The sequence below is a fragment of the Janthinobacterium saanense genome (assembly GCF_014200675.1).
Lineage (GTDB): Bacteria > Pseudomonadota > Gammaproteobacteria > Burkholderiales > Burkholderiaceae_D > Janthinobacterium.
Genome location: NZ_JACHCI010000012.1, coordinates 59,438 through 174,780, shown reverse-complemented (window position 1 = coordinate 174,780; position 115,343 = coordinate 59,438). Strand labels below are relative to the sequence as shown.

The following is a 115,343-nucleotide window of genomic DNA, read 5'->3' as shown; positions in this document are numbered from 1 at the left end:
GGCCGACAGCAGCAGCACTTGCGGCGCGTGCGGCGTGGCGGGGAGGATCAGCTCACGTTCCAGGCAGTGCAGTTGCTGCGGCTTGAGCAACTGGTGCAGCGATGCCGTGGGGAGCGTGCTGTCACAGGCGCGCCAGCCATCGTCCAGCGACATGGACAAACTGCGCGCCATGGCAGACGTGGGCAGGGCCAGGCAGCACAGCAGCAAGCAATTAACGATGAGTGACAGTGTGGGCATGGCGGCAATTGTAGCTGTTAAGCATCAGCCTGCCGTGCCATTCATGTGCTACAGGTGCAATTCGTGCAATGCTGTCCAAAAATAGCAGAAATATGCTTACCATCGCCGTCAACAAACCCTCACCATGGAATGAATGACGATGCCAAGCTGGAAAAAATATGGAGTCACTGCCGCACTATTTTTCTTTTGTTTCCAGGCGCAAGCGGCGGCGCCTGATCCTGCCCTCACTGCGCGGCTGGCCGCTTTCGATGGCTGGGTCGCCAGCCGCATGGCCATGGAGCGCATGCCGGGCATGACCATTGGTTTTACGCGCGGCGGCGTGGAGTGGGTCCAGGGTTATGGTTATGCCGACCTGGAAAACCAGGTGCCGGCCACGGCTGTGTCCAGCTATCGCCTGGCGTCCGTCACCAAGCCGATGACGGCGGTCGCCATCTTGCAGCTGGTGGAGCAGGGCAAGGTCGATCTCGATGCGCCCGTGCAACGCTATGTGCCGTATTTTCCCGTGAAACCGTTTCCCGTCACCGTGAGATTGCTGCTGGGCCATCTGGCCGGCATCGACGCCTACCGCGACCGCAAGACCGAGCAGCATTTCAAGGAATACAAAAACACGCGTCAATCGATTGCCGTGTTTGAACATTTTGACCTGATCGCCGAACCGGGCACGCGCTACCGCTACACCAGCTATGGCTACAACCTGCTGGGCGCCGTCATCGAGAGCGCCTCGGGCGAAAGTTACGGCCAGTATATGCAGCGCCATGTGTGGGGACCGCTGGGCATGACGGCCACCATGATGGATGATCCGGCCGCCGTGATAGCGCACCGGGTGCGGGGCTACGGCCTGGTCGGCAAAGAGTTGAAAAATTCGGAATTCGTTGATGTCAGCAGCCGCTTTTCGGCCGGTGGCACGCGCTCGGCCGTGCCCGACATGCTGGCTTTCGGCCAGGGTATCCATGACGGCAAGGTGCTGTCGCCGGCCAGTCTGGCGCTGATGCAGGAACCGATGGTGACGCGGGCAGGGCGCTTGAGCGATTACGGCATGGGCTGGGAGACGTATCCGACGGGCGGGCGTTATGTAATTTCACATAGCGGCCAGCAGCCGGAAACGGCCACCTATCTGTTCAGCTTTCCGTCGCGCAAGCTGACGATTGCCGTGGCGTCCAACCTGGAAAGAGTCAATACGGCAGCGTTTGCCGAGCGCTTGTTCGAGGTGGTCACGGGTGAGGCGTGGGAACTCAAACCGTATATCGCGCAGGCGAACGCGCAGTTGTACGGGCAGCTGGCCCAGGGATTGTTCGAGGAGGGCCGCGCCCAGCTGGAAAAAACTGGCCAGCCCTACACGGTCGATCCGGCCGTGACCAGGCAGGCCTTTGAACAGATCAACCGCCAGGCACTGCAACAGGATGACGCCAGGGCGGCCAGCCTGTTTATCGCGGACGCCCGCCACCCTGCCGGTGGGCGGGTCTTGCTGACGGCCGGTTCCAGCATGGCTGCCCGGCTGCGGCAGGCGGGTATTGACCTGGATAAATATTCCAGCAGCGGCCCGCTGGCTTTTGTGCGCGACTATATTATGTTGTCGCAAGCGGCGCCAGCCGGAAAGGTCCCCCGCTTCGACCGGTCCTTCGAGCAAGCCATGCTGAAGCTGGCCGCCAGCTGGGACCGTACCGCTGCGGTGGCCTGGCCTGCGCAGCCCGGCGCTGTCGCGCAACTAAGCAAGCAGCTGGAAACGGCTTTCCTGAACCAGCTTGCGTATCCCGACTTCATGGCTGAAATCAATGCATTGGCGCAGGCGTCGAGCGGGCGCGGCGACAGTACGGAGGCCCTGGCGGCAGGAAGGCTGGCGGTGGCCTTGTATCCGCTCAGCGACCGCGCGCAAGCCTTGCACGGCATACTGCTGATGAGCGCAGGCGATCATGTCGCCAGCATCGCCGCCCTGCGCCTGGCGCTGGCCCGCGATCCGCAGGGCGCCGCCAGCGCCACGGCCCTGAATAATGCCGCCTATCGTTTGAAAGCCAGCGGAGCGGTGGCTGCAGGCACGGCACTGTTGCAGGCGGCGATCCAGCTGCATCCGCGCGACGCCAATCTGCACGACACCCTGGGCAGCTTTTATGTCGAGCAGCACCTCCCCGCGCAGGCGGTGCAGGCGTATCGGCTAGCCTTGCGGCTGGACCCTGGCTACCCGGGGGCGGATGGCGCCAGGGCGGTGATAGCCCGTCTGGATAATGCGCACTGATATTTAGTTTCGCGTTAGCCATGAAGCGGGCCGTGCCGGTGATGGCCGCGCTGGCCATCGGCTTTGTGAAGCCGGATGTCAAATTGCCTGACATCACTTTGCAATTCCTGCTGGTCAATCTGCTGCTGACCTGTGTTGCCGAAGAAGCCTTTTTCCGTGGCTTGCTGCAAGGGCGCATCGCCACCTTCTGCCGACCGTTATAGCAAACGCATCGAAGCGGCCATCGCCACCCACTTCATCGTCAACGCGGTGCAGTTCCTGGCATTGACGTATCCCTATCTGCGTGGTGGAGACCATAGCGTGATCCTGTGGAAAGCGGCAAGTCTTATAAGATTTTCGCATAAGCAAGGGTGAAAAGATTCCTTTTTGGAAATAAGGCGCCTAAGGTCTAATGGCGGCATCTTTCAGCCACCACAGGACTTCCATGCAGACTCGTCTTCACCTTGCCGCCCTCGTTCTTAGCTCGATTGCCTTTGTCCAGGTAGCACAAGCGGATCAGCTGGCCACTATCAAGGCCAAAGGCGAACTGGTCTGCGGCACCCTGGGGACGGATGAGCCAAACAGCTTTATCGACGCCAAGTCGCGCCAGCTGGTGGGGTATGAAGTGGACCTGTGCCGCGAAATTGCCAAGAGCCTGGGTGTGAAACCGGTGATCAAACAACTAGCCGTGGCCGCCCGCATTCCTGAATTGCAGCAAGGCCGCATCGATATCCTGACGGCGTCCTTGACGCATAACAAGGAACGCGAAAGCCTGATCGATTTCTCGCTGTCCACGTTTTACACGGGCCAGCGCGTGCTGGTGAAAAAGAGCAGCAATATCACCAGCGTGGCCGGTCTGGCTGGCAAGAAAGTGCTGACCGTCAAGGGTGGCACGCAGGAACCGAATATCCGCAAGGCCGTGCCTGGCGTGGACGTGGTGACGTTTGAAACATCGGGCCAGGCTTATCTGGGCTTGCAGCAAGGCAAGGGCGCCGGTTATGTCGACGATGAAGTCTCGCTGCTCAATAACTATGCCAAGCTGGGCGCTGCGCAAAAAGATTACATCGTGCTACCGCAAAATATCAGCCAGGAAGTGTTTGCCTTCGGCATACGCAAGGGCGAGAAGGGCTTGAAAACGGCCATCGACGATGTGCTGCGCAGCCTGGAAAAGTCGGGGGTAGCGGAGCAATTGTTCTTCAAATGGTATGGCCCGACCAGCAATGTCAAATTCCAGAAACGCACTTTCAAGTTTGATTCCGACAAGATCGAATCCTGATTGTCTGCACCTGACGGTGCACCTGCTTTATTGAGCAAATCTGCGGCGCGGCCTGACAGGCGGCCGCACCACTGTTGTCATCTCCATGCTTCAATTCGATCTGCATCTCTTGCTGTCCGGCGACTACCACGACTGGTTGCTCTCCGGACTGCTGCTTTCCCTCCAACTGATGGGCATCACCCTGCTGTTGTCCTTGCCCCTGGCGTGCGGCGTGGCCATGTTGCGCCTGGCGCCATCGCGCATCTTGAACGCCCTGGGCGCCACGTATGTCGAGCTGATCCGTAACGTGCCCTTGCTGGCGCATTTTTTATTCTGGTATTTCGGCGCGCCTGAATTGCTGCCGCAAGCGTGGAAAGAGCGCTTGTATGCGGGCAATATCGAGGCCATCAGCGCCATCGTCGCGCTGACACTGTACACGGCAGCGTATATGGCCGAAGACATCCGCAGCGGCATCCGCGCCATTCCTGCCCAGCAATTCGAGGCGGGCAGGGCGCTGGGCTTCAGTTTCTTGCAAACCATGCGCTTGTGCATCTTGCCGCAAGCCTTGCGCCTGTCGCTGCCGCCCTTGCTGTCGCAAACCCTGAACCTGTGGCAAAACACCAGCATCGCCACGGTCATTGGCGTGGCCGAACTGATGTACCAGACGCAGCGCGTGGAAACCGCCTCGTTTCGCAGCGTGGAAGCGTTTGCCTTTGCCAGCGTGGCCTACCTGGCCGTCTCTTTGCTGATTGCGGGCCTGGCAGCCTTGCTGCAAAGGAGGGCCGCCTGATGCTGGAACTGATACAAGACTATTGGCTGTATTTCCTGGTCGGCCGCTACCCGGAAGGGCCGCTGGGCGGCCTGGCGCTGACGGTGCTGCTGGCGGGGCTGGCGCTGGTGCTGAGCTTGCCCCTGGGTTTGCTGCTGGGCTTGGCCCGCATCAGTCCCTGGCGCGCCTTGCGCTGGCCCGTCACTGCGCTGGTCCACGTGGTGCGCGGCATTCCCTTGCTGCTGGTGATTTTCTGGGCCTATTTTTTCCTGCCCAGTTTGACGGGGCATGAAAGCGGGCAATTTACCACCATGCTGGTGGCGCTGGTCATCTTCGATGGCATTTACCTGGCGGAAATCGTGCGTGCTGGCGTGCAAGCCGTGCCCAAGGGCCAGCTGGAAGCGGCCCGTTCGCTGGGCTTGCCGTATCTGTCGGCCATGCGCACGGTGATCCTGCCGCAGGCGCTGCGCCACATGCTGCCCTCGCTGGTGAACCAGTTTGTCTCGACCATCAAGGAAACCTCGCTCGGCTACATCATCGGCCTGGCCGAAGTGTCGTTTGTTGCTTCGCAAATCAATGGCCTGGTGCTGACCAAGCCGGTGCAAGTGTATTTCCTGCTGGGTTTGACCTATTTCATTCTTTGTTTCAGCCTGTCGCGCGCCGCCTTCTGGCTCGAGCGGCGCCAGGCCCGCGTTTTGAAAGCCGCCGCATGATCACCTTCGACAACGTCAATAAATACTATGGCAACTACCATGCCTTGAACGGCATCAGCGAGCATGTGTCGAAAGGCGAAGTGCTGGTGGTGTGCGGCCCGTCCGGTTCGGGCAAGTCGACCCTGATACGCACCATCAACCGGCTCGAACCCATCGCTTCGGGCCATATCACGGTGGCCGGTCAGGATATCCACGCGCCGGGGCTGGACGTGAACGCCTTCCGCTCGCATATCGGTTTTGTGTTCCAGCAATTTAATCTGTTTCCCCATCTGTCGGTGCTGGCCAATTGCGCGCTGGCGCCGCAGCGCTTGCGCGGCCTGTCGAAGCGCGAAGCCGAAGAGCGCGCGCTGGCCTTGCTGGACCGGGTGGGCCTGGCCCACAAGGCGCAGGCCATGCCGGCAGCCTTGTCCGGCGGCCAGCAGCAGAGGGTGGCGATTGCCCGCGCGCTGGCCATGCAGCCGCCGCTGATGCTGTTCGATGAGCCGACCAGCGCACTGGACCCGGAAATGGTGGGGGAAGTGCTGCAAGTGATGCGCGACCTGGCGCATGGCGGCATGACCATGGTGTGCGTCACGCATGAGATGGGTTTTGCGCGCGAGGTGGCGGACCGGGTCTGGTTCATGGACCACGGGCAAGTGCTGGAGCGCGGTTCGCCCGACGCCTTCTTTGGCAGCCCGCAACATCCGCGTGCGCAGCAATTCCTGTCCGATATCCGCAGCCCGTTTACTGTCTCCTCTGCTTCCGTTCCCGCCTGATTTTTTCCGCTGCGTGCGCAAGCGAACGGTAGACACCGTCCGCCAGGCGCACGCTGGCACGGTGGCGCATGGAGCGCCGGCAAGCCACCAGGAGGAAGATTATGTCACGCATTATTGCAGGTCATTTTCAGTTACAGGATGAGGTCGCCGTTGCGCGCGAGGCCTTGAAACAGGCTGGCTTTCCCGATAGCCGCATCAGTGTCTTTTTTGTCAATCAGCCTGGCCAGCACGACTTGCATGCGCTGGGCGGCGACCGCGATGCTTCTCCGGGCGCCAAGGAAACCCCGGAAGGCATTGCCGAAGGCGTGGCTGTCGGTGCAGCGGTGGGTGCCGGCATCGGCGCCGCCACTACCCTGGCGACGGGGCCGCTGGGCCCGGTGGTCGGCGCGCTGGTGGGCGGCCACGTCGGTTCACTCTACAGTTTCAACAAGATGAAAGACGCGGGCGAGCCTGACAAAACCGGTGAAAACCGCCAGCAACCGCGTCATCCCGGCATGCTGATCGCGGTGGCGCTCAGCGGCCTGTATGAGCGCGAGCGGGCGCTGGAAGCCTTGCACCTGCTGGGCGCCCAGCATATCGAAGAGGCTGAAGGCACGATTGCCAATGGCGACTGGCATGATTTCGATCCTCTCAGCATCCCGGTGCTGGTGGCCTGACTTGCACAAAAAACGCTGCCAGCGCCAAAAATGCCGCACTGCACGAAATTTAGGTATTATCCTTATCATTACCAGTAACAGAATGCCGATAGGGATAGTTCCCGTGCTGGCAGCAAAGCACCAGCGTGACTGTCCATCTACTGCCTCGCATGCTAATGAGTATGGATAGGAGGGCGCGTCATGACACAGGCATGGTTCATTCTTACGCGGGCCGATGGGCGCGATATCTGTGCGCCGTCGCCGACCCAGCTGGCCGATGCGCTGGCCGAGGTGTACGGCAAACCTGGGAAGTCCGCCGCCACGGCCGATGGCAGCCCGGCCGCCGTGTTGTTGCGCTTTGGCTACGATGATGGCTTGATGTACCAGGTCGAGGTCGCTAGCGGAGGCGTAGTCACTTTCGAGGAATGGTCGGACCGCGATTGCGAAATCGCCCTGGCCAGCCCGCGCCGCATGTCGGCGTTAAAACAGGCCGACGCGCTGCAGTTGTGGCAATGGCTGGCGCAGCGCCAGGTAGCGAAGATACGCAGCCAGCCCTGGCAGTCGGGCGGATAGATATGCTGCCGCTTAATGCGCCATCAGCACAGGGATAGTCATGCTGTGCAGCACGGTGCGCGTGACGCCGCCCAGGATTGTTTCGCGCAAGCGTGAATGTCCGTAAGCGCCCATCACCAGCAAATCGGCCGACAGCTCGGCCGCCTGCGACAGCAAGGCGTCGCCGATGTCGCCGCGCCGCGTACTGCCGCCGTCGAGCAACAGCAGTTTGGCGTCTACGCCATGGCGCGCCAGGTATTCCAGCAGTTCCGCTCCCGGCTGTTCGCCATGCTCGGCGGCATGTACTTTGGCGTCGAAGACGGCCACGTGCACCTGTTCTGCCCGCTGCAGCAGGGGCAGGGCGGCGCTGACGGCGCGGCTCGCTTCCTTGCTGGCATTCCATGAAATGAGCACATTGCGGGCCGCTGCCGGCGGCGCCAGCACGGGCTGCGCCTGGGCATAGGGCACGATCAGCACGGGCCGGCCTGCATGCAGCAGCACATAGGCAGGGAAATCGCGCATCACGGACGGCGATTTATCTTGCGCATGGTATTGGCTGATCACCACCAGGTCCGCATAGCGGGCCAGCAGGCTGATGCCGCCAGCGGCCTCGTCATCGACCACCCTCTGCTCGAACGAGGTCACGCCCGCCGCGCGCACTTGCTGCTCGACACCATCGAGTGCGCGGCTGGCCCTTTCGCGCAGGAAATTGAGGTGCAGCGCCAGGTTGGGGTCGGCATCGAGTTCGGACTGGTTCTGGTACAGCAGGCGCGACACGCCCGTCAGCGAGACGCCTGTCAGGTGGCCGCCGCACGCTTGCGCAATGCTGGCGGCGACGGCGATGCGTGCATCGCGGCTGGCGCTATCGTCGATGTGGAGCAGCACGGTTTTATACGTCATGGCCAGCCTTTCTTGTGTGGAGACAAGGCCCATTCTGGCACAGGCATGGCTGTCGCCTGCGCACGAATGCAGCAGGCTGGGCATTTGATCTGGCGCAAGGCAGTGGCTAAAAACTGCTCCTACACTTGATTCCTCGCAGAAAAACAATCAAAGACGGGGAGACTGGGATATGGATCACATGATGGAACAAAAAAAAGTGGCATTGGTCACTGGCGGCATGGGCGGCCTGGGTACGGCCTTGTGCCGCCGCCTGCACGGCGCCGGTTTCGCGGTGGTGGCCGTGCACTCGCCAGGCAACAAGCGCGTGGGCGCCTGGCTGGAAGAGCAGCAGCGCGACAAGTATTATTTTCACGCACTGGAAGCCGACGTGGCTGACTTCGCATCGTGCACGCAAGCGGTGGGGCGGGTGCTGGAACAGTTCGGCCGCATCGATGTGCTGGTGAACAACGCCGGCATCACGCGCGACCAGAGCATGCGCAAGATGGAATTGTCGCACTGGGCCGACGTCATGCGCACCAACCTCGATAGCCTGTTCAATATGAGCAAGCAAGTGCTGGAACCCATGCTGCTCAAGCGCTGGGGCCGCATCATCAATATCTCGTCGGTCAATGGCCAGAAAGGCGCGTTTGGCCAGTGTAATTATGCGGCCGCCAAGGCGGGCGTGCATGGCTTCAGCAAGGCGCTGGCGCTGGAAGTGGCGCGCCACGGCATCACCGTCAACACGGTGTCGCCCGGCTATCTGCGCACGCCGATGGTGACTGCCGTGCCGGCCGACATCATGGAAAGCAAAATCTTGCCGCAAATCCCCCTGGGCCGCCTGGGCGAACCCGATGAAGTGGCGGCGCTGGTGGCCTACCTGGCGTCGGACGAGGCGGCCTTTGTGACGGGCGCGAATATCGCCATCAATGGCGGACAGCACATGAGTTGATTGGATCAAGGAAGTACGCAAGGAGCAACGGCAGTGGAGGAGACCCCACCGCCCAGCCAGCACACAGAGGCTGGCGGGTGGCTGGACAGCAGCAACGGTGGCAAGGGTAACAAAGTTCAAAGGTGGGAAAACGGGGGGCAAGGCAGCAATGCCTTGCCCTTTGTCGTATGCATGCCGGGTAAGCGAAGTTAGCGGCGGGCTTTTTCCAGCCGCGTCTGGCAATCGATGCATAAACGCGCTTCGGGTCGGGCCTCCAGCCGTGACATGCCTATCTGTTCGCCGCAGTTGTCGCACAGGCCGTAGCTGCCATCGGCAAACCTGGCCAGCGCGTGCTTGATGATGGCCAGTTGCGCGATGTGATGCTCGGCCGCTTCGCTGACCAGGGCGTTCAAGGTGCGCACGCTGGCGTTGTCGGCCGGCGAGGCTTCGACTTCCTTGAGCAAGGAGCCGCGCTCGCCTGCTTCGGCGCTTTCATTGTCGATCTGCGCCAGCAGTGCATGCTTGCGCTGTTCGAGCACGCCGCGCAAGCGTTCACATTGCGCTTGCGTCAATCCTTGCTTCAGTTCTTGTCGTAAGGCATCCATGGCCGGCTCATGTAGAGGTTATCCTCTTCATGGTAGACCATGAAAACCATCTCTGCTTGTGCTGGCGCCTGCGCCGCGTTTGAGCTGGCGCAGGTGGCAGCCTGGCTTTCTATGCTGGCTTTTCGCAGTTGATCATCCAGGCAACGCCGAATTGATCGCTCAGCATGCCGAATCTTTTTGCCCAGAATGTTTCCTGCAAGGGCATGCGGATAATGCCATCGCGGGCCAGTGCGGCGAACACCCGCTCCGCCTCGAGCGGGTCGGGCACGTTGAGGGCGATCGAGCAGCCCGACATGCCCTTGGCGCCATCTTCCGGACAGCCGCCATCGCTGCCCATCACCGAGGTAGGGCCGATCTGCACCGAGCCGTGCATGATCTTGTCATACCAGTCTTGCTTGACTTGCTCCTGCCCCGGCGTGCCGCGAAACGGCATCAGGAACAGGTTTTCGCCGTGCAGATGCTGACGGTAATATTCCAGCGCTTGCGCGCAGTTTCCATTGAATTGCAAATACGCCTCGGCTCGCATGGTTGCTCTCCTGATCGTCCCGCCGGCATGATTGCCGTGCGGTGCGAGATCAGTATAGGCGCTGGCAAACTGATTGCAATCAAGCGTGCGGGGCCGTTTGCAGACGTTCACGCACCTTGTCGACGCTGGCCAGTATGCGCTCCGGGTGGCCGGCGATGACGGCGCTGCCCAGGTTCAGCAAGCTGGTTGCCAGGCTGATCCAGTGACGCACGTTATCGTTGCGGGCAATCGAGAGGCGGACCGCGTCGAGCAGGCCGCTAAGCTGGCGCTGCGCCGCATCGAGTCCCTCGACGGTATGGCCGGCTGCATCGGCATACAGCTGGTTCGCCTGCTGGCGCAGGGCAACTTCCAGCGCAAACACAGCTTGCGCCTGCGTCTGGCTGATACCGTTTTCGCCCTGGCTGGCCCTTTTGCGGATGGCGCGCATGACGGCGCCATGCAGGGTGGCGGCCGCCTGCGACAGGCTGTCGGCCAGTTGCTCGACGCGCATGGCGCTGCTCAGTGCCGCTTCGCGGCGTTCGGTTATCACGGATGTCATCATGGCGGCGCTCCCGGTGTGCTGGTGATGGCCATGGCCAGCCGCCCGTGTTCGCGCGCCAGCAGGCCAAGCTGCTTGCGCGCCAGGGTATGGCGCAGGCCGAACAAACGGTATTCTTCGCTTTTGTCTTGCCGCACCGACGTCGCCAGCACCGTCAGCAAGCGTTGCTGCGGCGTGTCGGCATAGGCGATTTCCACTTCCAGCAAACCGAGCACGATATCGCGCTCGTTGTCGCTGCTTTTGTCGTACAGGCGCAGCAAGCCATCAAGTGCTCCGAGTAAAGCTTGTAGTGGCGCATCGCCATCGTGCAGCACTTGCGCCAGGTGTATTTGCTGGCTGCTGCGGCCGTCCAGGCGCGATAATTGCCCCAGCAAGCTGGCATAGGCCGTGACATGGCGGTCGTCGATGCCGCTGTCGGGCCAGGCGCGCAAGGCGCTGCCAGCGCCATTGAATTCTTTGCGCAAGTCAAAAGCGTCGTCGCGCGCCAGCTGGCCCAGTGCCTGCAGATACAGGCGTATGGCTTGCACGATGGCTGTCACGTCGGCATGCGCGGCGCGCGTTTGCGCAGCAAGCAGGCGCGCTTGTGCATCTTGTTGCGGCGAAAGGTAAGCGCTGCTGCGCCGGTAGCTGTCCAGGTGGCGCTGCGACAATTCGCTGAAGGCATTCAGGGCGCTGCCTTCGGCGGCCAGCGCGCGCACCTGGACCAGCTCGGGGCGCGGACCGGCGCAAGCGGCCAGGGCAATGATCAGGCTGAATACAATACACAGGTGGCTGGGCAGGGAAGTCACGATATCTCTCGACAGTGAAAATACTGTATGGAAAGGTATTGTTATTCCTGCTCGCGTGATGCGCCTTGTGCGGGCGCAAGCCAGGCGAATTAGTCGGTGAGCAATTGTGTGCGCCAAGCCAGGCCAGCGAGGGTATCGCCGGCGGGGCGGTATTCGCAGCCTACCCAGCCTTTGTAGCCGACCTGGTCTAGCAGCTTGAACAGGTAGCGGTAATTGATTTCGCCTGTGCCCGGTTCGTGGCGGCCCGGCGTATCGGCGATCTGGATATGCCGTATCAGCGGCAGCAAGCTGCGGATGGTGTTGCTCAACTCGCCTTCCATGCGTTGCATATGATAAATGTCGTATTGCAGGAAAACATTGCTGCGCTGGCAATCGGCGATGATGTCGGCCGCTTGCTGGCTATGCTGGAGAAAGTAACCCGGCATGTCGTAATGGTTGATCGGCTCGATCAAGACCTCGATGCCATGTGGGCGGCAGGCATCGGCCGCATATTGCAGATTGCCGATCAGGCTTTGCCGCGCCCGCTCCAGACTCATGCCGGCCGGCACAATACCGGCCATGCAGTGCAGCCGGGTCGCGCCCAGCGCCTGCGCATAGTCGATGGCCAGGCGCACGCCAGCGCGAAATTCCTCGTTGCGGCGCGGATCGCAGGCGATGCCGCGCTCGCCCTGTTCCCACTCGCCGGGCGGCATATTGAATAACGCCAGTTGCAGCTGGTGCTGTTCCAGCCGCGCAGCGATGTGCTGCTTTTCCACCGCATACGGAAACAGGAATTCGACGGCGCCGAAGCCGGCCGCCCTGGCAGCGGCGAAACGGTCGAGGAAGGGCAGTTCGGTGAACAGCAAGCTGAGGTTGGCGGCAAAGTTGGGCATGGCGTGGACACAGAGTGAGGGGAGGTTGGACACTATCCTAGCCCAATTTCCAGGAAAGTGGCGGGCATAAAAAAACCGTTCCAGAAGCAAGTCCTGGAACGGTTTTTGTCAAGCCGGGAAGGGCTTAGCGGCCGCGGCCGCCGGAGCGGTGTGATGCTGCCGAGCGCGGCTGATTGCCACCACCGCCGCCACTACGGTTACCACCACCACCGCCGCCGCCCGATGGGCCGGCGCTGCGTGGCTTGGCGCCACTGCCGCCAGTTTTTACACGCACCACGGCGCCGGCTGGCGCGCGGCTGTTGTTGCGGTGACCGCCGGTGCCGCTGCGCAATTGCACAGGCTGGGCGCGGGCGTTCAGGTCTGGTTCAAAACCAGGGATGACTTCGCGCGGCAAGGTTTGCTTGATCAGCTTTTCGATGTCTTTCAACATTTCGTGCTCATCCACGCAGACCAGCGACACGGCTTCGCCCTTGGCGCCGGCACGGCCCGTACGGCCGATACGGTGCACATAATCTTCCGGAATGTTCGGCAAGTCGTAGTTCACCACGTGTGGCAGTTGATCGATGTCAATACCGCGCGCAGCGATGTCGGTGGCGACCAGCACTTGCAGGGTGCCATCCTTGAATTCGGACAGCGCGCGCGTGCGGGCCGACTGGCTCTTGTTGCCGTGAATTGCCAGCGCGCCGATACCGTCCGCGCCCAGTTGCTCGACCAGTTTGTTGGCGCCGTGCTTGGTGCGGGTAAATACCAGCACTTGCGTCCAGTTGTTCGATTTGATCAGATAGGACAGCATCGGGTGCTTCTTGTCGCGGTCGACCGGATGGATCTTTTGCTTGATCACTTCCACGGTCGAATTGCGGCGCGCCACTTCGATCATGGCTGGCTTGTTCAGCAAGCCGTCGGCCAGGGCCTTGATCTCTTCCGAGAAAGTAGCCGAGAACAGCAGGTTCTGGCGTTTCGGCGGCAGTACGGCCAGTACTTTCTTGATGTCGCGGATGAAGCCCATGTCGAGCATGCGGTCGGCTTCGTCGAGGATCAGGATTTCCACTTTCGACAGGTCGACCGTGTTCTGGCCCATGTGGTCGAGCAAACGGCCTGGCGTGGCGACCAGGATGTCGACGCCGTGCTTCAGCTGCTTGATTTGCGGGTTGATGCCGACGCCGCCGAAGATCACGGTCGAGTTCAGCTTGGTGTACTTGCTGTAGGCGCGCACGCTTTCTTCAACTTGCGCTGCCAGTTCGCGCGTCGGCGCCAAGATCAGTGCGCGGATCGGGCGCGTCGAGCTGTTGCTGGTGATCGCCGCGCCATTCGCGTCGGTCGACAGGCGGTGCAGCACGGGCAGGGTGAAGCCGGCCGTCTTGCCGGTACCGGTTTGTGCGCCGGCCAGCAAGTCGCCGCCAGCCAGCACGGCAGGGATCGCCTGAGTCTGGATCGGGGTCGGCACGGTGTAGCCGTGTTCGGTAACGGCACGTACGATAGCGTCGGACAATCCGAGGGAGGAAAAGGACATGATAACTTTATTGTGAGATCGGCCTGTCGCCATCGTGAGGCGCCAGTCGCAGGCAATCAGATTAGGGGTCGAAAGACAGCGGCAAGGGGACTGGTCATATGTGCCGCACACGCGAAGTATAACAGCCTGGCATAAAAGCGTTTCAATTGATTCGCAAAGGAAAGGATGCCTGAAGGAAAATCCATGTGACAGTTGTCGCAAATTTTGCTTGCCTTGCATGTGACACTTGTCGCATAATTGTTTTAATCGTCACAGCAGGAGTCCAGCATGGCTACGCCATCCGTTACCGAACTATCGTTATTGAAGGCACTGTGGAAGCAGCAGCCCCTGTCGTCCCGTGAACTGCATGCCAGCGTGGAAGCAGAACTGGGCTGGTCGTTTTCCTCGACCCGCAAGACGGTCGAGCGCATGCTGGAAAAAGGCATGTTGTCCCAGCGCAGCCTGCATGGCGTGCTGGTATATGAAGCCCATGTGGACAAGGTGGCTACCCTGGCCGCGTTTGCGCATGACTTTGGCCGGCGCGTGATGGAAATCGACAGCCCTTTGCCGGTCAGCATGTTTACGGGCAGCAAGCTGGTGGATAGGCAGGAACTGGCTGAGCTGGAACAGATGCTGCAGGACTGGCCTCTCGACAGCAAGGAGTAGGCGATGATCTTGTTTGCCTTGAAATTATTGCAATCGACGGTCGCCTGCCTGCTGGCCGGTTTGCTGTTGCAGGGGCTGCTGCACCTGGCGCAACGGCGCTGGCCCGTGCTGGCGGCCCAGCGCGGCGTGTGGCTGGGCGCGCAGCTGCTGCTGGCCTGTGTATTCATTTTGTCCCTGTTGCCGCACAGCCAGCGTATCAGCGTGGTGCCGGAAGTGAGCTTGCCGGTGGCGACCACGGTAGTTCAGGCGCTGCCGCTGCCGCTCGTGCAAGCGGCAGTAGCGCAGGTTGACGAACCCTTGGACATTACTTCCCATGCGGTCTGGCTCAAACGTTTGGCGATGGCCTGGCTGCTGGTCTACCCGCTGGGGATAGTGGCGGTGGCCTGGCGCTACCGGCGCGGCCAGGCCCTCGTGCTGGACATGCTGAAGGCGGCGCGTCCGCTGGGCGTGGCCGCCATGCGCGAGCACGGCGCTTTTTCAGAGGCGCAACTGCAGCAGTTGCAGCAGCGGCGCATGGAAGTGCTGGAAATCGATGCGCCGATTTCGCCCATGCTGCTGGGCGCCCTGCAGCCGCGCTTGCTACTGCCCGCGCATCTGGCGCAATTTACGCAAGAGCAGCAGCAATTGATTATCGAACACGAACTGACGCATACGCGCCGCCGCGATCCTGCCGTGCAATTACTGGCGAACAGCCTGCATGCCTTGCTGTGGTTCAACCCGGCCTTGCGCTGGCTGGGCCAGAAACTGGGTTGGGCGCAGGAACTGGGCTGCGACCGGCAAGTGCTGGCCGGCCGTCCGCAGCAGCAGCGGCAACAGTATGCGGCGGCGCTGGTGCGCCAACTGAGCGTGCAAGCCTGTTTTCCTGCCGGCCTGGCCTTCGGTGGCAAACAGGGCGGCATGGTCGACCGGGTGGCCCGCATGCGTGATCCGCAGCCAGCCGCCATGCCCTGGGGCGTCAAGCTGGCCCTGGTGATGGGGCTTGGCACTTTGGGCGCAGGTAGCCTGGGCTTGCAACCGGCCCTGGCCTGGGCGCCGGCCGAACCGGCAGCCACCACGGCAACGGTGCATGCTGCTCCCTGGCGCAATCCGCTGGCCAGCATGCGCGTCACCGGTTTCTTTGGTGTAGTGCGTCCCACTACACCCAAGGGGCTGAGTGGACTGGATCTGGCCGCCAGCCGTGGCACGCCCGTGCATGCGGTGGCTGATGGCGTGGCCAGGGTGGCGCACGATGACTGGATGGGCAATCTGGTGCGCATAGACCATGGCGGCGGGCTGGAATCCCTGTATATCCATCTCGACAGCGTGGCGCTGGCCGATGGCACGCTCGTCAAGGCAGGCCAGACCATCGGCACGGTGGGCGCAACAGGCCGGGCGGCGACCGGTCCGCACCTGCACTTCCAGGTTCGGCAGGACGGCAAGCGGCAAGATCCGCAAACCAGGCTGGCCGGCCTGGACGCCAACGCCAGCGAGCGCGCCCTGCGCATGCGGCGCGAACAATTTGGCCGCTAATCCTGGGTCTTAATATCTAGCTTGAATGTCGGGTTGGCGCATTGCGCTCACCCGGCAACCACCCACCTTTCCAGGAACTTCCATGCGACTGAGTATATTTTTGTGCAGCCTTGCGCTGCCGTTGACGGCGCACGTCCGTGCCGATGATGTCATCCCAGATGCCACGGTGCCTTCCGTGACCGTGAATGCCGGCAAGCTGCAGCAGCGGCGCAACGATACGGTGGCCAGCATCGTGGTCGGCTACGAAGAATTGAACCAGCAGGGCGACCGCAGCCTGTCGGATGCCTTGAAGCGCTTGCCCGGCATTAGCATTGGCGGGCCGCCGGGAGCGGGGCAGGGCGGGCAAGGTGGTCAGATACAGCTGCGTGGCCTGGGCCAGGGCTATACCTTGATCATGCTCAATGGCGTGCCCGTGCCCGCCGGGTTTTCGCTGGACTCGCTGGACCCGGAACTGGTCGAGCGGGTGGAGATCATGCGCGCTGCCACGGCCGAATTTTCTGCGCAGGCGATTGCCGGGTCCATCAATATCATCTTGAAAAAAACCTCCCGTAAGCCGGAGCGTACTTTCAAGCTGGGCGCATCGAACAGCCATGGCATGCCGGCCGGCAGCGCCACGATGCAATTGTCCGACAAGGATGGACGGTTGTCGTATGCGCTGGCCGGCACGCTCAGCCACACGGGGCGCCAGGGCTTGTTTGACGAATGGGACCGTGAGTATGCCGTCGATGGCACACCGACGGTGCTGCGCCATCTGCCGCTGACCGAGCGCGTGACCACGGATGCGATCGAGCTGGCGCCCCGCTTGCAATGGGCTTTGGCGGGCGAAGACAGCCTGTCCCTGCAAAACCTGTTCAGTTTCCGGCGCCTGGCCAGCGCCCGCCATGTGGCGGAAACCGCTTACCTGGGCGGTAATACCGAGTACCCGGACAATGACGCCTACTTTAACCAGGACAGCAGCACCGCGCGCAGCGATCTGCACTGGCTGCGCAAGCTGGAACACGGCGCCAGTCTCGACCTGAAGCTGGGCCTGAACTACAACCACCGCAGCAGCGACTACACCTTCACGGGCGCTGGCCTGGCAAGCAGTACCACCCGCCTGGTCGATTCGGGCGTGGACGATGTGGGTATCAGTGCCAGCGGCACCTATCGTCAAACCCTGGGCGAGCACCATACCCTGGCGGCGGGCTGGGAGGCAGAGCGCCGGCGGCGCGCGGACTTTCGCCGCGAACGCCAGTTCGATTCGGACGGGCCGCCCGTGCTGTCTGACGAAGACTATGCCGCCACGGTGCGCCGCCTGGCCCTGTTTGCGCAGGATGAATGGGAAGTATCAAGCCGCTGGTCGCTCTACCTGGGATTGCGCTGGGAAGCCTTGCGCACGGCCAGCGCCACCGGTGATGGCGCTGCAGTCGATGTGCGGTCACAGGTGTGGAGCCCCGTGCTGCAAAGCCTGTGGAAGCTGCGCAGCCAGGACCAGGTGCGTCTGGCCGTCACGCGCACTTACAAGGCGCCGCAGATTTTCCAGCTGATACCGCGTCCCTACACCATAGACAATGGCAATAGCCCCACCAACCCGGATACGCAGGGTAATCCGGCGCTGCGCCCGGAACTGGCGTGGGGCCTGGACGCCGCCTATGAATATTATCTGGGTGAAGGCGCCATGCTGAGCGCCAGCGCCACCATGCGGCGCATCACCGACGTCATGATGGATCGGCTGTATCAGGATAATGGGCGCTGGGTCAGTTCGCCCTTCAACAACGGCACGGCGCAGGTGCGCGGTATCGAGCTGGAAGCGAAGCTGCCCTTGACGGCGCTGTTCGCCGGCGCACCCAAGCTCGATCTGCGGGCCAACCTGGCGCGCAACTGGTCGCGCGTGGATGCCGTTCCCGGCCCGGATAACCGGCTCGATAGCCAGTTGCCGTGGAGCGCCAACCTGGGCGCCGATTACCAGTTGACCGGTTTGTCCCTGACGCTGGGCGGCAACCTGAATTACCAGGCCGGTGGTCCATCGCGCGATACACGCGAGTTATTGAGTTACCAGGGCACCAGGCGCGAACTCGATCTGTACGGCTTGTGGAAGTTCAGCGACAAGCTGCGTCTGCGTCTGTCCGGCGCCAACCTGCTGGCCCAGAAGTTCGCCACGCGCAGCCTGTATGCGGACAATACGGGCAGCATACAGCGCAATGTCGATACGGCTACGTACCGCACCGTGCGCCTGATGCTGGAAGGGTCCTTGTAAGCTTCAATGCAAAAAAACCGGCCAGGGCCGGTTTTTTTGTGGCTGCCGCGTGCGCAGGTGTTATGCGAACGGCGTCAGCAGGGTAATCATCTGGCCAAAGATCTTCGGGCTGGCGGCGATGATGTCGCCTTTGTACAGGTAGTCCGATTCGCCGCTGAATTCACCGACGATGCCGCCCGATTCCGTGATCATCAGCGCGCCGGCGGCGATGTCCCAAGGCTTCAGGCCTTTTTCGTAGAAGCCGTCCAGGCGGCCGCAAGCGACGTAAGCCAGGTCCAGCGCGGCCGAACCGGCGCGGCGTACGCCCTGGCTGCGTTCGCCCATGATCTGGTACATCTTGAGGAATTCGTCCAGCGCGCGGGCGCTGCCGGCAACGTAGCCGGTGCCCAGCAGGGCGTTGGCGATGCGGTCCAGCTTGGTGACGCGGATGCGTTTTTCGTTCAGGTAGGCGCCGGCGCCTTTGCTGGCCGTGAACAGGTCGTTGCGTACCGGGTCGTAGATGACGGCTTGCGTGACGACGCCACGGTGTGCCAGGGCGATCGAGATGCAGTATTGCGGGAAGCCGTGGATGAAGTTGGTGGTGCCGTCCAGCGGATCGATGATCCACTGATATTCATTCTCGTCGTGCGAGTTGGCGGAAGCGCCCGACTCTTCGCCCAAAAAGGCGTGGTCAGGATAAGCTTTTGACAGCACCTCAATGATGGCTTGTTCAGCCGCCTGGTCGACGTCGGTGACGAAATCGTTATGTTGTTTTTCCGTGACGACGACGCGGTCGAGGTCAAAAGAGGCGCGGTTGATGACAGTGGCGGCGCGGCGGGCGGCTTTGATCGCCGTATTGAGCATTGGGTGCATATGAGCTTCCGTTAAAAGCACGCGGGCGCCCAGCGGTGCTTTTCAGTACCGGAGCGCAAGTGTGCAAGAATGAATTAAAGAGCGTAGCGGTGGCGAAATGGTTAAAATCCCGGCTTGACGTCAGCGTTTTGTGACGTCGCTTCCCGAAATTTCCTGTATCGATACCGCGCAATGGCGCTATTTTAAATGAATCTGCCCGAAATCAACACGTCTCTTTTCAACCGCCTGCGATTTATTCTTGTCGAAACTAGTCGCTCTGGCAACATTGGCGCCGTCGCCCGGGCCATGAAAACGATGGGTTTTTCTGAACTGGTGCTGGTCAACCCGCGCTTTGCCGATGCCTTGACGGACCCGGAAGCGGTGGCCTTTGCCAGCGGCGCGCAGGATATCCTGGCCGGCGCGCGCATCGTCGGCTCGATCGCCGAAGCGCTGGAAGGCTGCAACTATGCGGCCGCCGTGTCGGCCCGGCTGCGCGAATTCTCGCCGCCCGTGGCCGCGCCGCGCGCGCTGTCGGCCCAACTGGCTGCCAGCACGGAGCTGCACGCCGCCGTCATCTTCGGCAACGAGCGTTTCGGCTTGCCCAACGAGATCGTCGAGCAGTGCAATGTGCTGATCAATATCCCCGCCAATGCCGAATATTCCTCGCTGAACCTGTCGCAGGCGGCGCAGGTGGTGGCCTATGAATGCCGCATGGCGGCGCTCGATGTGTCGGATGCTGCGCCAGCCGCCAGCCCTATCGGCTTTCATGGCGACGCGGCCAGCCTGGCCCAGGTCGACGGCATGTATGCGCACCTGGAACAGGCGCTGGTGGCCATCGATTTTCTCGACGCCGACAATCCGAAAAAGCTGATGCCGCGTTTGAAGCGTTTGTTTTCGCGCACGGGACTGGAGACGGAAGAAGTCAATATCCTGCGCGGCATCGCGCGCCATATCCTGGCCGTGGCCAAGAAGTAAGGCGTCAGCGCTGCCATGATATGGACCCGGCTGCTGCGCCAGTTCATTGCCGTCGCCGAGGAACGCAATTTCCGGCGCGCCGCCGAACGCCTGCACATGGCGCAGCCGCCCTTGAGCCAGGCGATACTGCGGCTGTCACCCAGTGTGAGTTAAAACGTCTTATGCGAGATGAATAAGATATTTTACAGATGATGGTGTGTGAGCCAGCATGGCGTTTTGATCCGACCAAAGCCGCCATGTCCTCTCTTTCCTTATGCTCCGATACTGTATTGCCACCAGCGATATACCTGCTTTCCCTGTGCAGCTTTGCCTTCGGCCTGTCCGAATTCATCGCCACCTGCCGGAAGAGCCCTGGTGATTGTGTGGCTGGGCCTGACCCTGGCGCTGCTGTGGCGAACTAAATAGACGCTACGCTCTACTGTGCTTGCACAGGCGCCGCCTGCCTTGGCATACACTTGCCAAAAATATCAGGAGACGGGATGCGGGGCAAAGAGGTGTGGACACTGGGCGAGGCGCGGACATGATCGTCCGCATCCTCAAGGGCTTGATGCTGCTGCAGCTGCTGGCCGTGCTGGGCCTGGCCTGGCTGCTGCAGCAGTTGCCGGTGGCGCCGTGGCTGGCGCCGTACTTGGCACTGTTATTGGCGCTGGCCATGGTGCTGGCCGCGCGCGCTGTGCTGGTGCTCCATCATTTCTGGCAAAGCCGGCACTTTGGCAGCCCGGTGCCGCCGGCCTTCCGGCTCGATGCTGCTGGCGCCGTACGGCTGTTTTTCGGCGAACTGCAGGCCGGCTTGTGGACTTCGTCCTGGGGCATGCTGCGCCCGCGCTTGACGCCGTTGGACGCGCAGGCGTCCTCCAGCTTGCCCGTGCTGCTGATCCACGGTTATGTGTGCAACCGCGGTTACTGGACGCAGCTGAGCCGGCGTCTGGCGCAGGCCGGCATCGCGCATGATGCGGTCGATCTGGAACCGATAGGCGCCGGCATCGACGATTTTTTGCCCCAGGTGCACGGCGCCGTGCAGGCCCTGTGTACACGCAGTGGCGCGCAGCAAGTCGTCATCGTGGCGCACAGCATGGGCGGCCTGGTGGCGCGGGCGTATCTGCGCCAGTATGGTGTGCAGCGCATCGCGCACGTGATCACGGTGGGCACGCCGCACCATGGCACGGCGCTGGCCAACCTGGGCCTGGGACGCAATGCGCGCCAGATGAGCCGCCCGCATGGCCAGCCGCACCCGTGGCTGGTGCAGCTGGCCGCCGGCGAGCGAGCGGAAGTGCGGGCCCGATTCACGTCTATCTATAGTCATCACGACAATATCGTCGCACCCCAGGATTCAGCCTGTTTGCCCGGCGCCCGCAATCTGGCGTTTGGCGGCATGGGCCATGTGGCGCTGGCCAGCGATGTGCGCATCCTGGCGCGGGTGATGGAGGAAATCACTATCGTGTCCGAAGTCGCAAACAGCGTTTTCACTGCCAATTCGCGCTGACTTTTGTGGCGTTTTGTCTGCATGGCAAGACTGTCTGCCTTGACACTGCTGTTGCTGTTTTTTAACAGGACGTGACGGAGAAAAGCCTGGTTTACTACGGCACACTGGTTTAAGCTTGCTGTGAGCACTGGCGGCAAGTGTGGCTTCTTTCACTGTTTAGCGAGCTCAGCTATGGCGTCCGTAGCGGCGGATTCGGCTGATGCGCTTTATACTGAGGTTTGCGATAATCTGTTATGGGATTGTTATGCTGTAGAGCCTGCTTGCATAGCTGAAAAGATGGGCGGCGGGTATTCATGATGGAATGTGTTTTTGGTGGGAGTGCTAATTGTCTGCACGTATCCTGATTATTGAAGATAACGCCACCAATATGGAATTGATGGTGTATCTGCTGCGCGCCTTCGGTTATACGCCGCTGGCTGCCTATGATGGCGAAGAGGGCGTGCGCATGGCGCGCAGCGAAGTGCCTGACCTGATCATCTGCGACGTGCACCTGCCCAAGCTCGATGGCTATGGGGTGGTGGCGGAACTGAAAAAAGACCCGGCCTTGCGCAAGATTCCCGCGCTGGCCGTGACTGCGCTGGCCATGGTGGGCGACCGCGAGCGCCTGCTCGAAGCGGGTTTTAATGGCTATATCGGCAAACCGATCGAGCCTGATCTGTTTGTCGCGGAACTTGAATCTTTTTTACCCGGGGCGCCGTCGACGCCCGTTAAAAACGACGTTGCCACTATTCTGATCGTTGACGATCATGTGCTGAACCGCGAGTTTCTCACGGCGCTGCTGGGCTATGGCGGCCACCGTTTGCTGGAAGCGGCAAATGGGCTCGAAGGCCTGGAGATCATGCGCAGCGAACGGCCGGACCTGATCATCTCCGACATCCTGATGCCGAATATGGACGGCTACGAATTCGTCACGCGCGTGCATGAAACCCCCGAGCTGGCCGATGTGCCCATCATCTTTTATACGGCCACCTACCGCGAACAGGAAGCGATTCTGCTGGCGCAGGCATGCGGCGTGCGCTGGGTGCTGCCGAAACCATCGGACCCCGATGTGATCGTGCGCACGGTGAACGAGGCGCTGGGCCTGATGGCGCCTGACAGCCAGCTCAAGCCGCGGCCACGCGCCGCTACGCCGCCCGGCAAGTTGAGCGGCATCGAGCATCAGGTGACGGGCTATCTGGAAGAGCTGGAATCGAGCAGCCAGCAGATTTCGCAGCTGGCCAGCCAGGGCGAGGGCCAGGTGGCCGTGCCGGAAGATCTGGCCATCATGACCGAACGCCTGTCGCGCTCGCTTTCCAGCCTGCAGGCGGTCAGCCTGCGCCTGACGGCGCTGATCGAACTGGGCATCGAGCTGGGCGCCGAGCGCGATCCGCGCGCGCTGATCGCCGCAGGCTGCAAGGTGGCGCAAAACATCTGCGTGTCGAAATATGCGTGCATCGGCGTGCTGGACGAGGGCGCCGAGAAACTCAGTTATTTTTCTTCCTGCGGTTCGGAAGAAAATATCGGGAATATCGCCAACGCGCCGCGCATGGGCGTCTTGAATCGCCTGATTGAACAGCGGGAACCATACCGCGTCAATGGACTGCAAGGCGACCCTGGCGCGCTGGGTCTGCCCGCCAGCCATCCGCCCGTACATTCCTTTTTGGGTGTGGCCATTGCTTCGCGCGAACGCAGTCACGGCTGGTTGTACCTGGTCGACAAGCTGGGCGCCACTGAGTTTTCCGAGGTCGACGAGCGTGTCGCCGCCACCGTGGCTGCGCAAATCGCCGTCGCCTACGATAACCTGCTGCTGTACGATGAAATCAAGCGCCACCACGAGCAGCTGACCCTGGATATGGCGGAACGCATCCGCCTGGACGAGGATCTGCGCCGCTTCCGCCTGGCGATGGACGCCACGGCCGACGCCATTTTCCTGGTCGACCGCGCCGAGATGTGTTTCATCGACGTCAATCAGACGGCCTGCCGCATGCTCGGTTTCGAGCGCGAGGATTTTCTCGGCGTGCGGCCGGGCCATCTGAGTGTAGGTGGAGCGCCGCTCGAAGAGTTGTACAACAAGCTGCTGGCCGGCGACCAGAGTGGCCAGATGACCGAGCTGCAGCTGCAGCGCAAGGATGGCTCGCGGCTTTCCGTGGAAGTGCAGCGGCGCACCCTGCGTTCGGGCCAGAACTGGATACTGGTGGCGGTGGCGCGCGATATCAGCGAACGCAAGGATGCCGAGCAGCGCCTGCTGAAGCTGGCCCATTTCGACACCTTGACCGGTTTGCCGAACCGCAGCCAGTTCTACGAATCGCTGACGCATTCATTGGGCCAGGCGGCAGAGCACCAGTGGGCGGTGGCGGTGCTGTTCCTCGACGTCGACCGTTTTAAGAATGTCAATGACACCCTGGGCCACACCCTGGGCGACGAGCTGCTGCGCCAGTTTGCCAGCCGGCTGGTCGATTGCCTGCGCGTGCGCGACACCATCGGGCGCTTTGGCGGCGACGAGTTTGCCGCCATCCTGATCTTGCCCGAAGGCGCGCAGCATGCGGTGGGCGTGGTCGACAAGATCCGCGAGGCGATGCGCAAGCCCTTTGATTTGCAGGGCCATGAAGTGACCGTCACGGTCAGCATCGGCATTTCGGTGTACCCGGACGATGGCAGCGATGCCGATATCCTGATCCAGTATGCCGACACGGCCATGTACCGCGCCAAGGAGGCGGGCCGCGACGTGTTCCGCTTCTTCACGGCCGAAATGAATGCCCAGTCGATGGCCAGGCTGGACATGGAAAACGCGCTGCGGCGCGCCATCGACAATGCGGAATTCGTGCTGTTCTTCCAGCCCAAGGTGCACATCGGTTCGGGCCGCATCAGCGGCGCCGAGGCGCTGATACGCTGGAACCGGCCGGGCCACGGCATGGTTTCGCCGGCCCTGTTCATCCCGCTGCTGGAAGAAACGGGCTTGATCGTGCGGGTCGGTAACTGGGTGCTCGACGAAGCCTGCAAGAAGATCAGCGAGTGGGGCGCGACCAGCATCGGTCCGGTGCACCTGTCGGTGAATGTGTCGGGTATCCAGTTTTTTGTGGGCGGCCTGGAAGAAGAGGTGCTCAAGGCGATCCGCAAATACGATATCGCGCCCGACCTGCTGGAACTCGAATTGACGGAAAGCTCGCTGATGTCGAATGCCGAGGAAACCATCGCCGTGCTGCGCAACCTGAAGGCGCTGGGTATCCAGATTTCCATCGACGATTTCGGCACCGGCTATTCCAGCCTGGCCTATCTGAAGCGCTTCCCGATCGACAAGCTGAAAATCGATATCGCCTTCGTGCGCGAAGTCACCAGCAATCCCGATGACGCAGCCATCGTGCTGGCCATCATCAGCATGGCGCACAGCATGAAGCTGCAAGTGATCGCGGAAGGCGTGGAGAACGATGCGCAGCTGGCCTATCTGCGCCGCCACGGCTGCGACGAAATGCAGGGTTACTATTTCAGCCGCCCCGTGCCGCAGCAAGAGTTCGAGCACATGCTCACCGGCGGCAAACTGCTGCCATCGCCGCAGGAGCTTGCGGGCGATGAACAGCAGACTTTGCTGATCGTCGACGACGATGTCTTCATGCTCGATGTGCTGAGCGACTTTCTGGCGCAGGACGGCTACCGCATCCTGACGGCGCAGACGGCCGCCGAGGGTTTTGATATCCTGGCGCGCCACCAGGTGCAGGTGATTTTGTGCGACCAGTGCATGCCGCAGATGAGCGGCACCGAATTCATGGAGCGGGTCAAGCACCTCTGCCCGGACACCTTCCGCATCATGCTGTCGGCGTATTCCGATTTGACGCCCATCATGGCGGCGATCAACCGCGGCGCCGTCGACCGCTTCTATACCAAACCCTGGAAAGGCGCCGTCCTGCGCGAAAACATCCGCGAAGGCTTCCGCCTGCATGGCTTGCTGCACGGCCCCGTGCGCGCCGCCGCCTGACGTTTTTTGTCATGGCGGTTTAGTAGCGGCGCTCTATCGTATTAGATTCCTCGCTCTAGTTTTGCTCACTACAATCAAATTGTCCGTAGTGTCCGTGGGCAGTCGAATGCAAGGAGGCGATGATGGCGAAGAAACTGAAGGAGCTGGCGGAAGATGGCGAATTGGCCGATGCCGTGCGCAATTCCGCGCAGCAGATCTGGCAGGCAGGCCTGGGTGCTTTCGCCAGGGCGCAGCAAGAGGGCGGCCGCGTGTTTTCCAGCCTGGTCAAGGAAGGCACGGCGTTTCAGCAGCGCGCCGAAGCCAGGGCGGCCGATGTCGGCGGGACTGTCAGCGACACTGTCAGCAAGTTCGCCGGCGGCGTCGGCAGGCAGGCCAGCGGTTCCTGGGACAAGCTGGAGCAAGTGTTTGAAGAGCGCGTGGCGCGCGCCCTGGCCACCATCGGCGTGCCCACCAAGGGCGAAATCGCTGCGCTGCATGAACGGATCGATCAGCTGAGCCGTCAGGTGGCGGCGCTGTCGGGCGCCAGACCGGCAGCCAGGGCCGTACGCAAGCCGGCCGCCAGGCCTGCTGTGAAGGCCGGCGTCAAACCGGCAGCGCGAAAGAAAACTACGGATGACTAGCGCGCCGCATCCCCCAGCCTGCCCGTGCAGGCTTTTTTTCGCCACTGCGTGTATCCCGCGCTGCTGCGTGCCGGCGCCGCGTGCTGTTTCATTGGAACTATTTTAGATGGTATGCTTGCGGCAGAACAAAGAGAGACTGCCCGCCATGCTACAAAAAGTACCACGCCGCACCCGCGAACGCATCCTGGAGTTGTCGCTGCGCTTGTTCAACGAATTTGGCGAGCCGAATATCACGACCACCGTGATAGCGGAAGAAATGAATATCTCGCCGGGCAATCTGTACTACCATTTTCGTAACAAGGATGACATCGTCAACTCGATCTTTGTCCAGTTCGAGGCGGAAATCGAGCGCATCCTGACCGTGCCGGACGGGCGCCGCTCGAATATCGAAGATGTCTGGCTGTATCTGCACCTGATGTTCGAACTGATCTGGCGTTACCGTTTTTTTTACCGCGACCTCAATGATTTGCTGTCGCGCAACCGCAAGCTGGAATTGCATTTCAAGCTGATCCTGGCGCACAAGATCAAGGTGGCGACACAGCTGTGTGTAGACTTGCGCAGCGAACAGTCGCTGGAGGCGTCGGACATGGAAATTTCTGCCATGGCGACCAATATGGTGGTGGTTGCCACCTACTGGCTGTCGTACGAGTACGTGCGCAATCCGCGCAAGTACACCGAGCAGCAATCGATGTCCGATGCACTGGCGCGCGGCTGTTACCAGGTGCTGTCGCTGATCGGGCCGTATTTGCGCAATGAAACACATTTGCTGTTTCGTAAGCTTTCTGAAGAGTATGTGACTAAACTGAAGAGCGATTGACCGGCCGTCCACGGTAGTGGACGCGGATAACCCGCTCGCTGACAGGAGAATCGGCATGGCCTGGACACAATTTCCGTATCCCGACGACGCGTATGTCTATACGCCGCAGACCCTGGAAGCTGCCTGGAAGCGCTTGCACACGGGCGATGTGGAAGTCTTTCCCCAGCAAGACCGGCTGGTGCAGGCCTGGATAGCCTTCCATGCCGGCGATTTCGAGCGTGCCGTCAAGCTGGGCCTGGCCGCTGGCGTGCCCGGCTATGCCGTGGCGCACAAGGCCACTTGCGTGTACGCCACGCATCTGGAACTGGATCAAGGCCGCAGGCTGGCGCTGTACGAAGAAGTGGCCGAGCGCTGCGAACGCCAGCAGCAGGAACAGCCCGACAATCCGGCCGGTTTTTATTGGCATGCCTACAGCCTGGGCCGCTACGCGCTGGGCATTTCCGTCGTCAAGGCGCTGGCGCAGGGATTGGGCGCCAAAGTGCGCAACAGCCTGAACCGCACGGTGACCCTGGCGCCGCTGCACGCCGAGGCGCATGTGGCGTTTGGGATTTATCATACGGAAATCATCGACAAGGTGGGCAGCATGATAGGCAACCTGACCTATGGCGCCAGCAAGGATGATGGCTACCAGCATTTCAAGACGGCGCTGGCGCTCAATCCCACTTCGGCCCTGGCCCATAGCGAATATGGACGCGCCTTGAATATGCTCGATGGTAAGAAAAAACTGGCGGAAGTGCTCGCCTTGTACGGCAAGGCCGCCGATTGTGTGGCGCTCGATGCCAAGGAGCGGCTGGAAGTCGAAGCCGCTATTGATGAACTGAAAGAGTAAGGATAGCTGTGATCAAGGCTTTATGTGTTTACTGTGGCGCCAATGCAGGCGTGACCCCTGAATATGCGCAAGCGGCGCGCGCACTGGCGCGTGTGCTGGTATCGGAAAATATCGCGCTGGTGTATGGCGGCGGCAAAGTGGGCTTGATGGGCGTGATTGCCGATGAAGTACTGCGCCTGGGCGGCGAAGTGACGGGCGTGATCCCCACCCAGCTGGTCGAGCGCGAAGTAGGGCATACCGGCTTGACGCGCCAGTTCGTGGTGAAAGACATGCATGAGCGCAAGGCCATGATGGCCAGCCTGGCCGATGCCTTCATCGCCATGCCCGGTGGTTATGGCACGCTGGAAGAATTGTTCGAGATGCTGACCTGGGCCCAGCTGGGCATCCACGCCAAGCCGATCGGCTTGCTCAATGTCGACCATTTTTATGATGGCTTGATCGCCTTCGTGCAAAACGGCAAGGAACAGGGTTTTATCCGCCCGCAGCATGCAGCCTTCCTCAATGCCGATGCCGATCCGGCTGCGCTGGTGCAGCGGCTGAAGGGTGGCGTGCTGTAGTACGAAGTTGATGTTGGATTGAAAAACGGGCCATGCAGCAATGCATGGCCCGTTTTTTACAGGGGTTTAATTAATTGCTGACTGTCAAACCCTCGGGCAAGCGGATGCCGCCCTCCACGAGTGTCACAGGAAGCGGCGCCGCAAAGCTGCGGCCGGCTACATCGCCGGGTACCGGCGCACGCTCGGAACCTTGTTGCTCCTCAGTCCGTGCTGTGGCCTGAAGCGATGCAGGCGCCAATACCGATTGCACCGAAGCCAATACCGCGCGGTAATCATTCCGGCTCGATGGCGGGAGTGGCTGTACCGGCGGCACCACCACTGGCGGCGTCACGATCACCGGTGGCACGACGACAGGAGGTACGACCACAGGAGGTACGACTACCGGCGGCACCACCACAGGAGGTTCAACCACAGGTGGCACGACTACCGGAGGTTCGACCACAGGCGGCACCACGACAGGCGGCACGACTACCGGAGGTACGACTACCGGAGGTACGACCACAGGCGGCACGACTACCGGAGGTACGACTACCGGAGGTTCAACCACAGGTGGCACCACCACAGGAGGTTCAACCACGGGTGGCACGACTACCGGAGGTACGACCACAGGCGGTACGACTACCGGTGGTTCGACCACGGGCGGCACCACTACGGGAGGTTCAACCACCGGCGGTACGACCACGGGAGGCTCGACCACAGGCGGCACCACCACAGGCGGTTCCACCACTACCGGTGGGATGGGCTCAGCTGCCGCGTGGACAAAGCGGCTGCCCGCCGTGATGCTGTCCGGTGCATTTGCCGCGTAAGTGGCGTTCCAGACGTCGGCATTGCCCGATACCAGGCCACCTTGGGTGTCATTGGCCGGATCGGCCGAATACACCAGCCAGCGGCCGTTAGGCGTGGACAGGGCGTCGGCGCCGGCGTTGTTGACGAAGCGTTCACCGCTGAGTACCAGCGCATCGCCTTCGGCAGTCGAGGTGATGCTTGCATTCAAGGTCACGTCGTGGCCGGCGATCAGCTGCAGCTTGCCTTCGATGCTGACGGCGCTATTGACGGTGATGTCGTTGCTGGCTTGCAAGGTCACAGTGGAACCTGCGCCCGCTGCCACCGCCAGCGCGGCCGGGCTGACGGTGACGTCGCCGTTGCCGTTATTGACCATGCCGGCCAGATTGGCGGGAGAGGCCACCAGCCAGTAGCTCGCTTTCCTGTCGCTTGGATTGGTCGAGGCATCGCCGGAGGCGCTGGCCACTACATAGTTGCCATTGCCCAGTTCTGTGACGCCCTGGTTGCCCAAATTGTCGCCGGCGTTGGCGCCGACCAGCGAGTTGCCGGACGATACCTCGCCCTTGACGCCGGTCTTGCCATTGCCCCAGGTGATGGCGCCGCGCTTGTCGTTCCATTGGCTGCTGCGCACGAGATAATCGCCACTGGCCAGTACCTGGACGCCGTCGTAGCCGACATAATCGTTTTCTTTGGAGCCAAGCAGCGAGTTAGCGGACGATATTTCGCCTCTGACCCCGGTCTTGCCGTCGCCCCAGGTGATGGCGCCACGGTTATCGTTCCAGCTGCTGCTGAGTACGACGTAATTGCCGTTGGCCAGTTCCTGAACACCGCCATCGTCGCCGACAAGATCACCGGCCTTGGAGCCGATCAGCGAGTTATCGGCGGACACAACGCCTTTGGCGCCGCTCTTGCCGTCGCCAAAGGTGACGGCGCCACGGCCATCGTTCAAGTTGCTGAGCACAAGATAATTGCCGTTGGACAGTTCCATGTAGCCGTTGTTGCCGACCTGATCGCCGCTGATAGCGCCGACCAGCGAGTTGGCGGCCGAGACCTCGCCTTGGATGCCGCTCTTGCCATCGCCCCAGGTGACGGCGCCACGCTGGTCGTTCCAGTTGCTGCTGTTTACGAGATAGTTGCCGTTGGAAAGCAAGGTGATACCGTTGCTGCCGACCTGATCGCCGCTTGTGGTGCCGACCAGCGAGTTGGCATCGGATACCACGCCCGTGATGCCAGTGGCGCCATTGCCCCAGGTGACGGCGCCGCGGTGGTCGTTCCAGTTGCTGCTGCTCACGAGATAGTTGCCGTTGGAAAGCGTCGTGATGTTGCTGCCGACCATATCGCCGCTTGTGGAGCCGACCAGCGAGTTGGCATCGGATATCACGCCTGTGACGCCGCTGTTGCCGTCACCCCAGGTGACAGCGCCGCGCTGGTCGTTCCAGTTGCTGCTGCGCACGACATAATTACCGTTGGACAGCTGCGTGATGCCGTTGTTGCCGACATAATCTCCGGCCCTGGAGCCGACCAGCGAGTTCGCTTCGGACACGAAGCCTTTGACGCCGCTGTTGCCATCGCCCCAGGTGACAGCGCCGTGGCCGTCGTTCCAGCGGCTGCTAAGCACGAGATAATTGCCGTTGGACAGCATCATTACGCCGTTGCTGCCGACCATATCGCCGCTTGTGGAGCCGACCAGCGAGTTGGCGTCGGATACCACGCCTTTGATGCCAATGGCGCCGTCGCCCCAGGTGATGGCGCCGCGGCTGCCATTCCAATTGCTGCTGCGCACGAGATAATTGCTGTTGGACAGCTGCGTGATGCCACTGATGCCGATCATATCGCCGCTTGCGGAGCCAAGCAGTGAATTGTCTGCGGACACGATACCCTTGACGCCGCTGTTGCCATCGCCCCAGGTGATGGCGCCGCGACTGCCGCCCCAATAACTGCTGGGTACGACATAATTACCGTTGGCCAGTGCCGTGATGCCGTTCATGCCGACACGATCGCCGGCGGTGGAACCGATCAGCGAGTTGTCGGCGGAGATGACGCCTTTGACGCCGCTGTTGCCATCGCCCCAGGTAACGGCGCCGACGCCGCCGTTCCAGAGGTTGCTATTCGCGACATAATTGCCGTTGGCCAGCTTCGTGACGTCGTAGACGCCAACACGATCGCCGGCTGTGCCGCCGACCAGCGAGTTGTCGGCGGACACCACGCCTGTGACGCCAGTGGCGCCATCGCCCCAGGTGACGGCGCCGCGGTTGGTGCTCCAGCCGGCGCTGCGCACAACATAGTTGCCGTTGCCTATCTCCGTAATGCCATCGCCGCCGATACGATCGCCGCTTGTGGAGCCAATCAGCGAGTTGTCGGCGGAGACTTCGCCTGTGACGCCAGTGGCGCTATTGCCCCAGGTGACGGCGCCGCGGGTGCCGTTCCAGTTATTGCTGCGCACGAGATAATTGCCGTTGGATAGCAAGGTGATACCGTTGTTGCCGACCTGATCGCCGGCGACGGAGCCGACCAGCGAGTTGTCGGCGGACACCACGCCTGAGATGCCAGTGGCGCCATTGCCCCAGGTGATGGCGCCGAGGGTGTTGTTCCAATTGCCGCTGCGCACGAGATAATTGCCATCGGACAGCTCCATGATGCCGACGTTGCCAATATGATCGTTGGCATTGCCGCCAACTAGCGAATTGACAGACGATACCTCACCGCTGACGCCGGTGTTGCCATTGCCCCAGGTGATGGCGCCGCTGTTGCCGTTCCAGTTGCCGCTGAGCACGAGATAATTGCCGTTGGACAGCTCCCTGATACCGTTGTTGCCGACCTGATCTCCGTTTGTGGAGCCGACCAGCGAATTGCTGGCCGATACTTCGCCTTGAATGCCGTGCTTGCCATCGCCCCAGGTGACAGCGCCGCTGTTGTTGTTCCAGTTGACGCTATCGACGAGATAATTGCCGTTGGATAGCTGTGCGATGCCGTACTTGCCGACATAATCTCCTGCCTTGGAGCCGACCAGCGAGTTGCTGACGGACACGACGCCTTTGACACCGCTGTCGCCATCGCCCCAGGTGACCGCGCCGCGGTTGCCGTTCCAGATGGAACTGCTGATGACATAACTGCTATTGCGTAGCTCCGTGATGCCCTCGTTGCCGACGCGGTCGTTGGCGTTGCTGCCCGTGAGGACCGATTTCAGCGCGCCCGTGCTGCCGTCATACAGGTAGACCGCACCGCCTTGCGCTGCGCCCAGGTTGCTGAGGTAGCTATTGATCAGCACGTTGCCGTTTTGCAATGCGTGCAGGTCGTTGGAGAAAACATCCTCGCCATCGTTGACGGCTGGCCCGCCCAGTTCCACGTAATAGCTGGCCGGCGCGGTGGCGTCGATGACGATGTTGGTCGGGTCGAACAGGATCTCGCTGCCGGCGCCGGTGCGTACTGCGCCACCCAGGTTCAGCGTGCCTTGCGACGACACTTCGACGAAGCTGTGCTTGCCGGCGCTGATCTGGCCGAAGTAGCCAGTGCTGCGGTCTGACCACAGCACCACTTGCGCCTGGTCGCCGGCGCTGATGCTGCTGCTGCCGTTGACGGCCAGGGTGGCGGCGTTGGCGATGCCAGCGTCGCGGCCATGGGCGCCGCCACCGATGCGGATGCTGCCCTTGTCGCCGGTGCTGACCCTGGCGCCGGCCAGAGTGATGTCCTGGCCGGCCACGGTGACGCTGCTGGCGCCATCGAGTTTGCCGGAAATAAAGGTGGTGGCGCCGCCGTCAACGCGCAGGGTGTTGGCGGTGATGCTGGCGTTGTCCGTTTGCAGCAAGGCGTGGCTGGCCGTCAGCGTGGCGTCGCCGGCGACGATGGCGCCGCTTTGCAGAATCGTGCGGGCGCTGGCGTCGATGCTGTCGGCCGTCAGCGTGCCGGTATTGCTCAATATGCTGGCTTGCGGGTCGCCGGACAGGCGTATCGTGCCCTGGTGCTGGCCAATGCTGCGCGCTTCGATCACGCCGCTATTGTTGACCACGGCGGCGATCAGGCTGTCGGCGGCGCGGGCGCTGAGCAGCACGGCGCCGCCTTCAGTCTGTATCAGTTGCTGGTTGTCGGCCAGTGCATTGAGCGTGCCCTGGTTCACTTGCACGCCGATCAGGCCGTCGCCGGCGAAGTCGAGCGTGATGTCCTTGCCGGCGGCCAGCGCAACGCCGCCGAGGCGGGCGCTGATGGTGCCCTGATTGCTGACCTGGCCGCCCAGCAGCGCGACATAGCCGCCTGTCAGGCTACCCTGGTTGACCACCGAACCGGCGCTGCCGCTGAAACGGAAGTTGCGGTTGAGCAGATCGGCATCGCTGAGGCTCAGGGTCGAGGCGACCAGGCCGCCCACGTTCACTTGCGCGCCCTTGCCGAACAGGATGCCGTTCGGGTTCAGCAGGAAGACCTGGCCGTTGGCGTTGAGCTTGCCGTAAATGGCCGAGGCGTCGGAGCCGAGCACGCGATTGAGCGCAATCGCCGAACTGTTGGGCTGGACGAAGTTGACCGTTTCGCTGGCGCCAATATTAAAACTGTTCCAGTTGACGGCCAGGTTCTGGGTGGACTGGTTGACATTCAAGGTGTTGCCGGCCTGGCCGATGGTGGCCTGGCCAGCCGTGACCTGGCCGCCAGTGGGCAGGGCGGCGGCATGCAGCGAGAACAGTGACAGGGCGGCGGCGACGATGGTCGAGGCGGCCACGCGTTTGCGGCCCTTGCCGTTGGCCTTGGCCGTTTCGGGGGCGACGACCCAGGCGTTTTGTGCGTGGTTCCAGACCAGGTGATAGACGTGATTCATGGGGTTTCCTTAAAATTGTTTGACGGCTTGCAACCAGGCGCGCGGGCTGCGGTCGGAGTCGGACAGCGGGCGCGCGCCATTGCGCCAGGCCAGGCCCAGTTGCAGTGCAAGGTTGCGCGGCAGGCTGTAGGACAGGCCGAGGCCGGCGCCGGCAAGGCGTTGGCTGTTGTGCACGTCGGCGGCGATCGGATCGCGGTTCAACTTGCCCAGCGCCATGTCGTAATACACGCTGGCTTGCCATTGCGGCGCCAGCGCATAGCGCAGTTCGAGCGTGGTCAGCCAGGCGTCGTCGGCGGCGGCTTCGCCTTGCGGATAGGCGCGTACGGCCTGGGCGCCGCCCAGGGTCATTTTTTCCGAGCTGTCCAGGTTGCCGTTGGCGCGCTGCGCCTGGACGTTGGCGTACAAGCTCCAGTCGTCGGCCAGGCGCTGCAGGCGCAGCAGGTTCAGGCTGGTCTTGCCGTAATGGCCATTGGTGCGGTGGCCGTCGGCGTCGAGCAGGCGGCTGTCGTTGTCCAGTTTCAGCTTGCCGGCGGTGTAAGCGACGCTCCAGGTGAACAGACCACCGCCGCCGACGTTGTCGATGCGGTCGCCGGACAGGCCCAGCGTCAGCACGTCGATGCTCTTGCGGCTGGCGGTGGCGGTGCTGTCGACGCGGTCGTCGAGGCGCTTGGTGTCGTAATTGATCTGGGCGTTGATGTTGACGATGCGGCTGCGCAGCAGCGGGTGCAGCAGGTACAGGCTGCCGATGCGCGCGCTGCCGTTGGCGTGCAGCGCGTCGAAACTCTTGCCCAGCTTGTAGCGCATGCCGGACCAGGCGGTGCCCAGCTGGGTGCCGTTGTCGCCCAAAGGCAATTGGTATGCCAGGCGGCCGTAATCGAGGCCGCTGGAAGTGAGCACGCGGGCCGAGGCGGTGTCGCCCAGGCCGAGCGGGCTGGCGGCGACCAGCGTGCCGCCCAGGCGCGCGGCGCCGGTATAGCTGCTGCCGTAGTTGTCGAACTCGAGGCTGCCTGAATACGGTGCGCGGGCGCTCAGGCGCAGGTCGAGGTCGGTGGTGCCGACCGAGGCGCCAGGTTTCAAGGTGGAATTAACTTCCACGCCAGGCACTTCGTTCAGCAGCAGCAGCGAGCGTTCCAGCTGTCCGCTGTCGATGGGCGCGCCTTCGCGCAGGGCGGCCACGTGGCCGGCCACGCGGCTATCGGCCAGCGTCGAGCCATTGTCGATATGCAGCTTGCCCAGGCGTCCTTCGAGGATGGCGATATCGACCACGCCGTCGTGAATGTCTTGCGCCGGGAGGTAGGCGCGCGCCAGCAAGTGGCCATGGTCGCGGTAAAAGCGGGTGATGCGCGCGGCCACCTCATTCAGTTCGGCCAGGCTCAGCTGTTTGCCGGCGGCGTCGCTGGCCAGTGCCTCCAGCTGGGCGCTGTCGTAGGCCTGGTTGCCGCTGACGCGGATGCGCGTGACGTTGACGGTGATGCCGGCATCGATCGTCATCGCGGGGCGGGGCGCTTCGGCTGGCAGGGCGGCGCCGGTTTGCGGCGGCAGGGTCAAGCCTGGTTTGACGCTATCGAGCAGATTGCCGGCGTTGGGCTGGACCGATTGGGCGCTAGCGGCGCCGGCCAGCGCCAGCGTCGACAGCGACAGGATCGCTGGCAAGCGCGACAGGGGATGTTTCTTGGCGTAAATGGACACGCGGGGCTCCTGGAGAGGATGAAAGAGTGCGGAAACAGCCATAGCCTGGCCACGGCGGTGGTACAGGCGAGTGCTGTCAATTCATAAAAATTTCTTTTCATTAACAGCCTAGCAGCAGCGGTGTTACGCAGGCGTTATGCCTTGTGCATGATGATCAAACGCTTGCCCAGGAAGGCGAAGGCAGCTTGCATATCAAGCTGATAAGGACTACCCTGACCGCCCGCCTACTTTCGCCGTCGCCGTCCATGCCCGCATCTTTTGATTTTTTGTTGACACTGCTTTCCCCACCACAATTGCAGGCAGGAGCGCAAACCTTGCTGGGCCAGACCAAGCCACGCTTGTTTTGTTTGCTCGCTTACCTGGCCGTCGAGGGAGAAACTTCCAAGGCCGGCCTGGCGGCGCTGTTCTGGCCAGACGCGCCAGCGTTGTCGGCGCGGCGCAACCTGCGCCAGTTGCTGCACCGCTTGCGTACTGATTTGCCGGCGGCGGACGAGTTGCTGCGAGGGGAAGGCGAGCAACTGGGCCTGGCGCCAGCCTGCCATAGCGATGTGGCGGCCTTTTTGCGGGCAGATCAGTCGATGGATGCGGCCGCGCAACTGGCGCTCTATCGCGGTGAGTTTCTGCAAGACCTGCCGCTCGATGGCGCCGGTGCTGAACTGCCGGCCTGGGTGGCGCAAGTACGCGGCCGTTGCCGGGCGCGTGCGGCAGCGCTGGCACTGGGCCTGGCCCATGGACTGGTGCGGCAGGACCGGCAAGACGAGGCGCTGGCCATGGCGCTGCAGGCGCTGCAACATGATCCGGATCAGCGCGAAGCCTTGCACCTGGCGATGTTGTTGCATGCGCGCACAGGCGCGCCAGAGCAGGCGCTGGCCTTGTACCGCGACTGGGAACGCCGCCTGATCAGCGATGCGGCCGTGTTACCTGCGCCAGAAACCCATGCCTTGTACCGCCACATTTTGCAAACTGTCGCCGATGGCGGCGGCCGCAGTCCCGGCGGCCTCGATAGCCGTTTGTTGTCGGTGCTGACGCTGGCCTGGCCAGGCATCGATACCGATGGGGAGAACGATCACGAAAATGACAGGGCGGCGGACTTGCTCGACAGCCTGTACCTGCGTTGCGGTGTGGTGCTGGGCCGGTTTGGCGCGCACCTCGTCACGGTGCCGCAGGGCGGTTTGCTGGCCTACTTCGGTTATCCGTCCAGTGTCGCGCATTCGGCGCTGACCGCGGTGCGCGCCGTTGCGGCCCTGTACCGGCAAATGCCGGAAGCCGATGAAACCGTGTTTGCGCTGCACACGGGCGCGACGCCTTGCAGCGTGCGCCAGCCCGACGTCGGCGGGCGCCTGGCGCGTGGCGTGCTGGCCCTGGCTGCAATGCAGCGTGCCGGCAGTGTGGCGGCCAGTGCAGAGTGTTTCGAAGTACTGGCCCGGCCGCACTGGCTGGCGGCGGTTAAGGAGCGGAATCAGGATCAGGACCAGGATCAGGATCAGGCGCCCGCCCATTATTTGATGCGATGGCAAGCCTGGTACGACCATGTCGCGCTGGCTGCCGCGCCCTTGCAGGGCCGCGATGCCGAACTTGCATTCCTGCATGCGCAGTGGCATGGCGCCTTGCGCGCTACGCCGGCCATGGTGCAGATCAGCGGCGCGGCCGGCATGGGCAAGAGCCACTTGCTGCGCGCCTTTCTGGCCGAGACGGGGGCGGCGCAGGTCTTGCTGGCCCAGTGCGATCCGTTTTCCAGCGATACGCCCTTGCATCCGGTGCTGGCGATGTTCGAGGCCGCCGCCCAGGGGCCGCAGGGTGAACCGGTGCGCCTGGCCATGCGGCGGCACGTACCGCTGCCGTCGGGCGGCAGCCAGCCGGCGCTGGGGAAAGTGGCGCCGGTGACACTGGAAGCGCTGGAACAAGTCATCGCCGGCCTGGCAGCAGTAGTGGCCGAACTGGCGCAGCAGCAGCCCTTGCTGATCGCCGTCGAAGATGTCCACTGGGCCGACGCCTCGACGCTGGCCCTGCTCGAGCGCCTGGTTCAGGGCAAGCCGCAAGCGGCATTGCTGGTGCTGGCCAGCACGCGCAGCGAGCAGGATCTATGGCCGGCCGGCGCGCTGCGCATCAATCTCGATGCGCTCGACGACGCGGCTGGCGAGGCGTTGATCAGTGCGCTCAATCCCGGACTCGATCCGGCTGGCGCGGCGCACATCCTGCGCGCCGGTGGCGGCCACCCCCTGTTCCTGTCAGAACTGGCGCAGCGGCGTGGCGATGGTGCGGCCCAGTTGCCCGCCAATATACGTGAACTGGTGCAAGTCCGGCTCGATCAGTTGGGATCGGCGCGCAAGGCGGCGCAACTGGCCGCCATCCTCGGCATCGGTTTTTCGCGCTCCTGGCTGGAAGCGGTTGCGCCGGCCCAGGAAGATGCGCTCGATGCTTTGCTGCAAGCGGGCCTGTTGCAGGAAGAGGGCGCGGCCAGCCTGCGCTTTTCGCATGCGCTGTTGCGTGACGCGGTGGTCGCGCTGATGCCGCCGCGCCAGAACGGTGAACTGGCGCAACTGGTGGCCGAGACCCTGATCGCGCAATTTCCCGAGCAGATGGAGCAGTCGCCGGAGCGCGCCGCACTGTGGTTCGCCGAAGCCCGCATGTGGCAGCCGGCGCTGGCCTGGCGTTTGAAGGCAGCCCGCCTGGCAATGCGCTTTTGCGCGTATCCCGAGGCGCTGGGGCATATGAAGGCTGGCCTGGCGCTGTTGCCGGAACTGCCAAATGAAGAGCAGCGCGAGTTGTGGGAGCACCAGTTCCGTGACGTTTGCCACGGCGCCTACACCATGGTGCACGGCCTGTACAGCGAGGCGGCAGCGCAGCATTATCAGCGCAAGACCTGGCTGGCCGAGCGCCAGGGCAAGATCGCCCACGATATCGACAGCATGCGCGGCATGCTGGTGGCGGCCGAGGTCGGACGCGGCCAGCACGCCGTGCTGCGCCTGCTGCGCCGTTTGCTGCAATTGCCGCAAGTGAGCATGGGCGATGCCGGCGCGCTGATCCGTTTGCAGGAAGCGCGGGTGAATGCGCTGATGCTGGCCGGTTCGGTGACGCAGGCCAGCGCCTTGTGCGCGGCGCACCGCGACCTGGCCTGGCCGGCCGGTTCGGCGCTGCCGGCACACGATCCATTGCTGGCCTTGAGGGCGCGCGATACCTATCTGGCCTGGCTGCGCGGCGACTGGAGCGACGACGCCGAACGCCAGCGCCGCGTGCTGGAAGCAGCCCGTAAATCACCGTTGCCCGGCACGCTGGTATTTGCGCTGGTGCCGGCCGTGATGACTGCGCTGGACGCCCGATTGCCGCGCCAGGCGGCGCCGCTGATCGTCGAATTGCAGGCCGTGGCCGACAAGCTGGGACTGCCTGTGTTCAAGGCGATCGCGGCCGGCTTTTACACCTGCTGGCGCGTGCTCAATGGTGAACGCGACGAGATTGCGGCGTTTCGCGCGGCGTTCGACGAGGCGTCTGCCCACATCGCGTTTTACCGGCCATTCTTCCTGTTGTACCTGGCGCGCGCCTGTCACGCCCAGGGGCAGGACGAAGCGGCGCTGCAGGTGCTGCAGCAAGGCGAGGCGTCGATGGTGCGTTGCGGTATCTTTATTTGCCGTACCGACTATCTCTTGCTGCGCGCGCAGCTGGCGCCGCCAGCGCTGGCCCTGCGCCTGATTGACAAGGCGCGCCATATCGCCAGCCGTCAGGGTGCGCCGGCGCTGGCCTTGCGGGCGCAGCTGGCGCAATCCAGATTGCCTGGGCTGGCCGGTGCTGTGCAATTGCGCCAGCGCATGGCGCAGCTGCTGGCGCAATTGCCGGCCGCGCCGCAACTACCCGACGTGGCGCAGGCGACGCAATGGCTGGCCGAGACCGGGCCAGGCTTGCCGGCCTGAGCACATTTTCATGACCACAGACGCTGGCCCGACAGGTCCAGCTGGGTCAGGTAGAGGCGCACGTCGAATTCGTACTGGTGGTATTGCGGTTCCATATACGTGCATAGCTTGTAGAAGGCCTTGTCGTGCTGCTTTTCCTTCACGTGCGCCAGTTCATGCACGGCGATCATGCGCAAAAATTCCATCGGCACTTCCTTGAACATGGTCGCCACGCGGATTTCATGCTTGGCTTTCAGCTTGCCGCCCTGCACGCGTGAAATCGAAGTGTGCAGGCCCAGCGCGTGGTTGATCACATGAATCTTGCTGTCGAACGCCACCTTGTTGATGGGCTCGGCGTTGCGCAGGAATTCACTCTTCAAATCCTGCACATACTGGTACAGCGCCTTGTCATTGCGCACCTCATGCGCGTTCGCATAGCGTTTCAATAACACCTCGCCCAGCTTGTCTTGCGCGATCAACTGCCGCACTTGCGTTAAAGTTTGCTCGGAATAGGCGCTCAGGTATTTCAAAGGTGCTTGCATCAGGTACGGGGAGGGCAGGGGAAGAGGCGAGAATGTACCACAGCGGTGACTGGGGCTGCCTATCTGCCGGCAAACCTGGCTGGCGTGGTACCCAGCACGCGCCGGAACAGGGCGATGAAGCTGCTGACGCTGTCATAGCCGAGGGCCACCGATACCCTGGTCACGCTATTGCCCGCATGCAGCAGTTCCATGCCCTTTTGCAAGGACTCTGTCCTCCATTAATAGGGGAGTCTTCCTGCCAGGCTGAGGTCTGACCGATCAGAGCAATCAAGCCGGGAGATCACCATGCTGCAAACGCAACGGCAGGCATGCATCGCGCAGTTTGTGGCACTGTCCCGGCGGCAAAGGAGAGCGCAGTAGCCGCACCGGCCCCGCCTTGCTGGTGCGCGAGGCGGGCGGTACGGTCAGCACGGCAGAAGGCTCACCGTAGGGCTTGCGGTCGCACAGCCTGCTCGCTGCGCCCGCAGGCGTGCATGCCAGCATGCTGGCGGCATTGCAGCCGGTGACTGGCACTGCTTAACTTTTGTCATCTTTATTACTGCCTTGCCGGCCGGCCTTGGCGGATGACTCTGATGTGCCGCTACGGCTGGCCGTGCTGCTGCGGCTTTCGTTGTCGCGGTTGGCTGATTGCCGGCTTTCACCGCCTTTGCGGCCGATCTCCGCCATGTGTTCACGGTTGCGGCTGACGGCTTCGCCCCCTTTTTGACCGGCACGGCGTGCTTCTTCCGAATCGAATTCGTGGGCCGTGCCTTTTTGATGGGCCGCCTGGCCACCCTTGCTGGCAATTTCGCGCTGCTGTTCTTCGTTCATTGCCGCGAAACCCCGTTTGGCCGGGACTTTCTGGGTGCCCTGGCCTTCCGTTTTCTGGCTGCTGCCAGTGCCTTTGCCTTGTTGATTACCTTGCTCATTGCCTTGATTGCTAGCCATCTTGTTCTCCTTGCTGTTGAGTGTGCTACTTGTGGGGGGATTAATGCGCGTGGCCAGTTTGCCTGCCAGATTCTTTGTCCTGGCCTGCGCCATCGGCCAGTACGCCAGCGTGCATTTTTTCGATCAGATCACGCTGGCGTTGCGTGGCTTTTTCCGTTTCTTCTGCCGTTTTGCGCACCACTTCGTCGGCGAACGCCGCAGCCGTGCGGCTCGTTTCAGGGAGATGGGTCTCTGCTGTGCGGTTTATCTCGACATGGGCATTGGCGACCAGATGCGACAGTTGCTGTTGATAGCGCTGCAGCTTGCCGTCTGGCTGCAGCTGGCTCAGGGTCAGCGAGAAGTATTCACCGGGGTCGCGCGCTGCCAGCATCTGCTGGCTGGTCCTGTTGAACTCTTCGAACATTTCCTGGGCCGCCCGCAGATTGAGTTCGCTCACTTGCTGCGCGGTGTCGACGAGTTTGCGGGACAAGTCGGCAGCGAAATCAAGCTGGGCTTGCAGATGGGATTTCAGGGCGGGGCTGATACTGGTTGTGAACATGTTCTACCTCAATAAAAATCTGATCGTGGGGACACCCGGTGCGCCGGATGCGATGGATGAAACAAGCAAAGAGATAGACGCCGAATAGGCCATCAGGTTCCACGCGGCACGCGGGTTTATAGGGGATGTTTGCCCTGGGGAGATGGCAAAACACGTGGGCTTTGCGTTGGATCAACGGACTTGGAAATAAGCGGCACATGGCAGGCAGCGCTGGCCACCGATGGAAAATCCGGTTTGCAGGGCTTGATCGTGCGACAATACTGGCCTCGCGGCTCAGCGCGCTTTAGTCACTTTCCCTTACTTCATAGCGACCACGATGCATCCTGAATACATCCTGACCCTGTCTTGCCTGGACCAGCGCGGCATCGTGCATCGCGTCTCGGGTTTCCTGGCCGAGCATGGCTGCAACATCATCGATTCGGCCCAGTTTGGCGATCCGGAATCAAAGCTGTTCTTCATGCGCGTGCATTTCGCGCTGGAAGAGAGCGCTGTCAGCGATGTCCAGTTGCGTGCCGACTTTGCGGAATTGTCGCAAGCGATGCAGTTGAATGGCCTGTTCCAGGGCCAGTTGCACGATGCGCGCAGCAAGCCGCGCGTGATGCTGATGGTGTCAAAAATCGGCCATTGCCTGAACGATTTGCTGTTCCGCTACAAGAGCGGTTTGCTGGACGTGGAAATTCCAGCCATCGTGTCGAACCACATGGAGTTTTACCAGCTGGCCGCCAGTTACAATATTCCGTTTCACCACTTGCCGCTGGCGGCGGGCGCCCCGGAATCGGCCAAGCTGGCGCAGGAAGCGCGCATCATCGAGCTGATGGATACACACAAGATCGACCTGGTGGTGCTGGCGCGCTATATGCAAATCCTGTCGCCTGGCCTGTGCCAGGCCCTGGCCGGGCGCGCGATCAATATCCACCATTCCTTCCTGCCCAGCTTCAAGGGCGCCAAGCCGTATGCGCAGGCGCATCACCGCGGCGTCAAGCTGATCGGCGCCACCGCCCATTTCGTCACGGGCGAACTCGATGAAGGCCCGATCATCGAGCAGGATGTGGAACGCGTCGACCACGCGATGGATGTCGATACCCTGACGGCGATCGGCCGCGATGTGGAATGCGTGGTGCTGGCGCGCGCCGTAAAATGGTTTGTCGAGCACCGCATCCTGCAAAACGGAGACAAGACCGTCGTCTTCCGCTAAGTTGCCGCAATTTTTATTTATTTACCCTTATACCTACAGAAGCACACGATGGCCCTTAAAGCAACGATATTCAAAGCCGATCTGCAGATCGCCGACATGGACCGCAATTATTACCAGGATCACGCGCTGACCCTGGCGCGCCATCCGTCCGAAACCGACGAGCGCATGATGGTGCGCCTGCTGGCGTTCGCCATCCACGCCGACGAGGCGCTGACCTTTACCAAGGGCCTGTTCGATACGGAAGAACCGGATTTGTGGCAGAAAGACCTGACGGGCGCCATCCAGCTGTGGATCGAAGTGGGCCAGCCCGACGAGAAGCGTATCCTGAAGGCTTGCGGCCGTTCGGAACAGGTGATCGTCTACAGCTATGGCGCGACCAGCCATATCTGGTGGAAACAGATCGCCAATAAACTGGAACGCGCGAAGAACTTGACCGTGATCAACCTGCCATCCGAGGCGGCGCAGCAGATGAGCAGCCTGGCGCAGCGCAGCATGCAGCTGCAATGCACGATACAGGATGGCCAGATCTGGCTGACCGACAGCGTGACCACGGTGCAGATAGACCGCGAACCGGTCAAGCCTGCCCGCTAAGCGAAGTTTCATAAAGACAAAGCCCGGAGTGATCCGGGCTTTGTTTTTTGTACCGCAAGCAGTGATTTAGTTTGGTGCGGCGCCCAGGCGCTTGACACTGCCCGAGCGCTGCATGCTCTTGCTGATGCGCGGGTCGCCGTAGTAGCTTACTTCGCCCGAGCCGCCTATGCTGATGTTCAAGTCTTCCTTGGCCCACACTTGCGCTTCGCCCGAACCGCCTATGCTCACTTGCACTTCCTTGGCGGCCAGGCGGCCTGCCTGGATATTGCCAGAACCGCCGATGGAAGCGGTGAACTGATCTGTTTTACCACTGACATTGAAACTGCCGCTGCCACCGATGTTGATCGAGACATTGCTGCTGTCGACCTCGCGCGCGTTGATGGCGCCCGAGCCGCCCACGTCGAAGCGCAGCTTGTCGCCGCGCAAGCCGATGGCGTCGATGCTACCCGAACCGCCCACGCTGATGCGCTCCACGTGACGCGCCTGTATCACGATGGTCAGCGCCGTCTGGCGAAAATTGGTGTTGCGTTTCGCCGAACGGATGCGCAGGGTGCCGTTTTCCACCACCGTATCGATCAAAGGCAGGAGATTGTCGTCGGTCTCTATCGTGATGCTGTCGGTGTTGCCGATACGCAGTTCGACGTTGCCGGGAACATTCAGCGCCACGCCATTGAAATTGGCCACTTCGCGCGTTTGTTTCTGCAGCTTGCCGCTGCCCTTGATGCTATTACCACCTATCCAGTCGAGGGGCGAGGCCAGCGCTGGCGTGGCAGCGGTTGCCATGGCGCACATGCCGACGGCAAGCAGGAGGGCACGCGCTGCGGCGGACAGGCGGGTCTGGAAAATTGTAGGCACCATGGAAACTCCTTCTATCATTAAGTTGTTGAGTCGATAGTAAGGCAAGCCGGTGCCCGTGACTACGTTACTGCGACAGACTGCAAGGGGCAAGGCATAGAATGCAAGCTGATGCGACAGCTTGGCATGAGGTATCATGCGGGAATTATGACGACCGGCGCATGCCGCTCACTACACTGGAATTACATGCTGATCATCACCATCAAACAAGGCAAGGAAAAAAGCTTGCTGGGCCAATCGTTTATTTATGCGTCTGCGATTGATAAAGTCGAAGGCAAGCCGCAGGAAAAAATGAAGCCCGGCTCGACGGCCATCGTGCAAAGCTCGTCCCGGCAATTCATTGCCCGCGCGGCTTACAATTCGAAGTCGCAGATCCGCGCCCGCATCTGGACCTTCAAGGAAGATGAACCCATCGACCACGCGCTGATCAAGCGCCGTGTCAAGGCTGCCATCGAAAAGCGTTTGCCGGCCATCAAGAAAGCCGGTGAAAACCAGCTATTGACACTGATCAAGGGCGAGGAAGAAGGTTTGTCCGGCCTGGTGGTGCAATTGTTTGGCGGCGCGCAAGGTTATCTGATCTGCGAATTTAACGCCGGCGGCGTCGATGCCTGGAAAGTGGCCATCGTGCAATCGCTGATGGCCGCCACCGGCTGCCCGAACGTGTATGAGCGCTGCGACGATCTGATGCGCAAAGGCGAAGGCTTGCCCCTGATCGACGGCGCCCTGGCCGGCGAAGAACCGCCCGATGAAGTCATGCTGACCGACAACGGCGTACGCTTTGCGCTGGATTTGAAGACTGGGCACAAGAGCAAGTTTCGCTGATGACTGCTGCTGCGAGTGAAAAAGCCGGCGTTTGCCGGCTTTTTCATGTCTGTTACTCGAGCGGCACGCTGCGGTAGCGATTAACCTCCAGCGCCGACACCGCCGGCGCATCATTGCCCCAGCTTGCCCTTAAATAGGTCACCACGGCTGCCACTTCCCGGTCATCCAGCACCGGGCCGAATGGCGGCATGCTGTAGGGGCGCGGGTTGCCGGCCGTGCCCGGTGCGAAGCCGCCGTTGAGCACGATGCGGATGGCGTTCACCGCCGAGTTAGTCGTCAATGCGCGGTTGCCAGCCAGCGGCGGGTAGCCGGGCGGCACACCCTTGCCATCGGCCTGGTGGCAGCTGGCGCAGTGGCTTTCATACAGCGCGGCGCCGGCTGTCAGCTGGGCTTGCGCCGCTGTCGAGGTATCGCGTGGCGCCGCCTTGGCCGGCTGTGCGGGGCCGGGCAAGCTTTTCAGATAGACCGCCATGGCCCGCACATCGGGCTCGTCCATATGTTGCAGACTTAGCCTTACCACCTCGGCCATGGGGCCAAACACGGTGGCGCGTGGCGAGACGCCGGTTTTCAGCAATTGCACGATATGCTCAGTCTCCCAATCCCCTAACCCTGCTTCTGCGTCCGAGGTGAGCGAGGGCGCATACCAGCCCAGCACGGGGATCAGGCCGCCTGACAAGCCATCGTTGCTGCCACCCAGTGTCGTGCGGCTGCTGTGGCAGGCGCTGCAATGGCCCAGTCCCTGCACCAGATAGGCGCCCCGGTTCCATTCCATGGTTTGCCCGGCAACTGGCTGGTAGACGGCCGGCTTGAAATACAGGGCGCGCCAGGCGGCCAGCGCGATTTGCTGGTTATAGGGAAAACGCAAGGCATGCGGCAGGTTTGCCTGCCTGTGCGGCGGCACGCTCTGGAAATAGGCGTACAGGGCGTCGCTGTCTTCGCGCCGCACCTTGGTGTAATTGGTGTAGGGGAAGGCGGGATAGAGCAAACGGCCATCTTTCGACTTGCCCTTGTGCAGCGCGCGCCAGAAATCGTCGGCCGTCCAGCTGCCGATGCCCGTTTCGCGGTCCGCCGTGATGTTGGGAGACAGTACCTGGCCGAATGGCGTTTGCAGGGCGCGCCCGCCTGCATAGGGCACGCCACCGCGTGTCGTATGGCAAGCCATGCAGTCGCCCGCCCTGGACAAGTAAGCACCGCGTGCGACCAGCTGTTCCTGATTCAAGCCGCTGGGCGGGGCGGGCGGGCCGAGATCGTCGTCTGGCCACAGCAGGAATGTGGCGCTGCCTGCGAGCATCAGCAGCAAGCCTGCAGCAATCAGGGGTTTTTTCATGGCGCCACCTGTGCGCTCGAAGCAGGCACGCTGCCGCAGTGCAGCGGCAAGGGCAGGGCGATGCTGCTTGCGGGGCGCGTCTCGGCGCTGGCTACTTGCGTGCCCAGCCAGGCCGAGATGGCGCCCACGTCTTCGTTCGACAGGCGTTCGGCGATTTGCGCCATGCAGTCGGGCGCCTGAGCGCGGCGTATGCCATTCTTCCAGGCGCCAAACTGGGCGTTGATATAGTCGCGTGGCAAGCCCAGCAAGCCGGGGATGGCGGGGGCCAGACCAGCCAGCTGGGCGCCATGGCAGGCGATGCAGGCGGGGATTTTCTTGCTGCTATCGCCTTGCTGCACCAGTTGCTGGCCCCGCGCCAGCGCGGCAGCGCCTGCACTGCTGGGCTGTGCGGGCGGCGGCGCGGGATGTTGTTCGGCAAAATAGTCGGCGATCTCGCGCAGATAGGCGTCCGGCAAATGTTCCACCATATACGTCATCATCGGATACTGGCGCCGTCCCTCGCGAAAATTCACCAGCTGGTTATACAGATAGCCGGCCGGCTTGCCGGCGATGCGGGGAAAGAAGGCATCCTGGCCTTGCTTTTTTGCATGGCAAGCCGTGCAAGCCTTGATGCGCTGTTCCAGATTGTCGGGCAGGGTCGCCGGCGCCGCCATGGCCCAGCCGGGAAGCAGGACGGCGATGCCGGTCAGGAAGAAAGAGAGCCTGGAAACGTTAATTCGCATGAAATAGTTCACCTCTCTGTGCTGGCCGACGATGCTGGCTTAATTGCCAAGGATATACTGCTTACAACAATACTGACAGGATCAGTTGCATAAAGAAAACACCGTATCAGTTTGCATGAGGAGTGAGGGCTTGAAGCGATATGAAGTATTGGCGGACGAGATCGCCACCATGATTGCTGCTCAGCTGCTGTTGCCTGGCGACAAGCTGCCGTCCGTGCGCCAGCAGCAGGCACGGCAGGCCATCAGTCCGTCGACGGTATTCCAGGCCTATTATCTGCTCGAAGCGCGTGGCCTGATCGTGTCGCGGCCCCGTTCAGGGTATTACGTGGCGCAGCAAACTCATGCACTGGCGCTTGAGCCGGCCAGTTCGCGCCCGGCCGAAGTGCGTACCGACGTCGATGTCAGCGACCTGGTGTTCGAGGTGCTTGGCGCCTGCGGCGCACGCGATATTGTGCCTTTGGGCTCGGCCTTTCCCAGCCCTGAACTGTATCCGATGGCCAGGCTGGCGCGGGCCGTGTCGGCCAGCATGCGCCGTTTTGACCCCTGGAGCGCGGTGACGGATTTATCACTGGGCAACGCCGAGCTGCGCCGCCAGATCGCCTTGCGCTACCAGCTCGATGGCGTACATGTTTCCAGCGACGAGATCGTCATCACCAATGGTGCGCTGGAAGCCTTGAACCTGTGTTTGCAGGCTGTCACGCGGCCTGGCGACACGGTGCTGATCGAGTCGCCCAGTTTTTATGCCTGTCTGCAGGCGCTGGAAAGGCTGGAGCTGAAAGCCGTCGAGATCGCCACCAGTCCCCGCGATGGCGTCGACCTCGATGCGCTGGCGGTCTTGCTGGAACGGCATCAACCGAAGGCGTGCTGGCTGATGACCAGTTTTCAAAATCCGCTGGGCAGCCTGATGCCGCTGGAAAAGAAGCGCGCGCTGGTGGAGTTGTTGGCGAGGCATGCGGTGCCGCTGATCGAAGACGATGTGTATGGCGAACTGTATTTTGGCAGGCAGCGCCCTGGCTTGAGCAAAAGTGCGGACAGCCAGGGCCTGGTCATGCATTGCAGTTCGTTTTCAAAAACGCTGGCGCCGGGGTTTCGCCTGGGCTGGGTGGTGGCCGGGCGGTTTGCGCGCCAGGTCGAGCGGCTCAAGCTGACCACCAGCCTGTCGGCGCCAGTGCCCCTGCAAATGGCGCTGGCCGATTATCTGGCGCAGGGCGGTTACGAGCGCCACTTGCGCCAGCTGCGGTTGACCCTGGCCGCGCAGCAACGTTGCATGCTGCAGGCGATCGCCGAACATTTTCCGCCAGGCACGCGCGTGTCGCGGCCGCAGGGCGGTTATTTTGTCTGGCTGGAATTACCCGATGGATGCGATGCGCTGGCCCTGCACAGGAGTGCTTTGGAAGCGGGCATCAGTATCGCGCCCGGGCCGATTTTTTCTGCCACGCGCGCTTTCGGGCACTGCATCCGCCTCAATTATGGCCACCCCTGGCGTGCGCCGGTGGCAGCGGCGATGGCCACCCTGGGGCGGCTGGTCGCACAACAATTGTCGGCAAGAGAGGGCTAGACGGCGGGCTGTGGAAGGGGCGCAGGGCGCGGCGCTTTTTGCGGCGCTACCTTGCCGCCCTCGGCGATCCAGCGGCGGTACACGCGCAGGGCGACTTGCGCATCGTCGGCCGCATATAAAATCTGCTTGTCCGTCAGGCGCGTTGACGCCCAGTTGGTGGTGGAGATTTTCTTGGATTTTTGCAGGTGCTGGCCAAAGAACTTGGCCACCGCCGTCTTGGCCCCCAGGTCATTGCGCTGGCCGCCGCGCAAGGCGACGGACAGGTCGAGCACCTGGGCCGGCATGATGCCCAGTTTGGCGCGCAAGCGCTTGACGTCGTCAGACAAGCCAAAACCCACCTTGATGGTGGTGGTCGATTCGAGGATGGCCTTCAATTCCGCCAGCGCAGGCGTGGGCGCTACGCCCACCTGGAACAGGTAGGCGATATCGTCGGTCGCCAGCTGTATCAAATGCGGGCCGGTAGAAGACTCGCCCTTGACGAAAGTCGGCTTCGATTCGGTATCGAAACCGATCGCGTCGGCCGCCAACAGGGCCGCCATGGCCTCGCGCGCATCATCGCTGGTGCGTACCAGCTTGACCTGGGCTAGTTGTATGCCCTGGTAGGGCGGTAGTGGCGGCGGGACTGCTGTTTCCATGAAGCCGTATCAGCCTTTGCGCGAGAATTTCGCGGTCAGCTGGTTCAGCTTTTCAAGGCGCAAACGGTTTGCTTCTTCGGTCGCTGCTGCTTCGCGTTCAGCTTTCTTGCGGTCGGCTTCTTTCTTGAAGCGCTGTTGCAATACTTGCGTGGCGTGATCGCGGTGGGTTTGCGTCACTTCCGCGCCGGCAGTGCCGTCGAGGTCGTAGCGTACCTTGGCTTTTTCCATCACGCGCAGATAGCGCAGCGAGCCGGTGTGGATACCCAGCGCCGTGCGCATCAGCTTGCGGTCCAGGTCCGGCAGGCGGGCCAGAATCTGCTTGTCGATGCCGATGGACAAGGGCAGGCATTCGCGGAAAGGCGGAAATTGCTCCTGGAACTGCTTGAGCAGGGCGCGCGCGGTCAGGCCGGCGGGCGTAGCCGAGGTAGCAGTAGCGGCGGCAGTTGTTGCAACTGCAACTGCTGCATCGGCTGGCGTGTCAGGAGTGGTGGCTTGCTGGTCTGGCGTGGAGCTGGTCATCGACATCATAGGTTAGGCTATAAAAGGGGAGCATAGCACGCGCCACAGGCAAGTGCATTGTCTTTTTTGGCAACTCACTGTCTGATTTTACTGCGATTGATATGGATTTAAGCTGCGATTGATCCATGTCCCGGCATTGATGCAGGGGTGGGCGTGGCATTGGGCGAGCATTAAGCAGGGCGCGAAATGCGGGAAATGTGTATAATGTCGGCTCGCCGTGATCATCAGGCCTTGTTTTTCAAGGTTTCGATCATAGCTAAAGGGGATGGTAGCAAGGTCTTGTTGAAGCGCAATTATGCGTATTGTTGATATGCGGTATTTTGCTTATCAATTATCCAGATAACGGTGTTTCCTACATAATCTTGCTCTCCGCTGTGTCTTCACTGAACAACAATAGATTCAAGCCCGTTCTGGTACGGGCTTTTTTTCATTCCGCAATGTACATCGCTTATTTATCTGACCCGGCTTCGGCCTCGCCGCTCCTGCTCCAGTATGCGCGGGCCTTGAACGTTCCGATAAACAGGCGCCGCTGCCTGTAGACGGCAGCCGCAACAACACGCTCCATCGAGTCCGGTTTCGCAGGCTTAGGTGGGATCATTCACTTCGCGCCGACACCATCTGGTCTCGCATTAAGAGATATCTATGAAGAATACGCCAAAAACATTAACGTTGTCCGCCAAGGCTCCCCGTCCTGCTTCGGCGCAACTTGCCGTACCGAAAACGACTTTATCTTACTTCATCGATAATGCGCAAGCGAATCCGGAAGCGCCGGCCACTACGCCGACCGTGGTCACGGTGGTGAAGAAGAGCCGTTCGCGCCTGGCCGTGCCGCCAGCCGACGCGGCGCCAGAAGCGCCTGCTGCCGAAGCTGTCGTCGAGGCGGTGGCTGATGCGGCTGAAGCTGCGCCGGTCAAAGTGCCGAGCGTAAAAATTGCGCCTGGCGTCAAGGTCGCTGCTGCGCCACGTAAAGTGACCGAGAGCGCCGCCACCAACAAGGTGGTGACGGCTGCCCGTTCCAAAGTGGTGCGCGCCAAGGTAGAGCAGGCGCCAGTGACCATCATCAGCGGCGCACAAGCGGTCAGCAAGACCACCGACGCCGACGCCCTGGCCGCCATCGATACCTCGAATTATTTCCTGCCGACCGTCAAGGTGCCAGGCCGCCGTGGCCGCAAGCCGAGCGAATTCACGCCGGAAAACGATGAAGTGGCAGCACTGAACGCCGTCGAACGCGCCGAACTGAAGGCCGTCTCGAAAGCCCGCGACCGCAAGGCCAAGGGCGGCATGGCGGACGCTTTGGGCGATCCGGAAGCCTCCGCAGCGGATCTGGAACGCCGCCGCAAGCAAATCACGGGCTTGATCAATATGGGCAAGGAGCGCGGCTTCCTGACCTATGCCGAGATCAATGACCAATTGCCAGAAAACATTATCGATCCGGAAGCGATCGAAGGCATCATCGCCACCTTCAACGACATGGGTATCGCCGTCTACGAGCGCGCCCCTGACGCGGAAAGCCTGTTGTTGACGGACAACGTCGCCACCGTCACCAGCGATGATGAAGTCGAAGCGGCTGCCGCCACCGCGCTGTCGACCGTCGACTCCGATTTCGGCCGCACCACCGACCCTGTGCGCATGTATATGCGTGAAATGGGCGCCGTGGCGCTGCTGACGCGCGAAGGCGAGATCGAGATCGCCAAGCGTATCGAAGGCGGCTTGAAAGACATGATCCAGGCGATTTCCGCCTGCCCGACCACCATCGCTGAAATCGTCGCCCTGTCGCAAAAAATCGCCCGTGACGAAGTCAAGGTCGATGAAGTGGTTGACGGCTTCGTCGATCTGAACGAAAGCAATGCGCCAGCGCCAGCCGCCGTGGCCGCGCCAGCGACCGTCGGCGACGACGAGGAAGAGGAAGAGGAAGCCGAGGAAGAAGACGGCGACGCCAATGGCGGCGCGGCCGGTTTCTCGAGCGAGCAACTGGCGCAACTGAAAAAGAATGCGCTGGAGAAATTCAACGTCATCTCGACCCAGTACGACAAGATGCGCAAGGCGCCCGAGGGCTACAACTCGAAAGCCTACATCAAGGCGCAGGAAGCGATTTCCCAGGAATTGCTGGGCATCCGCTTCACTGCCAAGGTAGTGGAAAAACTGTGCGACACCCTGCGTGGCCAGATGGAAGAAGTGCGCCACATCGAGCGCGCCGTGCTGGAACTGTGCGTGAACAAATGCGGCATGCCGCGCGCCCACTTCATCAAGGTTTTCCCAGGCAATGAATGCGACCTGGAATGGGTAGACCGCGAAGTCGATTGCAAGTATCCGTACAGCGCCATCCTGAGCCGCAACGTGCCAGCGGTAAAAGAGCTGCAAAAGAAAATGATCGACCTGCAAGCCCGCGTGGCCTTGCCGCTGGCTGACTTGCGCAAGATCAACAAGCAGATGGCTGCCGGTGAAAAGCGCGCCCGTCACGCCAAACGCGAAATGACGGTCGCCAACTTGCGTCTGGTGATTTCGATTGCGAAGAAATACATCAACCGTGGCTTGCAATTCCTCGATCTGATCCAGGAAGGCAATATCGGCTTGCTGAAAGCGGTCGATAAATTCGAATACCGCCGCGGCTACAAGTTCTCGACCTACGCCACCTGGTGGATACGCCAGGCGATCACGCGTTCGATCGCCGACATGGCCCGCACCATCCGCGTGCCGGTGCACATGATCGAAACGATCAACAAGATGAACCGCATCTCGCGCCAGATCATGCAGGAAACCGGCAGCGAGCCAGACCTGGCGACCCTGGCCGTCAAGATGGAAATGCCGGAAAACAAGGTGCGCGAGATCATGAAGATCGCCAAAGAGCCTATCTCCATGGAAACGCCGATGGGCGAAGACGGCGATTCGCAACTGGGCGACTTCATCGAAGACAACACCACCCTGGCGCCGCTGGACGCCGCACTGCACGCGTCGATGCGCAATGTGATCAAGGAAGTGCTGGACTCGCTGACCCCGCGCGAAGCGAAAGTGCTGCGCATGCGTTATGGCGTGGAAATGTCGAACGACCACACCCTGGAAGAAGTGGGCAAGCAGTTCGACGTGACGCGCGAGCGTATCCGCCAGATCGAAGCGAAAGCCATGAGCAAGCTGCGCCAGCCTTCGCGTTCGGACAAGCTGAAAACTTTCCTGACGCAAAACTAAGCAGCAGGCAGCAACAAAAAAGAGGCGCAAGCCTCTTTTTTTACGCCTGTCGCCAGAGCAGCCTTACAGCAAGTGCCTACGTGCGCCCAGCAAGCCGCCGCGGTAGTTGCGCTGCAGCCGGTACAGCACCACGCTGCTGGCGCCGATCATGAAGGTGATCAGCAGCCAATCGAGCGGGTTGCTGCGCTGCGGCGCTGGCGCCGCGCGCGACGAGACGGCGAAGGCCTGGAATTTATGGCCGGTGTAGATGGCGCCCACCACCAGGCCGGCGTCGGTGATCTTGTTGGTCAGGTACAGGCCGTCGTCGCGGCGGCGTACCGTCATCACGCCCTCCTTGTAGACAAAGGTCATCGGCTCGTAGCCATTGATGTTGACGCTGCCCACGATGTGGCCGGCTGCATTGACGGCCGTGGCGTAGCTGTCGCCCTGGCCGATCATGGCGCCCAGGTCGATCATGCGCTTGCCGTCATAGGCGAAGGCGTGCCAGCGGCGTTTGGCTGTTTCCGAAGTGCCGACGATCAAGCCTGCGTCATTGATGGCCGTGGCCGAGCTGATGCGTCCGCCGGGCAAAGTGCCGATCTCCTGCATGCCTTCACCGGGGTGATAAACGAAAGCGCGGCGGTAGCCATCGCTGCGCTGTGCCGTGCCGACCACCACGCCATGGTTGTTGACGCCGCTGGCATAACTGCTGTCGCCGCCCAGGGTGCCCAGGTCTTGCAGGCTATGGTCGGCTTTCGTGACGAAGGCGTGGTAATCGCCGTTGCGGGTGTCGGCATAACCGGCCACCCGGCCGTCCTGCGTAATCGCCGTGGCATAACTGCTGTTGCCGCCCAGTGTGCCCAGGTCGCGCATGCCGGTCGCGTTCTCGTAGCGGAAGGCGTGCCAGGCGCCGCTGGCTGTCTGCGATGAGCCGACCACCACGCCATGCGCATTAATCGCCTTGGTGAAACCTTCATCGCCACCCAGGGTGCCCAGTTCGCGGATATGTCCGTTTTGATACAGCACGGCGCGGCGCCGTCCTTCCTCCTCCGTGATGATGCCTGCCACCAGCCCGGCCGGGTTCAGGTCGGAGGCGATGCTGCCATTGCCGTTCTTTTCGCCGAAACCGTGTTCGGCGTAAATGGTGGTGCTGGCCAGGGACGAGGCCGACAAGGAAAGCAGTAGCAATGCGCAGCAAGCTTGTGGTTTCATGGCGATTTCCATTAAGAAAAACTTATACTACTGTTTTTATGATGTTGATAAATACGCATTTTGTCACGATGGTCAGGCATTTTTCTCGCTAAGCTGGGTGTTTGACGCCAGCGGCACGTGGATCGCCAGTGCCGTGCCCTGGCCCGGCTGGCTGTCGATCTGCATCTCGCCGCCCAGTGCCTGCACCCGTTCGCGTATGCTTTTCAGTCCGAAGGCGCAGCGCTTGCCATCGTCGTCGGGCCGCATGCCGACGCCGTTGTCGCTGATGCGCAGGTGGAGATGTCCATGCTCTTGCGCCAGCGCCACGTCCACTACACTGGCTTGCGCATGGCGCACGATGTTGGACAGCGATTCTTGCAGCACGCGAAAGATGGCCGAGGTCTGGCGCTGATCCAGGCCCAGGTCGGGCGCCTCGCTGTTGACCGTCAGCCGGTAGCGGATGGCGCCGCGCTCCTCCATCTGGCGCAGCAGCCATTCGATGGCAGGCGCGAGGCCCAGTTCCAGAGTGCTGGGATGCAAGTCGTTGATGATGGTGCGCACCGAGCGGATGGTGGCGTCGATGGTGTCGAGCACGCGCTGGGCGTGCTGGTGCAGGCGCGGATGCGAGACGGCCGTGCGCGCATGCAGCAGCGAGACATCGATGCGCAGCGCCATCAGGTTTTGCCCCAGGTCATCATGGATGTCGAGCGCGATGCGCCGCCGTTCCTCTTCCTTGATGGTTTGCTGGTGGTCGGACAGCTCGCGCAACTGCGCCAGCGAGTGGCGCAGGTTTTCCTCGTTGCGCTTGCTGTCGGTAATGTCGATCGCCATGGCGATGACCATCTGCGGCAAGCCGTCGGCATCGAAGACGGGTTTCTTGTGCGTTTGCACCAGGCGGTTCTCTTGCAACTGGGCATTCCATACCAGTTCTTCGAGGATCACCACGCGGCGACTGGCGAACGCTTCCAGGTCGCCGGCCCTGAAGCCGGCATTCTGTTCGGCCGGAAAGTGCTTCCAGATGCGCGCTCCCGCCACCTGCTCAAAGCGTACGCCCCATTGTTGTTCGCAGGCATGGTTCATCATCAGCAGGCTTGAGTCGGCGCCTTTCAGGAAAAGCGACAGCGGCATCATGGAGATGATGTCCTGCATGCGTTCTTCGCTGAACGCCAGTGCCGTTTCCGTGCGGGCGTGCATGGCGACTTCGGCGGACAGGCGGGCATTGGCATCCTGCAACTGGGCCGTGCGCAATGCCACGCGGCTTTCCAGTTCGGCATGGGCTTGCGCCAATGCCTGCTCGGCGCGCTTGCGTGCGCTGATGTCATTGGCCAGTACCAAAGAACCCGTCAGCACGCCGTGCTGGTCGTACAGGCGGCGCCCGCTGACCATGGCCCAGCGCTCCGTGCCGTCCGTGTGGCGGTAATGCAGTTCCCCCATGCAACTTTGCCCCGCTTCGCGCCATAAGGGGCACAAACGCCGCCGCGTGGCTTCATCGTGGAAGTTGCTGGCATTCTGCCCCAGCAGTTGCGCCACGGGGATGCCCAGCATGTCGCTCATGCGCTGATTGATGTCGAGGATGATGCCGAGCGGATCGGTGCGCCACATGCCATCTTGCGCCGTTTCGGCCAGGTCCCGGTAGCGCAGCACGCTGTCGTCGAGCTGCTGGCGCGTGGCAGCGTGATGGGCGCGCAGCTTGCGCATCATCCAGATGCAGGCAGCGGCGATGATCGCCAGCAGCAGGGCCAGGCATACCTGTTGCCCGGAAGACAGGCGGTCCCAGGCAGTGCCAGCCAGCCAGCTCAGCAAGATCAGAAGCAGGGCGGCGCAAGCCGCACTCAGCGTTTCAATCGACCATTTGCTCATGCGCGTCCCTGGCGTCCTGGTTGGCCTTTGTGCGCAGTTGTTGGGCGCGGCAGGCGGTAGAACGGCTAGTGTAGCGCCAAATTGTTGCCTTATTGAGAATATTTTTTCAACAGGAAACGGATATGAAAAAGGCTGGCCTTGCTGCGCCAGCCTTGCCGTGTTGTCCAATATGCTGCGTCAGCCAGTATTGCGCAGTCCTGCCGCCACGCCATTGATCGACAGCTGGATGCCACGGTGCACGCGCTCGTCGATCTTGTTTTCGCTCGACAAGGCGCGGTTGCGCTTGATCAATTCCACCTGCAAGTGGTTCAGCGGGTCGAGATAGGCGAAACGGTTCTGTATCGAACGGGCCAGCAGGGGATTGCCGGCCAGCCGCTCCGTGTTGCCGGTGATCAGTTCCAGGCACTGCAAGGTATTGCCGTGCTCGTCCGTGATGCGCTTGTAGATGCGTTCGCGCAACTCCTTGTCGGCCACCAGTTCCGCGTAGCGCGAGGCGATCGCCAGGTCCGTCTTGGCCAGCACCATGTCCATGTTCGACAGCAGGGTGGCGAAGAAGGGCCATTCGGCATACATGGTCCGCAGGGTGGCGATTTTTTCATCTTTGGCGCCCGGCTCGCGATTGATCCAGGCGGCGATGGCGCTGCCGAAACCGAACCAGCCCGGCAGCAGCAAGCGGCACTGGCCCCAGGAAAAGCCCCAGGGTATGGCGCGCAAGTCTTCGATGCGCTGGTTGGCCTTGCGCGAGGCGGGGCGCGAACCGAGGTTCAGTTCGGCAATCTCGGCAATCGGCGTGGCGGCAAAGAAGTATTCGGTAAAGCCCGGCGTGTCATACACCAGATGGCGGTAGGCGTGGTAAGCCAGCTCCGACAATTCAGCCATCACCGTTTCAAAGCGGGCCAGCTGGCTGGTCGCGGCCGGATTGGCTGCCTGCGGCGCCAAGCTCGCTTCCAGGGTGGCGGCGACCAGCAATTCCAGGTTGCGCCGGCCGATTTCCGGGTTGGAAAATTTCGAGGCGATGATTTCGCCTTGCTCCGTCAGCCGGATCTGGCCGTTGACGGTGCCTGGCGGCTGGGCCAATATGGCTTCATAGCTGGGTCCGCCACCACGGCCCACCGTGCCGCCACGGCCATGGAACAAGCGCAGCTTGACGCCGGCTTGTTGAAAGTCGGCCACCAGCGCCAGTTCCGCCTTGTACAGTTCCCAGTTCGAGGTCAGGAAACCGCCATCCTTGTTCGAATCGGAATAACCGAGCATGACTTCCTGCAACTGCCCTTGCTTGGCGATCAGTTGTTTGATCAGCGGCAAGGCCATGGCGCGGCCCATGATGCCGGATGCGCGCTGCAGGTCGGGGATGGTTTCAAACAGCGGTATCACCATCAGCTCACAGCTGCTGTCGCCTTCGCCACCCTTGCTCCAGTTGGTGCGCAGCAAGCCGGTTTCTTTTTGCAGCAGCAATACTTCCAGCAAGTCGGACACAGTTTCCGTGTGCGAAATGATGTAGTTGCGGATCGCCCGCTCGCCGTAGCGCTGGCGGATAGTGCGGGCCGCCTGCAGGATCGCCAGTTCCGAATTGGTTTCATCGCTATACGTGATGAAGGGCGAGTACAGCAGGCGCGGCTGCGCCAGTTCGCTCAGCAGCAGCGCCTCGCGCTCTTCTTCCGGCAGTGCTGCGTAGTCTGCTTCCACGCCGCTGTGGGCAAACAGCTCGGCCAGCACGCGTTCGTGCACATCCGAGGTTTGCCGCATGTCGAGCGAGGCCAGGTGGAAGCCGAAGATATCGGCCGCCCGCGCCAACGTCGCCAGGCGTGGCCGAACCAGCGCCCGGCCGTGATGCGCTTCCAGCGAAGCGATAATCACTTGCAGGTCGGCCGCAAACGCGGGCGCATCGGGGTAGGGCGCGGCCGGCCCGACTTCCTTGCGCAGGATATTGGTCGCGCCCAGGGCGCGGGCGGTGGCGGCCAAGCGCGCGTACACGCCGATCAGGGCGCGCCGGTAGGGTTCGTCGCTGCGGTGCGGCGAGGCATCGGGCGACTGCTCGGCCAGCGCCTGCAATTGTTCGCTGACACCTGTCATCAGGGTCGAGACTGACAGTTCGGCGCCCAGGGTATGGATTTCGTCCAGGTAAAAGTCGAGGATGGTGGTGGCGTGGCGGGCCAGCGCGTGCTGCATGGTGCCCGCGTTCACGTTCGGGTTGCCGTCGCGGTCGCCGCCTATCCAGCTGCCCATCTGCACGTAGGCGCTCTTGATGGGGGTGATGGTGCCGTCGCCGTTCGGATATTCGCTGGCGATGTCGTCCTCGATGTCGTCGTACAGGCCCGGCAGTTCGCGCAAAAAAGTAATGCGGTAATACGACAGGGCGTTTTCGATTTCATCGGCCACCGTCAGCTTGGAATAGCGCAGCATGCGCGTTTGCCACAAAGTGGCGACGCGCGAGCGCAGCAGCTGCATCTTGGCTTGCCGCTCTTTGGGCGTCAGCGGCAAGTCGCGCTCGGCCAGCAGGCGGGCGATATCGTGTTCGGCGTCGAGGATGCTCTTGCGCTGCACTTCGGTCGGGTGGGCCGTCAGCACGGGCGCGATCAGGGCATCCTTGAAAAAATGATCGACGGCGCTGCGCGGCACGCCGGCCGTGCGCAGTTTTTTCAAGGCAAAACTGACGCTGCCTTTTTGCGCCGGCGAGCCGGCCAGCAGATGGGCGCGGCGGCGGCGGATGCGGTGCTGGTCTTCGGCAATATTGGCCAGGTGCGAAAAATAGGAAAAAGCCCGCACCACGGAAATGGTTTGCTCGCGGCTCAGCGCCTTGAGCATGCCATCGAGTGCCAAAGCGGCGCTGGCGTCGGCTTCGCGCCGGAAGCGCACGGAAGTCTGGCGTATGGTTTCCACCACATCGAAGACGGCGTCGCCTTCCTGTTCGCGCAGCACGTCGCCCAGCAGGCGGCCCAGCAAACGTATATCTTCTTTCAGTGGTGCATCTTTATCAGTACTGCTCACGGGAACTATTTCTGGTGCATATGCGTCATTGGACATAAGTAGGGACCAAAGTTAGTGAAGAAAGTGTGGGTGAAAGCAAGGTAATGGCAGATGCCAGGGCGTTTGGTCATTCGGGGAGGGGGCCGCATGATAAAATTTGTGGCCTGCAGCATGGGCATCAGCGATACAGTGACGGCAGGCGTGAGGCCAGGTGTGACCATGCGTGGGCCCGTACTGCGCTTTGCGGTACAACAACGACAGCGAAAGAACTTGTTTTGAAAGCATCCGAATTGACCCCGAATATTCCTTCCCGGCTGGTGATCGCCTCACGCGAGAGCCGTCTTGCCATGTGGCAGGCTGAACATGTGCGCGACCGTCTGTCTGCATTATATCCACAGTGTAGCGTCGAAATTCTCGGCATGACCACACGCGGTGACCAGATTCTGGACCGCGCCCTGTCCAAGGTAGGCGGCAAGGGCTTGTTCGTCAAGGAGCTGGAAGTGGCGATGGCCGATGGCCGCGCCGACCTGGCCGTGCATTGCCTGAAGGATTTGCCGATGGACTTGCCTGAAGGCTACAGCTTGGCCGCCATCCTGGAGCGCGAAGACCCGCGCGATGCTTTTGTCTCCAACGATTACGCCAGCCTCGACGAACTGCCGCATGGCGCCGTGGTCGGCACCAGCAGCTTGCGCCGCCAGGCCCTGATCGCGGCCCGCTATCCGCACCTGACTATCTTGCCCCTGCGCGGCAATCTCGATACGCGTTTGGGCAAGCTCGACCGTGGCGATTACGCCGCCATCATCCTGGCCGCCGCCGGCCTGAACCGCCTGGGCCTGGCTGCGCGCATCCGCACCGTGCTGTCGCCAGAGCTGAGCTTGCCGGCCGCCGGCCAGGGCACTTTGGCGATTGAAATCATGGGCGAGCGGCATGATGGTGTCGACCTGCAGCGTTTGCTGGCGCCCTTGAACGATGAAGCCACGGCCCAGGTTTCGCTGGCTGAACGCAAGGTGTCGCGCATTTTCGGCGGCAGCTGCCAGATTCCGCTGGCCGCCTACGCGACGATCAATGGTGAACAGATGCATCTGCGCGCCATGGTCGCCACGCCGGACGGCACGCGCATGGCCAGCGCCGAGGTCAGCGGCAGCGCCAGCGCGCCCGAAGCCCTGGGAGAGCAGGCGGCCGAATTGCTGCGCCAGCAAGATGCGGCCGGCATCCTGGCCTCTTGCGCCGTCACGCCAGACAATCACGAAGGACTGGCGCCGCATGCCTGATCGCGTGATCGACAGCGTGGCCGATAGCGTGGTGATTACGCGGCCCGCAGCGCAAGCGGGGCCGCTGGCCGCGCGCGTGGCGGCGCTGGGTTTCAAGGTGACCCTGCTGCCGCTGCTGGAAATCCATGCGCTCACCGATGTTGAAGAACAGGCGCAGCTGGCCGCCACCCTGGCGTCGCTGCCAGACTACGATCTGGTGACCTTTGTCTCGCCCAACGCCATCGATTGTGTATTTGCGCAATTGCCACGCTGGCCGGCTGGTTTGCCGATTGCCGTAGTGGGCGAGGGCAGCCGTTCGGCGCTGGCCGCGCATGGCGTGACGGACGCCAATGCCAGCATCACCAGTCCGGCAGACACTGCGCGCAGCGATTCCGAACATTTGCTGCTGGCGCTGGATTTAGCTTCCCTGCGCGGCAAGCGCGTGCTGATCGTGCGCGGCGACGGCGGCCGCGATTTCCTGGCCGACGGCTTGCGCGCTGCGGGCGCTGAGGTGCACTTTATGACTGCTTACCGGCGCGTAGTGCCGGCCCTCACGCCGGCCTTGCAATCAACCCTGGAACAGCTCTTACAGCATCATCATGACTGGATCATTACCAGTTCGGAAGCGTTGCGTGGTCTGCTGCAGTTGCTCGATTTGTTGCGCCAACAAGCAGGGAATGATGGTATTGTTGTGAGAATGCAACAGCAGCATCTGATCGTGCCACACGCCCGCATTGCACAAACGGCGGCCGGGCTAGGGTTTGCCCACATCACCTTGACAGGATCTGGCGACGCAGGTGTGCTCGCCGCGTTACAATCACGACCATGAACGAAATGCCTACTCACTCAGAACCGAATGCAACGCCAGCGGGCGCCGTCAAGGCGGCGCCGCAGGCAGCCGAGCAAGCTGCTGCTGGTCCGTCCAAGCAGGGTGGTCCCACCCTGGTCGAGCAATTGCAAAAGCCCACCAGCATCGCCTTGATCGTCCTGGCCGTGCTGCTGGCTGCGCAAAGCTGGTCGTCCAGCAACAAGATCCACAATTTGCGCGAAGAAGTGGCCAAGCGCTTGCAAAAGGGCGATGTCAGCAATGCCGAAACCGGCGTGCTGGCGCGTACCGTGCAAGAGGGCACGAAAGAGCTGCAGATCAAGGTCGGTGCGCTGGAAAACCGCCAAAGCGAAACGCAAAGCCAGCAACTGGCGCTGGAGCAGCTGTATAACGACTTGTCGAAGAACCGCGACGAGTGGGCGCTGACCGAGATCGAACAAGTACTGTCGACCGCCAGCCAGCAGCTGCAACTGGCCGGCAACGTGCCCGGCGCGCTGATCGCGCTGCAAAATGCCGACCGCAGCCTGTCGCGCTCGGACAAGCCGCAATTCATCACCATCCGCCGCGCGATAGGCCGCGACATGGAAAAACTCAAGGCCTTGCCCAGCGTCGATTCGACCGGCGTGGCCTTGCGCCTGGACGCCGTGATCGGCCAGATCGATTCCTTGCCGATGTTGTCCGATGAAAAGCCGGCCTTGCCGGCCGCGCCGGAAAAAGCCGGCAAGGCCAAGCCGGTAAAAAATGCTGCCGGTAAGCTGGTCGGACCTCCGGCGCCGGAACCCTTGCTGCAATCGGTGCGCGATGGCTGGAATACCTGGAGCGGCGACATGTGGAACGATGTGCGCCAGCTGATACGCCTGCGCCGCGTCGATACGCCGGACGCGCTGATGCTGTCGCCGTCGGAAGCGTATTTCCTGCGTGAAAACGTCAAGCTGCGCCTGCTGAATGCGCGCATGGCCTTGTTGTCGCGCAATGAAACGGCTTTCAGGAGTGACTTGATCGCGGCCCAGGATGCGCTGGCCAAGTATTTCGATACGCGCGCCAAGGCCACGCAAACAGCGCAAGGTTTGCTGCGCCAGGTGCAGGCGAGCAATCTGGCCATCGATATGCCGACCTTGTCCGACAGCCTGACCGCTGTGCGCAACTACAAAGCGAAGTCCTAAGTCATGCGTTTATTTCTCTGGCTACTCGCCCTGATGGCCGCAGCGATCGGTATCGCCGTGACGGCCCGCTTCAATCCCGGCAACGTGGTGCTGTTCTATCCACCGTACCGGGTCGACCTGTCGCTCAATTTCTTCGTGCTGCTGCAAGTATTGCTGTTCGTCCTGCTGTATCTGCTGGTGCGCGCCGTGCGCGCCACCGTGCGCATGCCGGCGCAAGTGGCCGCTTACCGCTACCGCAAGCGTGAGCGCGACAGCAACAAGGGTTTGCGCGAAGCCTTGAAAGCCCTGTTCGAAGGCCGTTTCGGCCATGCTGAAAAAGCCGCGCTGCGCGCTGCCGAACTCGATGAAAACGCCGGCCTGGCCGCGCTGATCGGCGCGCGCGCCGCGCACCGCATGCGCCAGTCCGAGCGCCGCGACAGCTGGCTGGCCCGCGTCGAAGGCGACACTGCCCTGAAAACAGCGCGTTTGATGACGGTGACCGAATTGCTGGTCGACGACCATCAGCCCGAAGCGGCGCTGGCCGCCGTGCGCGAATTGAACGCCAGCGGCACGCGCCATATCCACGCGCTGCAATGGTCGCTCAAGGCTGAGCAGCAAGCAAAGAACTGGCCGGAAGTGCTGCGCCTGGTGCGCTCGCTCGACAAGCACCGCGCCCTGCATCCGGCGCTGTCGTCGCGGCTGCGTGAATTGTCTTACGACCATTTGCTGTCCGATCCGACGCATGACGCCGAGTCGCTGATGCGCGTCTGGTCCACCGTGCCGAGCGCCGACCGCGTCAAGCCGTTCATCGCCTGCCGCGCCGCCACCGCCTTGAATACGCGTGGCTTGCACGACGAAGCGCGCCTGGTCTGCGAAGAGTCTTTGGCTGCCGACTGGGATGAGCGCGTGGTGCGCGCCTACCGCGAAGCGGCGGCGCCAGCCGGCTCGGCCGCCTTGCTGCTGCAGATCGAGCATTGCGAACAGTGGCTGAAACAGCGTCCGCTGGACGCGGAACTGGCCCTGACCCTGGGTGCTTTGTGCCTGCGTCAAAAACTGTGGGGCAAGGCCCAGCGCCATCTGGAGCAAGCTTTGTCGGACGCCAACGATCCGCAGATGGTGCGCGATGCGCATCTGAAGCTGGCGCAGATGCACGACGCCTTGCAGCAGACCGAGCAGGCTGCCACGCATTACCGGCAGTGCGCCCTGGCAACAATTCTATAAAGAACCAGTCCTTAAATAAAAAAGAGTTCGCTTTTGATAAGAAAGCGGACTCTTTTTTATGTGCTGCGGCGCACAAGCCGGGCCGAGTTCTCTATAATTACGCCGTTACAATACAATCCGCACAATGAGGAAACCCCATGAGTTTGAATAACGTCTCTTCCGGCCGCGACTTGCCGAACGATTTCAACGTCGTCATTGAAATCCCGATGAACGCCGATCCGATCAAGTATGAAGTCGACAAGGAATCGGGCGCGATCTTCGTTGACCGCTTCATGGGCACCGCCATGCACTATCCGTGCAACTACGGCTATGTACCGAATACGCTGTCGCCGGACGGCGACCCGGTCGACGTGCTGGTCATCACCCCATTCCCGCTGATTCCTGGCGTGGTGGTGCGCTGCCGTCCTATCGGCGTGCTGAAAATGACCGACGAGTCGGGCGAAGACGCGAAAGTGCTGGCCGTGCCAGTCGACAAAGTATTGTCGATCTACAGCCACTGGCAAAAGCCGGAAGATCTGAATGAACTGCGCTTGCGCCAGATCCAGCATTTCTTCGAGCACTACAAAGACCTGGAAAAAGGCAAATGGGTCAAGATCGACGGCTGGTACGGTCCGGAAGAAGCGAAAGCGGAAATCCTGAACGGCGTCGCTTCCTACAAGAAAGATGCTGAAAAGTCGGCATCCTAAGTAGCAAGCGCCCAATAAAAAGCGCCCCCAGCCGTCATGGCGGGGGGCGCTTTTTTTATGCTTGGGCGTAAATCAATGCGCTGAAATGATGCCCATGTTCAGCAAGGCGATCACGACAAAGCCCAGTACCACGCGGTAGACGACGAAAGGCCAGTAGCCGCGGCTGCTGACGATGCGCAGGAACACCATGATCACGCCATAGCCGACAAAGAAGGCGATGATGGTGGCCAGCGCGGTCGGGCCGGCTGCGACCGGGCCTGCCACGCCCCAGCTCTTGTAGAGCTGGTAAAAGCCGGAAGCGACCACGGCCGGGATGGCCAGCAGGAAAGAGTAGCGGGCCGCCGCTTCGCGCGTGTAACCCATCATCAGGCCGGCCGTGATGGTGCCACCCGAGCGCGATACGCCAGGGATCAGCGCCATTGCCTGGGCGAAGCCGAAGATGATGCCGTCGCGCCAGCGCATGCGCGACAGCGGCAGCGCATGTTTGCCATAGCGGTCAGCCGCACCCAGGATCAGGCCGAAAACGATCAGCATGGTGGCCGTCAGGTACAGATTGCGCAGATAGGTTTCGATGGCGTGCTGGAAGAGCAGTCCCAGGATGGCGATCGGCAGCGAACCGATAATCACCAGCCAGCCCAAACGGGCATCCGGGTTAGCCTTGGCAGCAGCGCTGGCGCCCGTGCCGGGCAGGGCGGCAAACCAGGCGAGGGCGATGCGTAAAATATCCTTGCGGAAGAAAATCAGCACGGCCAGTTCGGTGCCGATCTGCGTGATGGCGGTAAAAGCCGCACCAGGGTCGGTGCCGGACGGCAGGAAAGGGCCAAGAATGCGCAAGTGCGCGCTGGAAGAGACGGGCAGGAACTCGGTAATCCCTTGCAACAGTCCCAGCAAGGCGGCTTCCCACCAGCTGATCACGCCCGTCATGCCAGGCTCCCGTGACGCGCCGCGCGGCCGCCGTTGTGATTAAATACTTGCAATTACACCACCAAAGAAAAAGTTGAGAAAAGAGTGAGTTGTTGAAAGACATGCGAAAGACACATCTTTTTTCAGCTTAACACAGGCGCTCTTCTTATCAAACGGGCAGTGTTATTGTGCGCTGCCGCGAAACGGGCTGTGCTCGTTCAATTCATCGAGATAAGCATCGATACCGCCCCGTTCGCGTTCCAGGAAGCGCTGGACTGCATCGGCGAAGGCCGGGTGGGCCAGACTGTGGGCCGACCAGGTTTTTTGCGGCAAAAAGCCGCGCGCCATCTTGTGTTCGCCCTGGGCGCCGCCTTCAAAGGTGGCGATGCCTTCCGCGATGCAAAATTCCAGCGGCTGGTAATAGGCTGTTTCGAAATGCAAACAGGGCAGGTGTTCCAGCGCGCCCCAGTAGCGGCCATATAAAGTGTCGGCCGTGTGTATCAGCAACGAGGCGGCGATGGCGCGGCCCTCGCGCTCGGCGATCACCAGCAAGATGTTTTCCGGCATGGTCGCGCCGATGCGCTGGAAGAAATCCAGGCTCAGATAGGGCGAGGAGCGGTGCTCGGCATAGGTATTGCTGTAGCAGCGGTGGAACAGCTTCCAGTGCGCCGGCGTGGCGTCCACGCCCCGTACCCTGCGCATGGTGACGCCAGCTTCCACCACTTTGCGGCGTTCGGCACGGATATTCTTGCGTTTCTTGGCTTCCAGCGTAGACAGGAATTGCTCGAAGTCGCTGTAGCCGCTATTTAACCAGTGAAACTGCACGCCGCTGCGCAGCAGGTAGCCGGCCGCTTCCAGTTGTGCCGCTTCCTGTTCCGGTGGAAACAGGATGTGGCAAGACGACACTTCCGCCGCCTGCTGCTGGGCTAGCAAAAAGGCCAGCAGCGCCGCCCGCGCCTCGCCATCGCGCGCCAGCAAACGGTTGCCGCTGACGGGCGTGAACGGTATCGCCGACAACAGTTTTGGATAATATTCCAGGCCGTGCTGCTGATAAGCCTCTGCCCAGGCCCAGTCGAACACATATTCGCCGTAGGAATGCATTTTCAGATACAGGGGCAGGGCGGCGGCCAGGGTGTCGCCTTGCCACAAGACCAGATAATTGGGCTGCCAGCCGGTCTCTGCACTGGCGCAGCCTGACTCATGCAGCGCGTGTAAAAAGGCATAGGACAGGAAAGGATTGCTTTCGGACTGCCGTGCCAGCAGTTCCGACCAGGCCGCTTCCCCAATTTCAGCCAGAGAAGAGACGATACCCGTGCGATAATTCATTTTTGTGCTTGCATTCATCACTTTTCGGGTCGCCGGCGTCGGCCTGCGCACCCCGGGGCGAAACTTGGCCCCGTCTTTGTTAAATAGAACGAAATATCCATCATCATGACAGTCAAAGTCGCAATTGCTCAAATGAATAGTACGGTCGGCGATCTGGCCGGCAACCGCGCCAAGATCTTCGACCTTTCCCGCCGCGCGCATGCAGCTGGCGCCGATATCGTGCTGACGCCGGAACTGTCGCTGGTCGGCTATCCGCCCGAGGACTTATTGCTGCGCAATGCATTCTACGCAAAAACGCGGCAAACGTTTGCCGAGCTCGCTGCCGACCTGGCCCAGTTCAAGGATTTGCACGTGGTGGTGGGCTTGCCGCTGCAAGATGAGAACGGCGTGCGCCATAACGCCGCCTCCGTGCTGCTCAATGGCGAAGTGCTGGGCACGTACCGCAAGCATGATTTGCCCAATACCACCGTGTTCGATGAAAAGCGTTATTTCACCTCGTCCGACCAGGCGTTCGTGTTTGCCGTGAAGGGCGTGCGTTTTGGCCTCAATATCTGCGAAGACACCTGGTTTGGACACGCGCCCATGCGCGCCCGCGAGGCCGGCGCGCAAGTGCTGCTGGTGCCGAACGGCTCGCCGTACCACATGAACAAGCAGCACCTGCGCTATGACACCATGCGCCAGAATGTCTGCGCGCAGGGCATGGCGCTGGTGTATGCCAACCTGGTCGGTGGCCAGGATGAGCTGATTTTCGATGGCGATTCCTTCGTCATGGATGCGGCCGGCAAAATTTGCGCGCAGCTGCGCCATTTCGAGGAAGACTTGCAGATCGTCGAGTTCGACGGCGCCACCCCAGTGCCGCAAGCCTTGGCTGCGCCCTTGCCGCTGGAAGCCCAGGTCTATCAGGCGCTGGTGCTGGGCGTGCGCGACTATATAGGCAAGAACGGTTTCCCGGGCGTGCTGATCGGCATGTCGGGCGGCGTCGATTCCGCCTTGACGCTGGCGATTGCGGTCGATGCGCTGGGCGCCGACAAGGTGCGCGCCGTGATGATGCCCTCGCAATTCACGGCCGATATTTCATGGATCGATTCGCGCGACATGGTAAAACGGCTCGATGTGCGCTACGATGAAATTCCAATCAAGCAAACTTTTGATGCCTTCCGTGCCACCCTGGCGACCGAGTTCGCTGGCCTGGCAGAAGACGCGACGGAAGAAAATATCCAGGCGCGCATCCGCGGTACCTTGCTGATGGCCTTGTCGAACAAGCACGGCAGTATCGTGTTGACGACCGGCAACAAGAGCGAGATGGCGGTCGGTTATTGCACCCTGTATGGCGACATGGCCGGTGGTTTTGCGGTGATCAAGGATATTGCCAAGACCCTGGTCTACCGTTTGTGCGCCTGGCGCAACAGTGTGTCGAACGTGATCCCCGAGCGCATCCTGACACGCGGCCCTTCGGCTGAGTTGCGCGCCGACCAGCTGGACCAGGATTCCTTGCCGCCGTACGAAATACTCGATGGCATCATGCAACTGTACATGGAAGAAAACCGGCCCATCGCCGACATCATCGAAGCAGGCTTTCCGCCAGCCGACGTGGCCCGCATCACGCGTTTGATCAAGATTAACGAATACAAGCGGCGCCAGTCGCCGGTGGGCATCCGCGTCACGCACCGTGGTTTTGGCCGCGACTGGCGTTACCCGATTACGTCAAGGTTTTACGAATAATCACGAACTATCTGTCAAACAAGTTATCAATTTTAAGGAGTAGCCATGAAACAGATTACCGCCATCATCAAACCATTCAAGCTCGACGAAGTACGCGAGGCCCTGGCCGATGTGAACGTGACGGGCCTGACCGTGACGGAAGTGAAGGGTTTTGGCCGTCAGAAAGGTCATACCGAGCTGTACCGTGGCGCCGAGTACGTGGTCGACTTCCTGCCGAAAGTCAAAGTGGAAGTGGTGGTCGACGATGGCGTGTCGGAACAGGTGGTGGACGCCATCATCAAGGCTGCGCGCACGGGCAAGATTGGCGATGGCAAGATTTTCGTGCGCAATGTGGAGCAGGTGATCCGTATCCGCACGGGCGAGACTGGTCCCGACGCAGTTTAATGACAATGGCTGCAGTTCAGCGCAGCCGCATGTCAAACTTCCAGCTGACCAGGCGCATGATGGTGATGCCGCCTGCGCTGGTCCACAGGGCGGTATCGTGGGCCACGCCGAAATGCTTTTGCAGCAGATAGGCCCAGCAGCCGATGAAGGCGCAGATCGCATACGGTTTGCCGTCTCTAAACACCATCGGCACTTCGTTGCAGACGATGTCGCGCATTACCCCACCGAAAATCCCTGTAATCACGCCCATCATCGAGGCGATGAAAATCGGCATGCCGGCGCGTATCGCTTCGGCCACGCCGGCAATCGCAAACATGCCCAGGCCAATCGCGTCGGCAATCACGATCAGCCGTTCCGAAACGATCTGGCGCAAGTGCTGTATCAGCGGTGCGGCGGTCAGGGCCAGCACAAAGATCAGGATGGCATATTCCTGGTGCGCCACCCAGAACAGGGGCCGCTTGTCGAGCAGGATGTCGCGCAGGGTGCCGCCGCCGAATGCCGTGATGAAGGCCACCACGAACACGCCCACCAGGTCCATGCGCTTGCGCCGCGCCTCGATAAAACCGGAAAAGGCGCCCACCAGGATAGCGATGATCTCGATCAGCTTGATCAGCGAACCAGGCGGTAATTGGGGTGGCATCATGGGATGTGCGTTTGAGCAAGAAATAATAGCCACAGGTTAACATGACACGGCCCCGAATAGTGACAAACGGGGCCGTGACAGTGTGACAAATGATGGATGCTGCAAATCTTCGATAGTCAGCGTACCGGCTGCAGGGCAGACGCCAGCAAGACCATCAGCGCGCCATCGCCCCCTTCGGAGCGGCGTGCCTGGCAAAAGGCGATCACTTCCGTCTTTTGCACCAGCCAGCTGTGCACCATAGCCTTCAATACCGGTTCCTGGCCTTTCGAGCCAAAACCCTTGCCGTGGATCACGCGCACGCAGCGCAGCTTGCGCCGCGTGGCGGCCGTCAGGAAAGCGCCGATGCCGTCGCGCGCTTCATCGCGGCGCAAGCCGTGCAGGTCGATTTCATCCTGGATGGGCCAATGGCCCTTGCGCATCTTTTTCACCACGTCAGGACCGATGCCGGGCGCCGCATAATTGAGGGCCGGATCGTTTTCCAGGTAATGGTCGACTTCAAACAGGTCCGACAGCGATTCGCGCAGCACGGCTGCGTCATCTTCTGCCTGTGTCAGCTTGCGCGCCGGCTGTTGCGCCGCCATCGCGCCAGCCTTGGGCAGGCTGGGCACGTAGCGGTCCGACTCGGGCAAACGCTTGACGCCGCCGATGCTGGCCTTGAACAGATTGCTTTCCACCGCCTGCACCTGCACCCGCTTGGTCCGCTCGGCTTCGGCGGCCGCGCGCGTCTCGGCCTGTTCCTTGAGCTGCTTGCTCACGGTTTTCAGGTCGGCAAAGTCTTTCATCGACGCCATGCGGCGATTACTCCTGGCCTTCCAGGTAGCGCTGGGCGTCCAGTGCTGCCATGCAACCCGTACCGGCGCTGGTGATGGCCTGGCGGTAGATATGGTCCTGCACGTCGCCGGCGGCAAATACGCCCGGCACGCTGGTGGCGGTGGCCATGCCTTCCAGGCCGGTTTTCGTCTTGATGTAGCCGTTGTGCATGTCCAGCTGGCCGTCGAAGATGCCGGTGTTCGGCTTGTGGCCGATGGCGATGAACACGCCGTGCACGTTCAAGGCTTCAACCGTGCCGTCGATGGTGGACTTGATGTTCAAGCCCGTCACGCCGCCTTCATTGCCCGTCACTTCATCCAGCGTGTGGTTGTATTTCAACACGATCTTGCCTTCGGCAACCTTGGCGTTCAGGCGGTCGATCAGGATGGCTTCGGCGCGGAACTTGTCGCGGCGGTGGATCAGGGTGACTTTATTGGCGATGTTCGACAAATACAGCGCTTCTTCGACAGCCGTATTGCCGCCGCCGACCACGGCCACTTCCTGGTTGCGGTAGAAGAAACCATCGCAGGTGGCGCAGGCGGACACGCCGCGGCCCATGAATTCGGCTTCCGATGGCAGGCCCAGGTATTGCGCGGATGCACCCGTGGCGATGATCAGCGTGTCGCAGGTGTATTCGTGGCTGTCGCCTTTCAGGCGGATCGGCTTTTCATTCAGGAACGTGGTGTGGATGTGATCGAACACGATTTCGGTATTGAAACGTTCCGCGTGCTGCAGCAAACGCTGCATCAGTTCCGGGCCTTGCACGCCCATCGGGTCGCCTGGCCAGTTTTCCACATCGGTGGTGGTCATCAACTGGCCGCCTTGTTCCACGCCGGTCACCAGCATCGGGTTCAGGTTGGCGCGCGCGGCATACACTGCAGCGCTGTAGCCGGCAGGGCCGGAGCCAAGGATCAATACGCGGGCGTGTTTGGTCGTCGTCATAATGAGGCTTCTTAATAAGTGAGATGTATCTGAGTTGGGGGCATACGCGCCAAGAACAAGATGAGTATTGCGCTTGCGCAAGCTATGCATGGATCAGAGATTATAGACCAAGCCGCTACTGGCGACGAATCGTGGGGCCTTCCTTGTCATATATGGCTTAGAATACTTCCTTATTATGGGAAATTCCCTTTCAGAAACATTCTTTTAGCAATAACTATCACCTTGCAGCGCTTCCCAGAATGACTAAACCAGCCCAGGCCACCCAGAATAGCTACACCCGTAAACCGGTCGAACGCCGGCCCTTGCCGAACCGGCTGGTGCGGCTGTTGTCCGAGGCGCGCTGGTTCGCCCTGGCCGCCTTCGCCCTCTACTTTGTGCTGATACTGGCCAGCTTCAACAAGCTTGACCCTGGCTGGTCGCACGCCACCTCGATTGGCAAGGTCGCCAACCTGGGCGGCAAGCTGGGCGCGAACCTGTCCGACCTGCTGTTATATATCTTTGGTTTTTCCGCCTGGTGGTGGTGCGTCTGGCTGCTGCGCACGGTCTGGCATGGTTATCGCCGCCTGAGCACGCGTTTCTTGCTGGAACAGGAGGAGCCCGAGCGCGAGCACCATGTCGAGATGCTGATACGCATCGTCGGCTTTACCATCATGCTGATCGGCAGCATGGGCCTGGAATGGCTGCGCATGGCGAAAAACCTGCATATACAGCTGCCGCGCCAGCAGGGCGGCGTGCTGGGCCAGCTGATCGGCCATGCTTCGTATGAGGGTTTTGGCTTTACGGGCGCCACCTTGCTGCTGTTGCTGCTGTTCGCGCTGGGCTTTTCCCTGTTCTTCCATGTTTCATGGTTGCAAGTGGCCGAGCGCATAGGCGCCGCCATCGAAGACGGCATCACCTGGTTCGTGCTGCGCTACCAGGACCGCGAAGACCGCCGTCATGGCGAAGTCGCTGCCGTGCGCCGCGATGAAGCAGTGGTGATCGAGCGCGCCAAACATGTAGAAAAACATGTGGCTGCGCCACCGGTCAAAATTGAACCGCAAGTGGTTACCGTGGTCAAATCGGAGCGGGTGGAAAAAGAACGCCAGGCGACCTTGTTTGAAAACCTGGGCGATGGCAAGCTGCCGCCCTTGTCGCTGCTCGATGAAGCGCCGCCGGTAGTGGAAACGGTCTCGGTGGAAACGCTGGAGTTCACCAGCCGCCTGATCGAAAAGAAATTGTCGGACTTTGGCGTCGATGCCAAGGTAGTGGCCGCTTACCCCGGCCCGGTGGTGACGCGTTATGAAATCGAACCGGCCACCGGCGTCAAGGGTAGCCAGATCGTGGGTCTGGCGCGCGACCTGGCCCGTTCCTTGTCGCTGACCTCCATCCGCGTAGTGGAAACCATACCAGGCAAGAACTATATGGCGCTGGAGTTGCCGAACGCCAAGCGCCAGATCGTGCGCCTGACGGAAATCCTGGGCTCCAAGGTCTACAACGACGGCGTATCAAGCCTGACGATTGCGCTGGGCAAGGATATTGCCGGTAAACCCGTGGTGGCCGACCTGGCCAAGATGCCTCACTTGCTGGTGGCCGGCACCACCGGTTCCGGTAAATCAGTGGGTATCAATGCCACCATTTTGTCGCTGCTGTACAAGTCCGACCCGAACGACGTGCGATTGATCCTGATCGATCCGAAGATGCTGGAAATGTCGGTCTACGAAGGCATACCGCACTTGCTGGCGCCGGTGGTGACCGATATGCGTCAGGCTGGCCACGCGCTGAACTGGGCCGTGAACGAGATGGAAAAGCGCTACAAGCTGATGAGCAAGCTGGGCGTGCGTAACCTGGCCGGCTATAACGCCAAGATCGCTGATGCGGCCAAGCGCGAAGAGCATATTCCGAATCCGTTCAGCCTGACGCCGGATTCGCCGGAACCGCTGGAAAAACTGCCGACCATCGTCATCATCATCGATGAGCTGGCCGACCTGATGATGGTGGTGGGCAAAAAAGTCGAAGAATTGATCGCGCGTATCGCCCAAAAGGCCCGCGCGGCTGGTTTGCACTTGATTCTGGCCACGCAGCGCCCATCTGTAGACGTGATCACGGGCTTGATCAAGGCGAACATTCCTACCCGTATCGCCTTCCAGGTATCGTCGAAGATCGATTCGCGCACGATTCTGGACCAGATGGGGGCGGAAGCGCTGCTGGGCATGGGCGACATGTTGTACATGCCGCCGGGAACCGGCTTGCCGATGCGCGTGCACGGCGCTTTTGTGTCCGATGATGAAGTGCATCGCGTGGTCAGTCATTTGAAGTTGCAGGGTGAACCGAATTACATCGAGGGCATCCTCGAAGGCGGCACGGTAGAAGGCGAGAGCGCCGAAGGCGGCGTGCCGGGCGAGGGCGGCGGCGAGGCCGATGCCCTGTACGACCAGGCGGTGGCGGTGGTGCTGAAAAACCGCCGCGCTTCGATTTCGCTGGTGCAACGTCATTTACGTATCGGCTACAACCGCGCCGCCCGTCTGCTGGAGCAGATGGAGCAGAGCGGGGTGGTATCTACCATGCAATCGAACGGCAACCGGGAAATCCTGGTGCCGGCGGCCAGTGCAGAATAAGTGTCAACAAGAAGGATAAGAAGAATGAAGAATACGACTTTTGCAGCAAAAATGATGATAGGCGCGGCCAGTCTGCTGTTCGCCGCCAGCGCCTCGGCCAGCGCGCTCGAACAATTCAAGACCTTTGCCGCCGGCACCAAGTCGGCCAGGGGCGAGTTCACCCAGCACCAGGTCAAGAAGGCAGACTCGAAAACGAAGGTATCGACGCCCGCCAGCGGCACGTTTGAATTTGCCCGTCCAGGCAAGTTCATCTGGATGTACACCAAGCCCTACGAACAATTGCTGCAAGCCGATGGCACGCAGCTGTATATTTACGACAAGGACTTGAGCCAGGTGACGATCAAGAAACTGGGCGACGCGCTGGGCTCTTCGCCGGCCGCCATCTTGTTTGGCAGCAATGACCTGGAAAAGAATTTCACCCTGGCCGAAGCGGGCACGCGCGATGGCCTGGAATGGCTGAAGGCGACGCCGAAGGCCAAGGACACGACCTTTGATGAAATCAGCATCGGCCTGCGCAATGGCGTGCCCGAAGCGATGGAGTTGCGCGACTCGTTTGGTCAGACCTCGGTATTGGCGTTCAAGAATTTCCAGAAGAACCCGAACCTGCCAGCCGACCATTTCAAATTCGTCGTGCCCAAGGGCGCCGATGTGATTAATAACTAAGTTCATCACACTTGTTTTTGACCGGCCTCGCACTGTGCGGGGCCTTTGTTTTCTTACCCGGTAACCATGATGGCGGATCTCTTTTCCACCGAACCACGCCAGCCGCTGGCCGAGGCCTTGCGGCCGAAAACCCTGACCGAAGTCATCGGCCAGACGCATTTGCTGGGCGTCGGCAAGCCGCTGCGCCTGGCCTTCGAGGCGGGTAAAGCCCATTCCATGATCCTGTGGGGCCCGCCCGGCGTGGGCAAGACCACCCTGGCGCGCCTGATGGCAAACGCTTTTGACAGCGAATTCATTGCCCTGTCAGCCGTGTTTGCCGGCGTGAAAGATATCCGCGCAGCCATGGATCAGGCCCGCCACAGCCTGGACCAGTTCGGCAAGCACACTTTGCTGTTTGTCGATGAAATCCACCGCTTCAACAAATCGCAGCAGGACGCCTTGCTGCCGTTTGTGGAATCGGGCCTGGTGACGTTTATCGGTGCGACCACCGAAAACCCCAGCTTTGAAGTGAATTCGGCCTTGCTGTCGCGCGCGCAAGTGTATGTGCTCAAGTCGCTCAATGAAGAGGAAATGCAGCAGTTGCTGGCCAAGGCGCAAAGCACCGCCTTGCAGCATCTGCATTTTGACGAGGCCGCCACCGATACCCTGATCGGCTACGCGGATGGCGATGCGCGGCGTTTCCTCAATTTGCTGGAACAAGCCGATACGGCCGCCAGCTCGACCGGCACGACCCAGATCGATGCGGCATTCGTCGACAATGCACTGACGTTGAACTCGCGCCGCTTCGACAAGGGCGGCGACAATTTTTATGACCAGATCTCGGCCCTGCATAAATCCGTGCGCGGCTCGAACCCGGACGCGGCCCTGTACTGGTTTTGCCGCATGATCGATGGCGGCGCCGACCCGCGCTATCTGTCGCGCCGCATCGTGCGCATGGCCTGGGAGGATATCGGCCTGGCCGACCCGCGCGCCTTGACCATGGCCAATGATGCAGCCGAAACCTATGAACGCCTGGGTTCGCCGGAAGGCGAGCTGGCGCTGGGCCAAGCCGTGATTTACCTGGCGATCGCCGCGAAAAGCAATGCCGGCTACAACGCTTTTAATACGGCCATGGCGTTCGTCAAGAAAGACAAGTCCAAGGAAGTGCCGGTGCACTTGCGCAATGCGCCGACCAAGCTGATGAAGGAGCTGGGCTATGGCCACGCCTACCGCTACGCGCACGATGAACCCGATGCGTATGCGGCTGGCGAAACCTACTTCCCGGACGGCATGGCGGAACCGGGCTGGTACCAGCCCGTGCCGCGTGGCCTGGAAAGCAAGATCGCCGACAAGCTGGCGTGGCTGCGTGAACTGGACCGGAAAGCCGGAAAAGGCTGAGGCTACAAACCCAGCAAGATAAAGCCGTCGTCCTGCGGCGCGTAGCCTACCAGCTGGCGCGTCGCTGCTATCGACAGTCGTTTATAGCGGTTGTCCGATACGCCGTGCACCACGTGGTAGCCGGGCGGCACGTCCGCCGCCACGCAGCGGGCCAGCAGTTGCACTACGTCGCGTTCGCTGATGAAGGCGGCAATGTCGCGTGCGCTGTGCTGTTGACCTTGCTCAAAGCGCGCCACATTGGCGATGCGCACGGCTATCGTCGTGATGCCGAACTGATGGGCGAAGGCCGAGGCCACGCCTTCGCCGAAGGCCTTGCTGGCGCCATACATATTCGCCGGCCGCGCTGGCATGTTTTCCTGCACTTGCACATCGAGCGGATAGCCTTCGATGGCTTGCGCGCTGCTGGCAAACACCACCCGCTTGACGCCTTGCGCCTGCGCCGCGCGGAAGATGTTGTGCGTGCCGATAATATTGGGCTGCAGCAACTGCGTGTCGAAATCGGCGCTGGCGTGGGGGATGCCGGCCAGGTGCAGCACCACGTCGATGCCGGCGCAGGCGGCCAGGCAGGCAGCGTAATCGCCGACATCCAACGAGACCACCGGGCAGGGCGCTTCAGCTAGCTTGCCTGTGTGCAGGTCGGCCAGGCGCAGGGAAAACTCCCCGTGCCGGCTCTGCCAGAAAACGCTGCCGATGACGCCGGCGGCGCCCGTGACGAGAACGCGTAGTGGTGTTTGAGTCATGTGTTCCTTGTTGTGGTGAGAGATAGCCAGACAGCCATAGCATAGATTCTCGCTCGATGAAATGGAATAGCTGTGCCTCAATGGCTGTTTTCGTTCCAGTGCCCCATTTTTACCGTTCGCTCCGTGTTTTTCGCCGCTGGTCGCAATCCGGTGGTGTTGTGCCTGTGCGCTGGCTAAAGTAGCACCATACCAGCAACATTCGCAGCAGCACTCAACGACGCAAATAACCAGGAGCCACACCATGAACGCACTGAAAAACATCGAAATCGCCTTTGTCGCCGCCGCCGTGATCGCCATCGGCGCCAGCTTCGTCACAGCCCATGCCAATACGCTGGAAGTGAGTGCAACGTCGGCGGTGATCGCCAAGGCGGCAGACGTCCAGATGCCGGTCGTGACCGTCAGCGCCCGCCGCCTGAGCGCCGCTGAAAAAGCTGCCCTGATCTGATTGTTCGGGTAGCAAGACTCTCAGGAGTGCCTGTATGCCGCTGCCATGACGATGGCCGGGCCGGCGCAAAACTCCTAAAACATGTGGTCGTGTCTTGGTACAATGGTGTTTTCGATACATCGGCACCGACACCCACCCATGATAGATATTCAACTTCTCCGTAAAGACATCGCTACCGTTGCAGCTCGTCTGGCGACGCGTAAATTCCAGCTCGATGTAGACGGTTTCAACGCCCTCGAAGCAGAGCGCAAGGCGATCCAGACCCGCACCGAAGAACTGCAGGGCAAGCGCAACGCGCTGTCCAAGCAAATCGGCATGTTGAAAGGCAAGGGCGAAGATACCTCGGCCGTGATGGCGCAAGTTGCCGGCCTGGGCGATGAGCTGAAAGCCGATGAAGCGGCATTGACCGTGCTGCAAGCCAAGCTGAGCGACTTCACCATGGCCCTGCCCAACCTGCCGCACGAATCGGTGCCGGTGGGTGCGGATGAAACGGGTAACGTGGAAGTACGCAAGGTTGGCACGCCACGCAGCTTCGACTTCGAAGTCAAGGATCACGTCGACGTGGGTGCTCCGCTGGGCCTCGATTTCGAAGTGGCCACCAAGCTGACCGGTTCGCGCTTCTCCGTCATGAAGGGCGGCATCGCCCGTCTGCACCGCGCGCTGGCGCAATTCATGCTCAATACGCATGCCGACGAGCATGGCTACACGGAATGCTACACACCGTATATGGTCAATGCCGACTCGCTGCGCGGCACGAGCCAGTTGCCGAAATTTGAAGCCGATTTGTTCTCGGTGAAAAAAGGCGGCGCGGAAGGCGAGGGCGAAACCTTCTACCTGATCCCGACCTCGGAAGTGACGCTGACCAATATCGCCCGCGATGAAATCCTGGCGCTGGACCAGTTGCCCCTGAAAATGACGGCCCACACGCCATGCTTCCGCTCGGAAGCAGGCAGCTATGGCCGCGACACGCGCGGCATGATACGCCAGCACCAGTTCGACAAGGTCGAGATGGTGCAAGTGGTGCATCCCGACACCTCGTACGCCGTGCTGGAAGAAATGGTCGGCCACGCCGAAGTCATTTTGCAACGCCTGGGCCTGCCATACCGCGTGATGTCGCTGTGCACGGGCGACATGGGCTTTGCCGCCACCAAGACCTTCGACCTGGAAGTCTGGCTGCCAGCGCAAAATACCTACCGCGAAATCTCCTCGCTGTCGAACTGCGAAGCCTTCCAGTCCCGCCGCATGCAAGCGCGCTTCCGCAACGCCGCCGGCAAACCGGAACTGGCCCACACCCTGAACGGCTCCGGCCTGGCAGTCGGTCGCACCCTGGTAGCCGTGCTGGAAAACTACCAGCAAGCCGACGGCAGCGTAGAGATCCCGCCAGTGCTGCGTCCTTACATGGGCGGCCTGACGCATCTGAAAGCGTAAAAGGTATAAAAAGTTACTTTCTTTTTTTCTGCGGGCTGCTATAATCTTGCCTTCTCGCAGCGATGTGAGAAAAGACCGCAGCAAATGGAGAGGTGGCAGAGTGGTCGAATGTACTTGACTCGAAATCAAGCGTACGTTAAATCGTACCGTGGGTTCGAATCCCACCCTCTCCGCCAGAACAAATAAAAGAAGCTCCCGCGAGGGAGCTTCTTTTATTTGTGCCGGCGCAGAGGAGCACGCCCCCTGCGGGGCGTGCGGGGCGCCAAGGCGGCCGAGTTCGAAGCCCTGCGCATATTTGCGCAGGGCTCTCCGAATCGCCCATTCAGGTTTGCGCTTTTAAAAGCGCAATTAATCAGAGTCAAAATCACCACCAAACCCCTACCCAAAGCAACATCCCCCATGCTAGAATAGCGCCTCGTTCAAACGGCACCGTCCATTTAAGCGAAGACCGCAGCACGCAGTAAAGGAGAGGTGGCAGAGTGGTCGAATGTACTTGACTCGAAATCAAGCGTACGTTAAATCGTACCGTGGGTTCGAATCCCACCCTCTCCGCCAAAACAAGTAAAGAAGCTCCCTGATGGGAGCTTTTTTCATTTCTGCAAAAACATAAAAAATCAGTTGGCGCTTCCTCCAGGTAGAAAAACCGCCCAAAGCGCGCAGCGCAAGGCGTTTTTTCCTCCATTCAAGCTTTAAAAGCCACCCCAATCAATGCACCAGTTTCGCCACCGCAAACGCCACCCCTGACAAAGCAATCATCGTTCCCACACACGACAAGATCACAGCCGACTTCGCTTCCGCCACATCAGACTTGCTCGCATAGTTAGACCGTATCACCGCCACATCCAGTTGAAGGCTGTTCACATCAATTTTCAAGTGTCTAACATCGAACTTTAATTCAGTCACGTCCACTTTTAATCCAACTACATCCGCCTTCAACTCAGCAACGTCCGATTTCAGCTCCGCAACATCCGTCTTCAGCTCCGCAACATCCGCCTTCAGCTCCGAAACATCCGATTTCAACTCCGCAACATCCACCTTCAACCCCGAAACATCCACCTTCAACCCCGAAACATCCACCTTCAACCCCACAACATCCGATTTCAGCTCAGAGATATCCTCTTTCATGACGGACAGATCATTCTTCACCTCAACTACATCCACCTTCAAGCCAGCGACATCAAGCCTCACACTCGCCATATCTTTTGCCAATATGCTGTCTTGATCACCCATGACAGTATCCTCCTCGCTATCTTGATCGTCCTCGCTTTTCTCCAGGCTGTCAAACACTGTCCCGAAGGTATCGTGCATGAAGCGGCTAGTCGCCGCCAGGCGCTCTGCCAGCGTCATGGCGCGCAGGACATCAATCGATGGTTGCTCTGCTGCCGTCCTTAATTCAGTCACGATCTGTTCGCTCAAACTTGCCGTCACACGCAGCCAGGCATGGACCTTGCGGCGTCGTGCCTGTTGCGCCGAGGTGCCGGAAGCTGCGGCTAACTGGTTCACCTTATGCATGCTTCTCATGATGCTTCCTCCCGGGCCAGGACAGCGCATTAGCTCTCGCTCTATCAAGCTAGTCCTTGCGCCGGCGCCGGCCTTGACCCCGCTCAGCACGATGGCAATCTGAGCCAGCTTTATCTTCGCCCGCTGCCTAAGCAAGGCCCTCGCTTGCCATCAGCCATGCCGAAGCCATGTCCGCCGGGCAGGCCGCCGGGGGCGCTGTCAGGCCAGAGGCGTATCACTTGCTGCTGTTCTTGACGGGAATGGTTGTTCATTACCGCTTTCTCTGTACGTAAGTGACAGCCGGAAGGCGGCTGTCCGGTCCTGTGCTGCCTGGATGTCAGACTTGCGCGTAGCCGCCGTCGGCGAACACTTCACCGCCGGTCATGAAGCTGCTGTCGTCGGAGGCGAGGAAGAGGGCGGCGGCGGCGATTTCGTCGGCCCCTCCCATGCGTCCCAGTGGCACGCCTGCGACCAGTCCCGCTATCAAGGCGTCTTGCTGGCCGGAGCGGGCCAGGCCATTGAGCAAGCCCGGCGTGGCGGTCGGCCCCGGCGACAACACGTTGACGCGGATGCCCGTGCCCTTCAAATCCAAAGCCCAGCTTCTGGCCAGATTGCGCACCGCAGCCTTGGAGGCGCTGTAGACGCTGAAGGCGGGCGAGCCCATGGAGCCGGTCGTCGAGCCGGTCAGGATAATGGCGCCGCCAGCCGTCATCAGCGGCAATGCTTTTTGTACGGTGAACAGGGTGCCCTTGACGTTCACGCTGAAGATATGGTCGAACGAAGCCTCGCTGATGGCGCCCAGGGCTTGCACGTCGCCCAGCCCTGCATTGGCGAACAGGATGTCGATGCGTCCCTTGATGCTGTTTACCGTGGCGTACACGCGGTCCAGCTCAGCGATTTGGGCGACGTCGCCCTGGATGGCGATGGCGCCATGGCCGATCGCTGTCAGCGCCTTGTCCAGTTCTTCCTGGCGCCGGCCGACGATGACGACTTCTGCGCCCTCGGCGGCAAAGCGTTTGGCGGCGGCCAGGCCGATACCGCTGCTGCCACCTGTAATCAATGCAATTTTTCCGTTTAACCTCAACATGGTCTGACTCCTGAATGAATGAAGGAGGCCAGCATAGACCTGAACAAATAAAAAGTATAGTATGCACCTTTTGGTAAGTGCCTATGCTGAATAGGGCGCTCAATATGCTGATGGAGTGGGAATGACAAAAATAACGTTTAACTGCGGTCTCGATGCGGCGCTGGTGATCCTGGGCGGAAAATGGAAACCCTTGATACTGTTTCATCTGGCGCACGGTGTGCATCGTTATGGCGAACTGCGGCGCGCCGTGGGGCGTGTCAGCGACAAGGTACTGATCCAGCAATTGAAGGAATTGCAGCTCGATGAAGTGGTCGAGCGTATCGATTTCCAGGAGATACCACCCAAGGTGGAATATTCGCTCACGCCGTTTGGGCGCTCGCTGGCCAGGGCGCTGGCGCCGCTGTGTGTATGGGGCACCGAAAACATGCAGGAAGTGGAGCGCATCACCGTGCGGCGGCAAACCACGCGTGATGCCGGGCTGGCTTGATCCTGCCGGCACTATGGTAATCTGATCCCGTTCTACTGTCCCAACTTCCCGACGATAAGCGTGCAATGAGCCGATACTGGAGTGCCGTGGTAAGCGGCCTTACCCCCTATGTGCCAGGCGAGCAGCCGAAACTGCCCGGCCTGGTGAAACTCAATACCAATGAGAATCCCTACGGCCCGTCGCCACAGGTGCTGGCCGCGTTGCGCGCTGCGGCGGCCGACACCTTGCGGCTGTATCCTGATCCTTCCGCCAGCGAGCTCAAGCAAACGCTGGCCGAGTATCACGGTGTCAGCAGCGCGGAAGTGTTTGTCGGCAATGGTTCCGATGAAGTGCTGGCGCTGGTGTTCATGGCCTTGCTCAAGCACGACGCGCCGCTGCTGTTTCCAGACATCAGCTACAGTTTTTATCCCGTGTATTGCAAGCTGTATGGCATCGATTACCGCACCGTGCCGCTCGACGAGCAGCTGCGTTTGCGTCCCGAGGATTATGCCGGGCCGTGCGGCGCCATCATCTTTCCGAATCCAAACGCGCCCACTGGCATCGGCCTGGGCCTGGCTGGCGTGGAGAGCATCTTGCAGGCCCATCCCGAGGCGGTGGTTGTCGTTGACGAAGCCTATGTGGATTTCGGCGGCGCCAGCGCCGTCGCCCTGATCGCTGCGTATCCGAACTTGCTGGTGGTGCAGACCCTGTCGAAATCGCGTTCGCTGGCCGGTTTGCGCGTGGGTTTTGCGCTCGGTCATCCCGACTTGATCGAGGCGCTGGAGCGGGTCAAGAACAGTTTCAACTCCTATCCGCTGGACCGCTTGTCGCTGGCCGGCGCCGTGGCGTCCTTCCGCGACGAAACGTATTTCCAGCAGATGCGCCAGGCCGTGATCGACAGCCGGGAACAGCTGGCGTTGGAACTGGCCAGCCTGGGCTTCGAGGTCTTGCCATCGCAGGCCAACTTTATTTTTGCCCGCCATCCGCAGCATGATGCGGCGCAACTGGCGGCAGGCCTGCGCGCGCGTTCCGTGATCGTGCGCCACTTCAACGCGCCGCGCATCAGCCAGTTTCTGCGTATCAGCATCGGCAGTCCGGATGAATGCGCGGCCCTGGTGCGGGCTTTGCGCGAATTGATGTAAGTGAGATCAGCGTTGACGGCGCCGGCGGGCGATCAAGCCCAGCAAGCCCATGCCGCCCAAAAGCATGGCGTAGCCTGACGGTTCAGGAACGGCAGGGATGACGGCCGCCGCCGACAGATGCAAGTCGTTGACGGTGGGCCAGATGCTGTTGTCGGTGTCGTTGTTCTTGAAGCGCAGCGTCGCGATGGCATCGCTGGAAATGAAGCCGATAAACGAGGACTGCGTCGGCAAGAGCAGCTGGTAGCTCAATACTTCTCCCAGCACATTGCTGGCGATTAAGGTGCTGCCCGCGCTGCTGGCGTAATCGCCGAAAATATCCGAGCCGAAGAAGAAACCGCCTACGCCGCGCACCGTGCTGGAAAAATTGGAAAACACGATACTGTCGCCGGGTGCGTTGCTGCCCAGCCAAAGGTCGTCCCCGTTGCCTGCACCATACAGTAGCGGTGATGATCCGCTAGTCGTGACGGTGTAGCTGTACGCACCGGCCGTACGATTGAGTGGCGTGTTGATTGTGTCGATAGGCAAGTTGTCGTACGTGTCGACGGCGGTGGCGCTGACGGCCGCCAGATACGCGGCCTGGCTGGTGTACACGGTAATGCCTGCCTGGGTGCTACCTGCCGCGAACAGCAGAGTAGTCAATATCAAGGCCTTTAGTTGGGAGATGGCAGTTTGCAAGATCGCCTCCTTGGCGTGGATGGGCTGGCAGATAGGGAGAAATGTAAGTTTTTGTTACCAAATCAATATAATATTGTGTGGCAATAAATGCAAGATGAAATTGCATTTGATTAATTTGTTGCTTTTATGACTGAAGTGTTGGCGGCAGCGTCTGGCCCGCCTCTGCCGGCAAGCGTCCGTTTGTGTGACAATAATCGGATTCTTTCATCGACAGGACGGACAATATGGCAAAAGTGGCATTCATCGGCTTGGGCGTCATGGGCTTTCCCATGGCTGGCCATCTGGCGGCGGGCGGGCATGAGGTGACGGTGTATAACCGCAATCCGGCGCGCGCCGCAGCCTGGCTGGGGCAGCATCAGGGCAAGAGCGCCGCCACGCCGGCTGCAGCCGCTGCCGGGGCGCAATTCGTGTTCACCTGCATCGGCAATGACAATGATCTGTACCAGGTCATCCTGGAAGAGGGTGGCTTGCTGTCCAGCATGGCGCCCGGCAGCGTGCTGATCGACCATACCACCGCCTCGGCTGAAGCGGCCCGCACGATTCACGCGGCGGCCAGGGAAAAGGGCGTGTTCTTCCTCGACGCGCCCGTGTCCGGCGGCCAGGCTGGCGCCGAGAACGGCAAGCTGACGGTGATGGTGGGCGGCGATGAAGAAGCGTATGTCCGCGCCGAGGCCGTGATCGCCCTGTTTGCGCGGGCCGTCACGTATATGGGCGTCTCGGGTTCTGGGCAGCTGACCAAGATGGTCAACCAGATCTGTATCGCCGGCCTGGTGCAGGCGCTCAGCGAAGGCATCGCCTTTGCCGAGAATGCGGGCCTTGATGCTGGCCGCGTGGTCGATGTGATCGCCAAGGGTGCGGCCCAGTCGTGGCAGCTGGAAAACCGCGGCAAGACCATGATCGAGCGCCAATTCGATTTCGGTTTTGCGGTCGACCTGATGCGCAAGGACCTGGGCATCTGCATTGCCGAAGCCAGGCGCAACGGCAGCGACTTGCCCGTGACGGAGCTGACGGACCAGTTCTACAGCGAAGTACAGCAAGCGGGCGGCAACCGTTACGACACGTCCAGCCTGATTACTCGTCTGAATAAAAAGAAATAATGTAACTGTCCTCATCTCGTCCAAAAACGGCGCGTCCCTGCCCAGGGCCGCGCCGTTTGTCGTTTACGCGCGCTAGATACTAATGGTTACCGAAGACATTAATTCTGACTGGAAATCTGTTTCCAAGTCTCACTATCACCAGCGGTATTTTGCAATCAAAAATACAATCATAATTTTCAAAATTGCAACAAAGTGTGCATATTGAATCGATGGTATTTATTACAATTAGTTAGCTGGATGATCAGACTTCTGATTTCTGGTATATGAGCAAGAGCGCCTTCCGGTTCTTGCGCAGCCCATGACTTTTTCCTGATAAATTGGAGCTATCGATGCAAAAATCTATTTACGCCCTGGCAACGGCCCTCGTACTCGCCTTGAGCGCCCCACAAGCTGTGCTGGCAGCCCCGCACGACGAGGTGTACACCCAGACCTTCAACGTGGAGCGCGCCTTGAGCGGCACCAACTGGAGCGACACACTGAGCCTGACCAAGTTCGACAGCAATCTGGGCTTCTTGCAATCGATTACGTTTTCCCTGGTTGGCCAGGTGCAAGGTACGGGCAAGGCGGAAAGCCTCGATGTCAGTGCCTCCGACGTGACCCTGAGCCTGTCATCGCTGCTGACCTTGTATCGTCCCGACAATTCCGTGCTGGTAGTCGCCAATCCTATCTTCAGCGAAACGTTTGCGCTGAGCGCTTTTGACGGCACGATCGACTTTGCGGGTACCTCGGGCGCCAGCACCGGCTTGCGCAGCAGCAGCGGTTCCAACAGTTTCATCAGCCGTAGTAGCAGCGACTTCGGCCTGTTCTCGTCCGATGGCGGCGGCTTCATCAACCTGGGCCTGAATGCCCTCGGCGCTTCAAACGGCAGTGGTTCCGGCAATTTGCTGACCCAGTTTGAAACGGCTGCGGCCGGCCGCTTGACGGTAACTTACGAGTACATCTCGGCCGTCCCCGAGCCGGAAACCTATGTGATGATGCTGACCGGCCTGGCGCTGGCCGGCGTGATGGCGCGCCGCCGCAAGGCCGCCAAGGCGCATCTCGCCTGACGTCCGCATCGATACGGCGGGCGCAACCCGTCCGCCGTATCGGCCTTTATTGTCTTCTTTCTTGCCCTCTTGGGCAGGTCTCTTCCCTGGCTTGCCCCGCTAGCAATTTCCTTCTGCATTCAGCGCTCCCTCCACGTAAGCAAATGTGAACTTTTCCTTACCATGCGCCGGCAGCCAGTTGTAGCAGATACCGGCCACGCCGTAGTTGAAGAAGGCGCCGCCCGAGATTCGCGTGCAGCAGGGCAATGTACCGGCGGTCATCGTGGGCGATACCACGCGTATCAGGGTACAAAGTTTGCGCGTGACGTCGCCGCCGCTGTTTGCGGAAAGCGAACTGATCGCAGCGACGGGCTTTGTGCCAGGCAGCGAGCTGAGCCTGACTGACTTGCGTGCGATGGCAACGAAGATTGCCGACTATTACCATACGCGCGGTTATTTCCTGGCACAGGCTTATTTGCCTGCGCAAGACATCAAGGATGGCGTGGTCAATATCGCAGTATTGCCTGGCCAGTATGGCAAGGTGACGGTGCGCAATGCCAGCCGCTTGTCCGATGGCCTGGCCAACACCATCTTGACAGGCCTCGATGGCCAGATCATCGCTACCGAACCACTCGAGCGGCGCTTGCTGCTGCTGTCCGACATGCCTGGCGTGCAGGCCTCGTCTACGCTGGCGCCAGGCGAAAGCCTGGGTACGTCCGACCTGATCGTCGACTTGCAGCCCGGCGCGCGCGTCAACGGCAGCGTCGACGCGGATAACCAGGGCAATCGCTACACGGGCCGCAACCGCATCGGCGCCACCGTCAACGTGACGGAACTGGCCGGCATCGGCGACGTGGCCACCGTCCGCGCTTTCACCTCGGCCGATGGCTTGAACTATGTGCGCGGCGCCTACCAGGGGCAGATCGGCGCGGCGCGCCTGGGCGCCGCCTACACGTATATGGATTACCGTCTGGGCAACTTATCGGCCAACGGCAAGGTGTTTATCGTCAACCCGAACGGCATCCTGTTCGGCCAGGGCGCCTCCATCAATACGGCGGGCCTGGTGGCCTCGACCTTGGATATTTCCAATAGCGACTTCATGTCGGGCAAGTACCAATTCAGTGGTAATGGCACCGGCAAGGTCTTGAACCAGGGCAGTATCAGCGCGCCCGGTGGTTACGTTGCCTTGCTGGGCGCCAATGTGTCGAACCAAGGCACGATACAGGCACGCCTGGGTTCGGTTGCGCTGGCGGCTGGCCGCGCCATCACGCTGGACGTGGCTGGCGACGGCTTGCTCAACGTGGCGATCAACGAAGGCGCGGTCGGCGCGCTGGTCAATAATGGCGGCTTGATCAAAGCCGATGGCGGCAACGTGCTGCTGAGCGCGCAGGCGGCCGGAGACTTGCTGAAAACCGTGGTCAACAACACGGGCATCATTGAGGCGCATAGCATCGACACGCGCGGCGGCACCATCAAACTGCTGGGCGACATGCAAAGCGGCACGGTGAACGCGGCCGGCACCCTGGACGCCAGCGCCCCCACGGGGGGCAATGGCGGCTTTATCGATACCTCGGCCGCGCACGTCAAGCTCGACGATGGCTTGAAAGTGACCACGGCGGCGGCCAAGGGCCTGGCCGGCACCTGGCTGATCGATCCGACCGACTACAATATTGCCGCGTCCGGTGGCGACCAGACGGGCGCCTTCTTCAGCAATGCGCTCAAATCGAGCAATGTGCAGATCCAGAGCGTGTCGGGCGGCAGCGGCACGCAGGGCAATATCAACGTCAACGACACGATTTCCTGGTCCGCCAACAAGCTGACCCTGACGGCGCAAAACAATATCAATATCAACAAGACGATAAGCGGCAGCGGCACGGCCAGCCTGGCGCTGGAGTATGGCCAGCAAGCGGTCGCGGCCGGCAATAGCAGCACCTACAATATCGCCTCGTCAGTGACGGTGGATCTACCTACTGGTAATAACTTCAGTACCAAGCTGGGCAGTGACGGCGGCGTGACCGCCTATAAGGTCATCAACAGCCTGGGCGCGGTCAACAGCACGACGGGCAATGACTTGCAAGGGATTAATGGCGCGTTGGGCGGAAATTATGTATTGGGCAGCAATATCGATGCGCGTGCGACGTCCGGCTGGAACAGCGGCGCCGGATTTTCACCCATCGGCCATGGCAATACGCCGCTCGGCACCAACAACGCCACGCCGTTTACCGGCCAGTTCGACGGCCTGGGCCATGTCATTAGCGGCTTGACGATCAACCGCCCGAACGCCTCTGTCGGGTTGTTCGGCGTGATAGGCAGCGGGGCGACGGTCAGCAACCTGGGATTGGTGGGGGCAGCATGACCACTGCGTCGCCGAATTTTTTGGGCGCCTATGCGACCGTTGGCATGCTGGTCGGCGTCAATCGGGGCAAAGTCAATAATGTGTATGCCACTGGCGCAGTCAATGGCAGCGGCTATACGCATATCGGCGGCCTGGCGGGAGAGAATTATGGCTCGATCAGCAATAGCCGGTCCGGGGGCGCGGTGGTGCTCGGCGGTTATTACGGGGCAGGCGGGCTGGTCGGCTATAACCAGGCGGGCGGCTTGATCAGTAATAGCTCTGCCAGTGGGGCCGTGTCCGCTTCCGAGGGGCAAGCCGGTGGCCTGGTCTATTTCAATATCGGCACGATCAGCAATAGCTTCGCCACCGGCGCAGTGACGGCCGGACAGAGCGCTGGCGGCCTGGTGGCGCAAAACCGCAATGTCGGGATCATCCAGTACAGCTTTGCGACGGGTAGCGTCAGCGGCAACAACTCGGTCGGCGGCCTGGTCGGCTGGAACGACGCTGCATCGAAGATCAATAACAGTTATGCCACCGGCGCCATTACCGGGAGCAATGGCCCATCTCAGAATATCGGTGGGCTGGTCGGGAAGAACGCGAGCGGTGCGCAAGTGAACAACAGTTATGCGACCGGCGCGGTGAGCGGCACTAGCGCAGTTGGCGGCGTGGCCGGGCTTAACGACGGTGGCGGCACCTTGAGCAATGTCTACGCGAGCGGGCAGGTGACGGGCAGCAGCAATGTAGGCGGCGTCATCGGCCAGAACAGTAACTCATCGCTGAGCAACGGTTATTTCAACAGCACGCTTAATCCCACGCGCAGCCTGGTCGGTATCGCTAGTGGCAGCGGCACCGGTACCGGTGGAGGCAGCGGTCTGACGGCCGTGCAAATGAAGACGGCATCCAACTTCGCCGGTTTTACCTTCACCACGACACCTGGCGCGACCGGCAACAACTGGGTGATGGTCAATACCGATGGCAGCTTCAACAGCACCACGGGGACGGGCGCCACCTTGCCGATGCTGGCCTCGGAATGGTCGAACACGATTAGCTCGGCGCACCAGCTGCAATTGATGGGCATGAGTTTGACTGCCCAATATGTGCTGGCCAACGATATCGCTGCGGCGACCACCGCCAGCAGTACCCTGGACGTATGGAATGGCGGCAGCTTCATTCCCGTTGGCGCGAGTGGCGCCACGCCGTTCGCCGGCAGGTTCGATGGTGCGGGGCATACCATTTATGGCCTGGTGGTCAACCGTTCCGGCATCGATTACGCCGGCCTGTTTGGCGCCACCGCCAGCAGCGCATACATCGCTAATGTGGGGTTGGAGGGGGGTAGTATTACCGGCAAGAATTATACGGGCGCCCTGGTGGGCAGTAACGCCGGTACTGTCAACGGTAGTTTCAGCACGGTCAGCGTGACTGGCGCTTCCCAGGTGGGTGGCCTGGTGGGCTACAGTTCCGGCACTGTCAGCAATAATTATGCCTCCGGCGCCGTGAGCGGCACGGATAGTAGTGGTGGCCTGGTGGGCGCCAACGCTGGCACGCTGACCAACAACTATGCCAATGGCGTCGTCAGCGGTACCAGCAATGCCGGTGGGCTGGCGGGCACCAATAGCGGTGCGTCCAGCGGTAATTTCTGGGATAGCAGCGCCAGCGGCAAGGCCAGCAGCGCAACCGGCACAGGCTTGAGCACGGCGCAACTGAAAACCCTGTCCATCTTCAGCGCGGCCGGCTGGGACCTGGGCGGTACCTGGATCGTGTATGACGGCAATAGCACGCCCTTGCTGCGCTCATTCATGACGCCGTTGTATGTCAATTTCAATGGGACGGCCAGCAAGACCTATGATGGCACCAATAGCTGGACGGCGCCCACGTATACCTATTCCACCGTGACCGATAGCCGGCTGCAGGGAACCTTGAACTATGGCGCGGCGGGTAGCGCCATCAACGCCGGCACGTATGCCATTACGGCGGGCGGCCTGTATTCGGGCCAGCATGGCTACGTTATCAGCAATAATGCCGCCACCCTGACGATTGCACAGCTCGGGGTGACCCTGGGCGGCGCTACGGTGATCAACCGCGCTTATGATGGCACGACCAACGCCAGCTTGAGCGGAGGCAGTTTGACCGGCGTGCTGGCCCAGGATCTCGGCAGCGTGCAGTTCAATACGGGTGTGTTTGCCAGCCAGAATGCCGGTAACGGCATCGCGGTGACCGCAGTGGTAACTGGCAGCGCGGGCGGCAATTATGTGATCACGGCGTCCGGCTCACTGACCGGCAATATCACGCCCAAAGCCTTGACCGTGAGTGGCTTGTCCGTCGCCAGCAAACAGTATGACGGCAATACCGGTGCCACTTTTACGGGCGGCAGCTTGAATGGCCTGGTCGGCAATGAAACACTGAGTCTGGCTAACCTGGCCGGCACGTACGCGGATGCGAACGCCGGTACAGGCAAGGCCGTGGCAGTCAATCCGAACACCTTGAGCAATGGCACTGGCCTGGCCAGTAACTATACGCTGACTGCACCGACCGGCATTGTCGGCGCGATCACGCCCAGGGTATTGACGATTTCTGGCATGACGGCTGCTAATAAAACCTATGACGCCACGACGGATGCCTTCTTGTCCGGTGGTTCCTTGAGCAATCTGGTCAATGGTGAAACGCTGGGTTTCAGCGGCAGCACGGGTGTCTTCAGCGACAAAAATGCCGGCAATGGCAAGTCGGTGACCGTCAGTGGCACCACCTTGCAGAACGGTACTGGTCTCGCTAGTAATTATACGATCAGCAATCCTGCAAATGTCACTGCCAACATCAGCAAGGCGACTGTCAGCAGCGTGAGCGGTATTCTGGCTGGCAACAAGGTCTATGACGGCACTGTTGCCGCCAGCCTGAACGCGGCGGGCGCGTCATTTGCCGGCATGGTGGGTGGCGACAACCTGACGGTATCGAGCGCCAGCGGCAGCTTCAGCGACAAGAACGCCGGCAATGGCAAGACGGTCAATATCAGCGGTCTCGCGCTCGGTGGAGCGGATGCGGGTAACTATAACCTGAGCAATACCACCGCCAGCAGCACCGCCGATATCAGCAAGGCAAGCATTACCGGCGTGAGCGGCCTGGTGGCTGGCAACAAGGTGTATGACGGCACGGCGGCGGCCAGCCTGAACACGGCAGGAGCGTCGTTTGCCGGCATGGTGGGCGGCGACAACTTGACGGTGTCGAATGCCAGCGGCAGCTTCAGCGACAAGAATGCCGGCAATGGCAAAGCCGTCAATGTCAGCGGTATCGTGCTGGGCGGCACGGACGCTGGCAACTACAACCTGGCCAGCGATACGGCCAGCAGCGTAGCCAACATCAGTGCCAAGACACTGACCCTGACTGGCTTGAGCGGCAATAAGGTCTACGATGGCACGGTCAATGCGACCCTTGCCGGAGGCACGCTCAATGGCCTGGTTGGTCTGGAAACACTGGGCTTGAGCGTCCAAAGCAGTTACAACGACAAGAACGTGGGAACCAACAAGCCCATTTCAGTCAACGGCGTGACCTTGAGCGATGGCACCGGCCTGGCCAGCAACTATACGGTGGCTGCGCCTGCTGGCGTGACGGGCACTATCACGAAAGCCACGATCAGCAGCGTCACCGGTTTGACCGCCCTGGACAACAATGGCAAGATTGCCGGCGATGACTTGCAATTGTTCAGTGCCAGCGGCGCGTTCATGGATAAAAACGTGGGCAGCAACAAGACCGTCAATATCGCGGGGATTACCCTGAGTGGCAGCGACCTGGGTAACTATAATTTCATCAACAACACGGCGACGGCGACAGCCAGTATCACGCCGAAGGCCGTTACCTTGTCGGGCGTCACGGCAGGCAATAAAGTCTACGATGGCACGACAGCGGCGGTGTTGTCGGGTGGTAATCTGATTGGCGTGGTCAGCGGTGAAACCCTGAGTTTCAGTGGCGGTGTTGCTACCTTCAGCGACAAGAATGCCGGCGTGGGCAAGGTCGTCACGATCAGCGGTACGGTCTTGCAGGATGGAACGGGTTTGGCCAGCAATTACAGCTTCACCAGCCCGGGTAATGTCACCGCCGATATCAGCAAGGCGACCATCAGCAGCGTGACGAACGTGGGCGTCAACAATAAGACCTACGATGGTTCGGATATAGCCACGCTCAATGGCGCAGGGACTTTCAATGGCATGGTGAGCGGCGACAGCCTGATGGTGGCCGGCAACGGCGCATTTGGTGACAAGAATGCAGGCGCCGGCAAGACGGTGGCGGTTACCGGCCTTACCTTGAGCGGCACCGATGCGGGCAATTACAACCTGGCTATTACCAAGGGCAGTACGACCGCCGATATCACGCAGAAGGCTCTGACGGTGACTGGCGCGACGGCGGCGGACAAAACTTACGATGGCACCTCAACGGCCACCCTTTCCGGCGGTTCCCTGACTGGCATGGTGAGTGGTGAAACGCTGGTCTTGACCGGCGCCAGTGGCGAGTTCAGCGACAAGAATGCGGGTAACGGCAAAGTTGTCACTGTCACTGGTGGCAACCTCGGCAACGGTAGCGGCTTGGCCAGCAATTACACCATCGGCAGTTCCGCTGCCGGGACGGCCAATATCACGCCGAAAACCTTGACGGTGACGGGCGTGACGGCAACGAACAAGATTTATGACGGCTTGCTGCAGGCAGTGTTGTCGGGCGGCAGCTTGAGCGGCCTGGTTGGTAATGAAGCGCTGACCCTGGATTTGTCTGGCCAGACGGGCACTTTTGCCAGCAAGAATGTGGGCAATAACATTGCTATCGACGTGACGGGTGCGGTGATTACGAACGGCACGGGCTTGGTGAGCAACTATGCGTTCAGCAATGCCTTCGGCGTGACAGGCAATATCACGCCGAAGGCCTTGACAGTAACGGGTGTGACGGCAATGAACAAGATTTATGACGGCTTGCTGCAGGCAGTGTTGTCGGGCGGTAGCTTGAGCGGGCTGGTTTCCGGGGAAGCGCTGAATCTGGATCTGTCCGGCCAGACGGGCGCTTTTGCCAGCAAGAATGTCGGCAATAACATTGCTGTCAACGTGACGGGGGCGATTGTCACCGATAGTACTGGCTTGGCCAGCAACTACGCGTTCAGCAATGCCAGCGGCGTGACGGCCAATATCACGCCGAAAGCCCTGACGGTTACGGGGGTGACGGCGGCAAACAAGGTGTATGACGGCTCGCTGCAGGCAGCGCTGTCAGGCGGCAGTTTGAGCGGGCTGGTTTCCGGCGAAACGTTGACCCTGAACTTGTCTAACCAGGCCGGTGCTTTTGCCGACAAGAACGCGGGTAGTAGCAAGGTGATCAATGTAACGGGCGCGACGGTCACGGATGGCACGGGTCTGGCCAGCAACTATATATTTAGCAACGCTAGTGGCGTGACCGCCAGCATCACGTCGAAAGCGCTGACAGTGACAGGCCAGGTGGCAGGCAATAAAGTCTACGATGGCAATACGGTGGCGCAATTGATTGGCGGCAGCCTGAGCGGCCTGGTCGGTGATGAAACCTTGGGCATCGCCAGTCAGACCGCCGCCTTCAGCGACAAGAACGCAGCCAATGCCAAGGCGGTGACGGTCAGCGGCACTACCTTGCTCGATGGTTCGGGTGCGGCCAGCAACTACACGGTGACCAACCCGACCGGCTTGACGGCCAGCATCACGCCGAAAGCTGTGACGGTGATTGGCCAGGTGGCAGGCAATAAAGTCTACGACGGCACTGTCGTGGCGCAACTCATCGGTGGCAGCTTGAGCGGGTTGGTGGGCGACGAAACCTTGGGCATCGCCGGTCAGACGGCCAACTTCAGCGACAAGAACGCGGCCAACGCGAAAACCGTGACGGTCAGCGGCACTACCTTGCTCGATGGTTCGGGTGCGGCCAGCAATTACTCGGTGAGCAATCCGACCGGCTTGACAGCTAGCATCACGCCGAAAGCCGTGACGGTGATAGGCCAGGTGGCAGGCAATAAAGTCTACGATGGCAATACGGTGGCGCAACTGATCGGTGGCAGCTTGAGCGGGTTGGTGGGCGATGAAACCTTGGGCATCGGCGGCCAGACGGCAGCTTTCAGCGACAAGAACGCAGCCAATGCAAAAACCGTGACGGTCAGTGGCACCACCTTGCTCGATGGTTCGGGTTCGGCCAGCAATTACTCGGTGAGCAATCCGACCGGCTTGACGGCCAGCATCACGCCGAAAGCTGTGACGGTGATAGGCCAGGTGGCAGGCAACAAGGTCTACGATGGCAATACGGTGGCGCAACTGTCCGGCGGCAGCCTGATTGGCCTGGTGGGCGATGAAACCCTGTCCATCGGCGGCCAGACGGCCAACTTCGGCGACAAGAATGCGGCCAACGCGAAAACCGTGACGGTCAGCGGCACTACCTTGCTGGACGGTTCGGGTTCGGCCAGCAATTACTCGGTGAGCAATCCGACCGGCTTGACAGCCAGCATTACGCCGAAAGCCTTGACGGTGGTGGGGCAGGTAGCGGGTAACAAGGTCTACGATGGCAATACGGCAGCGCGATTGATCGGTGGCAGCCTGAGCGGCCTGGTGGGCAGTGAAACCCTGGCCATCGGTGGACAGACAGCTAGCTTCAGCGACAAGAATGCGGCTAACGCAAAAACCGTGACGGTCAGCGGCACTACCTTGCTCGACGCAGGTAGTGGTACAACGGCGGGTTCTGCCAGCAATTACACGGTGAGCAATCCGACCGGCCTGACGGCCAGCATCACGCCGGCATCCATCAGCGGTGTTTCCGGCATCGTGGCGGCCAACAAGGTGTATGACGGCAGCACGGCGGCCAGCCTGAACCTGTCGGGTGCGAGCTTTAATGGCATGGTGGCCGGCGATGCATTGAGCCTGGCGGGCGGGCCTGTGCGCGGAGCGTTCAGCGACAAAAATGCGGCGACAGGCAAGACCGTGACCATCAGCGGCCTGGGCCTGAGTGGCGCGGATGCGGGCAACTATGTATTGGCCAGCAACCAGGCCAGCACCACGGCCAGTATTTCGCAGGCGGCGCTGACGGTGAAAGTCGATAACGCTGAAAAAGACCAGGGCCGTGTCAATCCTCCGTTCAGCGCCAGCTACAACGGCCTGGTGGCCGGTGATACGCTGGCCAATGAGGTGAGCGGCAACCTGCTGTTCAGCACGCCGGCAACCACGGGTTCTCCTGCAGGCAACTATCTGGTGTCGGCATCGGGCCAGGCGTCGAATAACTACGCCTTGAACTATGTTGACGGCGTACTCAAAGTCAATCCGACGGAAGCGCTGCAAAGCGCGATAGCGAGCGTGATTGCAACTATCGCCGTGGCGCCGTCGCAGGGCAATATGGTGCAAGCCGACATGATCGCCAGCGGAGATACGGGGCCGGCCGCGCCAGGCGCTACTGCAGAGAAACATGCCGATAGCAACGCGCCTGTGGTGCAACTGTCTGGCAATGTCATCAGCAATGTCTTGCCCGGCTTGCGCCTGAGTGTGGTGAACAACGGCTTGCGCCTGCCGATTGACGTTGCTGCGGGCGTAAGCCAGGATAGCCAATAGCGTTGCGGTCAGTAAGCCAGTGCCGCCTCGTTGTGTGAGGCGGCATTTTTATTGCTGCCGTACGCCGGCGATGCTCTTATAATCGACGCACAGGTATCATCCACTTTCAGGGAATTGCATACGATGACATCCAATTTTATCGGTGTGGCCGGTTTGCCCCGGGCCGGTTCAACCTTGCTGTGCCAGTTGCTGGCGCAGCATCCCGACCTGCATTGCGAAGGTAATAGTTCGCCACTGTGCAATGCGCTGCTGTCCTTGCGGCGCACCATCAGCGATGACAGCTTCTTTTTGTCCCAGCTCGATACTTCCTTCGACGCCAGTTATGCTCATCTGAAAACGGCCATGCAGGGCTTCCTGCGCGGCTGGTACAAGGACAGTGGCAAGCAGGGCGTGGTCGACAAGAACCGTGCCTGGCTGCATTGCGTGGAAATGCTGCTGCAATTGGCGCCCGAGGCCAAGCTGGTGGTGTGCGTGCGCGAACTGGGGCAAGTCTATGGCTCGATCGAGGCCCAGCACCAGCGCACCATCCTGCTCGATTTCGTCGATCACCTGGCCGATTACGACCGCATGGGCCGGGCGGACATGCTGTTTGCCAAGGACCGCACCATCGGTGCACCCTTGAGCTCGCTGCATGCCTTGCTCGACCTGCCGGCCGAGGTGCAAAAGAAGCTGTACTTCGTGCGCTTCGAAGACTTGATGGCGCGACCGGTGGAGTGCATGTCGCACCTGTATGCATGGCTGGGTTTGCCGCCTTGGCAGATAGACCCGGACAAGCTCGCCGTAGGGATCCAGGAAAGCGATAGCCATTACCGCATGAAGTACACGCATCGGCAATATACGGCGATCACGGCACCCAGGCAGCATGCGATTCCGCCGCGCATCCAGGCGCAGATCGAAAGCGCTTACAGCTGGTTTTACGAGATGTATTATCCGCAAACGGCCACGCCGCCCAGTACCTGAGCTTGGCAGGCATAAAATGGCAGCGGCAGTGCCAATACCACTTGCCATTTCCAGTCCCTGCGGTATTGCTGGCCGCCCTCGCTTGCGGCCATTTTTTTCCACCTTCCTCATTCTTTGCCACGCCTGCCGCCGTGATGTCGTGCCTGGCAACTGGTATTGTAAAAATACAGTTTTACAAAACCACTTGACTACCAATTTTGTGCACCCCATTCTCTGAACAGAGAGCCGACGGCTTTGCTGCGCTTTCTTTACGTACAACACCAAAAGCTACCTCGATAGTTTCGTATAACGTTCAGGAGAGAATGTGAAGACACGGCAAATTAACTGGCTGGCGACGCCTTTCATGGCGGGCCTGCTGGGCAGCGCGCTGCTCGCTTGTGGCGGCAATTCCACTACCGACACCCCATCGACCCTGCTGGCAGCCACTGCCGCCAACGAAGTCTGCCCCGTCTGGAGCGCCAGCGCCGTCTACACGTCGGGCCAGTGCGTCGTCTACGACGGCAAGGTTTACCGCGCCAAATGGTGGGTGCAAGGCACGGCGCCCAGCAACGACCAGTGGGGACCGTGGAACCTGGACAGCACGACCCCCACACCAACGCCCACCCCAACACCGACTCCCACCCCGACACCCACCCCAACGCCGACACCGACGCCAGGCGTCCCCACCAAGGCCCAGGCCGAGGCCACCGAGGCGGCGCTGACGAATAACGATTTCTTCCGCAAGGTCAAGGCGTCCATCCGCACTTTGCCAAATGCGGCTGTCGAGGCCGTGCAGCCTGGCCTGGCCAGCAATCCGCTTAACGTCAAGCGGGTCGAGCGTTTGCTGCCGGCGTCCAAATGGGATTTCTATTTTGCCGTGCGCGACGCCAGTTACACCTATCAGCGTTTCCTGCAGGCAGTGGCCAAGTTCCCCGGCGTCTGTGACGACTATAGCGACGGCCGCAATGCGGACGCCATCTGCCGCCACAGCCTGGCCACCATGTTCGCCCACTTCGGGCAAGAAACGGGCGACCACAATGCCAGCCTGCCGGTACCGCAATGGCGCCAGGGCTTGAAATATCTGCGCGAGCTCGGCTGCGACGAAACAGGCCCTGGCTGCGGTTACAACGCCGAGTGTGCCGATCCTGTGTTCAACAAGGTGTGGACCTGTGGCACGAATGCCGATGGCAGCTTCAAGAAATACTTTGGCCGGGGCGCCAAGCAACTGTCCTATAACTACAACTACGGGCCGTTCTCGCAGGCGATGAATAATGGCGACCAGTCCGTGCTGCTGAAAAATCCGGACCTGGTGGCGTCGACCTGGCTGAACCTGGCCTCGGCCACCTTCTTCTTCGTCTACCCGCAGCCACCGAAGCCATCGATGCTGCACGTGCTCGATGGCACCTGGGTGCCGAATGCGGCCGACGTAGCGGCCGGTGCGGGCAACAACTTTGCCACCACCATCATGATCATCAATGCCGAGTGCGGGCAGGGCACGGAAAAGCTGGCCGCGCAAAACCGCATCGATTACTACAAGCAATTTGCTGCCGACCTGGGCTGGAATATCAGCGGCGAGCAGCTGTCCTGCGCCAATATGCAGCGCTTCACTGCGGCCAGTTCCGCCTCCTACAACATTTACTGGGAGAAAAATTGGAACGCGGGCGGCGAAAACCAGTGCCAGCTGGTCAGCTACCAGACGCCGTATAGCGCCCTGATCGGCGGCAACTACGTGAAATGCGTGGAAGCGAACTGGAATGTGAAGCTGCAATAAGCATCGTTAGCAGCTGAAAGTGTTTTCTGGCTGAAAATTTTCTATATAGAAATTAAACGCTGGCAATAGTGCTAATACCACTTGCCTTTCCAGCGCTGCGGCAGCCGCCATGGCCCTCTAATGCATGGCGCTTTTTTTATCCAGCGCTCATTCGTGGCGGCATGCCAGGACACGTCATCGCGTGTCTGGCCCGGCATGCCATGACTAATAATTAATAAAACCACTTGACTACCAATTTTCACTATCGCATTCTTTGTCTAGAAAGCCATTGTTTCAATGTGCATTCATTTACGTGCAGCATCAAAAGTTGCTTTGAGATTAGGTATCATTTCAGGAGAGATTGTGAAGATTTGGCATATTAGCCGTTTGGCTACCCCTTTGATGGCTGGCTTGTTGGGGAGCGTATTGCTTGCTTGCGGCGGCAACACCCCTGCAGATAGCGCATCAACCCTGCTGGCAGAAACAACGACGCAAGCTGTCGCAGCCGTTCCGACCAAGGCCCAGGCCGAGGCCACCGAGGCCTCCCTGACCAATAACGACTTCTTCCACAAGGTCAAGGCATCGATACGCACCTTGCCGAACGCCGCCGTCGATGCCGTGCAGCCTGGCCTGGCCAGCAATCCGATCAACGTCAAGCGGGTCGAGCGCCTGATGCCTGCCGCCAAGTGGGATTTCTATTTTGCTGTGCGCGACGCCAGCTATACCTATCAGCGCTTCCTGCAAGCCGTGGCCAAGTTTCCGGGCCTGTGCGATGACTACACGGATGGCCGCAATGCAGACACCATCTGCCGTCGCAGCCTGGCCACCATGTTCGCCCATTTTGGACAGGAAACGGGCGACCATAACGCCAGCCTGCCGGTACCGCAATGGCGTCAGGGCTTGAAGTATCTGCGCGAGCTCGGCTGCGACGAGACGGGGCCTGGCTGCGGCTACAACGCCGAGTGTGCCGATCCTGTTTTCAACAAGGTGTGGACCTGTGGCACGAATGCGGATGGCAGTTTCAAGAAATACTTTGGGCGCGGCGCCAAACAGTTGTCCTACAACTATAACTATGGTCCTTTCTCGCAAATGATGAACAATGGCGACCAGTCCGTGCTGCTGAAAAACCCGGACCTGGTAGCGTCAACCTGGCTGAACCTGGCCTCGGCGACCTTTTTCTTTGTTTATCCGCAGCCGCCGAAGCCATCGATGCTGCACGTGATTGACGGCACCTGGGTGCCGAATGCAGCCGACAAGGCGGCAGGTGCAGGCAATGACTTTGCCACCACCATCATGATCATCAATGCGGAATGCGGTGCAGGGACGGAAAAACTGGCTGCGCAAAACCGCATCGATTACTACAAGCAATTTGCTGCCGACCTGGGCTTGAATATCAACGGTGAAAAACTGTCGTGCGCCAATATGCAGCGCTTCACGGCGGCCAGTTCCGCGTCCTACAACATTTACTGGGAAAAGAACTGGAATACGGGCGGCGAGAACCAGTGTCAACTGGTCAGCTACCAGACGCCGTATAGCGCCTTGATTGGTGGCAACTACGTGAAATGCGTGGAAGCGAACTGGAATGTAAAGCTGAAGTAACAGTAACAGTCCAAAGCCGAGCCATGCCGTTGCCTAGAGCCTCTTGAGGGGCCGGCAACGGTTTGTTTGACGTTTCATTTTATGGAGACAACATGAAATCGAATGCTTTATTGATGGCCTTGCTCAGCGGCGTGCTGGTCGCTTGCGGCGGAGGACAGAACGGCACCACGGCCAGCCCGAACACCTTGCTGGCCGCCACTGAATCGTGTGAAGTGTGGAATGCGGCCACCGCCTACACGGGTGGCCAGTGCGTGATTTACCAGGGCGTGAGCTACAAGGCCAAATGGTGGACCCAGGGCAATGTGCCTAGCGCCGCCGATACCTGGGGCCCGTGGGCCCTGGCCGATACCACGCCAACCCCGACGCCTACTCCCACCCCGACACCCACTCCCACTCCCACTCCCACTCCAACGCCAACGCCAACGCCAACGCCAACGCCAACGCCAACGCCCACTCCGACCCCAACGCCATGCCGTCCCGACGGCCTGATCTCGGCCGTGCCGAATGTGCCGTATTGCAAGGTCTACGATGCGAACGGCCGTGAAATCCTCGGCAATGGCTTGAACCGGCGCATTGTCGGCTATTTTGCCAGCTGGCGCACGGGTGTCGATGGCAGCCCCACTTACCTGGTGAATAATCTGCCGTGGGACAAGATCACCCACCTGAACTATGCCTTCGCCTCGGTCGATGCCGCCACCTCGAAGATCGCCATCGGCAGCGGCGCAAGCAATCCCGACACGGGCCTGAGCTGGCCGACGATACCGGCAGCGGCGATGGATCCGGCCTTGCCCTACAAGGGGCATTTCAATTTGCTGGCCCAATATAAAAAGAAATATCCAGGCGTCAAGCTGATGATATCCGTGGGCGGCTGGGCTGGCAGTGGCGGTTTTTACTCGGCCACCACCAATGCCGATGGCAGCGTGAATACGGCAGGCATCAACACCCTGGCCGATTCCATGGTGGCATTCGTGCGCCAGTACAACTTCTTCGATGGCGTCGATGTCGATTACGAACATCCGACCACCAATAATGAAGCGGGCAATCCCAAGGATTTCCCGGCCTCCAAGCCACGCCTGGCCGGCTTGATGAGCAGCTATAACGTGCTCTTGAAAGTGCTGCGCCAGAAGCTCGATGAAGCGGCGGTGCAAGACAATAAATACTATCTGCTGACAATTGCCGGTTCCGCCTCGGCCTGGGTCTTGCGCGGTGAAGAAAACATGTCGGGACTGCAGTATCTCGATTACGCCAGCCTGATGAGCTATGACTTGCACGGCGCCTGGAACCAGTATGTGGGCCCGAACGCGCCGCTGTTCGACGATGGCAACGATGCCGAACTGCGGGCCGGCAACGCCTATCAATACCAGAACATCGGCTACCTGAACACGGACTGGGCTTACCGCTACTACCGTGGCGCATTGCAGGCGGGGCGCATCAATATCGGCGTGCCGTTCTACACGCGCGGCTGGAAAGATGTGACGGGCGGCACCAACGGTTTGTGGGGCACCACGGCGCTGACCAGTTCCACGGTCACCTGCGCGGGCGTGCAAACCTGCGGCATGGGCGCCACCGGCATCGATAACGTCTGGCATGATCTCGATACCCAGGGCAACCCGACGCCAGGTGGCGGCAATCCGATCTGGCATGCGTTGAACTTGCAGAACGGCATCGTGCCCAGCTATCTGGATGCCTACAAGATCACCGACAAGACCATTGTCGGCAGCTATGTGCCGTATTACAGCAGCACCATGGTGGCGCCGTGGCTGTGGAATGCCAGCAAGCGCGTTTTCCTGTCGACGGAAACCACGCAATCGATAGGCGCCAAGGCCCAGTACATCGTCAACAACAATATCGGCGGCGTGATGATATGGGAACTGGCCGGCGACTATGCCTGGGACGCCTCCCGCAATGGCGGCAAGGGCGAGTATTTCATGGGCACCACCTTGACCGATGTGCTATACCAGGCCTTCCGCACGGCTGGGCCGTACGGCAACAAGCGGGCCGAGATCGCCATGCCGGGCACGGCGGCCAATATCAGCATTACCCTGGGTGGCTGGAAGCTGGGCGATAGCAACTTCCCCATCAATCCGGTGATGACGGTGAAAAACAATACGGCGGCGACCTTGCCTGGCGGTACCGTGGTGGAATTTGATTATCCCGTCTCGGCGCCATCGGACTTGAGCGACCAGTCCGGCTTCGGCTTGACGGTCATCAATGCGGGCTACACGGGGCCGAACAATATCGGTGGCTTCACGAAAAACTACAACCGTGCCCGCTTTGCGATTCCCGCCTGGCAATCGCTGGCGCCCGGCGGCTCCGTGGCGCTGACCCTGAACTACCGCTTGCCGATCTCGGGACCGGCCAACTACACGGTTACCGTGGGCGGCACGAAATACGCGCTGAAGCAGGAGTATCCAGAGTTACCGGTCGGCTTGCCGTAATGCCGGGGTCAGACCCCCAGCAAGCAGTCGCGATGCTATTCGCGCTGCCTGCCCAGGGGTCTGACCCCAGTTTTTGCCCTTGGGTTTAGAACCAGGTTTCGACCTGGAAGCCGTAGGATGTACCGCTGGTATTGTTGTTGTACACCGGGCCCGAATTGTTGTTGGCGTTGACCGAGGCGGTCGCTGCATCGTTCCATTTGCCGTAGGTGACAAAGGCGCGCAATTCAGGACGTGACCACAGGCCAGGACCGGCCGAGATGGTCGGTGCAAAGGTGATTTTGGTCAGGCGTTTGGCCGGGCCATTCTCTTGCGTGACACGGTCCGTACCCAGTTCGGCAACCAGCTTGAAGTTGTTGGTCAGCGCGTACACTGGGCGCACACCGACCGTGGTCCAGACCGACGAACCGGTAGCGTTCGACTGGTCTTTTTGCCACAGGGCCACGAATTCCATGCCGAAATGGTCCAGCGGCTGGATCGCCATATCATTGAACACGCGGGTACGTTTCACGTCCGAACCGAACAAGGTGCTGCCAGATGCGCCAAACTGGCCGTTGCTGGCGCCACCGATGCCAGGACCGACGCCGTATTGCACGCCGAAGGTGTTGCCGCCGCCCCAGACTTTCGATTGACGATGGAAGGCCGACAATTGCCAGCCATTGTGGCGCTCGCCCAGACCATCGTTGTTTTTACCCTGACCGCTGATGAAGGTGCCGGCGATGTCCAGCGTACCGTTCACGTTGACAGGAATTTCACCGTAGATCAAGTTCTGGCGCACGGCGGACTGGGTACTGACGGTGGTCTTGCCCGTGACCGGGTCGGTGAAGGTATTGGTGACGTCGTTGTCCTTGAAGAAGGCGTACGACAGCTTGCCGGGACCGAAGTTGCCGATACGGTCCAGACCAGCACCGGTACCGTTCATGTTGATGTACTGCGTATCGAGCATATGGATGTCAGGACGGTAGTAGAAACGCTTGCCGACCCAGGCCGTGCCGCCAGCCAGGAAGTCCAGGCCTTGTGCTTCGACGTAAGCCTTGACGATGCCGACCTTGCGGTCGCCGAAGTCGGAAGTCGGCGCAAAAGCGTTGACCCACAGAGTGGCCATGTAGGTGACGTCGCCGGACTTGGCGATGGCCTTGGTGTAACCGAATTCCGTGTAGGCATCGCACTCATTGCCGAGGCGATATTTCGTGGTGTTGCCGCCCAGGCCGTAGCAGCTTTGTGGGCCGCCGCCGTCAGCGGTCGTACTGCCGGCGCCAGCGCGCAGGTAGCCGTGGAAACCTTCGGTGTCGCTTGGGAACATGGGGTCGGCAGCAGCCGTGCCCCAGGCGAGGACGAGCGCGGTCAACAAGGATGTCTTGATTGGGTAGGTCATATTGTCTCCAGGAGTGTAAGTATCGATGCCCTGACCGGAAAGATTTCCTGGCGCCAGAACGTGCAGTCTTATGCCGCACAGCGAGTCTAGCAGCGGTTTTTTTGACTACATGATACGAAACCAGCAAGTATTGATACTTTCTTCCAAGCTGTTGTTTTTGCTGAATATCGATACTCTGGCTCACTGCAGTGCTGCAAAAGAGTATTGATTTGCGGTTTTGGAGTATCAGAAAGTATCAGGATCCAGTGATACATTGTGATCGTGGTGCTAAGTATCAGGCATTGCCTACGACAAAAAACACTGGAGACACACAATGAAACGTTCCGCCCTTGCCGCGCTGTGCGCCGGCGCTTTTTGCTTGACCTCTTCCGCCTTTGCCGCCACCGATCTGGTGATTGCGACCGTCAACAACGGTCACATGATCGAAATGCAAAAGCTCAGCAAATTCTTCGAACAAGCCAATCCGGATATCAAGCTCAAGTGGGTGACCCTGGAGGAGGGCGTGTTGCGTCAGCGCATGACCACCGACATCGCCACCAAGGGCGGCCAGTTCGACGTGATGACCATCGGCCTGTATGAGACCCCGATCTGGGGCAAGAAAAACTGGCTGATCCCGATCAAGCCTGACGCCAAATACGAGATCGACGACTTGCTGCCGTCGATACGCGAAGGCTTGTCCGGCGACGGCAAGCTCTACGCCTCGCCGTTCTATGGCGAAAGCTCGATGATCATGTACCGCAGCGACCTGGTGAAAAAAGCCGGCATGACGATCGAAGACCGTCCTACCTGGAACCACTTGCGCGACGTGGCCGCCAAGATCCACGACCCGGCCAATGGCGTGTACGGCATCTGCCTGCGCGGCAAACCGGGCTGGGGCGACAATATGGCGCTGATCACCACCATGGCCAATTCCTTTGGCGGCCAGCTGTTCGACATGCAATGGAAACCGCAATTCACCAGCAAGCCGTGGAAAGACGCGGTCAATATGTATGTGGACCTGATGAAAAAATACGGTCCACCGGGCGCCGCCGCCAACAGCTTCAATGAAAACCTGGCGCTGTTCAACCAGGGCAAGTGCGGCATCTGGATCGATGCGACGATTGCCGCTTCTTTCGTGACCGACCCGAAACAAAGCAAGGTGGCCGACAAGGTTGCCTTCGCCCAATCGCCGGTAGGCACCACGGAGCGTGGCGCCAACTGGTTGTGGATCTGGTCGCTGGCGATTCCATCGAGCTCCAAGCACCCGAACGAAGCGCAGCGTTTCATCAACTGGGCCACTTCGCCTGACTACGTAAAACTGGTCGCCAAGGAAACCGGCTGGGCCAACGTGCCGACCGGCACGCGCAAGTCCACCTACGCCAGCCCTGAATTCCAGAAAGTGGCGAAATTCGCCGCCGCCGAAGGCAAGGCCCTGTCGACCACCCGCAACGTGCAAAGCACCTTGCTGCCATCGCCTTACGTGGGCGTGCAATTCGCCTCGATTCCTGAATTCCAGGTGATCGGCGTCGCCGCCGGCCAGCAAATGGCCGCCGCCCTGCTGGGCAAGGTCACGGTCGACCAGGCGCTGGAATTGTCGCAGCAAACGGCAGATCGCGAAATGCGCAAGGGCGGCTACTACAAGTAACACTGTATCGTTTTTGATCAGTTTGGTTACCCCAACGGCGTAAAACTGGGGTCGGACCCTGAGGGTCCGACCCCGGCACTTTAGCTTTTTGGGTTATCAGTTCACCTGCCCCAAGAGAATCCTATGAAACGCTTTATCCCCCGGACTTTGCTGACGCCGGCTGTGGTCGCCGTCTCCGTCATTTCCGTTGTGCCCCTGCTGATCACGCTGTTTTACTCGTTTGTGCGTTACAGCATGCTCGACCCGAGCGGCCATCCCTTCCATGGTCTGACCAATTTCCACTATTTCTTTACCGATGCCTCGTTCTTGCCGGCATTGCAGAATACTTTTACCCTGCTGTTTTCCGTGATGCTGATCACGGTGGTGTTTGGCGCTGCGCTCGGTTTGCTGATCAATGAAGCGTTTCCCGGCCGCGCCATCGTGCGCGTGCTGCTGATCTCGCCGTTTCTCGTGATGCCAGCCGTCAATGCGCTGATGTGGAAGAACATGTTGCTCAACCCGATCTACGGCCTGTTTGCGCAGATCAGCATTTTCTTTGGCGCCACGCCCGTGGACTGGCTGTCGGCCCATCCCCTGTTTTCCATCATCATGATGGTTTCCTGGCAATGGCTGCCTTTCGCCTGCCTGATCTTCATGACAGCCCTGCAATCGATGGACCGCGAACAGCTGGAAGCGGCCCGCATGGACGGCGCCAACTATTTGCAGCAGTTGCGCTACCTGTATATCCCTCACCTGGGACGCGCCATGTCCGTGGTGCTGATGATAGAGATGATTTTCCTGCTGTCCATTTTCGCGGAAATCTTTACCACCACCGGTGGCGGCCCTGGTTTCGATACGACCACGATCACTTTCATGATTTACCAGCAGGCACTGTTGTCCTACGACATAGGAGCGGCCTCGGCCGGCGCGCTGTTCGCCGTACTTATTGCCAACATCGCCGCCTTCTTCCTGATGCGCGTCATCGGCAAGAACCTGTCGAAATAAGGAAACCATCATGCACAATAAATTCAATCTGTATGGCCGCACGTTCGCCGCCTGGCTGTTCGCGCTGCTGCTGTTCTTTCCCATCCTGTGGCTGGGCATGATGGCGTTCAAGACGGAAGGGCAGGCCATTTCCACGCCACCATTGTTCTTCTTCACGCCGACCCTGGACAGCTTCCGCGAAGTGCTGGCGCGCGACAATTACTTTGCCTACGCCTGGAACTCGTTGTTTACCAGCGTGCTGTCGACGGCGATCGGCTTGCTGATCGCCATCCCGGCCGCCTACTCGATGGCTTTCTTTCCCACCCGCGGCACCATCGGCTTGCTGAAATTCATGCTCAGCTCGCGCTACATGCCAGGTGTGGGCGCGCTGATGCCGATCTACATCTGCTACCAGTACTTCGGCATGCTCGACACGCGTATCGGCCTGACCATCATGTTCATGCTGATGAACCTGCCCATCATGATCTGGCTGCTCTACACCAGCATGAAAGAACTGCCGCGCGAAATCCTCGAAGCGTCGCGCATGGATGGCGCCACCGTCTGGGACGAGTTCCGCCACGTGGTCTTGCCACTGTCAGTCGGCGGCATCGCCTCCACCGCGCTGGTGTGCATGGTGTGGTCGTGGAATGAATCGTTCTGGTCGCTGAACCTGGGCGCCTCGAATGCGGGCACCCTGGCCTGGCTGATCGCCTCGTATTCCAGCCCCGAAGGCTTGTTCTGGGCCAAATTGTCGGCCGCCTCGCTGATGGCGATCGCCCCGATCATGGCCCTGGGCTGGTTCTGCCAGAAACAACTGGTGCAGGGTATGACCTTCGGCGCTGTTAAGTAAAACGCATCAAGAAAAATATTAGGATGACATCATGGCTTACCTTCAACTGAGCAATATCGAAAAATTCTTTGGCGAGCACCGCGCCATCAAGGGCATCGACCTGGAAATCAAGCAGGGCGAGTTCGTCGTCTTCGTGGGGCCTTCCGGCTGCGGCAAGTCCACCTTGCTGCGTTTGATCGCAGGCCTGGAACCTATCGATGGCGGCAAGCTGTCGCTCGACGGGCGCGACATCACCAGCCTGCCATCGTCCAAGCGCGACCTGGCGATGGTGTTCCAGTCGTATGCGCTGTATCCGCACATGTCGGTGTTCCAGAACATGTCGTTCGCCTTGAAACTGGCTGGCGTCGATCCCAGGATCATCCGCGAAAAAGTCGACAAGGCGGCCGCCATCCTCGACCTGGGTAAATACCTGGAGCGCACGCCGAAGGAACTGTCGGGCGGCCAGCGCCAGCGCGTGGCGATTGGCCGCGCCATCGTGCGCGACCCGAAAGTGTTTTTGTTCGATGAACCGCTGTCCAATCTGGACGCGGCCCTGCGTGTACAGACCCGCATCGAGATCGCCAAGCTGCACCGCGAACTGGGCGCCACCACTATTTATGTCACCCACGACCAGGTCGAAGCGATGACCCTGGCCGACCGCGTGGTGGTGCTGCGCGATGGGCAAATTGAGCAGCATGGCTCGCCCTTGGAATTGTATGACCGTCCGGCGAATCGCTTTGTGGCGCAATTCATCGGCACGCCGAGCATGAACGTGGTGCCTGCCGATGCGGCGCCGCAGTTGCTGGCGCAGGCGGGCAGCGCGGCCCAGGCGGACGGCTTCGTCGGCATCCGCCCCGAGCACGTGCACCTGGGCGCGGCGCAGCCGGGCAGCGTACCCGTCACGGTTGAACTGGTTGAGTCCCTGGGCGTGGAAACCCTGACCTATGTGCGCCTGGCGAACAATGTGCAAGTGGTCTCGCGCGGCGCCGAGCGCAGCAGCCTGCAGCCGGGCCAGCAGACGCACCTGACTTTTGAACCTGGATTTGTCCATTATTTCGACCGCGCGGGCAAGACCTACGCGGCGGCCAAGGGAGTTTTGTAATGAGCGCACTGCATCTGAATCAAGCCAATCTGGCACAACTGCCGGCGAATGTGACGGCGCCCGCTTATGCGCGCGACACCCTGGTGCCCAGCATCGTGCATATCGGCGTGGGTGGTTTTTACCGCGCCCACCAGGCCGTATATCTCGATGATCTGCTGGCCCTGCCAGGCCATGCGCAATGGGGTTATTGCGGCGTAGGCCTGCTGCCGTCTGACGCGGCCATGCGCGACGCCATGCAGTCGCAGGACGGTTTATATACGGTGGTCGAGCGTAGCGCGGCCGGCGACGTGGCGCGCGTGATCGGCTGCGTGGGCGAGTACCTGTACGCCCCCGACGATCCTGCCGCCGTGCTGGAAAAACTGGCCGCGCCGAGTACCCGCATCGTCTCGCTGACGATCACCGAGGGTGGTTATTATGTGAACCAGGGCACCGGCGAATTTGACGCCGCCCACCCGGACATCGTGTACGAACTGGCGCACCCGCAGGCGCCGCGCTGCTCGTTTGGCTATCTGCTGGCTGCCTTGTCGCTGCGCCGCCAGCGCGGATTGGCGCCCTTTACCATCCTGTCCTGCGATAACCTGCAGCACAATGGCGATGTGACGCGCACCATGCTGCTGGCGTTTGCCGCCCTGCGCGATGCGGACCTGGCGCAGTGGCTGGCGACGCATTGCAGCTTCCCGAACAGCATGGTTGACCGCATCACGCCGGCCACTACCGATGAACACCGGGCGCTGGTGCGGAACAGCTTCGGCATCATCGACGCCTGGCCGGTGGTGTGCGAGCCGTTCCGCCAGTGGGTGATCGAAGACGCTTTCCCGCATGGCCGCCCGGCCTGGGAACTGGTCGGCGCGCAAATGACGCACGACGTGCTGCCCTATGAAAAAATGAAGCTGCGCCTGCTCAACGCCAGCCACCAGGCGCTGTGCTATATCGGCATGCTGCTCGGCTACACCTATGCGCATGAAGCGATGGATGACGCCGGCATCCGCGCGCTGGTGCGCCGCATGATGGACGATGAAGTCACGCCCCTGCTCGATACGGTGGCAGGCGTGGACCTGGAACAGTACAAGGCCACCCTGATCGAGCGTTTTTCGAATCCGGCCGTGCGCGACCAGCTGGCCCGCATCGGCACGGAAGGCTCGGCGCGCATCCCGAAATTCGTGCTGCCGTCCGTGCGTGAAGCGCTGGCGCAGGGCCGCGCCATCAAGCTGCTGGGCTTTACGGTGGCTTGCTGGTTCCGCTACCTGGAAGGCCACGACGAGCAGGGCAATGCGCTGCCGCTCAACGATCCGTATGCCGAGCGTTTGCGCGCGCTGGCGCTGCAGGGCGGGGCAGACGCCACGGCGCTGCTGTCGCTGCATGAACTGTTCGGCGAACTGGGCGAGTCGCCCGTGTTTGTGGCGGCGGTGACGCAGGCCCTGGCCAGCCTGTACGGCCAGGGCGCGCGCGCCGCGCTCGAACACATCGTGCTGTAAAAGGAGGGCGTCATGTCTCGCAAAGCGACCAACTCGCCGCCGCAGATGGAGCATGAGCAGCAGCGTGACGCCACGCCCGGTTTTGAGCCGAAAGGCAGTTTCGGCTTTATCCGCTATCTGGAGCACGGCTTTCCGAACCCGCTGGTGCGCTGGCATTATCACGACGAGTACGAGCTGCACCTGATCCTGGAAACCAGCGGCAAAGTCTTCGTGGGCGACTATATCGGCCAGTTCACGCCGGGCCACTTGGTGCTGACGGGCCCGAGGGTGCCGCACAACTGGGTTTCGCTCGACACGCCGCCCGAAGGCGTGGCCTTGCGCGACATGGTGATCCAGTTTGCGCATCCGCCCTTGGCGGCGATGGCGACCTCGATTCCGGAATTGAAGACCGTGTTTCCGCTGCTGCAGCGGGCCTTGCACGGGATTGAATTTTTTGGCGTCAGCGAGCAGTCGCTGCGGCGCTTCCAGCGCATCCGCGATATCAGCGGCTTGCCGCGCTTTATCGAATTCCTGAGCTTGCTCGAAGAACTGGCGCAGACCAGCGATTACCAGCTGCTGTCGACCGTGCCGATGCAATCGAGCGATGACGATGTGGCCCTGGCGCGCATCAGTTCAGCCATCAATTACATCGTGCACAATTACAGCAGCCAGTTTTCGCTGAAACAGCTGGCCGAGCAGGTCGATATGCCGGAGCGGACCTTTTCCCGTTTCTTCCGCAGCGCCACCGGCAACAGCTTCACCGACTTCGTCAACCGCCTGCGCATCAACAAGGCTTGCCAGCTGCTGATGGAAACGGAGCGCTACGTCAGCAATATCTGCTATGAAGCGGGCTTCAATAATGTGGCCAATTTCAACCGGCGCTTCCTGGAACTGAAGGGCATGACGCCCAAGGAGTTCCGCCAGCAGGCGTCCGGGCGCTATGGCGAATGAGGGAGCGCTGCCGCTGCCCCCATTTTGAGGTAGCATGAGCGGACAGGCAGGGGACAGGACTATCATCATGACGAGCATGGAACAGACATGGCTGGTGCACCGGGATGGCGAGCGCAAGCCGCCGGAACTGGAGCGCGAAAGCTACGACGGCATCATCAATTACCTGCAGCACGGCTACCCGAGCACGCGCGTGCGCTGGCACTGCCACGAAGAATACGAGCTGCATCTGATCGTCGCCACCAGCGGGCGGCTGTTCGTGGGCGACTATATCGGCGAATTTTCGCCTGGCCACCTGGTGCTGACGGGGCCGCGCTTGCCGCATAACTGGATCTCGAACGTGGTGCCGGAAGGCGGCGTGGCCCTGCGCGACATGATTGTGCAGTTTGCCCATGCGCCGCTGGCGGGCGCTGCGCGCTGCATCCCTGAACTGCGCGAAATCCTGCCGCTGCTCGAGCGTTCCAGCTATGGCGTGGAGTTTTTCGGCATGGGCGCCGAAGCCGAGCAGCACTTGCAGCGCATCCGCGCCACGCACGGCGCCGAGCGTTTCGCCGAGTTCGTGCAATTCATGGGCAAGCTGGCGCGCACGGCCAATTACCGTTTGCTGTCGAGCGCTTCCATGCGTTCTTACGAAGACGACGCCACCCTGGCCAAGGTCAATTCGGTCCTCAACTACATCACGGAAAACTACCGCGAGCCGATATCGGCGGAAATGCTGGCCGAGCAGGTGGGCATGTCGCTCAGTAAATTCTCGCGTTTCTTCCGCAAGGCCACCGGCAACAGCTTTACCGACTTTATCAGCCGTTTGCGCATCAACAAGGCTTGCCAGCTGCTGATGGACACCGACCAGTATGTCGTCAACGTCTGCTACGACGTGGGCTTCCAGAACGTGGCCAATTTCAACCGCCGCTTTCTGCAAGTGAAAGGCGTGACGCCGAAACAATTCCGCCGCCAGGCCGACGGCCGCTTCGGCGGCATCGGCGGTCCGCCCGATGCGATGGCTGCAGGACAGGCAGTGGCATAGTTACTGTCTTTTTGTCATCTGCTTGTCACTTTATTACGGTAGGCTTGCCGCTTCGATTCCTATACCGAGGCCCGCATGCACGCTGTCACCACACCCCATTTGAAATTGAGCTTGCTGGCCCTGGCGGCCGGCCTGTGCCTGGCTGCCTGTGGCGGCAGCGACAGCACGCCGGAGCCGGCCAAGCCGGTGGCGTTGTCCGGCGTTTTCCTCGATGGCGCGGTGGAGGGCCTTGAGTATGTGGCGGGCAGCGCGGCCAAGGCCAGCACCGGCGCCAAGGGGGAATTCACGTGCAACCCTGGCGATACGGTGAGCTTCAGCGTGGGTGGCCTGGCGCTGGGCAGCACCTTGTGCAATACCGTCGTGACGCCGCTGGCGCTGGCCGCCAGTACCAGCGTGCAGGATGAAAAAGTCATCAACCGCCTGATGGCCTTGCAATTGCTGGACGAGGACAGCGATCCATCGAACGGCATCAAGCTGACCAACGAGGTGAAGGCCGCGCTGGCCGGCAAGACGCTCGACTTTTCTGCCGCGCCAGCCGCCTTCAACACGGCCCTGGCCGCGCACCTGGCGAGCCTGGGCGGCAAATTTTCCAGCCGCAGCGTCGATGCGGACCGCCGCGCTCTGGTGCGCGAGCATTTTGAAGATACGCTGGCCTCCAAGGTTGGCGCGCCCGTCAACGAAACGCTGACGCAAGCCCATCCTGTCGGTGAAGTAAAAGTGACGGTGACGCGCTACCAGATCCAGGCGGCCGCCAGTTTTTATGTGCCGTATGAAGGCACGAATGCCAGGATCAAGGGCGAATTCCCGAATGGATTCTTGCCATCCTACGGTTCCGGCCTGGCTTTCAAGGGCACGAACACGAATGGCGACCTGGAGTTTTATGGCTTGACGGACCGCGGCCCGAACGGCGATGGCCCGCTGGTGCCAGACCCGGCCGGCAAGGGCACGATAGGCAGCAAGATATTTCCGTCGCCCAGTTTCACGCCCGCGTTTGGCATTATCACGCTGGGCAAGAATGGCGCTGTGCTATCAAGCAGCACGCCGATCAAGGTCAGCGCCAGTGTCAACAGTTCGGGCCTGCCCGTGCCGGTCGGCGCGGTCGGCAATTCGGCTGAAATTCCCGTGATGGACGCCATGAAGTTCGACCCGGCCAGCAAGGCCGTCTTCAATGCCGGCGGCCTCGATACGGAAGCCATCGCCCTTGACAAGAAGCGCAATGCGCTGTGGGTTTCCGACGAATATGGCCCGTTCATCGTCAAGCTCGATCCAGTCACGGGCGTCATCCAGGCCAGGTACGAACCGGGCAAGGGCTTGCCCGCGCTGTTCGCCAAGCGCCGCGCCAACCGCGGCATGGAAGGCCTGACCCTCGATGCCAGTAACGACAAGCTGTACGCCTTTTTGCAAAGCCCCTTGAGCGATGGCACGGCCATGTATAGCGTCACGAAAAAGGCGGAGCAGGTCGAGCGCTTTGCCGGCTTCACGCGCTGGATCGAATTCGACCCTGTGACGGGCACCAGCGGCAAGATGTATGCTTATCCAATCAATGCGGCGGATTATCAGGATGGCCGCACGGGTAACGCCAAGCTGGGCGACATGGTGGCGCTGGGTGGCGGCAAGTTCCTTGTCATCGAACAGGGCGCCGCGCCATCGGGCAAGGTATTTAATAAACTGATGCTGGTGGACCTGAATGCGGCCACCGACATTTCTGCAGCGGCGTATAACGCGGCGACGTCGGACCTGGAAAAAAGCAGCATGGGCGGCGTGGCCGTCAACGGCGCCGACTGGTCGACCGTCAAGCCGATCACGAAAACGCTGTTATTGGACTTGAACGCCATCGGCTGGGCGGCAGAAAAAGCGGAAGGCCTGACGCTGGTCGACGGCTCCACCATCGCGCTGGCCAATGACAACGACTTCGGCTTGAAGACCAAGGTCTTCGACGCTGCCGGCCTGGAAGTGGCCGATGCCGACGTCACCAAGTGCACGGTCGATGCGAATGGCGTCATCATCACCAGCAGTGCTGCCGGCTGCAACGCCGCCAACAGCATCCGCGTGGCGCGTGGCGACGACCGCGAACGTCCAAGCCGGCTATGGATCGTCAAGTTCGCCAAGGCCCTTAACACGTATTGATTACGCACGAAAGCTTGTCAGGCAGCCGTGAGCCGGTCGCTGAACAAGGTCAAGAGCACGCCGCCCAGCATCACGGCGGCGCCTGTCATTTTCAGCCAGGAGACCTGGCGCACGGCCACGCCCAGCAAGCCGAAATGGTCGATGGCCAGTGATGATAGCAACTGACCAGCGATCACCAGGGCCAGCAGGGCGCCAAGGCCGATGCGCGGCGCCAGCATGACCGTGCAAAAGATGGCGCCCGCACCCAGCAAACCTCCCGTCAGGCGCCACCAGGGCTGGGCGGGCAGGGCAGCCAGCGAGGGCAGCAGGCCGCCGCGCCCTATGGCGATCACGGCCAGCAGCACGCTGCCGCTCAAAAAGGAAAACAGAGCGGCGGCAATGGTGTTGTGGCCGATGGCACCCGCCAACTGGCCATTGATGGCGGCCTGGCAGGAAATCGCGGCGCCGGCGCAAAAGGCAATCATAAAAAGCAGTGTGGACATGGCGTGCCTCTTCAAGCCAGTGGCGTGAACGACTCGGAGAACATGTCGGGCACATAGCCGGCAGCGGCAAACAAATGGCTGCGCGATTCTTCGGTGGCCGCCTTCAGCGCCGCTATGTCCAGTCCCAGCAGCTTGCCGCCCTGTTTGCGGATGCGCCCGCCGATAATCACGGTATCGATATTGCCCCGCTCGGCCGCATGCACCACCGTGCCCAGCGCATTGTTCGACGGGTACAGATTGATGTCGTCGGCGCGCAGCATGACGATGTCGGCCTGCTTGCCGATGGACAGGCTGCCCACCTGGCTGGCCAGCCCTGCGCAGGCGGCGCCGTCGATGGTGGCCGCTTCGAGCAGGCTGCGTAGCATGACGGGTTCGGGAATCAGCGCATGTTCGCCATGCTGGCAGTGGGCGCCATGCGCATGATGGCGGCGCGCTTGCGTGGTGGCCCGCTGCAGGTAAAAGGCCACGCGCATTTCCATGAACAGGTCGCCGCTGTACGAGCTTTCATTGTCCACGCTCAGGCCCGGCTTCATGCCGTGGCCGATGGCGTCCTGGTAGGAACACATGCCGTCTTCCAGCGCGTAATGGGTATCCGAGCGCGGGCAGACGTTGATATTGACGCCTGCCTCGCGCAGGATGGCCCAGGCTTCTGCGGGCAGGGCGGTGCAATGGTTGAAGATATTGTCTGGCCCCAGCAAACCTTCCTGGTGCAGCGCCGCCAGTTCACCCGCCATCTCTTTGCCAAAAAATTCCGTAACGATGCGCAGGCCCAGCGCGCGGGCTGCGGCCCAGGTGTCGCGGTCGATCTGCGACATCATGGCCAGCGACAGCAGTTGTTCCGGTTCCTGGAAATATTTGTCCTGCAGACGCGCCAGGTCTTGCGGCCAGGCCGCCTGCTCCCAGTCGCCGGTCAGTGGCGCGCCGGGCGCGTGTACGGCGCGGATGCCGGCGTCGCGCAGCGCTTCGATGGCCGCATCGGAATGGGCGCCGCTGCGCGCATTGTGCGAATTGTCGACCATCGTGGTGATGCCCGCGTCGATACAGCCCAGGGCCGTGAGCAGATTACCCACATACATGTCTTGCGGCCGGTAGTATTTGGCGAACGAGAAATGGGTGGCGTTGCAATAATCTTCCAGCGTGGGCGAATTCGGATTGATGCGGCGCAGCTGGCCTTCCCAGGCATGGCGGTGGGTGTCGACCATGCCAGGCATGATGATCATGTTGCTGGCGTCGATGACTTGCGCGCCGGGCACGTCGAGGTGTGCGGCGATGGCGGCGATGCGCGCGCCGTCGATCAGCAGGTCGCCTTGCGCCAGGTTGCCGATGGCGGGGTCCATGCTGATGATGGTGCCGCCCTTGAGCAGCAAGCGTCCGGCGACGGCGGGCAGGGCGCCGGCGATGGCGCTGGCGTGAATGGAAGTTGGCTGGGTTTGCATGGCGGTTCTCGCATCGGATAGGGATGCAGGAATTGTGGGCGTCAAAGTCTCTGTCAACAATATCCTATAATTGACATGGGTTCTGAAGCTGGCAATACATCATCGGCTTGTTTTAGTGGGGAGACGCCATGCGCGGCAGCGAATTTAGCGAGTTGAAGGCATTTGCCGCGGTGGCTGAACTGGGCACGTTTGCGCGTGCTGCCGAAGTACTGGCTGTTTCGCCGTCAGCCCTGAGCCAGACCATACGCCGCCTGGAAGAGCGGCTCGGCGTGCGTTTGCTGAACCGCACCACGCGCAGCGTGACGCAGACCGAGGCGGGCGCCCGTTTGTACAGCCGCCTGGCGCCGCTGTTCCTGGAACTGGACGCGGCGATTGAACAGGTCAACGACTTTCGCGCCAAGCCTGTGGGCACGGTGCGCATCTGCGCGCCGCAAATGGCCATTTTGCATATCATCCAGCC

The 115,343-nt window shown here is 61.0% G+C and carries 91 protein-coding genes, 2 tRNA genes and 1 pseudogene (2 of these 94 running past the window's edge); 59 read left to right on the top strand and 35 right to left on the bottom strand.

The window, feature by feature from the left end; all coding sequences use genetic code 11:
• Window positions 1-237: the start of a histidine kinase gene (locus HDE72_RS17215; protein ID WP_183743127.1), read on the bottom strand. It extends 1,422 nt beyond the left edge of the window; 237 of the gene's 1,659 nt are visible here — the first part of the coding sequence; it begins with the start codon at window positions 235-237; the stop codon falls past the left edge of the window.
• A 133-nt stretch (window positions 238-370) separates the two neighbouring features.
• Here HDE72_RS17215 and HDE72_RS17210 point away from each other — a divergent pair, with 133 nt between their 5' ends.
• The 8 genes from HDE72_RS17210 (at window position 371) to HDE72_RS17175 (ending at window position 7,146) form a co-directional block, all read left to right on the top strand.
• The gene (locus HDE72_RS17210) at window positions 371-2,467 is read left to right on the top strand and encodes a serine hydrolase domain-containing protein (RefSeq protein WP_183743125.1); all 2,097 of its coding nucleotides are present in this window, start codon (window positions 371-373) and stop codon (window positions 2,465-2,467) included.
• A 20-nt stretch (window positions 2,468-2,487) separates the two neighbouring features.
• Window positions 2,488-2,670 carry a CPBP family glutamic-type intramembrane protease gene (locus HDE72_RS17205; protein ID WP_183743123.1) on the top strand — a complete coding sequence of 61 codons (183 nt, stop codon included), beginning with the start codon at window positions 2,488-2,490 and terminating at the stop codon, window positions 2,668-2,670.
• 221 nt (window positions 2,671-2,891) lie between these two features.
• Complete coding sequence (locus tag HDE72_RS17200; RefSeq protein ID WP_183743122.1) at window positions 2,892-3,722, top strand: transporter substrate-binding domain-containing protein; 831 nt, start codon at window positions 2,892-2,894, stop codon at window positions 3,720-3,722.
• An 85-nt stretch (window positions 3,723-3,807) separates the two neighbouring features.
• Entirely contained in the window at window positions 3,808-4,491 is a 684-nt protein-coding gene (locus HDE72_RS17195; RefSeq protein ID WP_183743119.1) for an amino acid ABC transporter permease, read from the top strand.
• A complete protein-coding gene (locus tag HDE72_RS17190) occupies window positions 4,491-5,183 on the top strand; it encodes an amino acid ABC transporter permease (RefSeq protein ID WP_183743117.1) in 693 nt (230 codons plus the stop codon). Before HDE72_RS17195 ends, HDE72_RS17190 begins: the two co-directional genes overlap by 1 nt.
• Complete coding sequence (locus HDE72_RS17185) at window positions 5,180-5,938, top strand: amino acid ABC transporter ATP-binding protein (RefSeq protein ID WP_183743115.1); 759 nt, start codon at window positions 5,180-5,182, stop codon at window positions 5,936-5,938. The genes HDE72_RS17190 and HDE72_RS17185 overlap by 4 nt, the downstream gene beginning before the upstream one ends.
• Before the next feature lie 101 nt (window positions 5,939-6,039).
• Window positions 6,040-6,594, top strand: a complete 555-nt coding sequence (locus tag HDE72_RS17180; RefSeq protein WP_183743113.1) for a glycine zipper domain-containing protein — start codon at window positions 6,040-6,042, stop codon at window positions 6,592-6,594.
• A gap of 180 nt (window positions 6,595-6,774) precedes the next feature.
• Window positions 6,775-7,146 (top strand): hypothetical protein, encoded by a 372-nt coding sequence (locus tag HDE72_RS17175; RefSeq protein ID WP_183743111.1) that lies wholly within the window; start codon window positions 6,775-6,777, stop codon window positions 7,144-7,146.
• A 12-nt stretch (window positions 7,147-7,158) separates the two neighbouring features.
• Here HDE72_RS17175 and HDE72_RS17170 read toward each other — a convergent pair whose 3' ends face one another.
• Window positions 7,159-8,025 (bottom strand): universal stress protein, encoded by an 867-nt coding sequence (locus HDE72_RS17170; RefSeq protein ID WP_183743109.1) that lies wholly within the window; start codon window positions 8,023-8,025, stop codon window positions 7,159-7,161.
• 181 nt (window positions 8,026-8,206) lie between these two features.
• Here HDE72_RS17170 and phbB point away from each other — a divergent pair, with 181 nt between their 5' ends.
• Window positions 8,207-8,953, top strand: a complete 747-nt coding sequence (gene phbB, locus HDE72_RS17165) for an acetoacetyl-CoA reductase (RefSeq protein ID WP_183743173.1) — start codon at window positions 8,207-8,209, stop codon at window positions 8,951-8,953.
• Between the two features lie 188 nt (window positions 8,954-9,141).
• On the opposite strand, the gene HDE72_RS17160 is transcribed toward phbB, so the two are convergent.
• The 6 genes from HDE72_RS17160 to HDE72_RS17135 form a co-directional block, all read right to left on the bottom strand.
• Complete coding sequence (locus HDE72_RS17160) at window positions 9,142-9,537, bottom strand: TraR/DksA family transcriptional regulator (protein WP_183743107.1); 396 nt, start codon at window positions 9,535-9,537, stop codon at window positions 9,142-9,144.
• A 109-nt stretch (window positions 9,538-9,646) separates the two neighbouring features.
• A complete protein-coding gene (locus HDE72_RS17155; RefSeq protein ID WP_183743104.1) occupies window positions 9,647-10,063 on the bottom strand; it encodes a VOC family protein in 417 nt (138 codons plus the stop codon).
• A 79-nt stretch (window positions 10,064-10,142) separates the two neighbouring features.
• Window positions 10,143-10,604, bottom strand: coding sequence for a hypothetical protein (locus tag HDE72_RS17150; protein WP_183743102.1), 462 nt, complete (start codon window positions 10,602-10,604; stop codon window positions 10,143-10,145).
• Entirely contained in the window at window positions 10,601-11,389 is a 789-nt protein-coding gene (locus HDE72_RS17145; protein ID WP_183743100.1) for a hypothetical protein, read from the bottom strand. Before HDE72_RS17145 ends, HDE72_RS17150 begins: the two co-directional genes overlap by 4 nt.
• An 89-nt stretch (window positions 11,390-11,478) precedes the next feature.
• Window positions 11,479-12,261: a 2-oxo-tetronate isomerase gene (gene otnI, locus HDE72_RS17140; RefSeq protein WP_183743098.1), complete on the bottom strand. Its 783-nt coding sequence runs from the start codon at window positions 12,259-12,261 to the stop codon at window positions 11,479-11,481.
• A 124-nt stretch (window positions 12,262-12,385) separates the two neighbouring features.
• The gene (locus HDE72_RS17135; protein WP_183743096.1) at window positions 12,386-13,771 is read right to left on the bottom strand and encodes a DEAD/DEAH box helicase; all 1,386 of its coding nucleotides are present in this window, start codon (window positions 13,769-13,771) and stop codon (window positions 12,386-12,388) included.
• Between the two features lie 267 nt (window positions 13,772-14,038).
• Here HDE72_RS17135 and HDE72_RS17130 point away from each other — a divergent pair, with 267 nt between their 5' ends.
• The 3 genes from HDE72_RS17130 to HDE72_RS17120 all read left to right on the top strand — a co-directional run bounded on the left by HDE72_RS17130 (window position 14,039) and on the right by HDE72_RS17120 (window position 18,161).
• Window positions 14,039-14,416, top strand: a complete 378-nt coding sequence (locus HDE72_RS17130; RefSeq protein ID WP_183743094.1) for a BlaI/MecI/CopY family transcriptional regulator — start codon at window positions 14,039-14,041, stop codon at window positions 14,414-14,416.
• A 3-nt stretch (window positions 14,417-14,419) separates the two neighbouring features.
• Window positions 14,420-15,925: a M23/M56 family metallopeptidase gene (locus HDE72_RS17125; protein ID WP_183743092.1), complete on the top strand. Its 1,506-nt coding sequence runs from the start codon at window positions 14,420-14,422 to the stop codon at window positions 15,923-15,925.
• A gap of 82 nt (window positions 15,926-16,007) precedes the next feature.
• On the top strand, window positions 16,008-18,161 hold the full coding sequence (locus HDE72_RS17120; RefSeq protein WP_183743090.1) for a TonB-dependent receptor plug domain-containing protein: 2,154 nt from the start codon (window positions 16,008-16,010) through the stop codon (window positions 18,159-18,161).
• A gap of 60 nt (window positions 18,162-18,221) precedes the next feature.
• Here HDE72_RS17120 and HDE72_RS17115 read toward each other — a convergent pair whose 3' ends face one another.
• Window positions 18,222-19,004, bottom strand: a complete 783-nt coding sequence (locus HDE72_RS17115) for an inositol monophosphatase family protein (RefSeq protein ID WP_183743171.1) — start codon at window positions 19,002-19,004, stop codon at window positions 18,222-18,224.
• Window positions 19,005-19,199: 195 nt separating this feature from the next.
• On the opposite strand from HDE72_RS17115, the gene HDE72_RS17110 reads away from it, so the two are divergent.
• The 8 genes and pseudogenes from HDE72_RS17110 to HDE72_RS17075 all read left to right on the top strand — a co-directional run bounded on the left by HDE72_RS17110 (window position 19,200) and on the right by HDE72_RS17075 (window position 28,222).
• Window positions 19,200-19,967 (top strand): RNA methyltransferase, encoded by a 768-nt coding sequence (locus HDE72_RS17110; protein ID WP_183743088.1) that lies wholly within the window; start codon window positions 19,200-19,202, stop codon window positions 19,965-19,967.
• Between the two features lie 15 nt (window positions 19,968-19,982).
• Window positions 19,983-20,102: pseudogene (locus HDE72_RS17105) on the top strand (helix-turn-helix domain-containing protein); the annotation flags it as partial.
• Window positions 20,103-20,487: 385 nt separating this feature from the next.
• The gene (locus tag HDE72_RS17100) at window positions 20,488-21,450 is read left to right on the top strand and encodes an esterase/lipase family protein (RefSeq protein WP_183743086.1); all 963 of its coding nucleotides are present in this window, start codon (window positions 20,488-20,490) and stop codon (window positions 21,448-21,450) included.
• Window positions 21,451-21,775: 325 nt separating this feature from the next.
• Window positions 21,776-25,399 carry an EAL domain-containing protein gene (locus tag HDE72_RS17095; protein WP_183743084.1) on the top strand — a complete coding sequence of 1,208 codons (3,624 nt, stop codon included), beginning with the start codon at window positions 21,776-21,778 and terminating at the stop codon, window positions 25,397-25,399.
• A 119-nt stretch (window positions 25,400-25,518) separates the two neighbouring features.
• A complete protein-coding gene (locus HDE72_RS17090; RefSeq protein ID WP_260176758.1) occupies window positions 25,519-26,019 on the top strand; it encodes a phasin family protein in 501 nt (166 codons plus the stop codon).
• A 145-nt stretch (window positions 26,020-26,164) separates the two neighbouring features.
• The gene (locus tag HDE72_RS17085; RefSeq protein ID WP_183743082.1) at window positions 26,165-26,836 is read left to right on the top strand and encodes a TetR/AcrR family transcriptional regulator; all 672 of its coding nucleotides are present in this window, start codon (window positions 26,165-26,167) and stop codon (window positions 26,834-26,836) included.
• 55 nt (window positions 26,837-26,891) lie between these two features.
• Window positions 26,892-27,665, top strand: a complete 774-nt coding sequence (locus tag HDE72_RS17080; RefSeq protein WP_183743080.1) for a tetratricopeptide repeat protein — start codon at window positions 26,892-26,894, stop codon at window positions 27,663-27,665.
• Window positions 27,666-27,676: 11 nt separating this feature from the next.
• Window positions 27,677-28,222 (top strand): LOG family protein, encoded by a 546-nt coding sequence (locus HDE72_RS17075; protein ID WP_183743167.1) that lies wholly within the window; start codon window positions 27,677-27,679, stop codon window positions 28,220-28,222.
• A 70-nt stretch (window positions 28,223-28,292) separates the two neighbouring features.
• Here the strand turns inward: HDE72_RS17075 and HDE72_RS17070 are convergent, their stop codons facing one another.
• Both HDE72_RS17070 and HDE72_RS17065 read right to left on the bottom strand, forming a co-directional pair.
• Entirely contained in the window at window positions 28,293-33,806 is a 5,514-nt protein-coding gene (locus HDE72_RS17070) for a two-partner secretion domain-containing protein (RefSeq protein ID WP_183743078.1), read from the bottom strand.
• A 9-nt stretch (window positions 33,807-33,815) separates the two neighbouring features.
• On the bottom strand, window positions 33,816-35,495 hold the full coding sequence (locus tag HDE72_RS17065; protein ID WP_311735272.1) for a ShlB/FhaC/HecB family hemolysin secretion/activation protein: 1,680 nt from the start codon (window positions 35,493-35,495) through the stop codon (window positions 33,816-33,818).
• 269 nt (window positions 35,496-35,764) lie between these two features.
• Between HDE72_RS17065 and HDE72_RS17060 the strand changes: the two genes are divergently transcribed.
• Complete coding sequence (locus HDE72_RS17060; protein WP_183743074.1) at window positions 35,765-39,400, top strand: AAA family ATPase; 3,636 nt, start codon at window positions 35,765-35,767, stop codon at window positions 39,398-39,400.
• A gap of 8 nt (window positions 39,401-39,408) precedes the next feature.
• Here HDE72_RS17060 and HDE72_RS17055 read toward each other — a convergent pair whose 3' ends face one another.
• From HDE72_RS17055 to HDE72_RS17040, 4 genes are all read right to left on the bottom strand, one after another.
• Complete coding sequence (locus HDE72_RS17055) at window positions 39,409-39,921, bottom strand: YgjP-like metallopeptidase domain-containing protein (RefSeq protein WP_183743071.1); 513 nt, start codon at window positions 39,919-39,921, stop codon at window positions 39,409-39,411.
• A gap of 59 nt (window positions 39,922-39,980) precedes the next feature.
• The gene (locus tag HDE72_RS17050; RefSeq protein ID WP_260176757.1) at window positions 39,981-40,112 is read right to left on the bottom strand and encodes a helix-turn-helix domain-containing protein; all 132 of its coding nucleotides are present in this window, start codon (window positions 40,110-40,112) and stop codon (window positions 39,981-39,983) included.
• A gap of 325 nt (window positions 40,113-40,437) precedes the next feature.
• Window positions 40,438-40,848 (bottom strand): KGG domain-containing protein, encoded by a 411-nt coding sequence (locus HDE72_RS17045; protein WP_183743067.1) that lies wholly within the window; start codon window positions 40,846-40,848, stop codon window positions 40,438-40,440.
• A 40-nt stretch (window positions 40,849-40,888) separates the two neighbouring features.
• A complete protein-coding gene (locus HDE72_RS17040) occupies window positions 40,889-41,386 on the bottom strand; it encodes a phasin family protein (protein WP_183743065.1) in 498 nt (165 codons plus the stop codon).
• A gap of 316 nt (window positions 41,387-41,702) precedes the next feature.
• Here HDE72_RS17040 and purU point away from each other — a divergent pair, with 316 nt between their 5' ends.
• Both purU and HDE72_RS17030 read left to right on the top strand, forming a co-directional pair.
• On the top strand, window positions 41,703-42,581 hold the full coding sequence (purU, locus tag HDE72_RS17035) for a formyltetrahydrofolate deformylase (protein WP_183743063.1): 879 nt from the start codon (window positions 41,703-41,705) through the stop codon (window positions 42,579-42,581).
• Window positions 42,582-42,629: 48 nt separating this feature from the next.
• Window positions 42,630-43,172: a YaeQ family protein gene (locus HDE72_RS17030; protein WP_183743061.1), complete on the top strand. Its 543-nt coding sequence runs from the start codon at window positions 42,630-42,632 to the stop codon at window positions 43,170-43,172.
• Between the two features lie 66 nt (window positions 43,173-43,238).
• On the opposite strand, the gene HDE72_RS17025 is transcribed toward HDE72_RS17030, so the two are convergent.
• Window positions 43,239-44,030, bottom strand: coding sequence for a head GIN domain-containing protein (locus HDE72_RS17025; protein WP_183743060.1), 792 nt, complete (start codon window positions 44,028-44,030; stop codon window positions 43,239-43,241).
• Between the two features lie 183 nt (window positions 44,031-44,213).
• On the opposite strand from HDE72_RS17025, the gene HDE72_RS17020 reads away from it, so the two are divergent.
• The gene (locus HDE72_RS17020; protein WP_183743058.1) at window positions 44,214-44,849 is read left to right on the top strand and encodes an SAM-dependent methyltransferase; all 636 of its coding nucleotides are present in this window, start codon (window positions 44,214-44,216) and stop codon (window positions 44,847-44,849) included.
• 52 nt (window positions 44,850-44,901) lie between these two features.
• Here HDE72_RS17020 and HDE72_RS17015 read toward each other — a convergent pair whose 3' ends face one another.
• Both HDE72_RS17015 and HDE72_RS17010 read right to left on the bottom strand, forming a co-directional pair.
• The gene (locus tag HDE72_RS17015) at window positions 44,902-46,176 is read right to left on the bottom strand and encodes a c-type cytochrome (RefSeq protein WP_183743056.1); all 1,275 of its coding nucleotides are present in this window, start codon (window positions 46,174-46,176) and stop codon (window positions 44,902-44,904) included.
• On the bottom strand, window positions 46,173-46,898 hold the full coding sequence (locus HDE72_RS17010) for a c-type cytochrome (protein ID WP_183743054.1): 726 nt from the start codon (window positions 46,896-46,898) through the stop codon (window positions 46,173-46,175). The genes HDE72_RS17015 and HDE72_RS17010 overlap by 4 nt, the downstream gene beginning before the upstream one ends.
• A gap of 130 nt (window positions 46,899-47,028) precedes the next feature.
• On the opposite strand from HDE72_RS17010, the gene HDE72_RS17005 reads away from it, so the two are divergent.
• Window positions 47,029-48,456, top strand: a complete 1,428-nt coding sequence (locus HDE72_RS17005; protein ID WP_183743052.1) for an aminotransferase-like domain-containing protein — start codon at window positions 47,029-47,031, stop codon at window positions 48,454-48,456.
• On the opposite strand, the gene HDE72_RS17000 is transcribed toward HDE72_RS17005, so the two are convergent.
• Window positions 48,453-49,091, bottom strand: a complete 639-nt coding sequence (locus tag HDE72_RS17000) for a 3'-5' exonuclease (RefSeq protein ID WP_183743050.1) — start codon at window positions 49,089-49,091, stop codon at window positions 48,453-48,455. The genes HDE72_RS17005 and HDE72_RS17000 overlap by 4 nt on opposite strands.
• A gap of 9 nt (window positions 49,092-49,100) precedes the next feature.
• Window positions 49,101-49,619 carry a ProQ/FINO family protein gene (locus tag HDE72_RS16995; RefSeq protein WP_183743048.1) on the bottom strand — a complete coding sequence of 173 codons (519 nt, stop codon included), beginning with the start codon at window positions 49,617-49,619 and terminating at the stop codon, window positions 49,101-49,103.
• Window positions 49,620-50,252: 633 nt separating this feature from the next.
• Here HDE72_RS16995 and rpoD point away from each other — a divergent pair.
• A complete protein-coding gene (gene rpoD / locus HDE72_RS16990) occupies window positions 50,253-52,793 on the top strand; it encodes an RNA polymerase sigma factor RpoD (protein ID WP_183743046.1) in 2,541 nt (846 codons plus the stop codon).
• 63 nt (window positions 52,794-52,856) lie between these two features.
• Here the strand turns inward: rpoD and HDE72_RS16985 are convergent, their stop codons facing one another.
• From HDE72_RS16985 to ppc, 3 genes are all read right to left on the bottom strand, one after another.
• Entirely contained in the window at window positions 52,857-53,984 is a 1,128-nt protein-coding gene (locus tag HDE72_RS16985) for a DUF3466 family protein (RefSeq protein ID WP_183743044.1), read from the bottom strand.
• A gap of 72 nt (window positions 53,985-54,056) precedes the next feature.
• Entirely contained in the window at window positions 54,057-55,823 is a 1,767-nt protein-coding gene (locus HDE72_RS16980; protein WP_183743042.1) for a PAS domain-containing sensor histidine kinase, read from the bottom strand.
• 177 nt (window positions 55,824-56,000) lie between these two features.
• Window positions 56,001-58,847: a phosphoenolpyruvate carboxylase gene (ppc, locus tag HDE72_RS16975; RefSeq protein ID WP_183743039.1), complete on the bottom strand. Its 2,847-nt coding sequence runs from the start codon at window positions 58,845-58,847 to the stop codon at window positions 56,001-56,003.
• Between the two features lie 233 nt (window positions 58,848-59,080).
• Between ppc and hemC the strand changes: the two genes are divergently transcribed.
• The 5 genes from hemC (at window position 59,081) to ppa (ending at window position 63,915) form a co-directional block, all read left to right on the top strand.
• Window positions 59,081-60,061: a hydroxymethylbilane synthase gene (gene hemC, locus HDE72_RS16970; RefSeq protein ID WP_183743165.1), complete on the top strand. Its 981-nt coding sequence runs from the start codon at window positions 59,081-59,083 to the stop codon at window positions 60,059-60,061.
• A complete protein-coding gene (locus tag HDE72_RS16965) occupies window positions 60,054-60,869 on the top strand; it encodes a uroporphyrinogen-III synthase (protein WP_221291302.1) in 816 nt (271 codons plus the stop codon). The genes hemC and HDE72_RS16965 overlap by 8 nt, the downstream gene beginning before the upstream one ends.
• The gene (locus HDE72_RS16960) at window positions 60,866-62,029 is read left to right on the top strand and encodes a uroporphyrinogen-III C-methyltransferase (RefSeq protein ID WP_183743037.1); all 1,164 of its coding nucleotides are present in this window, start codon (window positions 60,866-60,868) and stop codon (window positions 62,027-62,029) included. The genes HDE72_RS16965 and HDE72_RS16960 overlap by 4 nt, the downstream gene beginning before the upstream one ends.
• Before the next feature lie 3 nt (window positions 62,030-62,032).
• A complete protein-coding gene (locus HDE72_RS16955) occupies window positions 62,033-63,229 on the top strand; it encodes a heme biosynthesis protein HemY (RefSeq protein WP_183743035.1) in 1,197 nt (398 codons plus the stop codon).
• Between the two features lie 137 nt (window positions 63,230-63,366).
• Window positions 63,367-63,915: an inorganic diphosphatase gene (ppa, locus tag HDE72_RS16950; protein WP_183743032.1), complete on the top strand. Its 549-nt coding sequence runs from the start codon at window positions 63,367-63,369 to the stop codon at window positions 63,913-63,915.
• Between the two features lie 72 nt (window positions 63,916-63,987).
• Here the strand turns inward: ppa and HDE72_RS16945 are convergent, their stop codons facing one another.
• Complete coding sequence (locus HDE72_RS16945) at window positions 63,988-64,839, bottom strand: undecaprenyl-diphosphate phosphatase (protein ID WP_183743030.1); 852 nt, start codon at window positions 64,837-64,839, stop codon at window positions 63,988-63,990.
• 162 nt (window positions 64,840-65,001) lie between these two features.
• Window positions 65,002-66,144: a GNAT family N-acetyltransferase gene (locus HDE72_RS16940; protein ID WP_183743028.1), complete on the bottom strand. Its 1,143-nt coding sequence runs from the start codon at window positions 66,142-66,144 to the stop codon at window positions 65,002-65,004.
• Window positions 66,145-66,249: 105 nt separating this feature from the next.
• On the opposite strand from HDE72_RS16940, the gene HDE72_RS16935 reads away from it, so the two are divergent.
• Both HDE72_RS16935 and HDE72_RS16930 read left to right on the top strand, forming a co-directional pair.
• A complete protein-coding gene (locus tag HDE72_RS16935) occupies window positions 66,250-67,866 on the top strand; it encodes an NAD+ synthase (protein WP_183743026.1) in 1,617 nt (538 codons plus the stop codon).
• Between the two features lie 45 nt (window positions 67,867-67,911).
• Window positions 67,912-68,250 carry a P-II family nitrogen regulator gene (locus HDE72_RS16930; RefSeq protein ID WP_183676935.1) on the top strand — a complete coding sequence of 113 codons (339 nt, stop codon included), beginning with the start codon at window positions 67,912-67,914 and terminating at the stop codon, window positions 68,248-68,250.
• A gap of 16 nt (window positions 68,251-68,266) precedes the next feature.
• On the opposite strand, the gene HDE72_RS16925 is transcribed toward HDE72_RS16930, so the two are convergent.
• From HDE72_RS16925 to trxB, 3 genes are all read right to left on the bottom strand, one after another.
• The gene (locus HDE72_RS16925) at window positions 68,267-68,893 is read right to left on the bottom strand and encodes a trimeric intracellular cation channel family protein (RefSeq protein ID WP_183676936.1); all 627 of its coding nucleotides are present in this window, start codon (window positions 68,891-68,893) and stop codon (window positions 68,267-68,269) included.
• 116 nt (window positions 68,894-69,009) lie between these two features.
• Window positions 69,010-69,684: a Smr/MutS family protein gene (locus tag HDE72_RS16920; protein ID WP_183743024.1), complete on the bottom strand. Its 675-nt coding sequence runs from the start codon at window positions 69,682-69,684 to the stop codon at window positions 69,010-69,012.
• 7 nt (window positions 69,685-69,691) lie between these two features.
• On the bottom strand, window positions 69,692-70,645 hold the full coding sequence (trxB, locus tag HDE72_RS16915) for a thioredoxin-disulfide reductase (protein WP_183743022.1): 954 nt from the start codon (window positions 70,643-70,645) through the stop codon (window positions 69,692-69,694).
• Between the two features lie 239 nt (window positions 70,646-70,884).
• Between trxB and HDE72_RS16910 the strand changes: the two genes are divergently transcribed.
• The 3 genes from HDE72_RS16910 to HDE72_RS16900 all read left to right on the top strand — a co-directional run bounded on the left by HDE72_RS16910 (window position 70,885) and on the right by HDE72_RS16900 (window position 75,279).
• On the top strand, window positions 70,885-73,239 hold the full coding sequence (locus HDE72_RS16910) for a DNA translocase FtsK (RefSeq protein WP_183743020.1): 2,355 nt from the start codon (window positions 70,885-70,887) through the stop codon (window positions 73,237-73,239).
• A 24-nt stretch (window positions 73,240-73,263) separates the two neighbouring features.
• Window positions 73,264-73,902: an outer membrane lipoprotein chaperone LolA gene (gene lolA / locus HDE72_RS16905; protein WP_183743017.1), complete on the top strand. Its 639-nt coding sequence runs from the start codon at window positions 73,264-73,266 to the stop codon at window positions 73,900-73,902.
• Between the two features lie 69 nt (window positions 73,903-73,971).
• Window positions 73,972-75,279: a replication-associated recombination protein A gene (locus HDE72_RS16900; RefSeq protein ID WP_183743160.1), complete on the top strand. Its 1,308-nt coding sequence runs from the start codon at window positions 73,972-73,974 to the stop codon at window positions 75,277-75,279.
• Window positions 75,280-75,281: 2 nt separating this feature from the next.
• On the opposite strand, the gene HDE72_RS16895 is transcribed toward HDE72_RS16900, so the two are convergent.
• Window positions 75,282-76,019, bottom strand: a complete 738-nt coding sequence (locus tag HDE72_RS16895) for an NAD-dependent epimerase/dehydratase family protein (protein WP_183743015.1) — start codon at window positions 76,017-76,019, stop codon at window positions 75,282-75,284.
• Between the two features lie 241 nt (window positions 76,020-76,260).
• Between HDE72_RS16895 and HDE72_RS16890 the strand changes: the two genes are divergently transcribed.
• The 4 genes from HDE72_RS16890 to HDE72_RS16875 all read left to right on the top strand — a co-directional run bounded on the left by HDE72_RS16890 (window position 76,261) and on the right by HDE72_RS16875 (window position 78,447).
• Window positions 76,261-76,464, top strand: a complete 204-nt coding sequence (locus HDE72_RS16890; protein WP_183743013.1) for a hypothetical protein — start codon at window positions 76,261-76,263, stop codon at window positions 76,462-76,464.
• 138 nt (window positions 76,465-76,602) lie between these two features.
• The gene (gene serS / locus HDE72_RS16885) at window positions 76,603-77,892 is read left to right on the top strand and encodes a serine--tRNA ligase (RefSeq protein ID WP_183743011.1); all 1,290 of its coding nucleotides are present in this window, start codon (window positions 76,603-76,605) and stop codon (window positions 77,890-77,892) included.
• A gap of 86 nt (window positions 77,893-77,978) precedes the next feature.
• A tRNA-Ser gene (locus tag HDE72_RS16880) sits at window positions 77,979-78,068 on the top strand.
• Between the two features lie 289 nt (window positions 78,069-78,357).
• A tRNA-Ser gene (locus HDE72_RS16875) sits at window positions 78,358-78,447 on the top strand.
• 150 nt (window positions 78,448-78,597) lie between these two features.
• Here HDE72_RS16875 and HDE72_RS16870 read toward each other — a convergent pair.
• Both HDE72_RS16870 and HDE72_RS16865 read right to left on the bottom strand, forming a co-directional pair.
• A complete protein-coding gene (locus tag HDE72_RS16870) occupies window positions 78,598-79,404 on the bottom strand; it encodes a hypothetical protein (protein ID WP_183743009.1) in 807 nt (268 codons plus the stop codon).
• A 325-nt stretch (window positions 79,405-79,729) separates the two neighbouring features.
• Entirely contained in the window at window positions 79,730-80,479 is a 750-nt protein-coding gene (locus tag HDE72_RS16865) for an SDR family NAD(P)-dependent oxidoreductase (protein WP_183743007.1), read from the bottom strand.
• A 121-nt stretch (window positions 80,480-80,600) separates the two neighbouring features.
• Between HDE72_RS16865 and HDE72_RS16860 the strand changes: the two genes are divergently transcribed.
• Window positions 80,601-80,966, top strand: a complete 366-nt coding sequence (locus tag HDE72_RS16860) for a winged helix-turn-helix transcriptional regulator (protein WP_183743005.1) — start codon at window positions 80,601-80,603, stop codon at window positions 80,964-80,966.
• Between the two features lie 65 nt (window positions 80,967-81,031).
• Window positions 81,032-82,087, top strand: a complete 1,056-nt coding sequence (gene hisC, locus HDE72_RS16855) for a histidinol-phosphate transaminase (protein WP_183743003.1) — start codon at window positions 81,032-81,034, stop codon at window positions 82,085-82,087.
• 6 nt (window positions 82,088-82,093) lie between these two features.
• On the opposite strand, the gene HDE72_RS16850 is transcribed toward hisC, so the two are convergent.
• Complete coding sequence (locus HDE72_RS16850; RefSeq protein WP_221291301.1) at window positions 82,094-82,762, bottom strand: PEP-CTERM sorting domain-containing protein; 669 nt, start codon at window positions 82,760-82,762, stop codon at window positions 82,094-82,096.
• Window positions 82,763-82,986: 224 nt separating this feature from the next.
• On the opposite strand from HDE72_RS16850, the gene HDE72_RS16845 reads away from it, so the two are divergent.
• The 8 genes from HDE72_RS16845 (at window position 82,987) to HDE72_RS16810 (ending at window position 101,522) form a co-directional block, all read left to right on the top strand.
• Window positions 82,987-83,859, top strand: coding sequence for an NAD(P)-dependent oxidoreductase (locus HDE72_RS16845; protein WP_183743001.1), 873 nt, complete (start codon window positions 82,987-82,989; stop codon window positions 83,857-83,859).
• Window positions 83,860-84,188: 329 nt separating this feature from the next.
• Entirely contained in the window at window positions 84,189-84,905 is a 717-nt protein-coding gene (locus HDE72_RS27795; protein WP_260176755.1) for a choice-of-anchor E domain-containing protein, read from the top strand.
• 205 nt (window positions 84,906-85,110) lie between these two features.
• Window positions 85,111-87,240, top strand: coding sequence for a two-partner secretion domain-containing protein (locus HDE72_RS16835; RefSeq protein WP_183742999.1), 2,130 nt, complete (start codon window positions 85,111-85,113; stop codon window positions 87,238-87,240).
• On the top strand, window positions 87,237-94,796 hold the full coding sequence (locus tag HDE72_RS16830) for a YDG domain-containing protein (protein ID WP_183742997.1): 7,560 nt from the start codon (window positions 87,237-87,239) through the stop codon (window positions 94,794-94,796). Before HDE72_RS16835 ends, HDE72_RS16830 begins: the two co-directional genes overlap by 4 nt.
• 123 nt (window positions 94,797-94,919) lie before the next feature.
• On the top strand, window positions 94,920-95,756 hold the full coding sequence (locus HDE72_RS16825) for a sulfotransferase family protein (RefSeq protein ID WP_183742995.1): 837 nt from the start codon (window positions 94,920-94,922) through the stop codon (window positions 95,754-95,756).
• A 304-nt stretch (window positions 95,757-96,060) separates the two neighbouring features.
• Window positions 96,061-97,506, top strand: a complete 1,446-nt coding sequence (locus HDE72_RS16820; protein ID WP_311735273.1) for a glycoside hydrolase family 19 protein — start codon at window positions 96,061-96,063, stop codon at window positions 97,504-97,506.
• Between the two features lie 342 nt (window positions 97,507-97,848).
• Window positions 97,849-99,084, top strand: coding sequence for a chitinase (locus HDE72_RS16815; RefSeq protein ID WP_311735274.1), 1,236 nt, complete (start codon window positions 97,849-97,851; stop codon window positions 99,082-99,084).
• 92 nt (window positions 99,085-99,176) lie between these two features.
• Window positions 99,177-101,522, top strand: coding sequence for a chitinase C-terminal domain-containing protein (locus tag HDE72_RS16810; protein ID WP_221291300.1), 2,346 nt, complete (start codon window positions 99,177-99,179; stop codon window positions 101,520-101,522).
• Between the two features lie 85 nt (window positions 101,523-101,607).
• On the opposite strand, the gene HDE72_RS16805 is transcribed toward HDE72_RS16810, so the two are convergent.
• Entirely contained in the window at window positions 101,608-102,894 is a 1,287-nt protein-coding gene (locus HDE72_RS16805; RefSeq protein WP_183742993.1) for a maltoporin, read from the bottom strand.
• A gap of 313 nt (window positions 102,895-103,207) precedes the next feature.
• Between HDE72_RS16805 and HDE72_RS16800 the strand changes: the two genes are divergently transcribed.
• From HDE72_RS16800 to HDE72_RS16765, 8 genes are all read left to right on the top strand, one after another.
• Window positions 103,208-104,518 carry an ABC transporter substrate-binding protein gene (locus HDE72_RS16800; protein WP_183742991.1) on the top strand — a complete coding sequence of 437 codons (1,311 nt, stop codon included), beginning with the start codon at window positions 103,208-103,210 and terminating at the stop codon, window positions 104,516-104,518.
• 123 nt (window positions 104,519-104,641) lie between these two features.
• Entirely contained in the window at window positions 104,642-105,502 is an 861-nt protein-coding gene (locus tag HDE72_RS16795) for a carbohydrate ABC transporter permease (RefSeq protein ID WP_183676955.1), read from the top strand.
• 10 nt (window positions 105,503-105,512) lie between these two features.
• The gene (locus HDE72_RS16790; RefSeq protein WP_183742989.1) at window positions 105,513-106,331 is read left to right on the top strand and encodes a carbohydrate ABC transporter permease; all 819 of its coding nucleotides are present in this window, start codon (window positions 105,513-105,515) and stop codon (window positions 106,329-106,331) included.
• Between the two features lie 31 nt (window positions 106,332-106,362).
• Window positions 106,363-107,412 (top strand): ABC transporter ATP-binding protein, encoded by a 1,050-nt coding sequence (locus HDE72_RS16785; protein ID WP_183742987.1) that lies wholly within the window; start codon window positions 106,363-106,365, stop codon window positions 107,410-107,412.
• Window positions 107,412-108,887, top strand: a complete 1,476-nt coding sequence (locus HDE72_RS16780; protein ID WP_183742985.1) for a mannitol dehydrogenase family protein — start codon at window positions 107,412-107,414, stop codon at window positions 108,885-108,887. The genes HDE72_RS16785 and HDE72_RS16780 overlap by 1 nt, the downstream gene beginning before the upstream one ends.
• Window positions 108,888-108,899: 12 nt before the next feature.
• Window positions 108,900-109,817, top strand: a complete 918-nt coding sequence (locus tag HDE72_RS16775; RefSeq protein ID WP_183742983.1) for a helix-turn-helix domain-containing protein — start codon at window positions 108,900-108,902, stop codon at window positions 109,815-109,817.
• A 67-nt stretch (window positions 109,818-109,884) separates the two neighbouring features.
• Window positions 109,885-110,838 carry a helix-turn-helix domain-containing protein gene (locus HDE72_RS16770; RefSeq protein ID WP_221291299.1) on the top strand — a complete coding sequence of 318 codons (954 nt, stop codon included), beginning with the start codon at window positions 109,885-109,887 and terminating at the stop codon, window positions 110,836-110,838.
• Window positions 110,839-110,913: 75 nt separating this feature from the next.
• A complete protein-coding gene (locus HDE72_RS16765; RefSeq protein ID WP_183742979.1) occupies window positions 110,914-112,965 on the top strand; it encodes an esterase-like activity of phytase family protein in 2,052 nt (683 codons plus the stop codon).
• 17 nt (window positions 112,966-112,982) lie between these two features.
• Here HDE72_RS16765 and HDE72_RS16760 read toward each other — a convergent pair whose 3' ends face one another.
• Window positions 112,983-113,447, bottom strand: a complete 465-nt coding sequence (locus HDE72_RS16760) for a DMT family transporter (protein ID WP_183676962.1) — start codon at window positions 113,445-113,447, stop codon at window positions 112,983-112,985.
• Between the two features lie 11 nt (window positions 113,448-113,458).
• Complete coding sequence (locus HDE72_RS16755; RefSeq protein WP_183742977.1) at window positions 113,459-114,883, bottom strand: amidohydrolase family protein; 1,425 nt, start codon at window positions 114,881-114,883, stop codon at window positions 113,459-113,461.
• A gap of 128 nt (window positions 114,884-115,011) precedes the next feature.
• Between HDE72_RS16755 and HDE72_RS16750 the strand changes: the two genes are divergently transcribed.
• Window positions 115,012-115,343, top strand: the start of a protein-coding gene (locus tag HDE72_RS16750; protein ID WP_183742969.1) for a LysR family transcriptional regulator. The gene runs 571 nt beyond the window's last position; only the first 332 of its 903 coding nucleotides appear in the window; it begins with the start codon at window positions 115,012-115,014; the stop codon falls past the right edge of the window.

Bases quoted from the DNA above. Each gene is read 5' to 3' on its own strand.
- HDE72_RS17210 (WP_183743125.1), top strand. From the start codon at position 371: ATGACGATGCCAAGCTGGAAAAAATATGGAGTCACTGCCGCACTATTT.
- HDE72_RS17205 (WP_183743123.1), top strand. From the start codon at position 2,488: ATGAAGCGGGCCGTGCCGGTGATGGCCGCGCTGGCCATCGGCTTTGTG.
- HDE72_RS17200 (WP_183743122.1), top strand. From the start codon at position 2,892: ATGCAGACTCGTCTTCACCTTGCCGCCCTCGTTCTTAGCTCGATTGCC.
- HDE72_RS17195 (WP_183743119.1), top strand. From the start codon at position 3,808: ATGCTTCAATTCGATCTGCATCTCTTGCTGTCCGGCGACTACCACGAC.
- HDE72_RS17190 (WP_183743117.1), top strand. From the start codon at position 4,491: ATGCTGGAACTGATACAAGACTATTGGCTGTATTTCCTGGTCGGCCGC.
- HDE72_RS17185 (WP_183743115.1), top strand. From the start codon at position 5,180: ATGATCACCTTCGACAACGTCAATAAATACTATGGCAACTACCATGCC.
- HDE72_RS17180 (WP_183743113.1), top strand. From the start codon at position 6,040: ATGTCACGCATTATTGCAGGTCATTTTCAGTTACAGGATGAGGTCGCC.
- HDE72_RS17175 (WP_183743111.1), top strand. From the start codon at position 6,775: ATGACACAGGCATGGTTCATTCTTACGCGGGCCGATGGGCGCGATATC.
- HDE72_RS17170 (WP_183743109.1), bottom strand. From the start codon at position 8,025: ATGACGTATAAAACCGTGCTGCTCCACATCGACGATAGCGCCAGCCGC.
- phbB (WP_183743173.1), top strand. From the start codon at position 8,207: ATGGAACAAAAAAAAGTGGCATTGGTCACTGGCGGCATGGGCGGCCTG.
- HDE72_RS17160 (WP_183743107.1), bottom strand. From the start codon at position 9,537: ATGGATGCCTTACGACAAGAACTGAAGCAAGGATTGACGCAAGCGCAA.
- HDE72_RS17155 (WP_183743104.1), bottom strand. From the start codon at position 10,063: ATGCGAGCCGAGGCGTATTTGCAATTCAATGGAAACTGCGCGCAAGCG.
- HDE72_RS17150 (WP_183743102.1), bottom strand. From the start codon at position 10,604: ATGATGACATCCGTGATAACCGAACGCCGCGAAGCGGCACTGAGCAGC.
- otnI (WP_183743098.1), bottom strand. From the start codon at position 12,261: ATGCCCAACTTTGCCGCCAACCTCAGCTTGCTGTTCACCGAACTGCCC.
- HDE72_RS17135 (WP_183743096.1), bottom strand. From the start codon at position 13,771: ATGTCCTTTTCCTCCCTCGGATTGTCCGACGCTATCGTACGTGCCGTT.
- HDE72_RS17130 (WP_183743094.1), top strand. From the start codon at position 14,039: ATGGCTACGCCATCCGTTACCGAACTATCGTTATTGAAGGCACTGTGG.
- HDE72_RS17125 (WP_183743092.1), top strand. From the start codon at position 14,420: ATGATCTTGTTTGCCTTGAAATTATTGCAATCGACGGTCGCCTGCCTG.
- HDE72_RS17120 (WP_183743090.1), top strand. From the start codon at position 16,008: ATGCGACTGAGTATATTTTTGTGCAGCCTTGCGCTGCCGTTGACGGCG.
- HDE72_RS17115 (WP_183743171.1), bottom strand. From the start codon at position 19,004: ATGCTCAATACGGCGATCAAAGCCGCCCGCCGCGCCGCCACTGTCATC.
- HDE72_RS17110 (WP_183743088.1), top strand. From the start codon at position 19,200: ATGAATCTGCCCGAAATCAACACGTCTCTTTTCAACCGCCTGCGATTT.
- HDE72_RS17100 (WP_183743086.1), top strand. From the start codon at position 20,488: ATGATCGTCCGCATCCTCAAGGGCTTGATGCTGCTGCAGCTGCTGGCC.
- HDE72_RS17090 (WP_260176758.1), top strand. From the start codon at position 25,519: ATGATGGCGAAGAAACTGAAGGAGCTGGCGGAAGATGGCGAATTGGCC.
- HDE72_RS17085 (WP_183743082.1), top strand. From the start codon at position 26,165: ATGCTACAAAAAGTACCACGCCGCACCCGCGAACGCATCCTGGAGTTG.
- HDE72_RS17080 (WP_183743080.1), top strand. From the start codon at position 26,892: ATGGCCTGGACACAATTTCCGTATCCCGACGACGCGTATGTCTATACG.
- HDE72_RS17070 (WP_183743078.1), bottom strand. From the start codon at position 33,806: ATGAATCACGTCTATCACCTGGTCTGGAACCACGCACAAAACGCCTGG.
- HDE72_RS17055 (WP_183743071.1), bottom strand. From the start codon at position 39,921: ATGCAAGCACCTTTGAAATACCTGAGCGCCTATTCCGAGCAAACTTTA.
- HDE72_RS17050 (WP_260176757.1), bottom strand. From the start codon at position 40,112: ATGGAACTGCTGCATGCGGGCAATAGCGTGACCAGGGTATCGGTGGCC.
- HDE72_RS17045 (WP_183743067.1), bottom strand. From the start codon at position 40,848: ATGGCTAGCAATCAAGGCAATGAGCAAGGTAATCAACAAGGCAAAGGC.
- HDE72_RS17040 (WP_183743065.1), bottom strand. From the start codon at position 41,386: ATGTTCACAACCAGTATCAGCCCCGCCCTGAAATCCCATCTGCAAGCC.
- purU (WP_183743063.1), top strand. From the start codon at position 41,703: ATGCATCCTGAATACATCCTGACCCTGTCTTGCCTGGACCAGCGCGGC.
- HDE72_RS17030 (WP_183743061.1), top strand. From the start codon at position 42,630: ATGGCCCTTAAAGCAACGATATTCAAAGCCGATCTGCAGATCGCCGAC.
- HDE72_RS17025 (WP_183743060.1), bottom strand. From the start codon at position 44,030: ATGGTGCCTACAATTTTCCAGACCCGCCTGTCCGCCGCAGCGCGTGCC.
- HDE72_RS17020 (WP_183743058.1), top strand. From the start codon at position 44,214: ATGCTGATCATCACCATCAAACAAGGCAAGGAAAAAAGCTTGCTGGGC.
- HDE72_RS17015 (WP_183743056.1), bottom strand. From the start codon at position 46,176: ATGAAAAAACCCCTGATTGCTGCAGGCTTGCTGCTGATGCTCGCAGGC.
- HDE72_RS17010 (WP_183743054.1), bottom strand. From the start codon at position 46,898: ATGCGAATTAACGTTTCCAGGCTCTCTTTCTTCCTGACCGGCATCGCC.
- HDE72_RS17000 (WP_183743050.1), bottom strand. From the start codon at position 49,091: ATGGAAACAGCAGTCCCGCCGCCACTACCGCCCTACCAGGGCATACAA.
- HDE72_RS16995 (WP_183743048.1), bottom strand. From the start codon at position 49,619: ATGATGTCGATGACCAGCTCCACGCCAGACCAGCAAGCCACCACTCCT.
- rpoD (WP_183743046.1), top strand. From the start codon at position 50,253: ATGAAGAATACGCCAAAAACATTAACGTTGTCCGCCAAGGCTCCCCGT.
- HDE72_RS16985 (WP_183743044.1), bottom strand. From the start codon at position 53,984: ATGAAACCACAAGCTTGCTGCGCATTGCTACTGCTTTCCTTGTCGGCC.
- HDE72_RS16980 (WP_183743042.1), bottom strand. From the start codon at position 55,823: ATGAGCAAATGGTCGATTGAAACGCTGAGTGCGGCTTGCGCCGCCCTG.
- ppc (WP_183743039.1), bottom strand. From the start codon at position 58,847: ATGTCCAATGACGCATATGCACCAGAAATAGTTCCCGTGAGCAGTACT.
- HDE72_RS16965 (WP_221291302.1), top strand. From the start codon at position 60,054: ATGCCTGATCGCGTGATCGACAGCGTGGCCGATAGCGTGGTGATTACG.
- HDE72_RS16960 (WP_183743037.1), top strand. From the start codon at position 60,866: ATGAACGAAATGCCTACTCACTCAGAACCGAATGCAACGCCAGCGGGC.
- HDE72_RS16955 (WP_183743035.1), top strand. From the start codon at position 62,033: ATGCGTTTATTTCTCTGGCTACTCGCCCTGATGGCCGCAGCGATCGGT.
- ppa (WP_183743032.1), top strand. From the start codon at position 63,367: ATGAGTTTGAATAACGTCTCTTCCGGCCGCGACTTGCCGAACGATTTC.
- HDE72_RS16945 (WP_183743030.1), bottom strand. From the start codon at position 64,839: ATGACGGGCGTGATCAGCTGGTGGGAAGCCGCCTTGCTGGGACTGTTG.
- HDE72_RS16940 (WP_183743028.1), bottom strand. From the start codon at position 66,144: ATGAATTATCGCACGGGTATCGTCTCTTCTCTGGCTGAAATTGGGGAA.
- HDE72_RS16935 (WP_183743026.1), top strand. From the start codon at position 66,250: ATGACAGTCAAAGTCGCAATTGCTCAAATGAATAGTACGGTCGGCGAT.
- HDE72_RS16930 (WP_183676935.1), top strand. From the start codon at position 67,912: ATGAAACAGATTACCGCCATCATCAAACCATTCAAGCTCGACGAAGTA.
- HDE72_RS16925 (WP_183676936.1), bottom strand. From the start codon at position 68,893: ATGATGCCACCCCAATTACCGCCTGGTTCGCTGATCAAGCTGATCGAG.
- HDE72_RS16920 (WP_183743024.1), bottom strand. From the start codon at position 69,684: ATGGCGTCGATGAAAGACTTTGCCGACCTGAAAACCGTGAGCAAGCAG.
- trxB (WP_183743022.1), bottom strand. From the start codon at position 70,645: ATGACGACGACCAAACACGCCCGCGTATTGATCCTTGGCTCCGGCCCT.
- HDE72_RS16910 (WP_183743020.1), top strand. From the start codon at position 70,885: ATGACTAAACCAGCCCAGGCCACCCAGAATAGCTACACCCGTAAACCG.
- lolA (WP_183743017.1), top strand. From the start codon at position 73,264: ATGAAGAATACGACTTTTGCAGCAAAAATGATGATAGGCGCGGCCAGT.
- HDE72_RS16900 (WP_183743160.1), top strand. From the start codon at position 73,972: ATGGCGGATCTCTTTTCCACCGAACCACGCCAGCCGCTGGCCGAGGCC.
- HDE72_RS16895 (WP_183743015.1), bottom strand. From the start codon at position 76,019: ATGACTCAAACACCACTACGCGTTCTCGTCACGGGCGCCGCCGGCGTC.
- HDE72_RS16890 (WP_183743013.1), top strand. From the start codon at position 76,261: ATGAACGCACTGAAAAACATCGAAATCGCCTTTGTCGCCGCCGCCGTG.
- serS (WP_183743011.1), top strand. From the start codon at position 76,603: ATGATAGATATTCAACTTCTCCGTAAAGACATCGCTACCGTTGCAGCT.
- HDE72_RS16870 (WP_183743009.1), bottom strand. From the start codon at position 79,404: ATGCATAAGGTGAACCAGTTAGCCGCAGCTTCCGGCACCTCGGCGCAA.
- HDE72_RS16865 (WP_183743007.1), bottom strand. From the start codon at position 80,479: ATGTTGAGGTTAAACGGAAAAATTGCATTGATTACAGGTGGCAGCAGC.
- HDE72_RS16860 (WP_183743005.1), top strand. From the start codon at position 80,601: ATGACAAAAATAACGTTTAACTGCGGTCTCGATGCGGCGCTGGTGATC.
- hisC (WP_183743003.1), top strand. From the start codon at position 81,032: ATGAGCCGATACTGGAGTGCCGTGGTAAGCGGCCTTACCCCCTATGTG.
- HDE72_RS16845 (WP_183743001.1), top strand. From the start codon at position 82,987: ATGGCAAAAGTGGCATTCATCGGCTTGGGCGTCATGGGCTTTCCCATG.
- HDE72_RS27795 (WP_260176755.1), top strand. From the start codon at position 84,189: ATGCAAAAATCTATTTACGCCCTGGCAACGGCCCTCGTACTCGCCTTG.
- HDE72_RS16830 (WP_183742997.1), top strand. From the start codon at position 87,237: ATGACCACTGCGTCGCCGAATTTTTTGGGCGCCTATGCGACCGTTGGC.
- HDE72_RS16825 (WP_183742995.1), top strand. From the start codon at position 94,920: ATGACATCCAATTTTATCGGTGTGGCCGGTTTGCCCCGGGCCGGTTCA.
- HDE72_RS16810 (WP_221291300.1), top strand. From the start codon at position 99,177: ATGAAATCGAATGCTTTATTGATGGCCTTGCTCAGCGGCGTGCTGGTC.
- HDE72_RS16805 (WP_183742993.1), bottom strand. From the start codon at position 102,894: ATGACCTACCCAATCAAGACATCCTTGTTGACCGCGCTCGTCCTCGCC.
- HDE72_RS16800 (WP_183742991.1), top strand. From the start codon at position 103,208: ATGAAACGTTCCGCCCTTGCCGCGCTGTGCGCCGGCGCTTTTTGCTTG.
- HDE72_RS16795 (WP_183676955.1), top strand. From the start codon at position 104,642: ATGAAACGCTTTATCCCCCGGACTTTGCTGACGCCGGCTGTGGTCGCC.
- HDE72_RS16790 (WP_183742989.1), top strand. From the start codon at position 105,513: ATGCACAATAAATTCAATCTGTATGGCCGCACGTTCGCCGCCTGGCTG.
- HDE72_RS16785 (WP_183742987.1), top strand. From the start codon at position 106,363: ATGGCTTACCTTCAACTGAGCAATATCGAAAAATTCTTTGGCGAGCAC.
- HDE72_RS16780 (WP_183742985.1), top strand. From the start codon at position 107,412: ATGAGCGCACTGCATCTGAATCAAGCCAATCTGGCACAACTGCCGGCG.
- HDE72_RS16775 (WP_183742983.1), top strand. From the start codon at position 108,900: ATGTCTCGCAAAGCGACCAACTCGCCGCCGCAGATGGAGCATGAGCAG.
- HDE72_RS16770 (WP_221291299.1), top strand. From the start codon at position 109,885: ATGACGAGCATGGAACAGACATGGCTGGTGCACCGGGATGGCGAGCGC.
- HDE72_RS16765 (WP_183742979.1), top strand. From the start codon at position 110,914: ATGCACGCTGTCACCACACCCCATTTGAAATTGAGCTTGCTGGCCCTG.
- HDE72_RS16760 (WP_183676962.1), bottom strand. From the start codon at position 113,447: ATGTCCACACTGCTTTTTATGATTGCCTTTTGCGCCGGCGCCGCGATT.
- HDE72_RS16755 (WP_183742977.1), bottom strand. From the start codon at position 114,883: ATGCAAACCCAGCCAACTTCCATTCACGCCAGCGCCATCGCCGGCGCC.